The following is a 110,454-nucleotide window of genomic DNA, read 5'->3' on the forward strand; positions in this document are numbered from 1 at the left end:
CCGCCGCAGCCACGTACAGCGCAGCGCTGCGCAGGTACGGGCCGAGCCAGTCGGTGTAGTTCTTGAACCAGCCGGCCAGAGTAGGTTCGCTCACGCTGGCGCTGATCCAGTAGAAACTGCCCTGGGCGATCAGCTGGCACAGCGCCACGGCGATCAGCAGAGTGGCAACCAGCCAGGCCAACGCGCTCCACTGCGCACCGTGGTAATGCCGACGCAGCCAGACGCCGCCGGCCCACAGCGCGAAATAGGCCGGGATCAGGCACCAGTACGCTGGCGACACGCAGTAGTGCTGCCAGAAGCTCATGCCCTGGCCGGTGATGACCAGCCAGTCCACCGCGACCGCCAGCCCCATCAATAGCGGGAATGCCAGCCGGGTGCGCGCCGCCAGATGGAATCCGCCGATGAAGAACACCGCCCACGACGCATCCGGCACCGGGGCGAAATGGTTGATCCGCGTGGCCGCCATCAGCACGGCCAGCAGGCTCAGGATCCAGGTGTCGTGCGAGCGAGGCGTCATGTGCGAGAAGGGCCGGGTTGCAGATCGTGGAGTGTAGCGTGGAAGCCGACGTGCCCGCGCCGCGGTCTGGCCCGCGCCGGGCTGGGCAGCGGGCTGGGCGGGCGCAAGACCGGCACCGACTGCGGCGACGCGCGCACCGGCGGACGCGGCAAGATGTCCCACGCAGCGGCGCCATCGGGCCAGGGGCGAGGGCTTATCATGGCCGGATGACACATCCACATGACGTTCTGATCGTTGGCGGCGGCCTGGTCGGCTCCAGCCTGGCGATCGCACTGGACCGCCTTGGCCTGGATGTCGGGCTGGTCGAAGCCACCCCGGCCGGCACGCCGCCGGCGGTGTTCGACCAACGCAACCTGAGCTTTGCCGCGGCCACCGTCAACGCGCTCGGCGTGCTGGGGGTGATGGCCAAGCTGCGTGGCCCGCCCGGCCCGATCCGGCGCATCCATGTCAGCCGCGCCGGCGATTTCGGCCGCGTGCGGCTGGACGCCGCCGACTATGGCCGCGACAGCTTCGGCCAGGTGGTGGTGGCGCGCGACTTCGGCGACGCCTTGCAGGCACGCCTGGACGAAACCACCGGCGTGCGCCGCTACCGCCCGGCGCGCTGCATCGGCGTGGAGCCGGTACAGGACGGCATGCGCGCGGTACGCCTGGCAACCGCCGATGGCGAACAGCGCGTCCTGGCCAGGCTGGTGGTCGGCGCCGACGGCAGCCACAGCGCGGTGCGCGAGCTGCTGCACATCGGTAGCGACGCGCAGGATTTCCTGCAGACCCTGTTCGTGGCGCGCGTGCGCGCCTCCCGGCCGCCGGACGGCACCGCCTGGGAGCGCTTTGGCGAACATGGGCCCACCGCCCTGTTGCCGCGGGGCGACCGCCATTACGGCGCCATCCACTGCGTGGCGCGTGCCGAGGCCGAGGCGGTGGCCGCGCTCGACGACGCCGGCTGGCTGGCACGGTTGCAGCGCGCTGCCGGCTGGCGCGCCGGGCGCTTTGTCGCCACTGGCGAACGCAGCGCGTATCCCTTGGTGCAGGTACTGGCGAACGATTTGATCGCCGAACGCGTGGTGCTGCTGGGCAATGCGGCGCAGACGCTGCACCCCATCGGCGCGCAAGGGTTCAACCTGGGCCTGCGCGACGCGCTGACGCTGGCCGAACTGATCGAGCGCGACCGCAGCGATGCCGGCGCCAGTGCCTTGCTGACCGCGTATCTGGCGCGCCGTCGCGTGGATCGCGAACAGACCATCGCGTTCTCCAGTGGCCTGGCACGCCTGACCGGCAACCCGGCGCCGTTGTTGCGGCCGTTGCGCAGCCTGGGGTTGCTGGCGACCTCGCAGGCCGCGCCGCTGCAGTCGATGCTGGTCGGCGGGGCGATGGGCTTCCGCGGCGAAGTGCCGCAACTGTGCCGGGGGATCGCATGAGCCGGCGCCCTGCACGCGATGCGGTGATCGTCGGCGGCGGCGTGGTCGGTGCGGCCTGCGCGTTGGCACTGGCCGATGCCGGCTTGCAGGTGGCGCTGGTGGAAGGGCGCGAGCCGGCACGCTGGCAGGCCGAGCAGCCCGATCTGCGAGTCTATGCATTCGCGGCCGACAACGCCGCGTTGCTGGATGGTCTTGGCGTATGGAGCGCAGTACGCGCAGCGCGCGCGCAGCCGTATCGGCGCATGCGGGTGTGGGATGCCGGCGGTGGCGGCGAGCTGGGGTTCGATGCCGACACGCTGGGACGCGAACAGCTGGGCTGGATCGTCGAACACGCGCTGCTGGTGGACCGCCTGTGGGCCGCCGTGCACATGGCGGGAATCGATGTGCACTGCCCGGCGCGGGTCGTCGAACTGGAGCAGGACGCCGGCAGCGTGCGGCTGCGCCTGGACGATGGCAGCCGGCTGGAAGCGGCGATCGCCATCGCCGCCGACGGCGCATCGTCCACGCTGCGCGAGTTGACCGGGTTTGCGGTCTCGCGGCACGCCTACGCGCAACGCGGTGTGGTTGCTTTCGTGGAAACCGGGCAGCCGCACCAGTCCACTGCCTGGCAGCGCTTTCTGACCACCGGGCCGCTGGCATTCCTGCCGTTTGTCGATGGCCGTAGCTCGATCGTGTGGACCCTGCCCGATGCCGAGGCCGAGCGCGTGCTCGCACTGGACGATCTGGCGTTCTCGCGCGAACTCACCCAGGCCTTCGGCAAGCGCCTTGGCGAGGTGCGCGTGGTCTCTGCACGCGCTGCATTCCCGCTGCAGCGGCAGTTGGTGGAGCGCTACGTCAGTGGCCGTGTGCTGACCCTGGGCGATGCCGCGCATGTGGTGCATCCCCTGGCCGGCCAGGGTGTCAACCTGGGCCTGCGCGACGTCAATGCGTTGCGCGATGCAGTGCGGGCAGCGCTCGCCAAACGTGCCGACTGGGCAGCGCCGCACCGCCTGCAGCGCTGGGCGCGCACCCGGCGTAGCGAGAACACCGTTGCCGCCTATGGCTTCGATGCAATCAATAGCGTGTTTTCCAACGATGACATGCACCTGACCCTGCTGCGCGGGTCCGTGCTCGGGCTGGCCGGCAGGCTTCCGCCGCTGGTGGAGCTGTTGTGGAAGCGCGCCTCCGGTAGCGCGTAACCGAGCCCACGGTTGCCGGCTGTGCGCGCGGAGCGTGCGGGCGCGTTTTTCTATGTCTAAAAACTTATAGCGAAGGCAGCATCTTCCATACGACGGATGCTGCCGGCCTAGCTACAGTCGATGCATGACCTCGCTTACGCATCCGCCCAAGCCCACCGTGCTGCTGCTTTGTGGCCTGCTCTGCGATGCCACCATCTGGCAGCCGCAGCATGAAGGGCTGGGTGATCTGGCCGACGTGCAGGTGCTGGATTTCGCCGGTTTCGACAACATCGCGCAGATGGCCGCCCATGCACTGGCTCTTGCGCCGCCGCGGTTCGCGCTGGCCGGGCATTCGATGGGGGGGCGGGTCGCGTTGGACATCATGCGCCAGGCGCCCGAGCGGGTCACCCAGCTGGCCCTGCTCGACACCGGTACCGCGCCGCGCCGCGAGGGCGAACGCGAGGAGCGCCAGGCACTGGTGGACCTGGCCCAGACCCAGGGCATGCAGGCGCTTGCGCTGACCTGGCTGCCGCCGATGCTGCACCCGGCGCGCATTGCCGATACCAGCCTCATGGAACGCCTGGTTGCGATGGTGCGGCGGCAAAGCGCGCAGAGCTTCGCCGGCCAGGTCACCGCCTTGCTGGAGCGTCCGGATGCCGTGCCGGTGCTGGCGCAGATCCGCTGCCCCACCTTGCTGGGCGTTGGACGCCAGGATGCCTGGAGCCCGTTGGCAAGGCATCAGGACATGGCGCGGCAGATTCCGGGCGCCCGCCTGGTGGTGTTCGAAGACAGCGGGCATATGGCGCCGGTGGAGGCACCGGTCGCGGTGACTGCAGCGTTGCGCGACTGGTTGCAGGCCGCGTAAGCGGTGTCGCGCCTGGCCCCGCATCAAGGCTGTGGCCTCGCCATCAACGTTGCGCGGTGTGTGACACATTCAAGGAGGCTGCATGCACGACGACACATCGATCATCATTGCCTGCGAGCAGCTGATCCGGCGGTTCGCGCTCTACAACGATCGGCATGACCACGACGGTCTTGCGGCTTTGTTCACGGTCGATGGCGTGTTCGCGCGCCCCAGCGCACCCGATGCGCCGGTGCACGGGCGCGAGGCAATCCTGCAGGCGTTTCGCGCGCGTCCACCGCGCACCACCTGCCACCTGATGCTCAATACCCTGGTCACCATCCAATCGCCGACGCTGGCGCACGCGCACAGCAACGTGCTGCTTTACACCGCCGGCGAAACCTCTGCGGCGCCGCCATGGGCCGCGCAGTCGCCGGCCCTGCTTGGCAGTTTCGATGATGTGCTGGTTTTCGATGAGGAGCGCTGGCTGTTCAAGCAGCGGCTTGGATCGTTGCTGCTGCAGATCGGCACCTGAGCCGACACCGATAGATCGCACCAAGCGGTGCAGCCGTTTGGCATGCAGCGTTGTCGTCCCGCTTTCTCCCCCACGCCGCGCCCGCTGTCATCCATCCTTCCGCATTGGAGAGTCGCCTAGTGGAATGCGTCCGTTTATCCGCTCATTGTCGTTCGGTGTTGCTGCGCGCGGTGTCGCGTCGGCAACGGTCGTGGATCGTCTGCGCCACGCTCGCCGCGATGTTGCCAGGCACGGCAATGGCGCAGGCCGTGCCGGAAACGGTGGCGCCGCCGCAAGGCATCAACGTAGGGGGCACCAGTTTCATGGACGGGTTTGGATCGTTGACGCCTGGCTGGACCGTCGTCGCATATCCGCGCCACTACAATTTCAACGCGATCAAGGACGCCAGCGGCAACGATTCGCCTGCGTTCCGCGATCCGAACGTCGACGTCAGCGTGCTGCTGACGCAGCTGATCTATGTCACGCCCTATACCTGGAAAAGCGCGTCGTTGAGCTTCAATGCCATCGTGCCGCTGGTCAACTACGACACCTCCTTCGCCGCCGACAGTCCCGTGCGGCTGAGCAGCAACGGGTTTGGGATGGGCGATATTTCATTCGGGCCTGCGCTGCAGTTTCCACCGGTGATGCGCAACGGCCGCGTGTTGTTCTTTCAGCGGTTCGCCATCGACGCCTTTGCGCCAGTTGGCAAGTTCGATCGCGATACCGCGATCAACCAGAGCACTGGGTTCTGGTCGGTCGCGCCGCACTGGGCATTCACTGTGCAACCCAGCGACAACTGGGAGGTCAGCGGGCGCCTGAATTACCTGTACAACTTCCGGACCAGTCGCGCTGGCGGCGTGCCGCCCATTCCGGGCTTCCGTTTCCGCAACGGGCAGGCCGGCGACGTGCTCTGGCTCAACTTCGCCTCGTCATTGAAGATCAACGAGCAGTGGCGGGTGGGTCTGAACGGCTACTACCTGCAGCAACTGAAGGACAACCGCACCAACGACCAGCGCGTGCCGGACAGCAAGCGCAGGCAGCTCTATATCGGGCCGGGCCTGTCATGGCGCATGAACGAAAAGAACCTGTTCAACTTCAATGTCTACCTGCCGGTGGATGTGGAAAATTCGGTCGCCGGCAATAACTTCAACCTGATGTTCGTGCATTCGTTGTAGGGATCCTGCCTGCCACGCGCGGCGCCTGCGATGAGTGGCCGTGTGTGGTGGGCAGGTTACCGCTGCTGCTGCCCGCCGCAGCGTGCGGGGCAGGCAGCTGTTCACCAGTTCGCACGTGGCGCTTGTGCAGTGCCGCAGGGGTGACTGGAGGCTGGCGCCAAGGCTGTCCCGATTAAGAGCGGCTAACAAACCTACTACGCAGCCGTCAGGCGGGCGCGGTCGGTGCTCGGAATCGGCATGTACCACTCGTACACTCCGGTTCCTGCGCGCCGTCCACACCCACCTGACGACTGCTCGCTACGTTCTGTTAGCCGCCCTAAATCCCCATGCTGTGTCGCTGGGTGTGGGCGTGTTCGCGGAACAGCAGCTCTGCGCGCGCGCCATCGCGTTGTTCGATCGCCGAGACGATCGCCCCATGTTGCCGGTGCCCGTAATACAGATCGTTGTAGGCCACGGTGGCCGAGCGCTGGCCGAAGACCACATGGGCCGGGCTGACGAACGGCACCACCGTGCAGCGATTCACGGTCTCGGTGAGGATCGGCTTGTTGGCCGCAATCACGATGGTCCGATGGAAACGGGCGTTCATCGCTGCATAGGTCTGTTCGTCGCTGGCGTCGAGGCTGCGCTTGGCGAACAGCCGGTCGCCTTCGCCAAGACAGGCATGCAGGGTGGCGAGCACCTCGGTCGATGCCCCCTGTTCGGCCACCGTGCGCGCTGCCAGGCCTTCCATCAGGGCGCGTACGGCCAGGGCGTCCAGGCTCTCCTGCTGGCTGAAGCGGCGTACCGCGTAGCCACGGTTGCCCGTCTGCGCCAGCAGTCCTTCCTGGCACAGCGCGGGCAGCGCCTGGCGGATGGGCGTGCGCGAAATGGCCAGACGTTCGGCCAGCGCCGCCTCGGTGATGCGTTCGCCCGGGGCGAATGTGCCGCACAGGATCAATTCGCGTAATTGCTGAACTGCTTGCAATCGGTGGTTGTTCGCCATTGGCTCCATTCTCTCGCGCCGTACCGCAGCGCATGTTTCTTCCAGAGGGAAAACTCGCAATCACCTGCATAAAAACCTTGCGGATGAGCGCGCTTGGTGGCAATTTGGATCCCAAGGATACCGTTTTAGCGGTCGGTAGTTGGTGATCGTCCCTCGTTGGGATCCATTGCAGTGGATCCCGGCTCAATCAAAGACGTGCGCTGGGCCTGCTGGCCGAGGTACGTCGCAGGAGCGCAGCATGGCAAGCATCATCGGCGGCATCGGGACTTCGCACGTTCCCACCATCGGGGTGGCCTATGACAAGGGCAAGCAGCAGGATCCGATATGGAAACCGCTGTTCGACGGCTACACGCCGGTCGCTGCCTGGCTCGCGGAACAGCGGGCCGACGTGCTGGTCTTTTTCTATAACGACCACTGCACCACGTTCTTCTTCGATCTGTATCCGACCTTCGCCCTGGGCGTGGGTGAGCGCTTCCCGGTGGCCGACGAGGGCGCCGGGTTGCGCAACCTGCCGCCGATCCGCGGCGATGTCCAGCTGCAGGCGCATATCGCCGAATGCCTGGTCAACGACGAATTCGACCTGACCGTGTTCCAGGACAAGCCGATCGACCATGGCTGCGCCGCACCGCTGCCGTTGCTGTGGCCACATGTGCCGGACTGGCCGGGCACGGTGGTCCCGATCGCCATCAATGTCCTGCAATATCCGCTGCCGACCGCGCGCCGCTGTTACCGGCTGGGCCAGGCCGTGCGCCGGGCGATCGAATCGTATCCGCAGGATCTCAGGGTGGTGGTGGTCGGTACCGGCGGTCTGTCGCATCAGATCCATGGCGAGCGCACCGGTTTCAACAATACCGAGTGGGACATGGAATTCCTGGATCGCTTCCAGCATGCCCCGGAAACGCTGACCGATCTTACCCATACCGACTATGTGCGCCTGGGTGGGGCCGAAAGCGTGGAGCAGATCATGTGGCTGGCCATGCGCGGCGCGCTGGAGGGGCCGATCCGCAAACTGCACCAGAACTACTACCTGATGACGACCACCGCGATGACCGTGGTGCTGTACGAGCCTGGCATCGAGTCCGCCGATGCGCCGCGCTCGGCCGAGCTGCTGGCACGCACCACCAACGCGGCATGAGGAGAGGCAGATGAATCCGCAAGTACACGGGATGGAGAAGATCGACGGCACCTACGTGTTCGATCTGCGCACCAGCAACCGCGCGCTGCGCCTCAATCGCTTTTTCTGGCACATGATCCGGGCGCCATGGCGCGACCGCTTCCTGCAGGACGCGGAAACCTTGATGCAGGAAGCCGAACTCACCGAGCACGAAAAGGAATTGATCCGGGCGCGCGACTGGCTCGGCTTGGTGCAGTATGGCGCCAATTTCTTTGTGATCGAAAAGTTTGCCCGCGTGGTGCGTATGACCAATCTCCAGGTCTACGCCATCATGCGCGGCGAATCCTTCGAAGCATTCATGCAGACGCGGCGGGTTCCCGAGGCGCGCTGAGCTGCGCGCCCTGGCTGTGTCGGTCCGGGCGCGGTATTCCGATTTCCCAACGTAAGGCCCACCCCCATGACCATGTCCTCCGTGTTCTTCGAGCACCGCATCAAGGTCCGGCATCTACGTGTCATCGAGGCGCTGGACCGGCAAAAAAGCCTGCTCCGCGCCTCACGCGTCTTGAATGTCACCCAGCCTGCGCTCACGCGCGCCCTGCAGGAGATCGAGGAGATCGTCGGCGCGCCCCTGTTCGAACGTCATTCGCGTGGCGTGCGGCCCAATGCAATGGGTGAAGTGCTGGTGCAGACTGCGCACGTGGTGCTGGGCCAACTGCGCCGTGCGCAGGACACCTTCGAAGGCCTGCTGCAGGACGATGCGCTCACGATCACCGTGGGCGCGCTGCCGGTGGCAGCAAGCGGCTTGCTGCCTGCAGTGCTGGCCGCGCTCTACCGCGCCGAACCCACGCTGCGCGTGCGCCTGCTGCATGGACGCACCGATGAGCTGCTGCCCAAGCTGGCCGGTAATGAAGTCGACCTGGTGGTGGGGCGGCTCTATCCGCTGGCCCGCTACGACGCGTTGACCCGCAAGGTGTTGTACCAGGATCCGATTGCGCTGGTGGCGCGTAGCGACCACCCGCTGTTTGCCAATGGCCCGGTGCGCATTGCCGAGGCGGCGGCATACCGGCAGGTGCTGCCGACATTGAGCCAGCACGTGGAGCGTGACGTGGCACAGGTCATGCGCGAACACGGGCTGGCCACGCGCGACCAGCTGCGTTCCAGCTCGGCCAGTTTTACCCGTGAGATCCTGCTGGGCACCGATAGCATCGCAGTGATGCCGAGCATGATGGTGGCCGGCGACATCGCACGTGGCGAGTTGCGTGCGTTCCAGCTGCAGCAACCCTCGCAGGCGCGTGCCGGTGGGGTGATCTACCGCGACAGCAGCGCCATCCACAAGCCGGGCGTGCGCCTGCTGATGCGCGAGCTGGAGCATCAACTGGCGCTGATGGCCGAGCAGGGCGCGGTGTGGGTGGACAACCAGGTTGGCGAAGACGACATCCTGCTGGATGCATCTGCGTAAGCGGCGGTAGCGCTTGCCGTGTCAGTGGAGCAATGCGTCCCTGGCCGGCATGGAGTGCGGTGGCGTCAGCATGCGGTGTCCCTCCGACTGCAATAGCGCTTCGCGGCGCGTGCGGATCACGCTGACGCACGGCAAAGGGCGCCTGTCCTAGCCCGGGGCGTCGCTCCGCCGCGATGTCAGGCCGCATCCAGGCATCGTCGTAGACCGCAACGGACACCGTCTGCTGCCAAACCGCACCAAGCCGTGCTGCGACGTATCGGGAATCGTCCTGTATCGGCTGGCGCGACAGGGTGCTTGGCACTGCGATGGCTCGAGCCACCGTTGCAGTTTGAAGCAAGCGTGGGCAACGATGTGCCTGCCCACGCTTGCCGACCCGGTGCTGCGGCTATGATCCAGTCGCCAGCGCATCCTTCAGGCGCGCCTTCTGCAGTTTGCCGGTGGTAGTACGCGGCAATGCCTCGACGATCCGCAGGTGTTTGGGCACCTTGTACTTGGCCAAACGCTCGATCAGATAGCTACGAATCTGCTCCAGATCCGGTGCTTCGTCGGCCGGCACGATCGCCAGGTAGCCCACCTCGCCCCATTGCGGATCGGCCATGCCGACCACGGCGCATTCGCGGATCTGCGGGTGATCGACCAGCAGGGCCTCGATCTCGGCGGGATAGACGTTTTCACCGCCGGAAATGAACATGTCCTTCTTGCGATCGACGACCCAGAAGAAGCCATCGGCATCGCGCTTGACGATATCGCCGGTGCGGAACCAGCCTTGCGCATCGCGCATCTCGGCGGTTGCCTGCGGGTCGCGCCAATATCCCGGGCTGAGATTGGGGCCGCGCAGCAACAACTCGCCGGGCGTGCCCGGCGGACACTCGTTTCCGTTGCCATCCACGATCCGCGTCTGTACCGTCGGCGATGAAATACCGGCCGCACCGAGTTTGCTGCGGATCACCTCGCAGTCCACCGACATACCGAACACCGTGCCGGCCTCGCTCATGCCGAAGCCGCATACCATCGGGATGCCGTCTTCCAGCCAGCCCAGCAGATCGTCGCTGGCATGCGGCGCACCACCGCTGACCAGCGCGGTGAGGTGGCGCAACGCGGCAGGATCGAAGCCGGGCTGGGTACGGAAGGCCTGCATCATCTGCGGCACGCCAACGTAGTGGGTGATCCCCAGCGAGGGATTGCCGAGCCAGCCGAGGGTGCGCGTGGGCTCGAAGCCGCTGGAGACCTGGATCGAACCGCCTACCGCGAGCACCGGGCGCACATTGGTGGCCAGGCCGATGATGTGGAACATCGGTGCTTCGCACAAAAAACTACTTCCCGCATCCACACGCGTGGTGACGCCGAAGTTGTGCGCCACCTGCTGCAGGTTCTGCTCGCTCAGCATCACGCCCTTGGGCTGGCCGGAGGTGCCCGAGGTAAACAGGATCAGGCTGATGCGTTCGGGCGGGATGTAAGGCGTTTCGGCTGGCGTGAGCGCGCCGGCGCTGTCGATGAAATCGGACAATGTCTCCACCTGCGCGCGTCCGGCGGCCACGTCGTCGCCCAGCAGCAGGCGTGGTTCTGCGCGTTGCAGCAGGGCGTCCAGTTCGCTGGCGCTCAGCCGCCAGTTCAGCGGGACATAGATCGCGCCCACCCGCCCACAGGCGAAGTGCAGTGCCACCTGCCAGACCGAGTTGCGTGCAATCACGGCGAGCCGTTCGCCGTCGACACAGCCGCGTGTCTGCAGCAAGGTGGCCAGACGGCCGATCAGGTCATCGAGTTCGGCATAGGTCCATTCCTGCTCCAGCAGCAGGTCGCGGGCGGCAAGCCGTCGTGGCGTGAGTCGTGCATGGAACGAGATCGAGTCGGTCGGCATGGTCATGACACTGTCTTCCGAAAGCGAAGTGGGGAGTGACGGTGGTGAGTGCGACGGTGATGGCAGAAGGGTTGCTCGCACGCCGGAATCGGCGGCGATGGTTCATGTGATACGTTGCGGTCGATCGGCAGCAGGCATCGGTCGATGCGTGTCACACCGCAACGCATCGCGCCTGCGTGCACGCGTTGGCAACGCGACCGGTCTGCAGCGGGCTAGCTGAGATAGACGGTCTTGGTCTCGAGAAACGCATGCAGCCCTTCGACGCCGCCTTCGCGGCCGATTCCCGAGTGTTTGAAGCCGCCGAACGGCATGTCGATATCCACCCACATGCCATTGATCGAATGGCTGCCGCTGCGCACGCGACGCGCGATGCGATACGCGCGGTCGATATCTTCGCCATAGACGGTGCCGTGCAGGCCGTAGTCGCTGGCATTGGCCTTGGCGATCAGGTCGGCCTCGTCGTGATAGTCGATGAAGCTCACCACCGGGCCGAAGATTTCTTCGCGGGCGATGGTCATGTCCGGCGTGACGTCGGCAAATACCGTCGGTTCGATGAAGAACCCGCGTGACAGGTGCGCCGGGCGACCACCGCCCATGACCAGGCGCGCGCCTTCGGCGCTGCCCTTGGCGATATAGGACTGCACGCGCTCCAGCTGCCTGCCCAGCGCCAGCGGACCCATGCCGGTGTCGGCAGCGAACGGGTCGCCCAGCTTGAGTGCTGCCAGGGCCGCGCAATACGCTTGCAGGATCTCTTCGCGGCGCTGCGCCGGCACCAGCACACGGGTCAGCGAATAACACACCTGGCCGGTGATGGGCATCGAGTAGGGCACCAGGCTGGGCAACACCTTGGCAAGATCGGCGTCCTCGAGCACGATGGCAGCCGACTTGCCGCCCAGCTCCAGGCCGCAGCGCGCCAGGCGCTGCGCGCAGGCAACGCCGATCTGTCGTCCTGCCTGGGTGGACCCGGTAAAGCTGACCTTGTCCACCAGCGGGTGACCGATCAACTGTTCGCCGACCTCGCGACCGCCCGGCACCAGGTTGAACACGCCATCGGGCACGCCTGCGGCACTGATGCACTCGGCCAGGAGATAGGCGTCGATCGGCGTTTCCGGCGAGGGCTTGGCCACCACCGTGCAGCCGGCGGCCAGCGCTGCGGCGACCTTGTAGCAAAGCAGGACCAGCGGTGCATTCCACGGCGTGATCGCCGCAACCACGCCCACCGGCTCCTGCACCACGTGCACCAGGCCGCCGTTGACGCGTGCGCGCGATTCGACGAATGGGTGGCTGGCGATCAGATCGCCGTAGTATTCGAACAGGCCTGGGGCCTGCTGCGAGGCGCGACGACTGAAACCGATGGTGGCGCCGACCTGGCCGGTCCAGGCTTCGGCCAGCTCCGGCAGGCGTGCGCGTAGCTGCTCGGCGACGCGTTTGAGCACGGCTCCGCGCTCGGCAGGCGACAGCTGCGGCCAGGGGCCGCGATCGAAGGCATGATGCGCGGCAGCCACGGCAGCCTCGACATCAGTGGGCGACGGCTCGGTATAGCGCAGCAGGCGCTCTTCGGTATGCGGGGCGATCACATCGACAACGCGATCACCACTGCTGGCGCGCCATTGGCCGTCGATGAACAGGCCATTGGGTCCACGTGCAGCGATGCCGCTCAGCGTAACGGATAAGGCTTCCATACTCCCTCCTCGGTGCAGAAAACCACTGGCAGCGCCAGCGATGCGTGGGTGCACGCATCGCGTGAAGCGCGGCGAAAGGACTCAGGTGCGGGTCTTGGTCAGGTCGTATTCGCCCAGGCCGGGCTTGTAGCTCTTCTCGTCGATGAATTGGCGGATGCCTTCCTTGCGCGCGTTGTCGTCGAAGGAATTGGCTGCTTCCTGCATGCGCACCAGGTAATCCTCGGCCTCGTCGTAGGTCATGGTGCTCACGCGGCGGACGGCATCCTTGGCGTACTTCAGCGCCACCGGATTCTTGCGCAGGAGCAACTCGGCCACCTCGCGGGTGCGCGCTTCCAGGCGCTCCAGCGGCACGCTTTCGTTCACCAGACGCCATTGCGCGGCCTTCTTGCCGTCGATCGTTTCGCCGGTCAGCGTCATCCACATCGCATCGCGCATCGACAACAGTTCTACCGCGACCTTGGTCACGCCGCCGCCGGGCAGGATGCCCCAGTTGATTTCCGACAGGCCGAACTGCGCCTCATCGGCGGCAATGGCCAGGTCGCAGGCGAACAGCGGGCCGAAACCGCCACCGAAGCACCAGCCGTTGACCATCGCGATGGTCGGCTTCTGGTACCAGCGCAGGCGACGGAACCAGCCATAGGATTCGCGTTGCGAGCGGCGCACGCCACGCAGGCCCTGCGCTTCGGTCTCGCGGAAGTATTCCTTCAGGTCCATGCCGGCCGACCACGCCGTGCCTTCGCCACCCAGCACCAGCACACCGACGTTGTCGTCGAATTCCAGTTCGTCCAGCACGTCCATCATGCGGCGGTTGAGCGTCGGGCTCATTGCATTGCGCTTGTCGGGGCGAGCGAACTTCACCCAGGCGATGCGGTTTTCGATGCGAACCGATACCACGTCATGCTCGTTCAAGCGGCGTCTCCTTCAAGTCGGGGCTATGGGAATCAGAACTCTTCGGCCAGCGCAGCGTCTGCAACGGTGGACCGTTCCAGGGTGGCGCTAGCGTTCAATTTGCACAGCAGGCGTAGCAGGGTCTGCTGCTCGCCGGGCTGCAGGCCGGTGCAGGTGCGCTCGACGGCACGTGCAAGGCAGCCTTGCGCCACGTCCAGCGTGCGTTGGCCATGTTCGGTCAGATACAGGCCCTTGCTGCGTCGGTCGCGGCCGGCCAGGCGCTCGATCAGGCCCTGCTCTGCCAGCGCATTGGCGATCTTCATGCCGGCGGCACGGTTGACCAGCAGACGGTTGCCGAGTTCGGTCTGATCGCAGCCGGGCTGGTCGCGGATGTGGATCAGCGCGGTGACGCGGGCGGGTGTGAGGTGAAGGTCGGCCAGTTCCTGGCGCGCGGCGTGACTGGACGCCAGTGCGGCCAGTTGCAATTGGTAGCCGAGGTCTGCGGCAAGTGCCAGGCGAGCGGTCATCGATCTGTCCAGATTGTATCCGTTAAATACAATCTAGCCGACCGAAGCGGGCGCTGCAAGAGGTGCCGTCGTAAAAAAGCAGACCCGACGCGCGCCCGTGCGATGGGGTGGCGGGCGCGTGCCGCCTGCGGTTTTACGGCGTGGTCACTGGATCAGCCAGCCGGCCAGCTGCTCGCGGCTGAGATAGCCGCTGTGGCGGGTATCGAGCGCATCGAATTCATCTGCCAGTGCCGGATTGGCCTGGGCTTCGGCACGGCTGATGCGGCCATCCCCGTCGGTATCCATGGCCTGGAAATCGATGCGGTAGCTGCCGACCACGCTGCTGGGCTGGATCGAACGCACGATCACGCTGGATTGGCCGCGCGGGCGGTCGAGCTGGGTTTGATGGGTGACCTCGCCTGCCGCCAGCGGCTGGGTGCGGATGGCACTGGGCACATCGATCAGCGGCATGCTGCTGGCCGGTGTAGGTGCCTGCTGTGCGGTGGCAACGCCGCAGATGAGCAACAGGGCAGAGAGTGTGGCGATACGGCGGGTGGTCATCAGATCCCCCTGATGTGGAACAGCCCGTAAGGATAGAGCGTGTGGGATGGATTGAGGGACGTTCGACGCAGCCGCTGCGGAAGATGGGCGGCCCGGGGCCGCGCCTGGTCTGGGTTGGATGCGGCGCTGCCATGGCGGCGTTGCCCGCCCCGCCAGAGCGACAGCACGCTGCCGCCGCCCTGCGCGCCGCTCAGCCGGGGATGAACGGAAACACGATCTTGAGCAGTCCCTTCAGGCCGCCCTCGGCCGTGCTGGCGACCGCCTTGGCGCCCAGGCTGTTGAGTGCGCGACGTACATCCTCCCAGCGCAGTTGCGCGATGTCCTTCTTCAGCAGGTCGGAGACTTCTTCCGCGGTGGGGGTGAGTCTTTGCAGTTCGCGCACGGTGGCCTGCGGATCCGGCTGCAGGTACCCCCAGCGTTCGGCGATCTTCAGCAGCGTGTCGAAACGCACCGCGACCACTTCGCGGTTGCGCTCGTAGACCGGCAGCGCGCCGACATCGAGAATGGCCTGCTCGAACTGCTGCGCGTCGTCAGGATGTTCGATGCGCACGGCCAGAAACCCCTCCTTGCGGCTGCGCTCGCTGACGTGCTTGGCACCGGAGCGCAGATTGTCTTCGGTGAGTACGTTGGCCACGATGCGCTGCATGGCCGCATCGCCCTCTTCGGGCACCAGTGCGCGCCAACGTGCGTAGCCGTCGCGACGCAGTGCCTTGACCTTGGCCGAGGTCACACGCAGCTGCAGCGCGACCGCGGCATTGGAGCTGTTGCGCGAAATGGCGCCATCGCGTTCCAGCAGCACGAAGATCAGCAATTCCAGGTCACGCTTGGTCAATGACTGGAACCCCTGCAACAGGGTCAGTCGCAGGAATTCGCTGCCGAAGGCGGCCGCGTCCTTGAGTTCGATCGGTTGCATGGGGAGTCCTCCACGGGTGACCTGCAGGATGCCAGGACGCTGTTGCGCGGCCTGAGAACCGATGCGACGCGCACAGCAGTTTCAGCGTCCGGTTTCGCGCCCCGGGCGATCGGATCTGAACGTTTCAACTGCGCCACGATCCTGCAACGTCACCACCACCTGCTTGCCATCGGTACCGCCGAAGGCGATGTTGCTGGCCTTGCGGCCTTTCAACGCGATGGTGCGCAGCAACTTGCCGGCCGGTGACACCACGGCGACCTGCCCGGCGTCGTAACGGGCGATGTAGAGATTGCCGTCGGTATCGCAGCGCATGCCGTCCATGCCGAAATCGGGGAAGGTGATCAGCAGGCGCTTGTTGCGCAGGCTGCCGTCGTCCTGGCGGTCGTAGACCCACACCTTGCGCGACATGCTTTCGTTGACGTACAGGTGCTTGCCGTCGGGGCTGACGTCCAGCCCGTTGGGTGTGGTCATGCCGGCTTCCAGCAAACGCACCACGCCGGTGCGGCTGATGTGCCACAGGCGCCCGCTGTTGTTCTTCCAGTTCGGATCGCTGGCGTAGAAGCTGCCATCGGGCGCAAGCGCCAGATCGTTGGGGCCATCGGCCTCGGGTAGCGATGCGAAGGTGCTGACCGCGCGCGTCTTCGGATCCACCCGCAGTAATGCGTGAGCGGTGTAGTCGGCCACGTACATCACCCCGTCGCGGAAGCGGATGCCATTGCCGGTGCTGCCTGCCGGCAGGGTTATGAAGACGTCGGCCTTTGCGCTGCCATCGGCGTGCAGGGCGATGCGCGCGATGGTGCCGTCCCTGCCCAGGTTGACGGCATAGAGCGCGCCATCCGGACCGAAGGCGGGACCTTCGGCATTGTGGGTGAAGGCGCCATCGCCGATCAGGTCGCGCGCGACGAAGGGCGTGTCGGCAGCAATGGCGAGCGAACTGGACAACAGCAAGGCCAGCGGCAGGAAACGAAGGCGGGTGACGACGGTCATGCGGCAGGCTCCGGATGGGATCGCCAGCAGTGTGCCAGAACGTGCGCAGCGGCCATGGCGGTGATCACGCGCGATCAAGTAAGGTGCGCGGGCAGTGTTGCAGCAGTGCGGCAGAAGTGGACTGGAGCGGTTGGCGACCGGCAGCGTTGGTCGGCGTGGCGCTTCCGACACGCCTCCCTGTCACGCGCACCTCGCGACACGTGTTACGCCGGTCTGATGCTGCCTGCGCGCGCTGGTCGCCACTCTTACTTGAAGGAGGTTTGCATGTCCGTGGAATCCTTGACGCGTCGCCGCCTGCTTGCCGCCTTCGGTGGTGCAGGCATCCTGCTCGGCGCACCCGCATGGGCGTTGCCGAAGAAAAAGCCTGGAAAGCCGCTCAATGTCGCGCTGGCAGGTCTGGGCAGTTATGCCAGCGAACAACTTGCACCGGGCCTGGCCCTGACCAAGCATTGCAAGCTGGCGGGCATCGTGACCGGTACGCCGTCCAAGATTCCGCAGTGGCAGTCCAAGTACGGCATTGCCGATCGCAACGTCTACAACTACGACAACTTCGATCGCATCGCCGACAATGACGACATCGATGTGGTGTACATCGTCACCCCGACCCATCTGCATGCGCCACTGGCATTGCGTGCGGCGGCGGCCGGCAAGCACGTGTGGTGCGAGAAGCCGATGGCCATGCACGCGGGCGAATGCGAGGCGATGATTGCGGCCTGCAAGCGCAACAAGGTGGCGTTGACGATCGGCTATCGCATGCAGCACGAGCCCAATACGCGCCGGTGGATCGCGATGGCCAGCGAAAAGCCGTTCGGCGCGATGCAGCGCGTGCGCGCCGAGGCCGGGTACAACGGGTATCGCGATACGAGCAAGGCCGACCGCCCGTGGCGGCTGCGCTCGCAGTTCGGTGGTGGTGCGATGTACGACATGGGGGTGTATCCGCTCAATGCTGCGCGCTATACCGTGGGCGCCGAGCCGCTGGCGGTGACCGCCAAGCGCTGGACCGACCGTCCCGAGCTGTTCGATGAAGTGGACGAGCATATGGATTTCACGCTGGAATTCCCCAATGCCGTGCGTGCGCAGTGCAAGACCAGCTTCGGTGCCAACATGAATGTGCTGCGTGCCGAGTGCGAACGCGGCTGGTACGAGTTGTCGCCGTTCCAGAGTTACCAGGGCGTGACCGGCAAGGCCAGCGATGGCCGCGTGTTCGACGCCAAGGTGCCGCACCAGCAGGCACTGCAGATGGACGAAGACGCGCTGGCGATCATGCATGGCACACCGCTGCGCGCGCCGGGCGAAGAAGGCCTGCGCGACATTCGCATTGTCGATGCGATCTACCGCTCGGCGCGGGAAGGCAGCAAACGCATCGTGCTGTAAGCGCGACGGAATCAGAAGTAATCACCCAGACAGGCGCAGGAGCCGACCAACCGCTTTTACGAATCCCGAATCCCGAATCCCAGCCTCACTCCCGCATCGCCAGTACCGTGATCTCTTCCCGATCGTGATACAGCTGCTTGGCACGCACGGTCAGCGATTTCTCCGCCTGCTGTTCGAACAGGTCCAGGCACAGACGCGTTTGGTCCCAGCGTTTTTTCATCGGCAGCTTGAGGTTGAAGATGGTGTGGCGGCACCAGCCTTCGCGCACCCAGGTGGCCATGCGCTCGGCCACGCGGCGCGGTTGCTCCACCATGTCGCAGACCATCCAGTCCAGCGGTTGCGCCGGCTTCCAGTGGAAGCCGTCCGCACGCAGGTGCTCGACCAGACCGCTGGCCAGCACATGCTCGCGCAACGGGCCGTTGTCCACGCTGGTGACGTGCACATGCTGGCGCGTCAGCACCCAGGTCCAGCCGCCGGGGGCGGCGCCCAGATCGGCGGCACGCATACCGGGTTTGACCAGGCGCTCGCGTTCTCCGGGTGTGAGCAGGGTCAGCAGGGCTTCGTCGAGCTTGAGCGCCGAACGCGACGGCGCTTCGGGCAGCAATTTCAGGCGGGGAATCCCCAGCGGCCAGGGGGCGCTGTCGTCGGCATCGGCCACGGCCAGCAGCGCGTGGTCGCCATCGAGAAAGCATACATGCAGCCGCGGCAGGCGCGCCTGTGCTTTGTCGGTCAACAGGCCGGCCTTGCGCAGTGCCGGACGCAGTGCGTTGCCGAAGCTGCGCGCCAGCCCCGCCAGCGGTTTGCCGGCGTCCGAATCCGGATGTTCCACCCACAGGTCGCCAAAGCGTGGCTGCCCGCCCAGGGCGGCCAGGATCGGTGTGATGCGGTCGGTGGGGTCGATGCCCTTGAGTTCGGCAAGCACGACCAGTTTTTGACGGGCAAAGATCAGCTCGCGCCACTGCAGCCTGGCGGCCAGCTGCGCGGCATCGTCGCAGACGAACAGCACATAGCCGTCGTTGCGTTGGGTGCGCGCATAGCCGGCAATGCCGGCAAATGCCGCGCGCGCGCTCAGTTCGGCCGCCAGCTCAGGCTCGAAGCCCTGGCGGCAATAGCACAACAGCCCGCTCATCGCGGCGCTCGCAATGAGCGGTCAATAATGATCACCGCCGCCCTCGCCGTAGCTGCGCAGCACCGCACAGGCCTGGTCGCGCTGCACATCGCGCACCACCTCGATGCCACGGCGGGTCAGTTCGCCCACCCAGTCGGTGGGCAGCGGGCCTTCGTCGAATTCGGTCAGCGCCATCACGTCCTCGGCGCGGGCGCCGATCAGCAGACGGTCGATGCCGGCCCACACCGTGGCGCCATAGCACTGGCAGCACGGCTGCGCCGAGGTGGCCAGCGTGATCGGCGACAGCACCTCGTTCAGGCGCGGCGTCTGCAGGCGTTGCTGCGCAAGCATGTAGGCCATGTTCTCGGCATGCGCCAGCGAGGTGGTCTGCGGCACCACCCGGTTCACCGCCGCGGCGATGATGTGATGATCCGGCCCGAACACCACCGCGCCAAACGGGCCGCCACTGCGGGCTTCCACATTCATCCGCGACAGCGCGATGGCCAGCGCCACCTTGTCGTCGTCGCCGGGATAGGCGCGGCTGGCATCCACGAAGTCATGGATCCAGGCAGGCAGGGTGAGGTGGACTTGCGCGTAGAGCATCACTGGACGACCGGTAGCGGAGAAGAAGCCAAGCGGCGCAGTGTATCGGCCTGGACGCGGCGCGCAAAACGCCGCCGCGGGCGGATCTGGATGCCGCTGGCGCCGGCGGTCGTCCGGCGCGCTCAGGCAGCGTCGTGGCGGCGCGTAACGCGCACGCGCGCAGTCACCCGATGAAGATCTACTTCGCAGCGCATTGGCCGGACACGCATTGGCAGGCGCTGATCTGGCGGAAACCGCAGACGCTCATCATGCCGCTGGATTGGCACTGCGCCATCACGCCTTTCGGATCGGTTGGGCTGTTGACGTTGACGCAGGCCGGATAGGCTCCGCAACAGTTGCCGACGTTCTTCACCGCGCAATCGGCGTCGACCTTGCAGGTAGTGACCACAGTGATGGGCTTGGCGGCAGCCGGCGGCGGTGCGGCCGCGTCGGTTGGCGGTGCGGCCACGCAGCCGATCAGAAAGACCGACGCCATCAACAGCAGACTGCTCAGATACCAGGACAAGGCACGGGACATGCGGTTGCTCCGATCACGACAGGTGAGGGGCATGGTAAGCCCAGGATGCGCTGCATGTGGCAGCGCGGCGTGCAGGTGCGTCGCCCAATTCGATGCGGTCGGGCCAGGACGGCCGCGCAGCGCCAAGCTGCTGCATAGCGCGCGAACATGCTGTGGCAGGCGATACCGGTTGCTGGGCGGGCAAGGCATTGTCGGGCGCCAGCGGTCGGCGTCACTTCGCTTCCGCATGCAGTGCCGCACACCACAACACGCCGATCAGCAGGCAGGCGATCGCCGCAAGTTCCAGTGGCGTGGGGAGCCGCATTTCCCAGGCGAATCCATAGATCAGTGCAAACACCGTCTCGAACACGATCATCTGCCCCACCAAGGTCAGTGGCAGCACGCGGCTCGCGCGGTTCCACAGCGCATTGCCGATGACCGAGGCCAGGATGCCCAGCAACAGCGAAATCCCCCAGAAGCCGGCCCAGTCGATCGGTGCGTGGGAGGCGCTGCCGATCAGTGCTGCAGGCGCCAGCACTGCCGCCAGCGCACCGGTCACCACGCCGGTCAGCAGCGACCAGTCGCCACCGGACAGATCGGGGCGGCGCCGCAACCATCGCGCATTGGCGATCGAGTACGCCGACCACGAGACCAAGGCACCCACGGCGCACAGCAGCCCGGCAATGCGGGTCAGACGGTCGCCTGCCTGCTGCCCGGAGTCGTCGTGCACGGTGTCCAGCGCCACCAACACCACGCCGGTGATGCACAGCACGCACGGTGCGGCGAGCCGCCGCAGTTGCACTGCGCCCGCCGCGCGGGTGCCGATCACGGTCACCACCACCGGCAACAGGCCGATGATCAGCGCAGTGGCGGCGCTGCCGGCCCACTGCACGGCGCTGCCCAGCAGCACGTAATAGATCAGATTGCCCATCAGGCTCAGGCGCACCAGCGCCCACCACTCGGCGCGGCCCAGGCGGGCGGCGGTGAGGCGCGCGCGCGGCGCCAGAACCACTGCGGCCACCACGCCATAGGACAGGTAGCGCGCCACCGTCAGCTGCATCGGCGTGAACGCGGACAACAGTTGCGGTGCCAGAAACACCAGCCCCCACAATGCGCCTGCGCCAATGCCGCAGGCGACGCCCATCGTCAAACGTTCACGCATTGCGCGTCTCCTTGCCTGCCATGCCCGGCAGCGTGCAGTGCGGCAGCCGGATGAGCAAGGCTCGGCGTGTGGACAGGCGGTGCCGAGGCTGCGGCGATGCAGGCGTCAGGACACTGGAGCGATCTGGCTGCGCAGGTGGGCTGGAACTGCAGCCGCCATCAACACGACTGCACACGCGGTTGGCACGCCATCCTGCGCAATCGAGCGTTGGCGCGCCGACCACGCCGCACCTGATGGTGGACGCGGCCGCCGCATCGGTGGGCGTTACTTGGCCCAGGTGTCGCGCAAGGTCACGCTGCGGTTGAACACCGGCGTGGCCGCGCTATGGTCGCGGCGGTCGGCGACAAAATACCCGGTGCGCTCGAACTGGAACGCCTGCTCCGGCGCAGCCTGCGCGGCGGACGGCTCCACATAGCCGCGCACGCTGCGCTTGGACTCGGGGTTGAGATAATCGCGGTAGGTCTTGCCTTCGGATTCGTCGTCGGGCTTTTCCACCGAAAACAGGCGGTCGTAGAGGCGGATTTCCGCTTCCACCGCATGTGCGGCGCTGACCCAATGGATGGTGCCCTTGACCTTGCGGTTGGCGCCTTCCATGCCCGGACGCGATTGCGGATCCAGCCAGCCGCGCAGTTCGACGATCTGCCCGTCTGCGTTCTTGATCACCTCATCCACGCGTGCAATGCCTGCGCCGCGCAGACGGATTTCGCCGCCCGGCACCAGCCGCTTCCAGCCCTTGGGCGGAACTTCGGCGAAATCTTCGCGCTCGATCCACAGCTCGCGTGCAAACGGCACCTCGCGCGTGCCGAAGCTCTCGTCCTTGGGATGATTGGAAAACTGCAGCGTCTCGGTGTGGCCTTCGGGAAGGTTGCTCAGCACCAGCTTGAGCGGCTCGATCACCGCCATGCGGCGTGCTGCGGCGGCGTCCAGATCCTCGCGCAGGCAGCCTTCCAGCACCGAGAAATCGATCAGCGAGTTCTGCTTGCTGATGCCCACGCGGTCCACGAACAGCCGCATCGCCGCCGGCGTGTAACCACGACGGCGCAGGCCCTGCAGCGTGTACATGCGCGGGTCGTCCCAACCGTCCACCAGCTGTTCTTCCACTAGCGCGGTGAGCTTGCGCTTGCTCATCACCGTGTAGTTGATGTTGAGGCGCGAAAACTCGATCTGACGCGGCTTGGCGGCTTCGCGCGGCAAGCCCTTGTCCAGCAGCGGCTGCAGCAGTTCCGGGTGACCGGCCAGGTCCACCTTGTCCACGCACCAGTCGTACAACGGGCGATGGTCTTCGAATTCCAGCGTGCACAACGAGTGGGTGATGCCTTCCACCGCATCGCCCAGCGAATGGGCGAAGTCGTACATCGGGTAGATCGGCCAGGCGTTGCCGGTGTTCTGGTGCTCCACATGCTTGATGCGGTACAGCGCCGGGTCGCGCAGGTTGATGTTGCCGCTGGCCATGTCGATCTTGGCGCGCAGGGTACGTGCACCATCGGGGAATTCGCCCGCGCGCATGCGCCGGAACAGGTCCAGGTTTTCGTCCACGCTGCGCTCGCGGTATGGCGAGTTGCGGCCCGGCTCGGTGAGCGTGCCGCGGTACTCACGCACCTGGTCGGCAGACAGGTCGCAGACGAAGGCATGGCCGTCGCGGATCAGTTTTTCTGCGGCCAGGTAGTAGACCTCGAAGTAGTCCGAGGCATGGCGCAGCTGTGCCCAGTCGTAGCCCAGCCAGCGCACGTCGTCCTGGATGGCGACCACGAACTCGGGGTCTTCCTTGGCCGGGTTGGTGTCGTCCAGGCGCAGGTTGCACAGCCCGCCGAATTCGGCCGCCAGGCCGAAGTCCAGGCAGATCGCCTTGGCATGGCCGATGTGCAGGTAGCCGTTGGGCTCGGGCGGGAAGCGGGTGCGGATGACCGTGTGCTTGCCGCTGGCCAGGTCCTCGCGAACGATCTGGCGGATGAAGTCTTTCTTCTCCGCCGCGGCGGTGGCGTCGGTGGCTGCAATCTCGGACATGCGGGGCATCGGCAATAGGTAAGCCGCAAGTTTAGGCGGTGGCACCGGTTAGGGGTAGGCGGCTGGCCCGGGTCGGGACGGCAGAAGCTGATCTGGCGAGCCGCCGGCATCTCCGGCGGGGCGGAGGTCCTGTCGTTGCAAGGATTCGCTTGCGCGCCGCCGCCGGCCTCGCCGCACGAGGGCGATAGGCGGGCGTGGCCGGTCTGACGGCGCTGGCGGCAACCGGCCGCCCCGCGTACGCTGCGCCGACCCCGTCAGGAGCACGCCCCGCATGCCATTGCCCCGCCTGGTGATCGGCGACAAGACCCTGTCTTCCTGGTCGTTACGGCCGTGGTTGCTGTTGCGGCATTTCAGGATTCCATTCGAGGAAGTCTGCCTGCCGCTGGATACGCCCGACTTCCAGGCGCGTATCGTCGGTTACTCGCCCACCGGCAAGGTGCCGGTGTTGTGGGACGGCGCCCTGCACGTGTGGGACTCGCTGGCGATCTGCGAATACGCCAACGAGCGTTGGCTCGACGGGCGCGGCTGGCCGGCCGATCTGGCGGTACGCGCACAGGCGCGTGCGGCCGCAGCCGAAATGCATGCAGGCTTTGCCGCCTTGCGCAGCCAGTTGCCGATGAATCTCGCCCGCCCGCCAGGCCCGGCGCAATGGGATGCCGCGGCCGAGCGCGACATCACCCGCATCCAGACGCTGTGGGCCAGCCTGCGCGCCGAGCATGGTCATGCGGGAAGTTTCCTGTGCGGAGAATTCGGCATCGTCGATGCGATGTATGCGCCGGTGGCGCTGCGCTTTGCCAGCTATGGCGTGCCGCTGTTCGAAGCGGCCGGCGACTATCTGGCCGCGCTGGATGCGTTGCCGGCGCTGCGCGAGTGGCGCCATGGGGCAGAGCGCGAACGCGCGGGGCGCGGCTGAGATGCAGATCGCCTATCGGGCCAACCACATCATCGATGCGCATCTGGCCAAGCACGCACTCGAAGATGCCGGCATCACCGCCTTCGTGTTCGGCGAATCGCTATTGGGCGGCGCCGGCGAATTGCCGGCCTTCGGCGTGCTGCAGGTGTGTGTGGCCGACGCGCATCTGGGTCAGGCGCAGGCGGTGCTGGCCCAGATCGGTCTGTGCGGGCAGGTCACCCGCGCGCTGTAGCGTTAGAGCAGCCCAGCGCCAGTCGCAGGAGCGCACCCGGGCGCGATGACGCCTTGCCGATCAACGCCACGTCGCGCCCAGGCGCGCTTCTGCGATGCCCAGGCATCATTCCGGTTGACGCCATCCAGGTAGCGCGGCCTCCGGCGCGGCCAGTGCGCGCAGGCGCTTGAACAGCACCGTGGTTTCGGCCACGTTCCACACCCGCAGCGCCACCTCGAAGGTATCCAACGGCTTGGTCAAGAAGTCCTTGGCGCCCAGGCCCAGGGCGCGATGCCGTGCGCTGCGGCTGGGGTCGGCGGTGAGCACGATCACCGGCAAGAAATGCTCCGGATCGGACAGCCGCGCCAGTTGTTCCAGCAGCGCATAGCCGTCCAGCTCCGGCATCTTCAGGTCCAGCAGGATCAGATCCGGCGCGAACGCCGACACCAGCCCCATCACCCGCTGCGGGTCGGTGGTGGCGATGACCTGCTGGAAGCCTTCGCGCTGCAGCAGGTCCTCCAGCAGCCGCACATTGGCCGGTTCGTCATCGACGATGAGGATGCGGGAGCCGAGGATATCGTCGCGTGTCATGCCAGCAACCTGTCGAGTACGGTGAAGAATTCCGCCACGTCTAGCGGTTTGGTCAGGTAGGCGCGCACACCCTGGTTGCCCACGCGCGCCAGCGTGGCGCTGGTGGCATCGGCGCTGATCACCACCACCGGCAGCTGCGCCGTGGCCGGTTGCGCCTGCAATTCGCGCAACAGCTCCTCGCCGTTGCCGTCGCTCAGGTGCAGGTCCAGCAGGATCAGGTCCGGCAGGCCGTGCTGCAGCAGCTCGCGCGCCTGCGCCAGGCTGGCCGCCTCCAGCAGTTGCCATTGCGGGCGGCGCTCGGTGAGCGTGCGGATCAGCGCCTGGTTGGACGGGTTGTCTTCGATGCTCAGCAAGCGGCACACGCCGCTGCCGCTGGTACCGGGCGGCAACAGCGTGCGCGCCGGTTCGCTGCGCTGCGGTTCGCCCTGCGGCAGCGCGATCCAGAAGCGCGCACCATCGCGGCTGCTGTCCACGCCGATCTGCCCGCCCATCGCCTCGATCAGCTTCTTGCTCAGCGCCAGCCCCAGGCCGGTGCCTTCCACCGCCGAGCGTTCGGCGCCCAGCCGCTCGAACGGGGTGAACAGGCGCTGGATCTGCGGCGGCGTCAGCCCCTGGCCCTGATCGGCCACGGTGATGCGCACCTGCTCGCCGTCGGCCTGCGCGCTCACCTGCACGTGGCCGCCGGGACGATTGAACTTGACGGCATTGGACAACAGGTTGAGCAATACCTGACGCAGCCGCTGAGCGTCGGCGCGGACCGTCCACGCGCCTTCGACGGCGGGCGGCCGCAGGCGGATGCCATGCTTTTCGGCATCCGGTGCGATCAGGGCCAGCGCTTCGTGCACCGCCGCGTCCACCGCAACCGGCTCCGGGCTCAGGTCCAGCTGGTCGGCCTCGATACGTGCGATGTCCAGCAGCTCGGTGATCAATCCGAGCAGATGCCGGCCGGCGCCGAGAATGTGCTGCAGATGACGGCGATGCCCGGGGTCGGGCAGATCCATGTCCAGCACCTGCGCATAGCCCAGGATCGCATTGAGCGGGGTGCGTAGTTCGTGGCTGCTGCGCGAGAGGAATTCGGTCTTGGCGCGGTTGGCGGTTTCCGCTTCGCGCCGCGCCAGCTGCGCTTCGGCTGCGCGGGCGGCCAGCAGTTCGCTGGCCTGCGCCAGGCGCTGCCCGACCTGGCCCAGTTCATCGCCCGCACGGGGCTGCGGGTCCAGTGGCAGGCCTTCGCCCAGCCGGTCGGCATTGGCGGCCAGCGTGCGCAGGCGCCCGGACAGCGCCGAGGCGAACCAGGCCACCGCAAAGACCGCGCCCAGGCCACCGAGCATGGCCGCGCTCAACGTGATGATCAGATTGCGCTGCCGCAAGCCCTGCGCCTTGGCGGTGCGTACCTGCAACTGCGCCGTCTCGTAATCGCGTAGTTCGCGCAGTTCCGCGCGCAGGATGTCGAGCTTGTACTTGCCGTCCCACAGCTGGCGGATCTCCTCTTCGCGGCTGAGGTCCGGCGCCAGCAGGCGACGCCAGCCCTGCATCTTCTCGGCGAACAACGGTTTGATGCGCGCAAAGCGCTGGGCCTGCACCGGGTCGGTGATGCGCTTGGAAAGCCGGTCGGCCACCGGTTGCAGACGCGGCTCTGCATAGCGGTACGGTGCGAGGAATTCGTCGCGGCGCACCAGCCGGTAACCGCGCACGCCGGCGGCGGTTTCGGCCAGCAGCGCATGGGCCTCGTACAGGTCGCTCAGCACTTCCAGCGTGCGGCGCACATCGTTTTCGGCGGCGATGTTCTGCCGCTCCACGCTGTAGATCGCCATCAGCGCCACAGCCAGCAACAGCAGCGGCAGGGTGACCACCGCCAGGCTCTTGCGGGTGATCGGCCAATCGTTCCAACGCACCGCCAATGCATTCATAGCGCGAGTCCGGCTTGCACCGCGTACACCGCGGCCTGGGTGCGATCTTTTACCTCAAGTTTCTGCAGGATGCGCTCCACGTGCACTTTCACCGTACCCGGAGCAATCCCCAGTTCAGCCGCGAGGCCGGCATTGGTGAGCCCGCGTGGAAGCAGCGACAGCACCTGTTTTTCGCGCTTGCTCAGCGCAGTGAGGCGGTCGTCCTGCAGCACTTTGCGTCGGCGCGTGGCGACCGGCCTGGCCGGCTCGGCCACCATTGCCGGCAGCAGCAACGCGAAGGTCTGCAGCGCCTGCACATCGTCATTGCCAGGGGCGGGGCGGCCATCGTTCCAGGCCACGCAGACCATGCCCAGGGTGCTGCCGAGCGCGTGGATCGGCACCTTGGCTTCGCGGATGTCGGCCGGGCGCGGAGGCATCAGCCAGCTGGCGTCGTGACTGTCGCCGGCGGCGCTGGCGCCCGGCGGCAGGGCAAGCCCGCGGCTGGCGATCACCTGCGTGCGCGGCCCGCGTTGCGCCAGTACCGCGCCGTGCTCCAGGGCCAGCAACAGCAGCACGCGACCGAGCACCGCATCGCAGGCCTGTTCGGGTGTGTGCGCTTGGCGCAGCGCCACCGCAGCCTCCCAGAGCGCCTGCCAACGGGCGCTATCGGAGGCGTCGCGTCGCAGGGCCTGGCGCCAATCGCCAGCATTGATGGGGTTTTCCATAGGGTCACTCTAGGCCGATCAGCATATTTGAGTATATGCCACACGGCAGAATTGTTGGGGCCGCTTGATTTCGATACTGGGCTCGCCCTCAGAGGCACCCCACAACAACCACACGGAGAATCCCATGCGTCGCACTCTGTCTTCCTTGGTTCTGGCCCTGGCTGCCACCCCGGCGCTGGCTGGCGGCGTGATGCACTACACCGACAAGGCCAAGTTGCCGGCCAGCGGCGAAGAACGCGAAGTCGCCGCGCTGTTCGATACCTGGAATGCCGCACTGGCGACGGGTAACCCGGACAAGGTGGCCGACCTGTACGCGCCCGATGGCGTGCTGCTGCCGACAGTCTCCAACGAGGTGCGCGCCTCGCGCGAGCAGATCGAAAAGTATTTCGAGATGTTCCTGACCAAGAAGCCCCAGGGCGTGGTCAATTACCGCACCGTGCGCGTGCTCGATGACGACAGCGCGGTGGATGCCGGTGTGTACACCTTCACCCTCACCGACAAGGACGGCAAGAAGAGCAACGTGCAGGCGCGCTACACCTTCGTGTACGAAAAGCGCGACGGCAAGTGGCTGATCATCAACCACCACAGCTCGGCGATGCCGGAAGTGGATACGCGCACGGCGGTCGCCAAGACCAAGTAAGGACCGTGCCGGTACCACGCGCCGGCCGGACAGGCTTGAAAGCCGCTCCGGCCGGCGCCATCCAGCAGGCAATCCTCACGATTGCGGAGTTGCACCATGCTGGGAATCGGCGCCTTCAAACAACGCATGCCACGTCCGGGTGAAGCACTGCCTGGACGCGAGCAAGCGCTACCGCTGCACAACACGCACCTGATCCATGGGCATCCGTTGCGCGGTGACTTCACTGGCCTGGCCCAGGTGCAGTTCGGGCTGGGATGCTTCTGGGGCGCAGAACGCAAGTTCTGGAGCGTGCCAGGGGTGTACACCACGGCAGTGGGGTATGCCGGGGGCCAGACGCCCAACGCCACTTATGGCGAAGTGTGTTCCGGGCAGACCGGACACACCGAAGCGGTGCTGGTGGTGTACGACGAAGCGTCGGTGCCGTTCGCGCAGTTGCTGCGTACGTTCTGGGAAAGCCACGACCCCACCCAGGGCATGCAGCAGGGTAACGACGTCGGCACGCAATACCGCTCGGCCATCTATTGCACCACGCAGGAGCAGTACGACGCGGCACTTGCCAGCCGCGACGCCTACCAGCAGCAGCTGACTGCGGCGGGGTATGGCGCCATCACCACGGAGATCCGTTTCCCGGCACCGACGTTCTACTACGCCGAAGACGATCACCAGCAATACCTCGCCAAGCATCCCAATGGGTATTGCGGGCTTGGCGGAACGGGAGTGAGCTGCCCGATCGGGCTGGATGCCTGACGGAAAGGCGGGCCGGATTGAAACGCTGCCAACCACGTGATCGTGGCAGCGCGCCGATGGCCAATAGTGACCGGCAGCGTTATCACGATCAGGCAGCGCATGGGAGTGCATGCCAGGCAACTTGAATGGCTACGTCGGAGACGACGTGGCCATCTTTTTTTGCATGAAAGCCATCTGGCGTGGCCGGGACATCCTGGCCGCGCCGCGGCGCGGCCGATTACACCGGCTGCATCAGACGAATTCGCCGGCAAACATGCCACGCAGCTGTGCGAGCGTATCGGTGCGTTCGGGGTGCAGCAGACGCATGCAGGCCAGTGCAAACCCCACCGGGCTGGTGCCGGGTGCGGTGATCACGCCGTCGGCGGTCACGACTTTTTCGTGCCGAAACTGGTGGGCGCCCGCATATGGCACCACGTTTTCCTGCAGAAAGGCCAGCGAGTTGCTGGTGTGGGCGCGTTCGTCGAGCAGGCCGGCGTAGGCCAATGCGATGGTGGCGCCACAGATCGCTGCGACCGGGCGCTGCTGCTGTACGCGTTCAACCAGCAAGCCGCTCAGGCCCGGGATCTCGCCGGCCTGCCAACGCTCGCTGCCGGGCAGGATCCACAGGTCCGCTTCCAGTGGCGCAAGATCCGAGAGTGCGAATTCCGGCGTGATGCGCAGCCCGCCGATGGACTGCACCGGCTGCCCGTCGATGCTGGCAATGGCCACCTGGTCGCCGAACCACTCGCGCGCTGCCGGCAGCACCACGCCGATTTCCCAGTCGGCCACGCCGTCGACCATCACCACTGCAATGTTTGCCATTGTCCGCTACGCCAGTTGAGGTCTTCGGATTCTAGGCACTGCGTGCGTGGTGATTGTGATCAAGGTGTGGAGACCGACAGGTGGAGCGGCGGGCATTGCGGGCTGGTCGCTTGGCAGCTCGAACCCAGCGTCTGCGAGGGACGTGGGGCAGCAGCGGATGGCAACGAGGTGCTGGCACAGCGCCGATCAGCTCCGTCGCGTTAGCTGCTTTCCTCAAGCGGCAGCCACATGCGAGCGTTGCATCGGATGCGCGGGTCACCGTGTCCGGCCAGGCTCGAACACCGCAGCGCGATCTCCGCGGCATCGCCGAAAACGACAACGCCCGCAGCATCGGCTGCGGGCGTTGATGGCCGTACGTGTTCACTCAGACGATCAGCCGGCGAGTTTGTCGGCAATGGTCTTGCGCAGGGCCTGCAGGTCCTTGGCGAAGGTCTCGATGCCGCCGGCCAGCTTTTCGGTGGCCATCGCATCGGCGGCCAGGTCGGTGGCGAAGCTGTCGGCGTCGATCGGGGTGATCTGCGCGTTGTCGGCCTTGGCCGGCGACAGCTTGCGCGGCAACTGCCCGTGTTCGGCGTCGAGCTTTTCCAGCAGGTCCGGCGAGATGGTCAGGCGGTCGCAGCCGGCCAACGCTTCGATCTGCGCGGTGGAGCGGAACGAGGCCCCCATCACCACGGTGGACGACCCGCGGCGCTTGAATGCGTCGTACACGGTGCGCACGAACACCACGCCCGGGTCTTCGTCGATGCTGGCCGGGGTCTGGCCCTGGGCGACGTAGTAATCCAGGATGCGGCCCACGAACGGGGAGATCAGGAACACGCCCGCCTCGGCACAGGCCAGCGCCTGCGAGTGATTGAAGATCAGCGTCAGGTTGCAGTCGATGCCCTCACGCTGCAGCTGGCGTGCGGCTTCGATGCCTTCCCAGGTGGCGGCGATCTTGATCAGGATCTTGTCCTTGGGCACGCCACGCTCGGCGTACATCGCGATGAACTTGCGCGCCTTGGCGATGGTGGCCTGGGTATCGTGGGCCAGGTCGGCATCGACCTCGGTGGACACGCGCCCCGGCACCAGTTCAGCCAGTTTGACGCCCACGCCGATGGTCAGACGGTCGGCAACCTCGTGGATGGTGGCGGTGCGATCGTCGCCGCCATGCTCGCGGCCCCAGGCCAGCTCGCGCTCGATCAGGTCGGCATAGACCGGCAGGTCCAGCGCCTTTTTGACCAGGGTGGGATTGGTGGTGCAGTCGACCGGCTTCAGGCGCTTGATGGCGTCGTAATCGCCGGTATCGGCGACCACCACGGACAGGTCGCGCAGTTGGGCAAGCTTGGAGGGGGATGCAGTCATGCGGGTTCTCTCGAATCGTGGAACGGGTCGGGGATGGCGCAGCGCGCTACGTTAGCGCGCCGCGCGCTGGAAGTCGCCCGCGGCGGCGGGTTGATCGTGCACGGCCTGCACGCGCAGGCGCAGGTTGCGCCCGTCCGGCGTGCGCCAGTCGATGCTCTGGCCGACCGACAGGCCGAGCAGCGCGCTGCCGACCGGCGCCAGCACCGAGATGCGGCCCTGCTGGACATCGGCCTCCTGCGGGTACACGAGGGTGAGCGTATGCCGCTCGCCGTGCAGCTCGTCTTCGCAATCGATGCGCGAGTGCATGGTGACGACATCGCCGGGAATCTGGTCGGGCGGCAGCACGCGTGCGCGGCCCAGTTCGTCGCTCAGCGCAGTGGCGGCAGGATGCTTGTTGAACGCGGGGGAATCGAGCAAGGCCTCGAGCCGGGCAAGGTCGTGGCTGGAGACGAGGATGGATGGCGGCAAGCCGCTGTGATGCTGCAAAGTCATGGCACTCTCCTGAAGAACACGGCCCGCCGGAATGGCAGGCAGCGTCGGAAAGATGAGGGCGCCCTGGATCGATCGCAATGCAACGCCTGAAGACTGCAGGCCGTCGATACCGCAAGCAGACGGCGCTCGCTGCTGAGCCCGCTGCCTGATCGGTACCTTGCACAATCAGACAATCAGAGCCGGCTGGCAAGCGCAGAAGCGTTACACGAACGACAGAATGCAAGCGTAACTCGGTGCGCCGAGCCACGGACGCGTGATTGCAATGCATTGCGTCCCGACACGCGATTTGCCTGCAACACCCAAACAAAAAAAGCGACGCTTACGTGCCGCTTCTTCAATCCCCGACAACCCCGCGCAAACCAGCCCCAGCCGTGTTGCGCTTTCCCGAATCCCGAATCCCGAATCCCGAATCCCTAAGCGGCCACCGCCTTCGGCCCGGTCGCAGGCTGTTCCAACGCAAACAGGTCCGACGGCAGTTCCTTGAACAACTGCGCCAGCTGCTCCAGGAACGCGGTCATCGCCGAGCTGCGACGCCAGGCCATCGCAATGCGGCGGCTGGGCTGCTTGTCTTCGCGGAAGCGGATCAGGCGGATGTTTTCCGACCGCGCAACCGGCGGCTTGACCGCCAGCAGCGGCAGCAGGGTCACGCCGACATTGGCGGCCACCATCTGGCGCAGGGTTTCCAGGCTGGTGGCCTGGAATTCGGATTTCTCCAATGCACCGGCCAGATGGCAGACATCCAGCGCCTGTTCGCGCAGGCAGTGGCCGTCTTCCAGCAACAACAGGCGCTGTTCGGACAGATCGTCCAGCGTCATGCTGTCGTGGCGCGCCAGCGGATGGCCTTCCGGTACCGCCAGTACGAAGGGTTCTTCGAACAGGAATTCGGCATGCAGCTGATCGTCCTGCAACGGTAGCGCCAGCAGCGCGGCGTCCAGGCGGCCTTCGCGCAACTGGTGCATCAGCTGGTCGCTCTTTTCTTCGATCAGCAACAGCTCCAGGCGCGGAAACCGCTCGCGGATGCGCGGCACCACATGCGGCAACAGATAGGGGGCCAGGGTGGGGAAGATGCCCAGCCGCACGGTGCCCGCTTCCGGGTCCTGGCTGCGGCGCGCGGCTTCCTTCATCTGCTCCACTTCGGCCACGATGCCGCGTGCGCGCATGGCGGCCTCGCGGCCGGCCGGGGTCAGCATCACCTTGCGCGGTGCGCGTTCCACCAGCGGCACCCCCAGCTCGTCTTCGAGTTTCTTGATCTGGGTGGACAGCGTGGGCTGACTGACAAAACACGCCGTCGCGGCGCGGCCGAAATGCTTGTGGTCGGCCAGGGCTACCAGATATTTCAGGTCACGCAGATTCATGTGCAGCAGCCCTCGAGGCGGTGACGGGTAACGACTGACGCGTGATGCAGCTTAGCGCCCGGCATGGCCGGGCGATGGCTGTCGTTGCGCTTATGCGGCTTGCGCAACGCTTTCGGTGCTCACCGGTGCACTGGTGCGTATCAGGTAATCGAAGGCGCTCAATGCCGCCTTGGAGCCTTCGCCCATCGCGATCACGATCTGCTTGTACGGCACGGTGGTGGCATCGCCGGCGGCGAACACACCCGGCACATTGGTCTGGCCACGGTCGTCGACGATGATCTCGCCACGCGGCGACAACTCCACCGTCCCGCGCAGGAATTCGGTGTTGGGCAGCAGGCCGATCTGCACGAACACGCCTTCCAGCTCGATGTGCTGGATATCGCCGCCGGTACGGTCCTTGTAGACCAGGCCGGTGACTTTTTGCCCGTCGCCCAGCACTTCGGTGGTCTGCGCGCTGGTGATGACGCGCACGTTGTGCAGGCTGCGCAGCTTGCGCTGCAGCACTTCATCGGCGCGCAGCTTGTCGTCGAATTCCACCAGTGTGACATGCGCCACGATGCCGGCCAGGTCGATCGCCGCTTCCACGCCCGAATTGCCGCCGCCGATCACCGCCACGCGCTTGCCCTTGAACAGGGGACCGTCGCAGTGCGGGCAATAGGCCACGCCCTTGTTCTTGTATTGGTCTTCGCCCGGCACGTTCATCTGCCTCCAGCGCGCACCGGTGGACAGGACCACCGTCTTGCTCTTGAGCGAGGCGCCATTGGCCAGCTTGATCTCGATCAGGCCATCGGCACCGGCCGGTACCAATTGCTCGGCGCGCTGCAGGTTCATGATGTCCACCTCGTACTGACGCACGTGCTGTTCGAGCGCGGCGGCCATCTTCGGGCCTTCGGTTTCCGGCACGGAGATGAAGTTTTCGATCGACATGGTATCCAGTACCTGGCCACCGAAACGCTCGGCAGCCACGCCGGTGCGGATGCCCTTGCGCGCGGCATACACCGCTGCTGCCGAACCGGCCGGGCCACCGCCGACCACCAGCACGTCGAAGGCCTCCTTGGCGGCGATCCTGGCGGCATCGCGCTTGGCGGCATTGGTGTCGAGCTTGGCGACGATCTGCTCCAGCGTCATGCGGCCCTGGTCGAACAGCTCGCCATTCAGGTACACGGTGGGCACCGACATGATCTGGCGGGTTTCCACTTCGTCCTGGAACCACGCGCCATCGATGGCAACGTGCTTGATGCGCGGGTTGAGCACGGCCGCCAGGTTCAGCGCCTGCACCACGTCCGGGCAGTTCTGGCAGGACAGCGAGAAATAGGTTTCAAATTGGTAGTCGCCATCCAGGTGCTGCACCTGCTCGATCAACTCGGCAGTGGCCTTGGACGGGTGGCCGCCCACCTGCAACAGCGCCAGCACCAGCGAGGTGAACTCGTGGCCCATCGGCAAGCCGGCAAAGCGCAGCGAAATGTCCTGGCCCGGGGTGGTCAGCGCGAACGAGGGCTTGCGCTGGTTGTCGTCGCGATGCGCATCCAGGCTGATCTTGTCCGACAGCAGCACCAGGTCTTCCAGCAGGTCGAGCATTTCGCGCGAGCCGGGGCTGTCGTCGATCGAGGCGTGGATCTGGATCGGGCGCGTCACCCGTTCCAGGTAGGCGGTCAGCTGGGTCTTGAGATTGGCATCCAACATGGAAAACTCCTGGGAATGGGCAAGGGGAGGGCGTGACGCCGCTGCGCATGCGCAGGTCGCCTGGGGAGGAAGGGATGAACCGCAGCCGGCGCGAGGGCGGGAAGCGTGCTGGCGATGGCGGGCGGGCAGCCCGGCACCGGCTCCGGTTCACCCCCGGCCCGGAAGACCGGGCCAGGGATGCGTGGCGGCTTAGATCTTGCCGACCAGGTCCAGCGACGGAGCCAGGGTCTTGGCGCCTTCCTTCCACTTGGCCGGGCAGACCTGGCCAGGATTGTTGGCCACGAACTGCGCTGCGGTCAGCTTGCGCAGCGTCTCGGTGACGTCGCGGGCAATGGAGTTGTCGTGGATTTCCAGGGTCTTGATCACGCCTTCCGGATTGATGATGAAGGTGCCGCGCAGGGCCAGGCCTTCTTCTTCAATGTGCACGCCGAACGCGCGGGTCAGCGTGTGGGTCGGGTCGCCGATCAGCGGGAACCGCGCCTTGCCCACGGCCGGGGAGGTTTCGTGCCACACCTTGTGCGAGAAATGCGTGTCGGTGGTGACGATGTAGACCTCGGCGCCAGCCTTCTGGAACGCGGCATAGTTGTCTGCGGCGTCTTCCACTTCGGTCGGGCAGTTGAAGGTGAATGCGGCCGGCATGAAGATCAGCACCGACCACTTGCCCTTCAGGCTGGCCTCGGTGACTTCGATGAAGTTGCCATTGTGGAACGCATTCGCCTTGAACGGCTGGACCTGGGTGTTGATGAGAGACATTGAGTTTCCTCGTGCGATGAAAGGGGGGCGGGGGATGGAACAGGCGCCATGGTAGGCAGGATCGATAGATTCCTCAAATCGATTGATGGAATTGCATAGATAGTCTTAGGCTATCGATTCCGCAGACGGCATCTGCCAATACGGCAAGCGGTTCCAGCCCCGATAATGGTCGGCCGACGTTGCGCACAAGTGAATGATCCGTATGAGCGATGAGCCCGCCGCCTCCGCCGAGCACCTGTTGCGGCAGGCATGCCAGCGGATCGACCGTCGCGATGCCGAGCCGCTGCTGCTGCATGCGCTGGGCCGCGATCGCGCCTGGCTGTTCGCGCATGGCCGCGATCCGGTGACCACGACGGTGGCCGCGGCGTTCCAGGCCCTGGTGCAGCGGCGGGTGGACGGCGAGCCGGTGGCCTACCTGACCGGTTCGCGTGGCTTCTGGACACTGGATCTGGAAGTCTCGACAGCGACACTGATCCCACGCGCCGACACCGAAGCCTTGGTCGAGCTGGCGCTGCAGCGGCTGGACCATGCCGCTGGCTGCCGGGTGGCCGATCTGGGGACCGGCAGTGGCGCGATCGCCCTGGCCATCGCCAGCGAGCGCCCGAAGGCGCAGCTGATCGCCACCGATGCCAGTGCGGCCGCGCTCGCCATCGCACGGCGCAACGCCGATCGTCATCGCCTAGCGAACGTGCAGTTCCGCCATGGCAGCTGGTTCGTTCCACTGGCAGGCGAGCGTTTCGACCTGATCGCCAGCAACCCGCCGTATATCGCTGCAGGCGACCCGCACCTGGCGCAGGGCGATCTGCGCCACGAGCCGGCCAGCGCACTGGCTTCCGGTAGCGACGGGCTGGCCGACATCCGCCAGATCGTGGCCGATGCACCGGCGCATCTGCGCAGCGGCGGGTGGTTGCTGCTCGAACATGGCTGGGATCAGGGCGAGGCGGTGGCTGAGCTACTGCGCGCGCGTGGGTTTGCGCAGGTCGCCACGCAGCAGGACCTCGAGCGGCGCGACCGGGTAAGCCTGGGCTGCTGGCCGGACGGCAGCGCGGCCTGAGGCTGACGGCCACCGCTACGCTGGCTCGACGGCTGTCGTCGCGTCGGCAGAAGTCGCAGACGATGCCGCGCGCCCGGCCGATACAATGCGGGTTTTCGCCCAGGACCGACGCATGCGCACGCTCTATCCCGAGATCGCCCCCTACGAGCAGGGTAGCCTGAAGGTCGACGACCGCCACACGCTGTATTTCGAACAGTGCGGCAACCCGCAAGGCAAGCCGGTGGTGATGCTGCACGGCGGCCCGGGCGGCGGTTGCAACGCCAAGATGCGGCGCTTCCACGACCCGGCCAAGTACCGCATCGTGCTGTTCGACCAGCGCGGCTCGGGCCGTTCCACCCCGCATGCCGATCTCACCGACAACACCACCTGGGACCTGGTGGCCGACATCGAACGCCTGCGCACGCATCTGGGCATCGAGCGCTGGCAGGTGTTCGGCGGCAGCTGGGGCTCGACGCTGGCGCTGGCCTATGCGCAGACCCACCCGCAGCAGGTCACCGAGCTGGTGCTGCGCGGCATCTTCCTGCTGCGCCGCTTCGAGCTGGAATGGTTCTATCAGGAAGGCGCCAGCCGGCTGTTCCCGGACGCCTGGGAGCACTACATCAACGCGATTCCGCAGGACGAGCGCGGCGACCTGATCGCTGCCTTCCATCGCCGCCTGACCAGCGACGACGAGGCCACGCGGCTGGCCGCCGCCAAGGCCTGGAGCGTGTGGGAAGGCGCCACCAGCTTCCTGCATGTGGACGAGGACTTCGTCACCGGGCATGAGGACGCGCACTTTGCGTTGGCCTTTGCCCGCATCGAGAACCACTACTTCGTCAACCAGGGTTTCTTCGAGGTGGAAGGCCAGTTGCTGCGCGACGCGCACCGCATCGCCGACACCCCCGGCGTGATCGTGCACGGCCGGTACGATGTGGTCTGCCCGCTGCAGAGCGCCTGGGATCTGCACAAGGTCTGGCCGAAGGCGCAGCTGCAGATCAGCCCGGCCTCGGGGCACTCGGCGTTCGAGCCGGAAAATGTCGATGCATTGGTGCGTGCCACGGACCGGTTCGCCTGATTGCAGCGGCGCGCGTTGCGATGCGCAGGATCGTTCATTGCCTGAGCGGTCCGCGCGTCACCCGATTTGTAGGATGGGTCGCTCGCGAAGAACGCGTTTTTCGTAAGAGCCCGGGTGCGCTCCTACCGGGTTATCTGTTGTTCGTCCTCGCATCTCGCAAGACGGTTATCGCGGCAGCAACCCATCGGCCAACGGGGGAAGAAGGCGCGCCAATCGCTGCGCCCACGCCGTTTGCCCGGCGGTATCGGCAATCAGGTCCTGGCGGATCTCCAGTTCCACGTGCGGCAGGCCGCGGCCTTCGCCGTAGACCGGAATGGCGTAGTCGGTGGCATCGCTGACCGCATACGGCTGGTTGTCGCCAATCACCAGGTCCGGTTCCGCGCGCAAGGCGTCCAGCAGGCGATGCGCCAACCGGGTGTCGCGGTGGTACAGCACGCCGGCATGCCAGGGGCGCGCCTGGCCGGCCATCAGCGGGGTGAAGCTGTGCATGGACACCAGCAGCGTCGGTTGCCGGCGTGCTGCACGTGCGTCCAGCTCGGCGGCGATGCGGCCGTGATACGGCGCGAAGATGGCATCGATGCGCTGTTGGCGCTCGGCCGGGGTCAGCTGCAGATTGCCGGGCACCGTGGTGCCGTCGCTGATCTCCGGCATCCGGCTGGCGGCGCCATCGGGTCGGTTGCAGTCGATCACCAGCCGCGAATAGGTCTGGGCGATGGCAACCGCATCCAGCGCCTCGGCCAGCAGGCGGGTGACCTGCGCAATGCCGATATCCCAGCCGATATGGCGGTCCAGCTCAACCTGCGGCAGGCCCAGATTGGCCAGCCGTGCCGGCACGCGCTGGCCGGCATGGTCGGCAATCAACAGCCATGGCGAGGCCGCCTGCGCGTTGTGCACGGTAAACGGCGCCGGATCCCCGGCGCCGAGCAATGGCTCGATTGCTGCATCAACCACGCGGGGTGCCATCCAGTGCGTGGTCGGCCAGGTACAGGCCGGCCCATAGCTTGGGGTCCATCTGGTAGCCCTCGGCCATCTTCTGCACCAGCCAGGCGCCGACCTGCGCGCGCGGGATTTCGTGCACGGTGATGTCCTCGCTGGCATCGCCACCGCCGGCGCCGACCCTGCGCAGCCCGGTGGCGCGCACGAAGGCGATCTTCTCGCTACTGGCGCCGGCCGAGGTGGGGCCGATCATCAGCACTTCGGCATGCTCGGCGGTCCAGCCGGTCTCTTCTTCCAGCTCGCGGATGGCCGACAGTTCGATCGACTCGCCGGCATGCACGTCGCCCACCAGCCCGGCCGGCATTTCGATGGTGCGCGCCTGCAGCGGCACGCGGAACTGCTCGACGAACAGCATGGCATCGTCCGGGGTCACGGCCACGATGATCGCGGCCAGGCCGCCGGCATGCACGCGCTCGGAATATTCCCAGGTGCCGCGCACCACCATGCGCTGGTACTTGCCTTCGTAGACCACGGTGGGCGGCGTGTCGTGTCGGTTCATGGCGTCGGGCCTTGGGACAGGGAAGCGGGAGGAAGGGGCGGCGTGCCGGCCGTGCAGGCGGCCAGCAGCCGCCGGCGCGTGAGCGGGCCGAAGCGCAGGCTGTCGCACAGCCCGGTCAGCATGTCGGTATCGGCCGGTGCACGCGTGAAACCGGTGGCGGTGAGGTCCAGCGGCGCATCCAGCGCGATGGTGGTGAGCTGGCGCCACAGCAGCGCATGGTCGCGTTGTTCGCGCAGCCGCGCCGCCATCTGTGCCGCACCGCGCAGGCGCAGGAACGGGATCTCGTCGATACGCTCCAGCAGCGCGTCCAGACTGCCGAAATGCGCCAGCAGCACCGCCGCCGATTTGGCGCCGATACCGCTGATGCCGGGGATGTTGTCGATCGCATCGCCGCACAGCGCCAGGTAGTCGGCGATCTGGTGCGCATGCACGCCATGGCGTGCCTTCACACCGTCCATGCCCCAGCGCAGATTGCGTGCGTAGTCCCATTGTTCGTCGTGTTCGAACAACAGCTGCGACAGGTCTTTGTCGGCCGAGACGATGATGCCGCGCAGTCCATGCCCGCGCGCGCTGTGCAGGGCGCTGCCGATCAGATCGTCGGCCTCGTATTCGCGGTGGGCCAGCACGCTCAGCCCCAGCGCCGCGCACAGCGCCTTGCAATGGGCGAACTGGCGCCGCAACGCGTCCGGCGCCGGTTCGCGGTTGCCCTTGTAGGCAGGGTAGATCGCGTGCCGGAAGCAACTGTCCAGCGCCTCGTCGAAGGCGATGGTGATGTACTGCGGGTGCTCGCGTTCGAGCAGATCCAGCAGGAAGCGCGCAAACCCGTGCACGGCGTTGGTCGGCCAGCCCTGCGCGTCCTGGAATTCATCCGGAATCGAATGCCAGGCGCGAAACACGTACAGGCTGGCATCCACCAGATACAGCGGCTCCGGTCGCGGGCCGCCCGGCAGCGCCGCTGCAATGGCGCCGGGCAGCGTGCTCATGGAGTCCAGTCGCGCAGCAGGGCGCGCGGGTCCGGGCGCTCGCGTTCGGGCACCTGCAGGCGCGGCGTACCGATATGGATGAAGCCGGCGATGCGTTCGTGTTCCTGCAGGCCCAGGTAGCCGCCCACCGCGGGGTCGTAGGCCATCCACGCGGTCAGCCATTGCGCGCCGAAACCATGCGCCTGTGCGGCCTGCAGCAGTGCAAAACACACGCAGCCGGCAGTGAGCAGCTGTTCCTGCTCGGGCACCTTGTGGTCCGGCCGCAGCGTGGCGATCACCACGATCACCAGCGGCGCGTCGTTGAAGCGGTTGCGGTCTTTTTCCACTGCCGCCGGCGCTGCCAACGGATCGGCGGCCTGGGTGCGCTCGGCGAGGAAATCGCCCAGCGCGTGGCGTGCATCGCCCTGGATACGCAGGAAGCGGAACGGCACCAGCTTGCCGTGGTCGGGCACGCGCACGGCCGAGGCCAGCATGCGCAGCAGGGTGTCTTCATCCGGGCCGGGTTCGCCCAACTGCTTGGAGGGAACCGAGCGACGCGCATCCAGCGCCTGAAGCGAATACGGTGCGTGCATAGGGAAGGGTTCTGGGGGAGTGCTGCGATTATAGACGGGGCGCTGCCCAACGCCCGCCTCACTGCGGCAAGGCCCGGCGAGGCCTGCCGCGTGGGCTGCGCGAGCACCTCATACGCGCAGCGGCCGCGCGTGGCGTGAACCTGGCCAGCACCGGCCTGGACCCCAGCGATGCCGATGCGCTGGATCTGATCGCGCTGTTGTTCGAGGCGATTCTGGTGCAGCGCCAGTTGTCCGACGGGCAACCCAGCATGCTCGGCGCGTTGCTGGTGCCGATGGCCAAACTGGCGATGCGCGATGGCCACCTGTTCATGCGCGACGGTCATCCGGTGCGGCGTCTGCTCAACCTGCCGGTCGACGCCTGCGATGGCAATGGCGGCGAGACCCCGGCCGAACCGGCCTTGCTGGCGCGGGTGGATGTTCGTCGACCGGCGCGGCGGGCGGTCGTGCGTGTGCTCGCCGGAAGATCTGGCGATGATGGTCTGGCTGGACCGGCCGCGCCTGCACCGCGAAGACGGCGCCTTCTACAGCGCGATGCAGGGTGTGGTCGACGCGCTGGACGCGTCTGCCACGCTGAAGGCTTAACCCTTGCAGGCGGATAACGATCAGCGGCAGGCTCCACCGTGCCGTTGCGAGCTAGGATGGAGGCTGGACAAGCGAACCCTGGGTAGTCACGAGTAAAGTGAGATATGCATCACACTTATCAAACGAGCGAAACGCCTACCATGCGGGGGCGGAATTTGGGGCCGCGTCTGTTATTCCTCGTTTGAATATTTTCGCGCCTGCAGAGGCGGGGAGCCTTTGCGCATGACTTTCCAGCCCAGTCCGTCAGGACACCCGGGCCGTGACCAACGCTTGCTCGAACAGGCGCACGACGCATTCGTGCCGCCGCTCGTGCAGGTGTTTGCAGCTGCAGTCGCACATTTCGATGATGTCCTGTTCGATCGCGCCGAATCCGCGGGCGCGTCACAGTTGCTGTTTCTCGATGGCATGCGCGAGTTGCGCCGCAAGCGCGAGGACGTGGCCACGCAGTTCCGCCAGCAGTTGGAAGACGGCTGGCAGGCGCTGCTGCTCGGTACCCCGTTGTCGGCCGAAGTGGTGCTGGCCGGCGACATGGGTACCGGCCCGCTGAGCCTGGTGCCCGAACACGTGCTCGAATCGCGGCTGGCGGTGCGCAACCTGGCCACCGTGCTGCTGCGCGATTTCAAGCAGGTGCTGGCGCGTGTCGATCGCCGCCTGGGCTGGATTGCGGGCGGCCTGGAGCTGGTGGCCGATACCAACCCGTTCGGACCGGAACATCTGGGCGTGGCGATCCACGAAGCCTTCGCCACCTGCGACCTGGCGCCCGAAGTGCGTCTGGTGCTGATCAAGTTGTGCGAGCGCGATCTGGCCGAGCCGATCGGCAAGCTGTACGCGCGCCTGGACGAAACGCTGGCCAAGGCCGGGGTGATGCCGGAAATCTCCCAGCCCAAGCGCCCGCCGCCGCGCATGCAGCCGCGGGGCGAAACGCCTGAAGAACGCGCGCAGGCCGAGGCGCAGGGCAACGCCGAGATGGGCGGCGACGAGCACGGCGACCAGTACGCGCCGGCCTGGGCCAACCGCTTCCTGGACCGCTGGGCGCACAGCCGTGGCCGCATGCAGGCGGCCGCACAGCGTGGCCATGCCGAGGGTGCAAGCGGTGGTGGCATGGACGGCGACGCCGATCACCCCGCTGGCAGCCAGGGCATGCTGCTGGATGCCTTGCACGAATTGCTGCAGCAGACCCGCAGCGTGCGCGACAGCGCCGCGTCGGCCGCCTCGGTGGCGGTGGGCCAGCAACGCCCGCTGAGCCAGCGCGAAATGATGTCGGTGCTGTCGCTGCTGCAGGCCACGCCCAGCGCGACCCTGCAGGCAGCGATCGGCGACGACAACGAATCGCTCGCGCAGCGTCTGAAGAACGAGGTGCTCAACAGCGCCACGCGGCTGGGCGTGGACCCGGCCACCGCCAAGCTCGACCCGATGGACGAAGACGCCATCGACCTGGTCGGCATGCTGTTCGACGTGATGCTGGACGAACGCGATCTGGAAAGCCGCTCGCGCGAGATGATCGGCCGGCTGGTGGTGCCGTTCGTCAAGGTGGCGCTGCTGGACCGCAAGATGTTCGTGCAGAAGACGCATCCGGCGCGGCGCCTGCTCAATTCGCTGGCCGAGGCCTGCGAAGGCAATAACGGCGACAGCGCCGCCGAGCGCGTGCTGATGGGCAAGGTCGAGGAAATCGTCGACCGCCTGGTGGCCGAATTCAACGAAAACCTGGCGATCTTCCTGACCCTGGAAGAAGAATTCCGCGACTTCCTGACCCAGCATCGCCGCCGGGTGGAAATTGCCGAACGCCGCGCCACCGAAACCCAGCGCGGCCAGGAAAAACTCGAACTGGCGCGCAGCCGCGCGCTGGCGGAGCTGGAGCAGCGCGTGCCCGACGGCGCGGGCCTGCCCAAGGCAGTGGACGATTTCCTGCGCCAGCCGTGGCTGCATCATCTGACCATGGCGATCCTGCGCGATGGCGATGAAGGCCCCGGCACGGTGGAAGCGCTGGCGCTGGCCGACGGCGTGCTGGAAGAACTGGCCGAGGCGCGCCGCCACATCATCGGCAAGCCCTGGCTGCAGGTCTGGCAGCCGGCACTGCACCGCGTCTTCGCCAGCGTGGGGTTGCATGGCGATGCGGTGGTGGTGGCGATCACGGCGCTGCACGACACGCTGCAGGCCATTGCCGAGGCGCGCCCGGAACTGGAAAAAGCCTTGCCGGAACTGCCGCAGGTCAACCTGCCGCCACCGGCCGCCGAAAGCGTCAGCGTGGTGCTGGGCGCCGAAGCGGTGGCGCAGAGTATCGACAGTGCCGATGCCGAGCGCTTCCGCGCCATGGACATCGGCACCTGGCTGGATTTCGTCGACAAGGACGGCAAGGTGCAGTCCGGTAAGCTGTCGTGGGTGAGCCCGATCTCGCAGCGGTTGTTGTTCGTCAACCGGCGTGGCGTGCGTTTCTGCGTCGCCTCGCCGGAAGAACTGGCGGTGATGGTGCGGTTGGGCCGCTTGCGCGAGCACATCAACGATGGCGCCTTCGACAGCGCGATGCAGGGCGTGATCGACCGGCTGGACCCGCTGCACACCAACAGCACGGTGCACTGAGTGGAAGTCATCGCGCTACAGCAACGGCAGCGCGGTTGATCGAGACAGGCACGCGCTCGTATGTGCTGCATGCAGCGCAGCGCAATCCGCCCAAGATGCACGTCATCGGCGCAAGAGCGGCGCAGTCATTGCTCCGCTGCAGCAACTGGCTGCGCTGTCACCTTCGCTGTTACCGCGATGCCGGGCCGATGAACTCCAATGCTCGCGTCATCACCGAGGCATGATCGACCAGGCGGTTATGGCCCAGGCCTTCGGTGCTGAACAACTGCGCGCCGGGCCACAGCGCGGCGAAGCGGGCGCCTTCTTCCCACGGCGTCTCGCGGTCGCGGCGGTCGTGGATGACCAGCGCCGGGCGATCGAACCGTGGCAGATGGGTGCTGGCATCGAAGTCGGCAAAGCAGGTGCCGGTCAGCTGGATCAACCAGTTTTCGAACGGCACGAACGTCGCCGGCGCGATGCCGGCGGCCTGGAACTGGCGCCTGGCGCTGCCGGCCGGCTCCACCAGTGGGGCGATCAGCACATAGCGCTGCGGCCGCCACGCCGGAGCATCGGCAAACACCGCCGCCGCGGTGCCCAAGGAGTGGCCGATCAAGACGGCGGGAGGCCCGAAGCGGCTGCCGACCTGGGCAAGGATTTTCACGAAGTGCGGCAGATTGCTGATCCTGCCGCTGCTCAGGCCGTGCGCGGCCTGATCGAAGGCCAGCACCGCATAGCCGAGCGCGCGCAACTGCGGAACCCAGGCGGCAAAGCGCAGCCCGTAGCTGGCCCAGCCATGCGAGAGCAGGACGTACGGCTGCCGGGTGGGATCGCCCCATTGGTAGACGGCGATGTCGAAGCCGTCGATGTGCAGGGTCTGGCGCTGCACATCGTCCAGGGCGGCGGCGATGTCGGCGGCCTGGCTGCGGCCGGAAGCTGCCGGAGTGACGAAGCGGCGCGCCAGATAGCGGCCGGTCGGGCCGGGTGCCACCCGGCTGGCGCTGGCCAACAGGCCGCGCAGCAGGCGCGCGCGCAGCTTGGCGATGGACGGGCTCATGGGCATTCCTTGTGGGGGCGATCGCCATCTTGTCGATGACAAGATGCGCGCTCAGTCTGGTGCCTGAATCTTGTCATCGTCAAGATGATCTGTTGCACTGAGGTCCCGACAAGCGAACCGCCATGCCGCGCTCAGCGACCCCTGCTGCCTATCACCACGGCGATCTGCCGGCCGCGCTGCGGCGTGCCGGCTGGGCGTTGCTGGGCGAATCCGGGCTGCGGGGACTCACCCTGCGCGAATGCGCGCGGCGGGCCGGCGTGTCGCATGCCGCGCCGGCGCACCACTTCGGCTCGCTGGATGGGCTGCTGGCGGAGCTGGCCGCCGACGGCTACGAGCGCATGCTCGCGCGCATCCGCGCCACCCAGCAGGAACTGGACGATCCGCTGCTGGGTTGCGGGCTGGGCTATATCCGGTTTGCCGTGGAGTTTCCGCAGCAATTCCGCTTGATGCTGGGGCTGGACGTGCGTGCCAGCGGCCTGCCACGGCTGCTGCAGGTCAGCGAGGCGGCGATGGCCTATCTGCGCGATACGGTGCGCGCCCAGTGGATCGCCCGGCATGGCAGCGAACCGGAGGCAGAGTTGCTGGAGCAACGTACCCTGCTGGCCTGGAGCGCGGTGCACGGCTATGCCTCGCTGGCGATCGACGGCAGGCACGCACGGTTGCGCGCCTTCGCGCCGGAGAGCGTGATGGCTCCCTTGTTGAAGGGCCTGCTGGAGCCCTAGCGCAGCGAGCGGCGTCGCGGCTGCCGATGCCGGCAAGCGCAGGCGGTGATGTCTCAGGCCGGCGGGTTGCCGCCCGCCTCCTGCATCGCCGGCGCGGGCGGTGCGCTCTGCTAGCATCGCGGCCACTGGAGCGCGAGACCGGAGCAACGCATGGCTGTGCAGGTGCTGGTGCTGAAAGAACGGGCGGCGGGCGAACGCCGGGTGGCGGCGACGCCGGAAACGGTCAAGAAGCTGGTCGCGCTTGGTGCCGGCGTGTGGATCGAGCCGGACGCCGGCCGCGCCAGCAGCATGGACGATACGGCGTATGTGGCCGCCGGTGCGCAGCCTGCCGACGCGCAGACGCTGGCGCAGGCCGACGTGGTGCTCTGCGTGCAGGCACCGCCCACCGAGTTGCTGCTGCAATGCAAATCGCAGGCGGTGGTGATCGGCATGCTGGCGCCCGATGCCGACCCGGCGCGCGCGCAGGCATTTGTCACCCGCGGACTGGTGGCGTTTCCGCTGGAGCGCCTGCCGCGCACCACCCGTGCGCAATCGATGGACGTGCTGAGTTCGCAGGCGGGCATGGCCGGCTACAAGGCGGTGCTGATCGCCGCACACCTGGCGCCGCGCTTCTTTCCGATGCTGACCACCGCCGCCGGCACCATGCGCCCGTGCAAGGTGCTGGTGATCGGTGCCGGCGTGGCGGGCCTGCAGGCGATCGCCACCGCCAAGCGGCTGGGCGCGCAGGTGGAAGGCTTCGATGTGCGGCCGGAAACGCGCGAACAGATCGCTTCATTGGGCGCACGCTTTCTGGACCTGGGCATCAGCGCCGCCGGCGAGGGCGGCTATGCGCGGCAGCTCACCGACGACGAACGCGCCGAACAGCAGCGCCGCCTGGCCGAGCACCTCAAGAGCGTGGACGTGGTGGTGTGCACGGCAGCGGTGCCCGGGCGGCCCGCGCCGAAGATCGTCACCACCGAGATGGTGCGTGGCATGCGCCCTGGCAGCGTGATCGTGGATCTGGCTGCGGAAACCGGCGGCAACTGCGCTGCAACACGCCCGGGCGAGACCTACGACCTGGACGGCGTGGCAATCGCCGGCCCGCTCAATTTGGCCAGCCAGGGGGCCGTGCACGCCAGCGAGATGTTCGCGCGCAACGTGTATGCGTTCGCGGCATTGTTGATCAAGGACGGCGCACTGTCGTTCGACTGGGACGATGAACTGCTGGCCAAGACGCGTTGGTCGGCCCCGGTGGGATAGGTCGGCCGGGTCGCTGCCTGCTCCATCGGGCCTGCTGTCGTCCGTTGGCCGCGCGTGGTGGTTTGTCGCACGCGCTCAATCGTCGGTCGGCGGATGCTCGCGCAACCAGGCGCTGCGCTCGGCCGGGGACATTTTTTGCCAGCGTTGCTGCAGTTCGTTGCGTTGTTGCGGGTTGAGCGTGCGCATGCGGTCGAACAAGGCCTTGGCTTGGCGGCGTTGCTCCGGGCTCATGTTGCGGAAGCGGTCCATGCCGGTCTTGGCCTGCTTGCGCTGCTCCGGCGTCATGTCCAGCCAGCGGCGGGCATGGCGGTACATGCGTGGGCGTTCTTCGGGCACATCGTTCCAGCGCTCGCGCAGGGCGTCGATCATGACCTGACGCTGTTGCTGGGTCAGCTTGTCCCACTCCGGCATCGGCGTCTCGTCGCGCGGCCTCGGGCCGTGCGGGCCGGGTCCGTCCATCATCGGCGGTGGCCCCGGCGGCGGGCGGTCCTGCGCCAACAGCGGCGCGCATGGCCCGGTGCAGAGCAACAGGGTCAACAGCAGGCGGGTGGTGCGGGTCATCGTGCTCATTCCATGGCCAGGGCGGTGTCGGACCCGAGCCAGACGTACAGGTCCGGGTTCTGCGTGAGAAGGTCGTCGGTCTCGGTGCTTGCGGTGTCGTCGGCGATCGCCTGGGGAGCCGCCGGTTGCGGTGCGGAGCTGTCGCCGGGGCGCAGTTGCAGGCCGATCCCGACGGCCAGCAGTGCCGAGCAGGCGGTGGCCAGCAGCCAGTGGCCGCGGCGCGAGCGTGCAGCCGGCGCCTGGCGGGCCTGGCGCAGGCGCGCCAGCGTCTGCGGCGGCAGGTTGTCGAGGGCGGTGGCGTGCAGCTGGCGCAGCTGCGCATCGAACTGGGCCGGATCGTGGGAGCGGTTCACAGGAAATCCTCAAACTGTTTTTGCAGCGCGTCGCGGGCGCGCGACAGGTGCGTCTTGACCGAGCCTTCGGAGCAGCCCATCGCCTTGGCGGTGGTGGCCACGTCCAGGTCTTCCAGCACGCGCAGGGTGAAGGCTTCGCGCTGGCGTGCCGGCAGGCCGCGCAGCGCGTGGACCAGCCGCTGATAGGCCTGCTGATGTTGCTGTTCGCCGACCGGGCCAACGCCGGGGTCGGCCCAGTCGATCGGGCCTTCGTCGTCGCTGCGCTCGGCCGGTGCCCAGAATTTCAGGCGAAAACTGCGCCGGCGCTGCAGGTCGATGATGCGGCTGCGCAGAATGCTCCAGAACAGCGGCGTCCACTCTTCGGCCGGGCGCTCGCGGTAGCCGAGCAGCTTGACCATGGCGTCCTGCACGGCATCCAGTGCGTCTTCGCGGTGACGCAGACCGGCCTCGGCAAAGCGGAACGCACGCGGCCCGATGCCGGCCAGGAAGGCATCCAGCGACACGGGGGTGGCGGCCGGGGCCGCGGGCTGCGGATCGAAAGGGGTTCCCACCAGCACAGCGTAGCTTCCGCGAGGACGATACGACGTCAACGTGTGAGTGCCGATTCGGTTGACATGCCCGCCGGATGGGTATGATCGGCGGGCCGCACCGGCCAGTGGAGCGATCGACGATGAGCGACGGTTTCGTAGCGCTGTACATCTTCATGCTGGCGGCCATCGCCGGCCACGTGATCATCTCGCGGGTGCCGGTGATCCTGCATACGCCGCTGATGTCCGGGTCCAATTTCATCCACGGCATCGTGTTGATCGGGGCGATGGTGGTGCTCGGGCATGCCGACACCACGCTGGAGAAGGCCTTGGGCTTCGTGGCGGTGGCGCTGGGCGCCGGCAATGCCGCAGGCGGCTACGTGGTGACCGAGCGCATGCTGGACATGTTCAAGTCCAGCCGCAAGCCGCCGGGCGGAGACGCGCCGTGAACATCTCCACGCCCGAGCTGTTGTCGTGGCTGGTGAAATCCAGCTACCTGGTGGCCGCCACCTTGTTCCTGCTGGGCCTGCAACGCATGGCCTCGCCACTGACCGCGCGCAGCGGCATCCGCTGGGCCGGGCTCGGCATGCTGATCGCCACGGTGGCCACGTTCTTCCTGCCCGAATTGCACAACGTGCCGCTGATCCTGGCGGCGCTGGCGATCGGTACCGGGGTGGCATGGTGGTCGGCCAAGAAGGTGGCCATCACCGACATGCCGCAGATGGTGGCCCTGTACAACGGCATGGGCGGCGGTTCGGCGGCGGCGATCGGGGCGGTGGAACTGCTGCGGTTTGCGTTCTTCGCCAACCGCGACACCGCGCACTGGAGCGCGCAGGCGATCGCCGAACTGGCCGCGCGGCGGCCGGACACCGCCACCGTGGTGCTGGCGGTGGTCGGTTCGGCGATCGGTGCGGTGTCGCTGTCCGGCTCGATCATCGCCTGGGCCAAGCTCGACGGCCGGCTCGACCGGCGGGTGACCTTCCCCGGCCAGCAGGTCTTCAATCTGCTGGTGGCGCTGGCGATGGCGGTGCTCGGCGCGTGGGCGGCGAGCAGCCTGCAGCCGACGGCGATCATCGCCTTCTTCGTGGTGGCGCTGGCGTTGGGCGTGCTGATGACGCTGCCGATCGGCGGTGCCGACATGCCGGTGGTGATCTCCTTGTACAACGCTTTCACCGGGCTGGCAGTGGCGTTCGAGGGCTACGTGCTGGGCAACGAGGCGCTGATCATCGCCGGCATGATGGTGGGCGCGGCCGGCATCCTGCTGACCCGGTTGATGGCCAAGGCGATGAACCGGCCGATCAGCGGCGTGCTGTTCTCCAACTTCGGCGGCGGCGGGCAGGCGCAGGAGATCGGCGGCGCGCAGAAGCCGATCGAAGCGGGCGATGTGGCGGCGATGATGGCCTTCGCCGAGCGGGTGGTGATCGTGCCCGGCTACGGCATGGCGGTGGCACAGGCGCAGCACAAGATCTGGGAGCTGGCGCAGCGGCTGATCGCGCGCGGGGTCAAGGTGACGTTCGCGATCCACCCGGTGGCCGGACGCATGCCCGGGCACATGAACGTGCTGCTGGCCGAAGCCGGCGTGCCCTACGACCTGATCGCCGACATGGACGACATCAATCCGGAATTCGCCAGCACCGATGTGTCACTGGTGATCGGCGCCAACGACGTGGTCAATCCGGTGGCCAGGACCGATCCGGCCAGCCCGATCTACGGCATGCCGATCCTGGACGTGGTCAATTCGCGCAACACGGTGGTGATCAAGCGCGGCAAGGGCACGGGGTTTGCCGGGATCGAAAACGCGCTGTTCTACGCCGACAACACCCGCATGCTCTATGGCGACGGGGCCGAGGCGGCGGGCGCGCTGGTCAGCGAGTTGAAGGCCCTGGATGGGGGCGGGCATTGAGCGCTTGGTGTAGTGCAATCGCGCTCACATGCGCGGGTGAAACGCCACGTCGGTCGGTGCTGCGCCGTGGCGTTGCCAGGTGCGCCCATATGTCCGGATCACACGTCTCGTGCGTCGAGTGCGCGATGCCCTCACCGCTCGCGGGACACGCCGCAAGTACGTCCCTGTAGGCTCGGTGGCGGCATCCATGCCGCCACACGGTCCCACAAGCGGCGAGGGCACCGCGCCAGAGAGTTGGCGGATGGTTTGTTGAAAAGCGAAGCCACTGCGTCGCCGGACGGCTGGTTGCTTGTTGAAAGCCTTACGTACCGACCAACTCGACGGGTCCTTGTCCGCCGCCCGTCGCGGAACCTTACGCGGCATGGATGCCGCGTAAGAGCTTGCAAGGATGTACTTGCGGCGTGTCCCGCGATGGGCCGCGGGCAAGGACCGCGCAGCAGACACGCGGCGCTTTCCAGGTATCGCTGGGTTGTCTCAAACCAGAGCGACGGCGTTCGAGGAGCCGCGTTACGCGAAACAGCACGGGCGACGCATCAGCGTCGGCCAACTCCTGCATCGGCTATTGCAACGGACGCACGCGAGTCAGCGCGCAGCCCACCACGCCAGCACCAGCGCGGTGGCGTAGCACAGCAGATCGAACGCATTGTTGGCCAGTTGCAGCAGGGTCCAGGCCAGGCGCGGACCCATTTTCTGCGCCGACGTCCATGGGTCCAGGCCCAGCGATCCGCCGACCTGCGCCGAGGCAATGCCCCAGTTGGTGGCAATGATGATCGCTGCGGTGGCCACCACCGCCACGCCGATGCGCAAGGGACCGGCGCGCAAGCTGCCCAGGCGCAGCATCCAGACCACTTCCAGGGCGACCAGCACCGCCATCCAGCCGGCCTGGTTGCCAAGGGCCAGGGCGATCAGCAGCCAGGCGATGAGGGCGGTGACGCTTCCCAGCAACAGGAGCGGGGGCCAGAGCCAGTGGGCGCTTCTGGCGGACGCGGAGGTGGGCGGCATTGGAGCTCCTGACAGTGCGCACATGATAGAGCGCATGCCACGCTTTGCGAGGCCCCGGATGCCTGGATGGAATGCAGCGTCGCCAGCCAGGCGCGTTGTCTGCGGCAGCGGCGGGGTTGCTGTCGGCTAGAATGGCCGACTTGCGCGCGTCCGGCGCGGCCCCATATCCAGCCCATGTATTCCCGTAGCAGCGAACCCGTCCAGTTCGAACGCGATTGCGATGCCGTCATGGTGCCGCAGGGCGATTCAGTGACCCTGCCCGCAGGCAGTTACGGCTATATCACCCAGGCACTGGGTGGCAGTTACACCGTCTTTGTCGAGGGCAATCTGTTCCGCATTGCCGGCAAGGATGGCGATGCGATCGGCAAGGAGGCCCCGCCCGGGCTGGAACTGCCCGACAACGCCAGCGACGAGGAGGTCGAGGCCCTGGTGTGGCAGCAGCTGCGCACCTGCTTCGACCCGGAAATTCCGTTCAACATCGTCGATCTGGGGCTGGTCTACGAGGCGGTGGTCAGCCATCGCGAGCAAGACGATCAGCGCCGGGTGGACGTCAAGATGACGCTCACCGCACCCGGTTGCGGCATGGGTGAGATCCTGGTCGACGACGTGCGCAGCAAGCTGGAAATGATCCCGACCATTGCCGAGGCCGATGTCGAGCTGGTGTTCGACCCGCCCTGGGGCCGGCATATGATGTCCGAAGCGGCCCGTCTCGAGACCGGCATGCTCTGATCGCCAGGCGCCATGTCCACGGGCTGGCGCTGCGTCCTTTCGCCCGCCATACAGGAATCTTCCGGTGTCCGTGTCCTTTGCTTCCACCCGTTCTCCGTCGCCGCGCAGTGCCGACGAACTGTCCGTGATCCTGGCAGCGCCCGGTTTCGGGCTGCATTTCACCGACCACATGGTTGCCATCTCCTGGAACAACGAGCAGGGCTGGCACGACGCGCAGGTACGTGCCTACGGACCGCTGCAACTGGATCCGGCCGCCTCGGTGCTGCATTACGGCCAGGAGATCTTCGAAGGCATCAAGGCCTACCGGCACGCCGATGGGTCGATCTGGACCTTCCGCCCGCAGGCCAATGGCGAGCGCCTGCAACGCTCTGCGCGCCGCCTGGCGCTGCCGGAACTGCCGGTGGACCTGTTCGTCGAATCGCTGCGCCAGTTGGTGGCGGTGGACGCCGGCTGGGTGCCCTCGGCACCGGAAACCAGCCTGTATTTCCGCCCCTTCATGATTGCCGATGAGGCCTTCCTGGGCGTGCGCGCCGCGCACAAGGCCTCGTACTACGTGATTGCCAGCCCGGCTGGCCCGTATTTCGCCAAGGGCGTGGCGCCGGTGTCGATCTGGTTGTCTACCGAATACGCGCGTGCGGCCAAGGGCGGCACCGGCGCGGCCAAGTGTGGCGGCAACTACGCCGCGTCCCTGCTGCCGCAGCAAAAGGCCCAGGCCCAGGGCTGCTCGCAGGTGCTGTTCCTGGACCCGGTGGAAGGCAAGTACATCGAAGAACTGGGCGGCATGAACGTGTTCCTGGTCTACAAGGACGGCACGCTGGTGACGCCGGAGTTGTCCGGCAGCATCCTGGAAGGCATCACCCGCGACAGCATCCTGCAGCTGGCCCGTGACCGTGGCATGCGCGTGGTCGAGCGCAAGGTCGCCATCGACGAGTGGAAGCAGGGCGTGGCCTCCGGCGAGATCGCCGAGGTCTTCGCCTGTGGCACCGCTGCGGTGGTCACGCCGATCGGCGAGCTCAAGGGCGACGGATTTGCGGTGGGCGATGCCGCAGCGCCGGCGGGCGAGGTGACCATGTCGCTGCGCCAGGAACTCACCGATATCCAGTACGGGCGTGTGCCGGACCGTCACGGTTGGCTGGTGCGTTTGTCGTAGGCCGACATACAGCGTCAAACGCGGCCCCCGTGTGCAACACGGGGGTTTTTTTTGGCCTGCCATGCAGCAGAAAACGTCTTCAACGGGTCAAAAACAGCCGCAAGCGGGCTGAACAGAGCTGATGCGTGTCACAAAACTGATATTTAAGTTTCAAAAGTGTCGAGTTCGTATTGTCCAGTTCGGTTCGCGTAAGATAGCTTCGCTGAACGGATCGATAACAGGGGGCTCGATTCGCGGATCCGGCGCTGACCTACGGAAGGCGGCGCCGGCATACACCGCCTCGGCGGTACTCTTTGATTTGGAAGGGAATTCGATGTCGAACGTGTCGTCTCGCAAGCGTCCTCGCACGCTCACCGTCCTCAGCGCCACCGCGCTGACCTCCCTGTTGCTGGCAACGCCTGCGTTTGCCGGCGAGGTCTATCTGGACGGCCTTGCCACTGCCCAGACCCACCAGAAATTCATCGTCACCTACAAGGATGGCAGCACTGCACTGGCCAGCCCGAGCGCGCTGACCACCTCGCTGCGCGCCGCCGCCCGCGCGATGCCGGCCAAGTCCGGCAAGGCGCTGGGCCTGAGCCCGGTGCGTCGGCTGGCGCTGGGGCCGGAACTGGTCAAGGCCGATCGCGCGCTGGACCGCGCCGAAGCCGAAACCCTGATGCGCCAGCTGGCGGCCGACCCTAACGTGCAGGCCGTGGAAGTCGACCAGATCCTGCACGCCACGCTGACCCCCAACGACACCCGGCTGTCCGAACAGTGGGCATTCGGCACGACCAATGCCGGCCTCAACATCCGCTCTGCATGGGACAAATCCACCGGTGCCGGCGTGCGCGTGGCGGTCATCGACACCGGCATCGTCAGCCATCCAGACCTCAACGCCAACATCCTGTCGGGCTACGACTTCATCAGCGACGCGGCAACCGCGCGCGACGGCAACGGGCGCGACAGCAATCCCGCCGACGAGGGCGATTGGTACGCCGCCAACGAGTGCGGCACGGGCATTCCGGCGGCAACCTCCAGCTGGCACGGGACCCACGTCGCCGGCACGGTTGCCGCGGTGACCAACAATTCCAGCGGCGTAGCCGGTACTGCCTATGGCGCGCAGGTGATCCCGGTGCGCGTGCTCGGCAAGTGCGGCGGTTCGCTGTCGGATATCTCAGATGCCATCATCTGGGCGTCGGGCGGCACCGTTTCGGGAGTGCCAACGCTGTCTTCGGCGAATGCGGCCGAGGTCATCAACATGTCGCTCGGCGGCGGTGGCGCCTGTTCGGCCACCATGCAGAACGCCATCAACGGTGCGGTGTCCCGTGGCACCACCGTGGTGGTGGCTGCGGGCAACGATGCATCCAATGTGTCCGGTTCGCTGCCGGCCAACTGCAACAACGTGATTGCGGTTGCGGCCACCACCTCGTCAGGCGCCAAGGCCAGCTACTCCAACTTTGGTACCGGCATCGATGTGTCCGCGCCGGGCTCGGCCATCCTGTCCACGCTCAACAGCGGCACCACCACGCCGGGCAGCGCCAGCTACGCGTCCTACAACGGCACCTCAATGGCATCGCCGCACGTGGCCGGTGTGGTGGCGCTGGTGCAGTCGGTGGCGCCCACGCCGTTGACCCCGGCGGCAGTGGAAACCCTGCTGAAGAACACCGCCCGTGCGCTGCCGGGCGCCTGCTCCGGCGGCTGCGGCGCCGGCATCGTCAATGCCGATGCTGCAGTCACCGCCGCAATCAATGGCAGCAATGGCGGCGGCGGTGGCGGCAGCGGCAACACCCTGACCAACGGCACCCCGGTGACCGGCCTGGGCGCAGCCACGGGCGCAGAGCTCAACTACACCATCGCGGTACCGGCCGGCAGCGGCACGCTGACGGTGGCGATCAGCGGCGGCACCGGCGATGCAGACCTGTATGTGCGCGCCGGCAGTGCGCCGACCGACACGACCTACACCTGCCGCCCGTACCGCAGCGGCAATGCCGAAACCTGCAGCATCACCGCGCCCTCCGGCACGTATTACGTGCGGGTCAAGGCGTTCAGTACCTTCTCTGGCGTGACCTTGCGGGCCAGCTACTAAGAGCAGCTGACAAACTACTGCGCGTCCGTCACCCACCTGACGAGCGCTCGCGATGTTTTGGTAGCCGCTCCAAGGCCTGCCGCTCGATGCGGTCTGCGTTGTCTGGCCCTGCGCCAGGCAGCGCAGTCACCGCGCACCCCATCTGCGATGTCTCGCTCACGTCTGCCCTTGCGGCCGGCGCAGGCGGCGCATTGCCGCTCGGCCGGGATGGACACCGGTCAGTCGTTTCGACGGGCGCCAGCGCTCGTCCATTCCGGCCCAACCCGCAGTCTGCGGCAACGGCCGGCCATCGCGCCGCAACCGCGGCACTTCTTAAAAAATCTGAGGAACGATCGATGTCCAATGTGTCGCAACGTCGTGCACCTGCACGCGCACTGGTGGTGCTGGGTGTTTCCGCGCTGACCTCCCTGCTGGCCGTGCCGGCGTTCGCCGGTCAGGTCAACCTGTCCGGCCTGGATTCCCAGCCGACGCTGGATCGCTTCATCGTCAAGTACAAGGACGGCAGCAGCCCGGCGGTGAGTCCGACCTCGATGCGCGCCTCGCTGAACTCGGTTGCCACCGCGGTGCCGGCCCGCGCCGGCCGCGCGCTGGGCCTGAACCATGTGCGCCGCACCGCGCTGGGCTCGGAAGTGCTCAAGGCCACCCGTGGCCTGGACCGCGCCGAGGCCGAAACGCTGATGCGCCGCATCGCCGCCGATCCTAGCGTGGACTATGTCGAAATCGACCAGATCATGTACCCCACGCTGACCCCGAACGACACCCGCCTGTCCGAGCAGTGGGGCTTTGGCACCACCGCCTCCAGCATCAACGTGCGCCCGGCCTGGGACACGGCCACCGGCACCGGCGTGGTGGTGGCCGTGATCGATACCGGCATCACCAGCCATCCGGATCTCAATGCCAACGTGCTGCCCGGCTACGATTTCATCAGCGATGCCGCGCGTGCGCGCGACAACAATGGCCGTGACAGCAATCCGGCCGACCAGGGCGACTGGCGCGCGGCCAACCAGTGCGGGACCGGCATTGCAGCGGCCAATTCCAGCTGGCACGGCACCCACGTGGCCGGCACCATCGCGGCTGTGACCAACAACAACAGCGGCGTGGCCGGCACTGCGTTCAATGCGCGCATCGTGCCGATCCGTGCGCTGGGCCTGTGCGGTGGCGCCACCTCCGACATCGTCGATGCCATCGTGTGGGCCTCGGGCGGCAGCGTGTCCGGCGTGCCGGCCAATGCCAATCCGGCCGAAGTGATCAACATGTCGCTGGGCGGCAATGGCAGCTGTTCCACCACCTACCAGAACGCCATCAATTCGGCGGTGTCGCGCGGTACCACGGTGGTGGTGGCGGCCGGCAACAGCAATGCCAACGTGGCCAACTTCACTCCGGCCAGCTGCGCCAATGTGATCTCGGTGGCTTCGATCACCTCGGCCGGCGCGCGGTCGAGCTTCTCCAACTTCGGCAGCACCATCGACATCTCCGGCCCCGGCTCGGCCATCCTGTCCACGCTCAACAGCGGCACCACCACCCCGGGTTCGGCCAGCTACGCCAGCTACAACGGCACCTCGATGGCGGCACCGCATGTGGCCGGCGTGGTGGCGCTGGTGCAGTCGGTGGCGAGCCGGCCGCTGACCCCAGCGGCAGTGGAAACCCTGTTGAAGAACACCGCCCGTCCGCTGCCGGGCACCTGCTCGGGCGGCTGCGGTGCCGGTATCGTCAACGCGGCCGGTGCGGTCAGCCAGACCCCGTGACACTCCGCCGGCCGCGCGCTGCCTGCATGACCGCCGGCAGCGCCGTCGGGCCGGTCCCCACCGACCTGTCGGTGTTTTGAATTCCGCACTGCCCCGCTTCGGCGGGGCAGTGTGCGTTTGGGGCTTTGCCACGCCTGGGCGTTGGCCGACCGGATGCGGCAATGGCTGAACAAAGCGCATGGCGCGGCCTTTGGGCCGCTTCAGACACGCAGATGGCACGCCGATAGCCAGCCCACGTGAGGCATGGCCGTGCGCAACCGCCCCACGATCGGGCAGTGCGCGTCGCAGAGGGTGTCAGCGCGTTGTCTTCCGAACTTCAGCTCCCTGGGGAGGGGTGATCCATGTCGCATGTCTCGGTTGGTGTGCTGCGCCACGCTGCATTTGTCTGTGCGTTGTCCTGCACGTTTTATGCCACTGCCGGCGAGGTCAGCCTGCAAGGGCTGGCCTCCAGTTCCACCCATCAACGTTTCATCGTCAGCTACAAGGACCGCGTCGGCAGCAGCCGTGCCACCGGGCTGTCTGCGCCGTGGCGCGAGATTGCCAGTGCCGTGCCTGCACGGCAGGGGCGGGCGTTGGGTCTGTCGACCACGCGCCGGCTCAGCACCGGCCCGATGCTGTTGGTGGCCGACCGTAAGCTCGATCGGGTGGATGCGGAAAGCCTGATGCGGCGGCTCGCCGCCGACCCGGCGGTCAAGCGGGTGGAAGTGGATGTGCTGATGCGCCCCTTGCTGGTGCCCAACGACCCTGGCGTTCCGCAGCAATGGGCGATGGGCACCAGTAACGCCGGCCTCAACATCCGCCCGGCCTGGGACCGTTCCACCGGCAAGGGCATCGTGGTGGCGGTGATCGATACCGGCATCACCGCGCATCCGGACCTGGCCGCCAATGTCCTGCCCGGCTACGACTTCATCACCGATCCGGCAACCGCCCGCGACGGCAATGCGCGCGACGCCAACGCCGCCGACCAGGGCGACTGGTCAGCCGCGAACGAATGTGGCTCCGGTGCGTCCGCGTCCAGCTCCAGCTGGCATGGCACCCATGTGGCCGGCATCGTCGCCGCCGTGGGCAATAACAGCAGCGGCGTGGTGGGCACCGCGTTCAATGCCAAGCTGCTGCCGCTGCGGGTGCTGGGCAGGTGTGGTGGCTACATGTCCGATATCGCCGACGCCATCGTCTGGGCAGCGGGCGGCAAGGTGACCGGGCTGCCAGCCAATGCGAATCCTGCCACGGTGATCAATCTGTCGCTGGGTGGCTACGGCAGTTGCTCGGCGACGATGAGTAATGCCATTGCCGCCGCGGTGACGCGTGGCAGTTCGGTGGTGGTGGCCGCGGGCAACAGCAATATGGATGTCTCCACCAGCGTGCCGGCCAACTGCCCGAACGTGATCGCGGTGGCGGCCACCACCTCGGCCGGCGCGAAGGCCGGTTTTTCCAACTTCGGCAAGGGCGTGGACATCGCGGCGCCGGGGCAGGCCATCGTGTCCACGCTCAACAGCGGCGCCACGGTGCCGGGCAACGCGGCGTATGCGTCGTACAGCGGCACCTCGATGGCCGCGCCGCATGTGGCCGGTGTGGTGGCGTTGATGCAGTCGGTGGCCTTGAACCCGCTCACGCCGGCAACGGTCAAGGCTTTGCTCAAGAGCAGCGCGCGGCCACTGCCGGTGGCCTGCCCCCAGGGCTGCGGGGCGGGGGTGGTGAACGCCGACGGGGCGCTGGCGGCAGTGGTCGCATCGACCACGCTTGCCCGCAATGTGGCGCGCACGGGGCTGAGCGCGGCGCAGTCGGACGTGCTGTATTACCAGGTCAATGTCCCGGCCGGCACACGCGCGCTGAAAGTGACGCTCGCCGGTGGCAGCGGCAACGCCGATCTGTCGCTGCGCGCGGGCGCGCTACCCAGCGACAGCGCGTACAGCTGTCGCAGCATGCTGCCCGGCAATGCCGACAGCTGCACGGTGAACGCACCGGCGGCCGGTACGTACTACGTGCGGTTGAAGGCGACGTTGGCGTTTTCCGGAGTCAGTGTCACGGCGGCGTACTGAGTCTTGCGTCAGGCCTGCGACCGCCGCGGCTTATCGCGGCTGGACAAGCCGTAGCGAGCGGTCGTCAGGTGGTGTGGACGGCGCACTCGACACCGGAGTGCGCGCGTGATGCATGCTGCGCCGAGCCGTCACCGCACCCGCGTGGCGGCTGCGCAATCGGCTTGTCGGCCGCTTTTACTCGCACAGTGTGCAGGCGCGTGCACGAAGGGCCTGCAACAGCTGTTCGCCGGGCAATTCCAGCAGCAAGCCGCGCTGACCGGCATTGATCCAGAGCCCGGGTGCGTCCAGCGCGGTGGCTTCCACCAGCACCGGTGCCTGCCGTTGCTGGCCGAGCGGGCTGATCCCGCCCACCTTGTAGCCGGTGCGGCGCTCGGCGTCGGCCACGTCCATCATGCGGGCGGACTTGCCGCCCTGCGCGCTGGCGAGTTTCTTCAACGACAGGCGCCGGTCGCAGGGAATCACCACGCACACCGCCTGGTCGTCGACCCAGGCCATCAGGGTTTTCAGCACCGTCTGCGGTGGCAGGCCGAGCGCAGTGGCTGCCTGCAGGCCCTTTGCATCGGCATCGGCTTGGTAGTCGTAGGGATGCAGGACGTACGCCACGCCTGCCGTGTCCAGGGCACGGGTGGCGCGGGTCGCCTTGCTCATGGCCTCAGATCGATTCGAAGCGGTTGGCGGCGACGTTCTTGCGTACCTTCTGCGGGTTCCAGACGCGCCCGTTCATGGCGATGTAGACGCCGGCCGGCAAGGATTGCACCGCACCCACCGCGCAGCCGATGTTGAATTCCGCATCCGAGCCGCGAAAGCGCGCCGGATTGAGCGCGCCGGTCATCACGATGGTCTTGTCGGGAATCGACTGCAGCACCTTGCCGGTTTCCACCATCGAGTCGGTGCCGTGGGTGATGAGCACGTGTTGGGTGGGCTGGGCGGCGATGGTGGCGCGGATCAGTTCGCGATCGGCCTCGGTGATGTGCAGCGAATCCTTGCGGATGATCGGAATCACCGAGAAGCGGAAGGTCACGCCCAGTTCCTTGAGGATCTGGCCGATCTGCGGGTCGCCGATCTGGTAATCGGATTTGTCGTCGAAGTAGATCTTGTCGATCGTGCCACCGGTGGTGACGATCAGAAGGTCTTCCATTGCTGCCAATCCTGTAGGGCCAATGCGGTGCAGGCCGCGCGCGGGGCGGCCATGATACCGCCCGCCCAAGATGCTGGCAGCGCTGACCCTTCGACAAACAGCACGGATGTCGAAAACGTGCGCTCACGCGTGGCTACCGGCGGAGCGTGCCGCGGCGCAGATGGCCTGCGGCCGGTCAGCGCGCCTCGCGCTTGCCGCCGAAACGCGCGGCCATGCCGGGGCCACCCACCAGGCCCACGACCGCCAGCGCAAGCAGCAGTTCCAGCCATGCCATCGCGCGTGCCTGCGGCTGGCTCCAGGCGGCCATCACGCCGTGGCTGAACCAGCCCAGCGCAAACACACCCGCCCAGAAACGCGCACGCGCGCTGCGTACCGCCAGCACACCGGTCAGCGCGGCCGGCAGCACGAACACGAGGAACGCGGCGAGCGGCCGCGGGTCGTCGTGAAACCAGGCCGCGAATAACACCGCCAGTGCCAGCAGCGCGGCGCTCAGCAGCCAATGCATGGCGCGCACGCTCATGGAGTTGCCAGCCGCCGTGCGACATCGGCCACCCGGCGGCCCAATGCGCGCGCCAGCAGGGCTTCGTCCTCGCTGGGTTGCGGGTCGCCGCCGGCGCCGGACACATGGCTGGCACCGTACGGCGTGCCGCCGCTGGTGGTGTGGCTGAGCGCGGCTTCGGTGAATGGGATGCCCACGATCAGGCAGCCGTGGTGCAGCAGCGGCAGGTGCATCGACAGCAGGGTGGATTCCTGCCCGCCGTGCATCGAGGCGGTAGAGGTGAACACCGCTGCCGGCTTGCCCGCCAGGGTACCGCTGGCCCATTCGGCGCCCAGGCTGTCGAGGAAATGCTTCATCGGCGCAGCCATGTTGCCGAAGCGGGTCGGGCTGCCCAGCAACAGGCCGCTGCATTCGGCCAGATCGGCACGGTCCACATAGGGCGCGCCTTCGTCCGGCACCGGCGGGGCGCTGGTCTGGGTCACTGCGGCCACCGGCGGCACCGTGCGCAAGCGTGCGCTCATGCCGGGCACCTCGCCGATGCCGCGCGCGATCTGCCGCGCCAGCCGTGCCACCGAACCGCCACGGCTGTAATACAGCACCAGAATCTCCGCCATCGTGTCTCTGCCGCCTGTGTGAGTTGCCGCAGTATCGGCCAAGCCGCTGCCCCACTGCACGCCGCGGCTGCGGCAAGGCCGCGATGACGGCGCATCGGGTACCCTTGCGCGATGGCGCGTGTGAACACACTCCACCAATGGAAAGAACGTCTGCACGACCGCGCGCGGACGGTGAGCTTCGGGCGCTTTTTGTGGCGCCGCTTCCTGGACGATCGCTTGTTCCAGGCCGCCGCGTCGCTGGCCTACACCACGGTGTTTGCGTTGGTGCCGCTGGCGATCGTGGTGTTCGGCGTGCTGTCCGCCTTCCCCGCGTTCAACGAGTGGAAGGACGCACTGACCGACTTCATCTTCAACAACTTCGTGCCCGGCGCGGCGCGTTCGGTGCAGAACTATCTCAACCGCTCGCTGGAAGACCTGGGCAAGTTCACCGTGGCCGGTATGGTCGCGCTGGTGGCCTCGCTGCTGATCACCCTGCACAGCATCGAGCAGACCTTCAACAACATCTGGCGGGTGGCCGCTGCGCGCCCCAAGGTGACGCGCTTTTTGATCTATTGGACGGTGCTGACGCTGGGCACGATGCTGGCCGCCGCGGCGATGGCAATGGCCGCCTACGTGTTCGCGCTGCCGTTGTTCCGCACTACCGAAGGCCAATGGCTGGCCGAATTTGCCTGGCGGCTGGCGCCGATGGCGGTGGAGTTCGTCTGCATCGTATTGATCTACCGGGTGGTGCCGCAGCATGCGGTGCGCCTGCGGCATGCGCTGCCGGGCGCCTTGCTGGCGGTGATCCTGATGGAGATCGTGAAGTGGGGCTTCGGCTTCTACCTGGGTAACTTCCAGACCTATCAGCGCATCTACGGCGCGCTGTCGGCATTGCCGATCCTGTTGTTGTGGATCTACCTGAGCTGGGTATCGGTGCTGCTGGGCGCCTCGCTGGCCTCGTCGATGTCGGCCTTCCGCTACCAACCCGAAGCCATGCGCCTGCCGCCGGGCTTCGAGATCTACGGCCTGCTGCGCCTGCTGGGCCGGTTCCGCCAGGCGCGCATCCACGGCAATGGCCTGGACGAAGACCGCATCCTGGCGCTCGAACCGATGCTCACCGACACCTTGATGCAGGAGCTGCTGTGCGAGCTCAAGCGCATCCGCCTGTTGCGGCGTGACGAGCGCGGCCAGTGGTTGCTGGCACGCGACCTGGACGTGGTGCCGCTGGCCGAGCTCTACGAACACTGCCAGTTGCGCGTGCCGATCGAAGACCGCCCGCTGCCGTGCCGCGACGACGCCTACGGCCAGGCCGCTGCCGCGGCGCTGGAACAGCTGCGCCAACCGTTGCGCGGCGTGCTGGCGCAACCGGTTGGCGACCTTTACACCCACCTCCCCGGAGATCCTCCATGACCGTGCGCCTATTGCGCGGCGCCTGTGCGCTGCTGTTGCCGCTGTTGTTGCTGACCGCCTGCAAGCCCACCGGCGAGGGCACGCCGGCTGCCAACCCTGCGACCACTGCGCCGGCAGCGCCTGCCCAGCCAGCCGGGACACCGGCCGCCACGGAGCCTGCCGGCGCCACCGGCACCTCGGTCGTGCAGCAGACCGCGCAGATGCCCAAGCTGTCGCTGCCCACCGTCTCGGGCGAGACCTACGACCTGGCCGCGCATCGCGGCAAGTGGGTGGTGGTCAACTTCTGGGCCACCTGGTGCGCGCCCTGCCTGAAGGAGATGCCGGAGCTGTCGGCCCTGCACACCATGCGCGACACCGTCGAAGTGGTGGGCCTGGCCTACGAAGACATCACCGCCGCCGACATGCAGGCGTTCCTGAAGGACCACCCGGTGTCCTACCCGGTGGCCATCCTCGACCCCTACCAGCCGCCGCAGGATTTCGCCACGCCGCGTGGCCTGCCGATGACCTACCTGATCGGCCCGGACGGCAAGGTGGCCAAGCAGTTCCTGGGCCCGGTCACGGCGCGCGATATCGAAACGGCGGTAGGCATCACCGGCAAGGCCGGCTGATGCAGGCCGCGCGTTTCGTGGTCAGCGGCGTGGTGCAGGGCGTGTGGTATCGCGCCTCCACCCGCGAGCAGGCGCTGGCGCTGGGGCTGCGCGGGCATGCGCGCAACCAGGCCGATGGCAGCGTGGAGGTCGTCGCGGCCGGCAACGAGGCGGCGCTGCACGCGCTGGAACGCTGGCTGTGGCAGGGCCCACCGGCGGCCAGCGTTGCCACGGTGGTGCGCACGCCGTGTGCGCTGCCGCCGTCTGAAGACTTTGTAACTGGCTGAGCGCACGCCAGCGCAGCGGGGCAACAGAGTTGGGTCGCCTCGCCGATAACCCTGTCAACGCGATCAGGCGTTCAGGGGAATGCAATGGCTGCTCCATCTCAAGATCACACTCACGGGCACGACCTGCCTGCCCACGGCATCACGCGTGTGCTGGCGCAGTGGGGGCCGTGGCTCTATCTCGCCGCGTTGCTGGGGATTGGCTGGTTGTTGTTCCAGCAGCCGCAAACGCGCGTACTGCGCCCCGGGCAGGCGGCCGCCGGCTGGCTGCTGGCCTGGACCTTCGGTGGCATCGTGATCGGTGCGGTGGTGTGGAGCCTGCGGCTGGCGCGGCGTGGCCTGGGTGCGCCCAGCGCCAGCTATCCGCCGTCGGCGCGCCTGCCCGAGTCCTGGGCCGATGCCTATGCGGCATTGCTGCGCCCGGCGGCTGTGGCCCCGGTGAGCGCGGCCAGGCTCGATCCGACCAGCACCCAGCGCGGCGCGGCCTGGCACCGCTTCGGTGCCGGCATGCTCAGTGCGGAAAGTTTCGACCCCAACGACGCCACCCGCACGCCCTGGGACGGCATGGATGCCCAGGCCTGCATCGCCCGGCTGGATGAGGTGCGTGGCGCCTGGCAGAACGCCTCGGCCAATCGCGCGCTGCAACAGGAGCGCCGCTACTGGCTGGACGTGGTGCTGTCGCTGCTCGATCACGGCGTGATGCGTCCGCTGCAGGACGGCTATCTGCCCGACACGGCTGCGCTGCGCACCGAACGTTTCCTGCTCGGCGCCGATGCCGGCCCGACCGTACTGGCCGACGTGCCGGCATTGTTCGCGCGCCGTCTGGCCCTGGCCATCGAGGCGATGCCGGCCGCGCAGCGCGATGCAGCCGGCACCCAGTGGCGCCTGTTGCAACAGCTGCATGCCCTGGTCGCCGAAAGCCGCATGCTGGATGAGCGCTCGCAGGTGATCCAGGTGCTGGCCTGGAACCCGGACGTGGACCTGGACCAGGTCGAGGTGGCCTACATCCTGGCCGCCGAATACCGCGAAGGCATGCGCGACTGGTTGCGCCGCGCCGCCCTGGTGCGCCTGCCCGACAGTGCCCTGCGCCTGGACGAAGTCTTGCTGTCTTCGTGCAGCCCGCTTGGCCCGCAGGCCGACGATGTCGACTACATGGAAGCGATGCGCCCGCTGCACCGCGGCTTCATGCAGTTGTTCAATCAGCGCCTGAGCCAGCTGGTGCTGCAGGCCGAGCAGGCCGAACGTCAGGCCGGCCTGCATCCGCTGCCGCGCGCCACCGCGGCCAGCGACGAAGTCTCTCAGGACTGGCCGGCGTAATCGTCGATCGGTTCCAGCATGCCGTAGCGTTCCTTGTGCGGCTTGCCGTGCAAGGGCGGCAGCGCTAGCGGTTCCTCGGGCACCGAGGTGTCCGGAAGCCGATCCAGCAGGTCGCGGATCAGGCTCAGCCGGCCGCGTTTCTGGTCGTTGAAGTCCACCAGCGTCCACGGCGCCGCCGGAGTGTGGGTCGCTTCGAGCATGCGCTCGCGCGCCTCGGTGTAAGCCTCGTATTTGTCGCGCGACTGCAGGTCCACCGGCGACAGCTTCCAGCCCTTGAGCGGGTCTTGGTGCCGCTCGGCAAAGCGTTCTTCCTGCTCGGCCTGATCCACGCACAGCCAGTATTTGAACAGCAGGATGCCGTCATCGACCAGCATCTGCTCGAAGCGCGGCGCCTGCTGCAGGAACGTTTCGTACTGCGCATCGGTGCAATAGCCCATCACCCGTTCCACGCCGGCGCGGTTGTACCAGCTGCGATCCATCAGCACCAACTCGCCGCCGGCCGGCAGATGCGTGACATAGCGCTGGAAGTACCACTGCGTGCTTTCGCGATCGTTGGGCTTGGGCAGCGCCACCACCCGGCATTGCCGTGGATTGAGGTGGCTGGCGATGGTCTGGATCACGCCGCCCTTGCCGGCGGTGTCGCGGCCTTCCACCAGCACCAGGGCGCGTTGATTGGTATGGTGCAGCCAGCGCGCCATGCCGACCAGTTCCAGTTGCAGCGGCGCCAGTAGTTTCTTGTAGGCCTTGCGTTTGAGGTGCGACATGCGCGTTCCAGCAAAAGTGCAGAACGCGCAGGCTATTGCCCCAGACGTGGACGCAGTGTCGCCAGGTTGCAGGGTCTGGTGCGTGCATCCAGTTGCGCGCGCACGATCTTTTCCCACGCCGTGCGGCAGGCCGAGGTGGAACCGGGCAGGCAGAACACGAAGCTGTGGTTGGCCAGCCCCGCAAACGCGCGCGATTGCAGCGAGGACGTCCCGATTTCGTCAACGCTGACCGCACGGAACATCTCGCCGAAGCCGGGCATCAGCTTGTCCAGCAGCGGAGTGATCGCCTCCGGCGTACTGTCACGGCCGGTGAAGCCGGTGCCGCCGGTGACCAGGATGCCGTCGATCTGCGTATCGGCGATCCAGCCCGACACGATCGCACGCATGCGGTAACGGTCGTCCGGACACAGTGCACGCGCGTGCAGCACATGGCCTTCCTGGGTGAGGGCATCGGCCAGGTAGTCGCCGGAGCGATCGTCGGCCAGGGTGCGGCTGTCGGACACGGTCAGCACGCACAGGCGCAAGGGGATGAAGTCGGGAGTCGATGGCATGCGCCAAGCCTAGCGAGCCTGGCGGGCCGGGTACAGCGCCGCGGTGTGAAGCTGCGCAGAGCGCGTCACTATGGGGCATCGTCTGACGCGTCGCTCTTAGCCCCTCTCCCCGCGGGAGAGGGGTTGGGGTGAGGGTACGGGCGAAGCCTGCATGGCAGCACTTCTCACATCGGAGACACAAGGCTGCAGTGATCGGCAGATCACCGAGCATTGGCAATCAGTTACTGCCTAAGCATCGCAGGTTTGCTCGCACCCTCATCCGGCGCTGCGCGCCACCTTCTCCCGAGGGGAGAAGAACGCAGGTCTGTCGGCAGCGGTTGGCTCAACTCCGTTGCAGGCAGCGGCTTGAATCACAATCGTCCACAACACACCCTTGGCATGGCATGGCATGGCATGCCACAACCACCAACGACCCCCTAAATCCCCAACCAACCACGCTCCCGCGCCATTACCTGCAGCAGGGCTGCGAGATCGTCCGCAAACCCATCCATATCGAAAACGCCGCTGCGCTGTCGTTGCTCGGCAAGACGCGCGCGGACATCAGTCAGCAGGTGGGGATGGTTAGCCAGCTCGATGGCGTTGGCCACAAACGCGGCGTCATCGGCCACGTTCATCTGCTCCAGCCCCAGGTGATGATTCAGGCTGCCAGCCACACGCGCCGCAAACGTCTCGCCGGGCGTCGTCAGCACCGGGCAGCCTGCCCATAACGCATCGGAGGCGGTGGTGTGCGCGTTGTAGGGATGCGTGTCCAAAAACAGATCCGCATGCCGGTAGCGCGCCAGGTACTGCGCGTGCGGCAACTTCGGCATGAACACCAAACGCTGCGGATCCACGCCCTGCGCCTGTGCCACCGCACGCAACCGCGCATCGGCCTGGCCTGGGCCGGAAAGCAGCCACAGCACGCTGCCCGGTGCTGCGCGCAGCACCGCCAGCATGCGGGCCATGCTGCGCGCATTGAGCTTGTAGCTGTTGTTGAAGCAGCACAGCACCACGCCATGCTCGGGCAGGCCGCAGTCCGCACGCGAGGGCGGCACGGCAACCGTGCGCGAGGTGTCCGACGGTTGAAACACGCGAGGCAAACGCAGTACCTGCTCGCTGTAGCACGGCGCCAACGACGGGGGCAGCGCGAAGGCATCGCCCAGCACGTAATCCATCCAGGGCGCACCGGAGGTGCCCGGGTAGGCCAGCCAGTTGATCTGCACCGGTGCCGGGCGCAAGGCGAACACTTCCGGCCGTCCGCCACCGCCCCAGCCGCGCAGATCGAACAGCACATCGATGCCGTGCGCGCGGATGTGCCGGGCCGCTTCCACATGCCCCAGCGTGGTCACGTCGTGCAGCGTGGTGGCACGCGCAAGCCGCGCACGGATTTGGCTTCCGTCATCGTGGCTGGTGGCGAACAGATGCACCTGCAGCCCCGGCTGACGCTGCTGCAAGGCTTCCAACAGCGCCACCGTCAGCAAGCCGGTGGGATGCGCACCGAAGCCGTTGGAGACGAAACCGATCCGCAATGCGCCCTGTCGGCGCAGCGCCACCGGCGGCAGTGGCGGCAACATCGTCGCGATGGCCTGCGCGCGGGTCCGTGCGCAGGCCAGCTGTTCGGCCGCGCTGGCGTCTTCGCTGAGGAATGCGAACGGCTCCACCGCCGCAGCGCCTTGCGCCACTGCCGCACGCACCTGCGTGGACAGCACCTCCACATCGCGCCAATCGCACAGGCGACGCCGCCAGTTGAGCAATTGCGCGGCGATGTATGGCTCGTCGGGAAGCAGCCGGTACGCGCGCGCATAGGCCGCGGCGGCCTGTTCCGGCTGGCCGGCGTCTTCCAGCGCATGGCCCAGCCACAGCGCAATCCCCGGATGCTGCGGCACCAGCTCGGACGCCTGCTGGAGCAGGTGGGCCGCTTCGGCATGCCGTGCCTGTGCCCAGCGCACCCGGCCCAGCCGTGCAATCGCCTCCGGGTGGCCCGGCTGCAGCAGCAGTGCGCCTTGCACCGCCTGCTCGCCGGCCGCGGTGGCGCCCATGCCGAGTTCGGCGTCGGCCAGCATCAACCACGCCACGAAATCGCCGGGCCGGTGCCGTACCGCCTCGCGCAGCTGCAGCAGCTCGCGCGGGACCTGCGCACTCACGGACTGTCGCTCAATCGCGCCAGTTCGTCGGCCTGGTGCTCGTGGATCAGCCGGCCGATCAAGGCATCCAGATCGCCTTCGATGATGTTGGGCAGGTCGTACAGGGTCAGCCCTTCCACCCGGTGGTCGGTGATGCGGCCCTGCGGAAAGCTGTAGGTACGGATGCGCTGGCTGCGGTCGCCGCTGCCCACCTGCAACTTGCGCGTCTGCGCTTCGGCCGCTGCCGCCTTGCTGCGCTCGGTCTCCAGCAATTGCGCCTTCAGCCGCTTCATCGCCTTGTCGCGGTTGGCGTGCTGGCTGCGTTCGGTCTGGCATTCCACCACCACGCCGGTCGGCACATGGGTGATGCGGATCGCCGATTCGGTCTTGTTGACGTGCTGGCCGCCGGCACCGGAGGAGCGAAAGGTGTCCACTTTGAGATCGGCCGGATTGATCACGACCTCTTCCACGTCGTCGGCTTCGGGGATGATCGCCACCGTCGCCGCCGAGGTATGGATACGGCCCTGCGACTCGGTCGCGGGCACGCGTTGCACACGATGGGTGCCGGATTCGAACTTCAGCCGCGAATACGCGCCGCGCCCGACCACGCGCGCCACCACTTCCTTGTAGCCGCCGTGTTCGCCGGGGCTATCGGATTCGATTTCCACCTTCCAGCCCTGGCGCTCGGCATAGCGCGCGTACATGCGGAACAGGTCGCCGGCAAAGATCGCCGCTTCGTCGCCGCCGGTGCCGGCGCGCACTTCCAGGAACAGGTTGCCGTCGTCGCGCGGGTCGCGCGGCACCAGCAGCAGCGCCAGTTGCGCGTCCAGTTCGTCCAGGCGCGCCTGTGCGGCGGCGATTTCTTCCTCGGCCAGTTCGCGCATTTCCGGGTCGTTGCGCATCGCTTCGGCGGCGCTCAGGTCGGCCTTGGCGCGCGCCTCGTCTTCCAGCGCCACCGCCACCGGCTCCAGCTGCGACAGTTCGCGCGACAGGGTGCGGAATTTGTCGTTGTTGCCCACCACGTCCGGGTCGGACAACAGGTGCTGCAGTTCTTCGCGGCGCTCGGCCAGCGCTTCGAGCTTACGGCGCAGGGTCGGCGTCATCAGTCCTCACGATCGGGGTAGCTACAGGGGGATGTTGGTAACCGGGCTTTTCCGGAAACAGCCGGTCGGCTGCGCTGGTCAGTTCCAGGTCGTTGTTGAGCGCGGCATCGCGCAGCGCGGCGGTGGGCGGGTGCAGCAGGCGGTTGGTCAGCGCATGCGCCAACTGTTCCAGCACTTCATCGGCCGGTTTGCCGTTGTGCAATTGCTGGCGCGCCTTGGCCAGCAGTTCGTCGCGGGTGCTGTCGCCGAAGGCGCGCAAGCGCTTCAGCGGGGCCTGGCGCGCATTGGCCTGCACGGTCTCGACGTAGCGCGCCACCTGCAGGTCGATGATGGCCTCGGCCTGGTCGGCGGCCTCGCGGCGGCTGCGGCGGTTGTCTTCGACCGCGCGCTCCAGGTCGTCCACCGTGTACAGGTAGGCATCGCCGAGCTCGGCCACCGAGGCCTCGATATCGCGCGGTACTGCCAGGTCGAACAGCAGCATCGGCTTGCGTTTGCGCGCGCGCAGCGCCTGTTCCACCTGCGCCCGGGTCACCACCGGCTCGCGCGCAGCGGTGGCCGAAAACACCACGTCGGCCTCGGCCAGGTGGCGTTCCAGGTCGGTCAGCGGCAGCGCGTAGCCGCCGTGCTGGCTAGCCAGGGTCTGCGCATGGGCGAGGGTGCGGTTGGCGATCAGCAGGCGCCGCACCCGGCCTTCGCTCAGGTGCTTGGCAGCCAGTTCGATGGTCTCGCCGGCACCGACCAGCAGCACCGTCGATTCGTTGAGCCGGGCAAACGACTCTTGTGCCAGGCGCACCGCGGTGGACGCCACCGACACCGGATTGGCGCCAACGCGGGTATCGGTGCGCGCGCGCTTGGCGACCGAGAACGTCTGCTGGAACAGGCGATCCAGCCCGCTGCCCAGCGCGCCGTGCGCGCGCGCCACGGCCCAGGCGTCCTTCACCTGGCCCAGGATCTGCGGCTCGCCCAGCACCATCGAGTCCAGCCCGGTCGCCACCCGAAACAGATGGCGTACCGCAGCGGCGTCCTGGTGCTGGTAAAGATGGCCACCCAATCCCGGCGCCTGTGCATCCAGCCAGCCGGCCAGTGTCTGGGCATCGTCGGCCATCGCATACAGCTCGGTGCGGTTGCAGGTGGACAGCAGCGCGGCCTCGCTTACCTGGGGCAGCGCACGCAGCGATTCGAGCGCGCGCGGCAGCGCATCACCTGCGAACGCCGCGCGTTCGCGCAGGTCCACAGGTGCGGTCTGGTGATTCAGTCCGAGCACCCACAACGTCATTGTTCAGTTGCTTGCGATAAGCTGGCGGCCATTCAGGGCCCCATTTTACGGCCCGGTTGCCCCCGATGCCTGTACCGATTCGCATCCTGTGTGTTCTTTTGCTGGTCGCAGTCTCCGCCAGTGCCACTGCAGCACCGAAGAAAGCAGCGCCCACCGCCGCCGCCGGCAGTGCCGGTACCTCCTCGCTGGAGCCCGTGCTGGCAGGCGAATTCGCCTTGCAGGCCGGCCAGCTGGACGAGGCCGCCCGCGCCTATCTGGACGCCGCCAAGGCCGAAGCCGGCGACGCCGGGCTGGCCGAACGCGCCGCCCGCATCGCCATGCTGGCCAATGACGACCCGCGCGCCATCGAAGCCCTGGCGCTGTGGCGCGCCCGCGCGCCGTCGTCGATGTCCATGCGCAGCACCGAGGCCTCGCTGGCCCTGCGCCGCAACGATCTTCGCACTGCGCGCCGCGACTTGCTCGGCCTGCTCAAGGAGCCCGACCCGCGCGGCTGGCGCTTTGCGCTGATCGCACTGGCCAATGGCGGCCGCGAGCCGGAGGCCTCGGCCGACGTGCTCGAAGACCTGGTCAAGGCCGGCGCCATTCCCAACCAGATCGAGGCTTGGCAGGAATTCGGCCGGCTGGCGCTGCGCATGGAACGCCCGGCGCTGGCCAAGCGCATCGTCGACGAGGTGGTGCGCCGCTTCCCAGAGGAGCCGCGCGTGGCCTTGCTGCACGCCACCCAGCTGCAGCAGGAGGGCAAGAACGACGAGGCCCTGGCGCTGCTGAAGGCTGTCGAGCCGCAGGCCGTCAAGGACTCCGAACTGCGCGGCGCGCTGGCCTTTGCCTATGACGCCATGGGTCAGACCGAAGCTGCCGCGCGGGTGCTGTCCACCGGGCCGCAGGACACCCAGACCTACGGCCTGCGCGCCTCCATGCTGGCCAAGGAGAAGGACCGCAGCGCGCTGGAAGCGTTATATGGCGAGCTCAAGAGCAACGCGACCAAGCCGGACCCGGACCGCCGCCTGCTGCTGGGCAAGATCGCCGAATTCCTCAAGCGCTACGACGAGGCGGTGGAGTGGTACCGCGGCGTACCCGGCGGCCCGCAGCTGAGCGAGGCGCGCCTGCGCGCGGCCAGCGCACTGTACGAGCTCGGCCGCAAACCCGAGGCGCTGGCCGAGGTGCGCGCGCTGCAGGGCGATGCCAGCGCCGACGACGATGCCCGCCGCGATGCCTATGTGCTGGAAGCCGAGCTGCATCAGCGTGCCGACGATGCCGCCGGCGAACTGGATGCCTTCGAGCGGGGCCTGGCCGCGTACCCGGACGACGGCGCGCTGCTGTACGCCCGTGGCCTGGCCTGGGAGCGGCGCGACGACGTGCCGCGTGCGGAGGCCGACCTGCGCAAGATCCTGGTGGCCGAACCCGAAAACGTCGCAGCGCTGAACGCGCTGGGCTACACGCTGGCCGACCGCACTACCCGCTACAAGGAGGCACTGGCGCTGATCGACCGCGCCCGCACCGCCGATCCGGACAACCCGGCCATCGTCGACAGCTACGGCTGGGTGCTGTATCGCATGGGCCGGACCAAGGAAGCGCTGGTGCAGCTGCGCCGCGCCTGGGCGCTGGTCAAGGACCCGGAGATCGCCGCGCATGTGGGCGAAGTGCTGTGGGTCAGCGGCAAGCAGGACGAAGCGCGGCGCTACTTCGATGAAGCCCGCCGGCTGGATCCGGACAACCGTGCCCTGCAGCGCGCAATCGAGAAGTTTGGCCTGTGAGCGTTTCGCTGCGCACACTGGCCCTGAGCGGGCTGGTGCTGCTGGGTCTCTCCGGCTGCGTCAGCGTGCCGCGCGGGCAGGGGGGTGCTGCGGCCGTGGTCGAGCGCGTCTCCGATGAGGCGCGCACCGCAGAAGCGGCACGCCAGGCCTGGTTGCAGGCGCATCCGCAGTGGTCCTTCCAGGGGCGGGTAGCGATCAGCAAAGGCCGCGACGGCGGCAGTGGCCGCATCGACTGGCAACAGGACGGCGCGCACTACCGCGTCCAGCTCAGCGCGCCGGTGACCCGGCAGAGCTGGGTGCTCACGGGCGACAGTGCCACCGGTGCCGGTCGCATCGAAGGGCTGGACGGCGGTCCGCGCAGCGGGCCGGATGCCGAGCAGGTGCTGCGCGAGGCCACCGGCTGGACCATTCCGGTCAACCAGATGCCGGACTGGGTGCGCGCGCTGCGGATCGCCGAGGCCGGTGCGCAGCGGGTCGACCTGGACGCCGCAGGGCGCCCGCGCACCGTGCAACAGGATGGCTGGACCATCGATTTCCTGGCATGGGCGCCGGCCGGCGATGGCCAGCCGGAACTGCCGCAGCGCATCGAAGCCCATAACGGCAGCGCCAAGGTCCGCCTGCTGGTGGATCAATGGGCGGTCTCGCCCTGATGTCTGTGCAGGAAGGGTGGTCGGTGTGGCCCGCGCCGGCCAAGCTGAATCTGTTTCTGCAGATCACCGGGCGCCGCGCCGATGGCTACCACCTGCTGCAGACGGTGTTCCGGCTGCTGGCCTGGGGGGACACCATTCATCTTCGTGTGCGCAATGACGGCCGGATCCGGCGTATCGGCGACGGTCTGCCCGGCGTCGCCGAGGACCACGATCTGGTGGTCCGGGCGGCGCGCCTGCTGCAGTCGGCCGCCGGCAGCCAGGCCGGCGCCGAGATCCGCGTCGACAAGCGCATCCCCGCCGGCGGCGGGTTCGGTGGCGGCTCGTCGGATGCGGCCACCGTGCTGGTCGCGCTCAATGCCTTGTGGGGCCTGGGTTTGCCGGTAGATGCACTGGCCGGGTTGGGCTTGCAGCTGGGTGCGGACGTGCCGGTGTTCGTGCGCGGGCACAACGCCTGGGCCGAGGGAGTGGGCGAGCAGCTGACCCCGGTGACGCTGGCGGAGGCGGCCTATGTGCTGGTGGATCCGGGCGTTCACGTGCCCACGCCCGCCTTATTTCAATCACAGGAATTGACGCGGGATGCTGCGCCCGCGAAAATAGCGGACTTCGCTTCCGGTTCTCTGCTCGACAATGCGTTCGAGCCGGTCCTGCGGCGCCGGGAACCCGCCGTCGAGGCCGCGTTCCAGGCGCTGTCCAGGATCGGAACGCCGCGTTTGACCGGGTCGGGAAGCGGCTGTTTCGTGGAATTCGCCACGCGCACTGCTGCAGAGCAGGCGCTGGTGCAGTTGCCGGGCAGCCTGCGGGCGTGGGTGGTGGAGGGTGCAGCGCGCTCGCCATTGCTCGACGCACTGGACGCGTTACAGGTTTGATGCAGGGGCGTCGCCAAGAGGCCCAAGGCACCAGGTTTTGATCCTGGCATTCGTAGGTTCGAATCCTACCGCCCCTGCCAGTTATTGATGCAGTGATGCAGTTGATGCAGGTCCCTCTGCAAAAGTCGTAGATGCAGATCCTTCTGCAACAGCCCGCACATCCTTGTGCGGGGATTAAAAAAACGCCTGGTTTCGTCTGGCGCTGTCCCGCTCCACCATCGCACGCTCTTCGCCGCCGCCCGAGAGATCCCATGCAAGACCAACGTAACCTGCTGGTGTTCTCCGGCAATGCCAACAAGCCGCTTGCCCAGAGCATCTGCAAGGAGCTGGGTGTGCGCATGGGCAAGGCGCTGGTCACACGCTTTTCCGACGGCGAAGTGCAGGTCGAAATCGAGGAGAGCGTGCGCCGGCAGGAGGTGTTCGTCATCCAGCCGACCTGCGCACCGAGCGCGGAAAACCTGATGGAATTGCTGGTGCTGATCGACGCGCTCAAGCGCGCCAGTGCCCAGTCCGTCACCGCAGTGATCCCGTATTTCGGGTACTCGCGCCAGGACCGTCGCATGCGCTCCTCGCGCGTGCCGATCACCGCCAAGGTCGCCGCCAAGATGATCTGCGCGATGGAGGCCGACCGCGTGCTGACGGTCGACCTGCATGCCGACCAGATCCAGGGCTTTTTCGATGTGCCGGTCGACAACGTCTACGCCTCGCCGCTGCTGTTGGCCGACATCTGGCGCGCCTACGGCACCGACAACCTGATCGTGGTCTCGCCGGACGTGGGTGGCGTGGTGCGCGCGCGCGCCGTCGCCAAGCGCCTGGACGATGCCGATCTGGCCATCATCGACAAGCGCCGTCCGCGCGCCAACGTCGCCACCGTGATGAACATCATCGGCGACGTGCAGGGCAAGACCTGCGTGCTGGTGGACGACCTGGTCGATACTGCCGGCACCTTGTGCGCCGCGGCCGCCGCGCTCAAGCAGCGCGGCGCACTCAAGGTGGTGGCCTACATCACTCACCCGGTGCTGTCTGGCCCCGCGGTGGACAACATCAACAATTCACAGCTCGACGAGCTGGTGGTCACCGACACGATCCCGCTGAGCACTGCTGCTCGCACGTGCCCGAAGATCCGCCAGCTGAGCGTGGCCGAACTGCTGGCCGAGACCATCCGCCGCATCGCCTTCGGCGAATCGGTCAGCTCGCTCTACGTCGACTGATCCCGCATTCGGTGCCCGCTTTAGGCGGGTGCCGGTACCACGTCTCTCCTGGTCGCGGGTGAGACGCTTCATCGCCGCGAGGCGGTATTCCAATCTAGGTAGTGAAACAACATGGCAAAGACTCACGAAATCAAGGTCGAGCGCCGCGCAGACGAGGGGAAGGGTGCGAGCCGCCGCCTGCGTCACGCTGGCGTCATTCCGGCCATCGTCTACGGTGGCGATCTGGAGCCGGTCAGCATCCAGCTCAACCATGAGCAGATCTGGCTCGCCCAGCAGAACGAGTGGTTCTACTCGTCGATCCTGGACCTGAACCTCAATGGCGACGTGCAGCAGGTGCTGCTGCGCGACATGCAGCGCCATCCGTTCAAGCAGCTGATCATGCACATCGACTTCCAGCGCGTCAGCGCCAACGAGAAGCTCAGCGCCGCCGTGCCGCTGCACTTCATCAACGAAGCCAACTCGCCGGCCGGCAAGTCCAGCGAAGTGGTCGTCACCCACGAACTCAACGAAGTCCAGGTGGTCTGCCTGCCGAAGGACCTGCCGGAGTTCATCGAGATCGACCTCGGTGCCCTGGAAGTGGGCAACGTGATCCACCTGTCCGAGATCAAGCTGCCGGCCGGTGTCGAAATCCCGGAGCTGAAGCTGGGCAAGGAACACGACGTTGCCGTGGTGGCTGCCAAGCACGTGCGCGTCGAGGAAGAAGACGCTGCCGGTGAAGAAGGCAGCGAAGGCGCAGAGACCAAGTAATCCGTTGGCCGATTCCTTGCAGCATGCGGGGAATCGGCTGCGGCCACTGGCATGTCTGCACTTCGTCTGATCGTCGGGCTGGGCAATCCCGGTCCAGAACACGCGCAAACCCGGCACAACGCCGGGTTTCGTTTCGTCGATGCCCTCATCGAGCGCAGTGGCGCCCGCTGGAGCCTGGACAGCAAGTTGTTCGGCGAGACGGCCAAGGTCGATCTTGCGGGGCAGCCGGTCTGGCTGCTCAAGCCGGCCACCTTCATGAATCTCAGTGGCAAGTCGATCGCCGCCGCGTTGCGGTTCTGGAAGATCGAGCCGGAGCACTTGCTCGTCGCACACGACGAACTGGATCTGGCGCCGGGCACGGCACGGCTCAAGTTCGACGGCGGTCACGGCGGCCAGAACGGCCTGCGCGACACCATCCGCCTGCTCGGGCATGGCAAGTTCCACCGCTTGCGCATCGGCATCGGCCATCCCGGTCACAAGGACCGCGTGGTGCCATGGGTGCTGGGGCGGGCAGGGCGCGAGGACGATGCAGCGATCGGCGCGGCGGTGGATGCAGCCATCGACGTGCTGCCGCTGGCAATGGCAGGCAATTTCAGCGAGGCGATGAAGCGCCTGCATACGGAAAAATAGAGAATGGGGAATCGGGAATGGGAGGAGCGTTGTTCTTGCCATTCTCGATTCCCGATTCTCCATTCACTGGAAAACCCATGGGTATCAAATGCGGCATCGTCGGTTTGCCCAATGTCGGCAAGTCGACCCTGTTCAACGCGCTGACCAAGGCGGGCATCGCTGCGGCCAATTTTCCGTTCTGCACCATCGAGCCGAACGTCGGCATCGTGCCGGTGCCCGATCCGCGTCTCAGCCAGCTTGCCGAGATCGTCAAGCCGCAGAAGCTGATCCCCACCGCGGTCGAGTTCGTCGACATCGCCGGCCTGGTGGCCGGTGCGGCCAGTGGCGAGGGCCTGGGCAACAAGTTCCTCGCCCACATCCGCGAGGTCGATGCGATCACCCACGTGGTGCGCTGCTTCGAGAACGACGACGTCATCCACGTCAGTAACAAGGTCGACCCGATCGCCGATATCGAAACCATCGATACCGAGCTGGCGCTGGCCGACCTGGACAGCGTGGAAAAGGCGCTGAATCGTGCCGAGCGCAGCGCCAAGGGTGGCGACAAGGACGCTGCGGCGCGCAAGCCGGTGCTGGCCAAGCTGCAGGCCGCGCTGGCCGACGGCAAGTCCGGGCGCGCCGCCGGTCTGGATGAAGAAGAGAAGGCGCTGGTGCGCGATCTGTTCCTGTTGACGCTCAAGCCGGTGATGTACATCGCCAACGTGCTGGAAGACGGCTTCGAGAACAATCCGCACCTGGACGCGGTGCGTGCGCACGCCGCTGCAGAGGGCGCCGAAGTGGTGCCGGTGTCGGCTGCGATCGAAGAAGAGCTGTCCCAGCTCGACGACGAAGACCGCGACACCTTCCTGGCCGACCTTGGCCTGGACGAGCCCGGCCTGAATCGCGTCATTCGCGCGGCCTACACGCTGTTGGGCCTGCAGACCTACTTCACGGCAGGCGTCAAGGAAGTGCGCGCCTGGACGGTCAGGGCGGGCTCCACGGCGCCGCAGGCCGCGGCGGTGATCCATACCGATTTCGAGAAGGGCTTCATCCGCGCCGAAACGATCGGCTTCGACGACTTCATCAAGTACCGCGGCGAAGCCGGTGCGCGTGATGCCGGCCGTCTGCGTCTGGAAGGCAAGGAATACCGCGTCCAGGAAGGCGATGTGCTGCACTTCCGTTTCAACGTCTGATCGGCCGCGCGCCGCCTCGCGCGGCGCGCGCATTCAGTCGTGACGATTTCTCGAAATTTTTGTTGACACTGGGCGTCGTCCACAACAAAATAACGGGCTGCTTCACCCCGAACCACTTCGCCTCCTGGCGCGGCGGTCCGGTAGTAAAAGCTGGAGGGATACCCAAGCGGCCAACGGGGGCAGACTGTAAATCTGCTGGCTTACGCCTTCGGTGGTTCGAATCCACCTCCCTCCACCAGTTTCACGTTGTGGCATGCAGTTCCCGGCGCGGGAGTAGTTCAACGGTAGAACCTCAGCCTTCCAAGCTGATGGTGCGGGTTCGATTCCCGTCTCCCGCTCCATTGAACGCAAATGCATGGCATAATGCCAAACTCGCTCACGTAGCTCAGTCGGTAGAGCACCTCCTTGGTAAGGAGGAGGTCGAAGGTTCGATTCCTTTCGTGAGCACCATTACTCAATCGTCTTAACTCCAAACGATTACCGAGAACTTGCACCCATGGCAAAAGCTAAATTCGAGCGCACCAAGCCGCACGTGAACGTCGGCACCATCGGTCACGTCGACCATGGCAAGACCACGTTGACCGCCGCGCTGACCAAGATCGGTGCAGAGCGTTTCGGTGGCGAGTTCAAGGCGTACGACGCGATCGATGCAGCGCCGGAAGAGAAGGCGCGCGGCATCACGATTTCGACCGCGCACGTCGAATACGAATCCCCGACCCGCCACTACGCGCACGTCGACTGCCCCGGTCACGCCGACTACGTCAAGAACATGATCACCGGTGCAGCGCAGATGGACGGCGCGATCCTGGTGTGTTCGGCGGCCGACGGCCCGATGCCGCAGACCCGCGAGCACATCCTGCTCTCGCGTCAGGTCGGCGTGCCGCACATCGTGGTGTTCCTGAACAAGGCCGACATGGTCGACGACGCCGAGCTGCTCGAGCTGGTCGAAATGGAAGTGCGCGAGCTGCTGAGCAAGTACGACTTCCCGGGCGACGACACCCCGATCATCCACGGTTCGGCCCGCCTGGCGCTGGACGGTGATCAGAGCGAGATCGGCGTGCCGGCGATCCTGAAGCTGGTCGATGCCCTGGACAGCTTCATTCCGGAGCCGACCCGCGACGTGGACCGTCCGTTCCTGATGCCGGTCGAAGACGTATTCTCGATCTCCGGCCGCGGCACCGTGGTGACCGGTCGTATCGAGCGCGGCATCATCAAGGTGGGCGACGAAATCGAAATCGTCGGCATCCGCGACACCCAGAAGACCACCGTCACCGGCGTGGAAATGTTCCGCAAGCTGCTGGACCAGGGCCAGGCAGGCGACAACGCCGGTCTGCTGCTGCGCGGCACCAAGCGTGACGACGTCGAGCGTGGCCAGGTGCTGTGCAAGCCGGGTTCGATCAAGCCGCACACCGAGTTCGAAGCCGAAGTCTACGTGCTGTCCAAGGATGAGGGTGGCCGTCATACCCCGTTCTTCAAGGGCTACCGCCCGCAGTTCTACTTCCGTACCACCGACATCACTGGCGCCTGCCAGCTGCCGGAAGGCGTGGAAATGGTGATGCCGGGCGATAACGTGAAGATGGGCGTGACCCTGATCAACCCGGTCGCGATGGACGAAGGTCTGCGTTTCGCCATCCGCGAAGGTGGCCGTACCGTCGGCGCCGGTGTGGTTGCCAAGATCGTCAAGTAAGAACCTGTGATCCGGTGGCCTCGGCCACCGGATTCGCGCAAAGGCGGGCCGGCTGAACCGCGGTCCGCCTTCGTTGTCTTAGGGTGTGCGGTAAACGAGTACATACGCCAGTAGCTCAATTGGCAGAGCAGCGGTCTCCAAAACCGCAGGTTGGGGGTTCGAGTCCCTCCTGGCGTGCCACTCCTCTTTCCGGCCCAGCGATTCGGGTCAGATCGGTAACTAGAGCCGGATGAATAGCAAAATCGAGCCTTCCAAAAGCGCGTCTGCTGCCAGCGCTGATATCGTGAAATACGTGATCTCTGCGATCCTGGTGATTGCAGGGTTGTTTGTGTGGTTCTGGTTTTCTGCGCCCGAGCGCGCCACCCAGTTGGGTGCCTGGACGCCGCAATTGCGTGCGCTGGCGGTCATCGTGGGCTTGGTGGCGGGTGCATTCGTGTTTCTGGGGACCGGCAAGGGCCGCGAAACCCGTGAATTCCTGTCCGAATCCAGGTTCGAGCTGCGCAAGGTGGTCTGGCCAACGCGCCAGGAAGCCATCCGCACCACCTGGGTCGTCATTGTTGTTGTGATCATTCTGAGTTTGCTGTTGGGCGGCTTCGACTTCGTCATCCAGAAGCTCACGCAGTGGTTCCTGGCTCGTTGAGGAGAATCAAGCAGTGAAGCGTTGGTATGTCGTTCACGCCTATTCAGGCTTCGAAAAATCCGTTGCGCAGGCATTGCGCGATCGCATCGTGCGCACCGAGATGGAAGATCGTTTCGGCGAGGTGCTGGTGCCGACCGAAGAGGTCATCGAGATGCGTGCCGGCCAGAAGCGCCGGTCCGAGCGCAAGTTCTTCCCCGGCTATGTGCTGGTGCAGATCGAGACCCACGAAGAAGCCGGTATTCCGCGCATCGACAACGAAAGCTGGCATCTGGTGAAGGAGACGTCCAAGGTCATGGGCTTCATCGGCGGTACCGCCGATCGTCCGTTGCCGATCCGCGACGAGGAAGCTGAGGCCATCTTGCAGCGCGTACAGGACGGGGTCGAGAAGCCGCGTCCGAAGGTGCTGTTCGAACCGGGTCAGATGGTGCGTGTCACCGATGGTCCGTTCAACGACTTCAATGGCGTGGTCGAAGAAGTCAATTACGAGAAGAGTCGGCTGCGGGTGGCCGTGCTCATCTTCGGTCGCTCCACGCCGGTCGAACTCGAGTTCGGCCAGGTCGAGAAGGGCTGACCATGCCTGGCGCCTGCTAGGCGCCGGTAATAAATCCTGCTATAGTGCGCGGCTCGCTGACCTGGCGACCGCCGGGAATCAATGGCTGCCGCATGGCAGCCATCTGCGTGTGATCAAAAACGTGAAGCCGGGACGCGTGATTCTCCCGGTCCGATGGGGAGCCTGCAGTTCAGGCGCTAGCACCCGGAGAGTATCGAAATGGCTAAGAAGATAACTGCGTACATCAGGTTGCAGGTGAAGGCCGGTCAGGCCAATCCTGCGCCGCCGGTCGGCCCTGCGCTGGGTCAGCGCGGTCTGAACATCATGGAGTTCTGCAAGGCATTCAATGCAGCGACCTCCAAGCTGGAGCCGGGTCTGCCGACGCCGGTGATCATCACCGCGTACTCCGACCGTACCTTCACCTTCATCACCAAGAGCACCCCGGCCAGCGTGTTGCTCAAGAAGGCTGCCGGTGTGAGCTCCGGTTCCAAGCGCCCCAATACCGACAAGGTCGGCAAGGTGACGCGCAAGCAGCTGGAAGAAATCGTCAAGACCAAGGAAGCCGATCTGACGGCAGCCGAGTTGGAAGCGGCGGTTCGTACGATTGCGGGTACTGCCCGCAGCATGGGTTTGACGGTGGAGGGCTAAGACATGGCACAGAGCAAGCGCGTTAAGGCCATCACGGCCGCTGTCGTTCCGGGCAAGACCTATGCCTTCGAAGACGCAATCAAGATCCTGAAGACCGCCACCAAGGCCAAGTTCGTCGAGTCCATCGACGTGGCCGTGCGCCTGGGCGTGGACGCCAAGAAGTCCGACCAGCAGGTGCGCGGTTCGACCGTGCTGCCGGCCGGTACCGGCAAGAGCGTGCGCGTTGCAGTGTTCGCACCGGCAGGCGCCAAGGCTGACGAAGCACTGGCCGCCGGCGCCGAAGCCGTGGGTATGGACGATCTGGCCGAGAAGATGCAGGCCGGCGACCTGAACTACGACGTGGTCATTGCCACGCCGGATGCGATGCGCGTGGTCGGTAAGCTCGGCACCCTGCTGGGTCCGCGCGGCCTGATGCCGAACCCGAAGGTCGGCACCGTGTCGGCCAATCCGGGCGAAGCGGTCAAGAACGCCAAGTCGGGCCAGGTGCGCTACCGCACCGACAAGGCCGGCATCATCCACTGCACCATCGGCAAGGCCAGCTTCGACGACGAAGCGCTGAAGTCGAACTTGCAGGCGCTGTTGCTGGATCTGGTCAAGGCCAAGCCGGCCACCTCCAAGGGGACCTACCTGCAGAAGGTGTCGGTCAGCTCGACCATGGGTCCGGGCGTGACGGTCGACCAGTCGAGCCTGTCGCTGAAGTAATCGAATGCGTCGGGCGTCATGCGCCTGACGTGTTCCTGTAGCACTGCATTGTTTTTCTGGCCCGGGCAACCGTGTGCTGGGAGTCCGTTCCCTCCTTTGGGGTAACGGACATTTTGAAGGCGATCGTCGGCATGCCCGGCGGTAGCCGTCAAAGACCGCAGGCGCGGTCAGCGCAGGTCGACGACGGGCAGGGATGCTCGCACTGGCAAGGAGTCGCCGTCGATGCAGCGGGGTCGCTTAATTGGTTCGTTTTCGAACTGGCCGGCGTAGATGGTGTCGCCCTTCTGGAGCTTTCTGGTTTACGCGCGTCTGGGACATCCCGGATCGAGTCCACTCCAGGTCTAGAACGGCCACCAACGGAACATCGGTCGATGTTCCCGGCTTCCAGGAAGGAGGCCGCCCTGGACCGCAACCGGCAGGAGCCGCGAGCGGAGTAGTTTGAAGCGGGGATTCGGGATTCGGCATTGGGGATTTGCAGGAGCTGCTTCATGGCTTTCGACGAATCACCAGTCACCAATCACCAATCCCGGCTTTAACGGAGGAGTGCAATGGCTCTCAATCTGTCCCAGAAGCAAGACGTAGTCGCCGAGCTGGCAGACATCGCCGCCAAGGCCCACTCCCTGATCGCCGCCGAATACGCTGGCACCACGGTCTCCCAGATGACCGCGATGCGCAAGCAGGCCCGCGAAACCGGCGTGTTCTTGAAAGTCGTCAAGAACACCCTGGCTGTGCGTGCCGTCGAAGGTACCGAATTTGCTGTCGCGTCCGACAAGCTGGTTGGTCCTTTGGTGTATGCGTTTTCGATGGAGGAACCCGGCGCTGCCGGTCGCCTGATCAAGGAATTCGCCAAGAGCAACGAGAAGCTGCAGGCCAAGGTCGTGGCAATTGGTGGGGAACTGTTCCCGGCCAGCCACGTTGATGTGTTGGCCTCGCTGCCGACCCGTGACCAGGCCCTGGCCATGTTGGCTCGCGTGCTGTCCGAACCGGCTGCCATGTTCGCCCGTGCCGTCAAGGCCGTTGGCGACAAGCAGGGCGGTGGCGACGAAGCCGCCGCGCCGGCTGCCGAGACTGCCGAAGCTTGATGTCCTAGCGTTCGCTAGAACCCCAATCCAGAAAATCATTTAAAGGTAATCACAATGTCCCTTACCAACGAACAGATCGTCGACGCCATCGCCGAGAAGTCCCTGATGGAAGTGATGGAGCTGGTCAAGGCCATCGAAGAGAAGTTCGGCGTCTCCGCCGCCGCCCCGGTCGCAGCCGCTGCAGCTGGCCCGGCCGCCGTGGTCGAAGAGCAGACCGAGTTCAACGTGGTGCTGACCAACTGCGGCGCCAACAAGGTCGGCGTCATCAAGGCCGTGCGCGGCGTGACCGGCCTGGGTCTGAAGGAAGCCAAGGATCTGACCGAAGCCGGTGGCATGCTGAAGGAAGGCGCCACCAAGGAAGAAGCCGAGAAGATCAAGAAGGAATTGACCGAAGCCGGTGCGACGGTCGAAATCAAGTAAGCAGCATCTTGCATCGCCACGTTTCACGGTGATGCACTGAAGGCTGGGGGCGTAGAGCCCCCGGCCTTTGGCCGTTGATGGAAAGCCGGGATTTGAGAGTCGGGATTCGGGATTGGAAGGTCGCCTTCGCTAATCCCCAATCCGGTCATCCCCAATCCTCGCCTCACCGAGTTGGTAGTTGGAAGTAGCGGGAGAAGGCGTGCTGGTGCCGGCAATACCAGCGACTTCCAACTGACAACTTGAATGTGAGTCCCTCGCAAGAGCAGCGCACATCCATGTGCGCGGGTTCAGTCTTGTTATTTCAGGGCCGCCGCGACGCGGCCCCCGCAGCCTAGGGTGAAGACCTCATGACGTCTTATTCGTTCACCGAAAAAAAGCGTATCCGCAAGGACTTCGGCAAGCAGCGCTCGATCCTCGAAGTGCCGTTCCTGCTTGCCATCCAGGTGGATTCCTACCGCGAATTCCTGCAGGAAGACGTGGAGCCGACCAAGCGCAAGGACCTCGGTCTGCATGCGGCTCTGAAGTCGGTGTTCCCGATCTCCAGCTACAGCGGCAACGCTGCGCTCGAGTACGTGGGCTACAAGTTGGGTCAGCCGGTGTTTGACGAGCGTGAATGCCGTCAGCGTGGCATGAGCTATGGCGCGCCGCTGCGCGTGACCGTGCGCCTGGTGATCTACGACCGCGAGTCGTCGACCAAGGCCATCAAGTACGTGAAGGAGCAGGAGGTCTACCTCGGCGAGATTCCGCTGATGACCGGCAACGGCACCTTCATCGTCAACGGCACCGAGCGCGTGATCGTCTCGCAGCTGCACCGCTCGCCGGGCGTGTTCTTCGACCACGACCGTGGCAAGACCCACAGCTCGGGCAAGCTGCTGTACAGCGCCCGCATCATTCCCTACCGCGGTTCCTGGCTGGATTTCGAGTTCGACCCGAAGGACGCGCTGTTCACCCGTATCGACCGCCGCCGCAAGCTGCCGGTGTCGATCCTGCTGCGTGCGCTTGGCTACAGCAACGAAGAGATGCTGGCCGAGTTCTTCGAGATCAACACGTTCCACATCAACCCCGACGAAGGCGTGCAGCTGGAGCTGGTGCCGGAGCGTCTGCGTGGTGAGACGCTGAATTTCGACCTGGCCGATGGCGACAAGGTCATCGTGGAAGCGGGCAAGCGCATCACCGCCCGTCACGTCAAGCAGCTGGAAGCCGCCGGCGTTGCCGCGCTGGCCGTGCCGGACGACTACCTGGTCGGCCGCATCCTGTCGCATGACGTGGTCGATGGTTCGACCGGCGAACTGCTGGCCAACGCCAACGACGAGATCAGCGAAGACCAGCTGGCTGCCTTCCGCAAGGCTGGCGTCGACGCGGTCGGCACCCTGTGGGTGAACGACCTGGATCGTGGCCCGTACCTGTCCAACACCTTGCGCATCGATCCGACCAAGACGCAGCTGGAAGCGCTGGTCGAAATCTACCGCATGATGCGTCCGGGCGAGCCGCCGACCAAGGAAGCGGCGCAGAACCTGTTCCACAACCTGTTCTTCACCTTCGAGCGTTACGACCTGTCCACGGTCGGTCGCATGAAGTTCAACCGGCGCGTCGGCCGCAAGGACGTGCTGGGCGAGTCGGTGCTGTACGACAAGAAGTATTTCGCCGAGCGTAACGACGAAGAATCCAAGCGCCTGGTCGCCGAGCACGCCGACACCTCCGACATCCTCGAAGTGATCAAGGTGCTGACCGAGATCCGCAATGGTCGCGGCGTGGTCGATGACATCGATCACCTGGGCAACCGTCGCGTGCGTTCGGTCGGCGAAATGGCCGAGAACGTGTTCCGCGTGGGCCTGGTCCGCGTCGAGCGCGCGGTCAAGGAGCGTCTGTCGATGGCCGAGTCCGAAGGCCTGACCCCGCAGGAGCTGATCAACGCCAAGCCGGTGGCCGCGGCGATCAAGGAGTTCTTCGGCTCCTCGCAGCTGTCGCAGTTCATGGACCAGAACAACCCGCTGTCGGAAGTGACGCACAAGCGTCGCGTCTCCGCGCTGGGTCCGGGCGGTCTGACCCGCGAACGCGCAGGCTTCGAAGTGCGCGACGTGCACCCGACCCATTACGGCCGCGTCTGCACCATCGAAACGCCGGAAGGTCCGAACATCGGCCTGATCAACTCGCTGGCCGTGTTCGCCCGCACCAACCAGTACGGCTTCCTCGAGACGCCGTACCGTAAGGTGCTGGACGGCAAGGTGTCCGACGACGTCGAGTACCTGTCGGCGATCGAAGAAAACGAGTACGTGATCGCCCAGGCGAACGCGCTGACCGACGCCAAGAACATGCTCACCGAGCAGTTCGTGCCGTGCCGGTTCCAGGGCGAATCGCTGTTGAAGCCGCCGGCAGAAGTCCACTTTATGGACGTCTCGCCGATGCAGACCGTGTCGGTCGCCGCGGCGCTGGTGCCGTTCCTGGAGCACGACGACGCCAACCGCGCACTGATGGGCGCCAACATGCAGCGCCAGGCCGTGCCGACGCTGCGTTCGCAGAAGCCGTTGGTCGGTACCGGTATCGAGCGTGCGGTGGCGCGCGACTCGGGCGTGACCGTGAATGCGTTGCGTGGTGGCGTGATCGAGCAGATCGACGCGGCGCGTATCGTGGTCAAGGTCAACGAAGCAGAAATCGGCGGCGGCACCGATGCCGGCGTGGATATCTACAACCTGATCAAGTACACCCGCTCCAACCAGAACACCTGCATCAACCAGCGTCCGCTGGTGAATGTGGGCGATGTGATCGCGCGCGGCGATGTGCTGGCCGACGGCCCATCCACCGACATCGGTGAGCTGGCGTTGGGTCAGAACATGCTGATCGCCTTCATGCCGTGGAACGGCTACAACTTCGAAGACTCCATCCTGCTCTCCGAGCGCGTGGTGGAAGAGGATCGTTACACCACGATCCACATCGAAGAGCTGACCTGCGTGGCACGCGACACCAAGCTGGGGCCGGAGGAAATTTCCGCCGACATCCCGAACGTGTCCGAGCAGGCCTTGAACCGTCTGGACGAGAGCGGCGTGGTGTACATCGGTGCGGAAGTGCGCGCCGGCGACATCATGGTCGGCAAGGTCACGCCGAAGGGCGAAAGCCAGCTGACCCCGGAAGAAAAGCTGCTGCGTGCGATCTTCGGCGAGAAGGCGTCCGACGTGAAGGACAGCTCGCTGCGCGTGCCCCCGGGCATGGACGGCACCGTCATCGACGTGCAGGTCTTCACCCGCGACGGCATCGAGAAGGACAAGCGTGCGCGTCAGATCGAAGAGTCTGAAATCAAGCGCGTCAAGAAGGACTTCGACGACCAGTTCCGCATCCTGGAAGCGGCCATCTACGCACGCCTGCGCTCGCAGATCGTGGGCAAGGTCGCCAATGGCGGCGCCAACCTGAAGAAGGGCGACACCGTCACCGACGCGTACCTGGACGGGCTGAAGAAGTCCGATTGGTTCCAGCTGCGCATGAAGGACGAAGACGCCGCGGACGCGATCGAACGCGCACAGAAGCAGATCCAGGCGCACGAAAAGGAATTCGAAGCGCGCTTCGCCGACAAGCGCGGCAAGATCACCCAGGGCGATGACCTCGCACCGGGCGTGCTGAAGATGGTCAAGGTGTTCCTGGCCGTGAAGCGCCGCATCCAGCCGGGCGACAAGATGGCAGGCCGCCACGGCAACAAGGGTGTGGTCTCCAATGTGGTGCCCGTGGAAGACATGCCGTACATGGCGACCGGCGAGCCGGTGGACATCGTGCTGAACCCGCTCGGCGTGCCGTCGCGTATGAACATCGGCCAGATTCTGGAAGTGCATCTGGGCTGGGCCGCCAAGGGCCTGGGTCGCAAGATCCAGCGCATGCTGGAAGCCCAGGCGGCGGTCAGCGAGCTGCGCAAGTTCCTCAACGACATCTACAACCACGATGGCGCGATCAATGCCGAGCGCGTGGACCTGTCGCAGTTCAGCGATGAGGAACTGCTCAACCTGGGCAAGAACCTGGTCGACGGCGTGCCGATGGCGACCCCGGTGTTCGACGGTGCCAGCGAGGCGGAAATCAAGCGCATGCTGGAACTGGCCGATCTGCCGCAGAGCGGCCAGACCCAGCTGTTCGACGGTCGTACCGGCGAGGCGTTCGATCGCAAGACCACGGTCGGCTACATGCACTACCTGAAGTTGAACCACCTGGTCGACGACAAGATGCATGCACGCTCGACTGGCCCGTACTCGCTCGTGACCCAGCAGCCGCTGGGCGGCAAGGCGCAGTTCGGTGGTCAGCGCTTCGGTGAGATGGAAGTCTGGGCGCTGGAAGCCTATGGCGCGGCCTACACCCTGCAGGAAATGCTGACGGTGAAGTCCGACGACGTGCAGGGCCGCAACCAGATGTACAAGAACATCGTCGATGGCGAGCACGAGATGGTCGCGGGCATGCCGGAATCCTTCAACGTGTTGGTGAAGGAAATCCGCTCGCTGGCGATCAACATGGAACTGGAAGAGTAAGAGCCGGGACTCGGGACTCCGGACCGGGGACCCGGAAGAGCAAGGGCTTTGTGCTCCTCGCTTTTCCGGGTCCCGGGTCCCCGGGACCCGGCCCCGAACAGATCTCTGCGCGTTCCATCTCAGATACGAAATTCCTCCGACCCGGAGATATCAAATGAAAGACCTGCTCAACCTCTTCAATCAGCAGCGCCAGACGCTGGATTTCGACGCGATCAAGATCGCGCTCGCGTCGCCGGACCTGATTCGTTCGTGGTCCTACGGCGAAGTGAAGAAGCCCGAAACCATCAACTACCGGACCTTCAAGCCCGAGCGTGACGGCCTGTTCTGCGCCGCCATCTTCGGACCGATCAAGGATTACGAGTGCCTGTGCGGCAAGTACAAGCGCATGAAGCACCGGGGCGTGGTCTGCGAAAAGTGCGGCACCGAAGTCACCCTGGCCAAGGTGCGCCGCGAGCGCATGGGTCACATCGACCTGGCCTCGCCGGTCGCGCACATCTGGTTCCTCAAGTCGCTGCCCTCGCGCATCGGCCTGATGCTGGACATGACCCTGCGTGATATCGAGCGCGTGCTGTACTTCGAAGCCTATGTCGTCACCGAGCCGGGCCTGACCCCGCTCGAGCGCCGCCAGCTGCTGACCGAAGAGCAGTACCTGACCGCGCGCCAGGAGTACAACGACGACTTCGACGCCGCCATGGGCGCCGAGGCGGTGTACGAACTGCTGCGCACGATCGACCTGCAATCGGAAATGACCCGCCTGCGCGAAGAAATCGCCAGCACCGGTTCTGAAACCAAGCTCAAGCGCCTCACCAAGCGCATCAAGCTGATCGAAGCCTTCCTGGAATCGGGCAACCGTCCGGAATGGATGGTCATGACCGTGCTTCCCGTGCTGCCGCCGGACCTGCGTCCGCTGGTGCCGCTGGATGGTGGCCGCTTCGCGACCTCGGATCTGAACGACCTGTACCGCCGCGTGATCAACCGCAACAACCGCCTGCGTCGCCTGCTCGAGCTCAATGCGCCGGACATCATCGTGCGCAACGAAAAGCGCATGCTGCAGGAATCGGTCGATGCGCTGCTGGACAACGGCCGTCGCGGCCGTGCCATCACCGGCACCAACAAGCGTCCGCTGAAGTCGCTGGCCGACATGATCAAGGGCAAGCAGGGCCGGTTCCGTCAGAACCTGCTCGGCAAGCGCGTGGACTACTCCGGCCGTTCGGTCATCACCGTCGGTCCGTACCTGAAGCTGCACCAGTGCGGTCTGCCGAAGAAGATGGCGCTGGAGCTGTTCAAGCCGTTCGTGTTCGCCAAGCTGCAGCGTCGTGGCCTGGCCACCACCATCAAGGCCGCCAAGAAGCTGGTCGAGCGCGAAGAGGCCGAGGTGTGGGACATCCTCGAAGAAGTCATCCGCGAGCATCCGGTGCTGCTGAACCGTGCGCCGACCCTGCACCGTCTGGGCATCCAGGCGTTCGAGCCGGTGTTGATCGAAGGCAAGGCCATCCAGCTGCATCCGTTGGTGTGTACCGCCTTCAACGCCGACTTCGACGGTGACCAGATGGCCGTCCACGTGCCGCTCTCGCTGGAAGCCCAGCTGGAAGCGCGTGCGCTGATGATGTCCACCAACAACATCCTGTCGCCGGCCAACGGCGAGCCGATCATCGTGCCGTCGCAGGACGTGGTGTTGGGCCTGTACTACATGAGCCGCGCCCTGGAGAACAAGAAGGGCGAGGGCATGGTGTTCGCCAACACCAGCGAAGTGAAGCGCGCCTACGACAACCGCGTGGTCGAACTGCACGCCAAGGTCAAGGTGCGCATCACCCAGGTGGACGTGGAAGCCGGCGGCAAGCGCAGCAGCGGCACCTCGATCGTGGACACCACGGTCGGTCGTGCGCTGCTGAGCGAAATCCTGCCCGAAGGCCTGCCGTTCCAGCTGGCCAACACCGAAATGACCAAGAAGAACATCTCGCGTCTGATCAACTCCAGCTACCGTTTGCTGGGCTTGAAGGACACGGTCGTGTTCGCCGACAAGCTGATGTACACCGGCTATGCCTACGCGACCCGCGCCGGCGTGTCGATCGGCATCGACGACATGCTGATCCCTGACGAGAAGAAGGGCATCCTCACCGAGGCCGAAGCCGAAGTGCTGGAAATCCAGGAGCAGTACCAGTCCGGTCTGGTCACCGCCGGCGAGCGCTACAACAAGGTCGTGGACATCTGGTCGCGTACCAACGAGCGCATCGCCAAGGCGATGATGGACACCATCGGTACCGAAAAGGTCGAGAACGCCAAGGGCGAAACCATCGATCAGAAGTCGATGAACTCGCTGTACATCATGGCCGACTCCGGTGCCCGTGGTAGCCAGGCGCAGATCCGTCAGCTGGCCGGTATGCGTGGCCTGATGGCGCGTCCGGACGGCTCGATCATCGAGACGCCCATCAAGGCGAACTTCCGCGAAGGCCTGAACGTGCAGGAGTACTTCAACTCCACCCACGGCGCGCGTAAGGGTCTGGCCGATACCGCGTTGAAGACCGCGAACTCGGGTTACCTGACCCGTCGTCTGGTCGACGTGGCACAGGACGTGGTGATCACCGAAGTCGATTGCGGCACCACCGAAGGGTTGATCATGACCCCGATCGTGGAAGGCGGCGACGTGGTGGAGCCGTTGCGCGAGCGCGTGCTGGGCCGTGTCGTGGCCGAGGACGTCTACCTGCCGGGCAACGACGAAGAGCCGATCGTGACCCGCAACACGCTGCTCGACGAAGCCTGGGTCGCCAAGCTCGAAGACGCCAGCGTGCAGTCGGTGAAGGTGCGTTCGACCATCAGTTGCGAATCCTCGTTCGGCGTGTGCGCACGTTGCTACGGTCGCGATCTGGCGCGCGGTCATCTGGTCAACATCGGCGAGGCGGTCGGCGTTATCGCTGCCCAGTCCATCGGTGAGCCGGGTACCCAGCTGACCATGCGTACGTTCCACATCGGTGGTGCGGCGTCGCGTGCGGCGGCAGTGGACAACATCACGGTCAAGACCACCGGTTCGATCAAGTTCAATAACCTGAAGTCGGTCGAGCATGCCAACGGTTCGCTGGTCGCGGTGTCGCGTTCGGGTGAGCTGTCGGTGCTCGACGGCCATGGTCGCGAGCGCGAGCGTTACAAGCTGCCGTACGGCGCCACCATCACCGCCAAGGACGGTGATGCGGTCAAGGCTGGGCAGGGTGTGGCCAACTGGGATCCGCATAACCACCCGATCGTGTCGGAAGTGGCCGGTTTCATCCGCTTCATCGACTTCGTCGACGGCGTCACCGTCATCGAGAAGACCGACGAACTGACCGGTCTGGCGTCGCGTGAAATCACCGACCCGAAGCGTCGCGGTGCGCAGGCCAAGGAACTGCGGCCGATCGTGCGCATCGTCGATGGCAAGGGCAACGACCTGACCATCCCGGGCACCGATCTGCCGGCGCAGTACCTGCTGCCGCCGCGCTCGATCGTCAACCTGCAGGACGGCGCAGCCGTCGGCGTGGGCGACGTGGTGGCGAAGATTCCGCAGGAAGCGTCCAAGACCCGCGACATCACCGGTGGTCTGCCGCGCGTTGCCGACTTGTTCGAAGCGCGCAAGCCGAAGGATCCGGCGATCCTGGCCGAGCGTTCGGGCATCATCAGCTTCGGTAAGGACACCAAGGGCAAGCAGCGCCTGATCATCAAGGACACCGATGGTTCCGAACACGAAGAGTTGATCCCCAAGTACCGCCAGATCATCGTGTTCGAAGGCGAGCACGTGACCAAGGGCGAGACCGTGGTGGATGGCGAGCCGAGCCCGCAGGACATCCTGCGCCTGCTGGGTGTCGAGCCGCTGGCAGCGTATCTGGTCAAGGAAATCCAGGACGTGTATCGCCTGCAGGGCGTGAAGATCAACGACAAGCACATCGAAGTGATCACGCGTCAGATGTTGCGCAAGGTCGAGATCGTCGACCAGGGCAACAGCAAGTTCCTCAACGGCGAGCAGGTCGAGCGCCAGCGCGTCATCGAGGAAAATGCACGTCTGACCACCCGCAACGAACTGCCGGCCAAGTACGACCCGGTGTTGCTGGGCATCACCAAGGCCTCGCTGGCCACCGAGTCGTTCATCTCGGCGGCGTCGTTCCAGGAGACCACCCGCGTGTTGACCGAGGCTGCCGTGCGCGGCACCCGCGACAACCTGCGCGGTCTGAAGGAAAACGTGATCGTGGGCCGTCTGATCCCGGCCGGTACCGGTCTGGCGTATCACGCCGGCCGCCGCAAGTCCGCGGGTCTGACCGACTCGGAGATGGAAACGCTGTCGGGCAAGTCCGCAGTGGCCGAACCGGTCGCTACCGTGGCCGACGCTGGCGCGGACGAGGAGTAAGCGCTCCGACGGCAGTCGCAAGGCTGCCGTAAGCCAGGCGAAAAGGAGGGCAGGAGGCCCTCCGTTTTCCGGTCCCGGACGGACCAGCAGGGTTAGGTTTCCGTGAAGTTGACGGAGTTTCGCCCTGCCAGCTATACTTCTCTGTCTCGGTGGGCCGTTTCGCGGCCTGCCTTCGTTTTCATGCAAGGCCGTTTCGGCCTCCAATCAGAAGAATCGACTGATGGCAACGATCAATCAGCTGGTCCGCAAGCCCCGGCAAGCGACCACCTACAAGAGTGCCTCTCCGGCACTGGACAAGTGTCCGCAGCGCCGTGGCGTCTGCACACGCGTCTATACCACTACCCCGAAGAAGCCGAACTCGGCCCTGCGTAAGGTTGCCAAAGTGCGCCTGACCAACCAGGAAGAGGTCATCAGCTACATCGGCGGTGAAGGCCACAACCTGCAGGAGCACTCCGTGGTCCTGATTCGTGGTGGTCGCGTCAAGGATCTTCCCGGTGTGCGTTATCACACCGTCCGTGGTTCGCTGGACGCCGCCGGCGTCGCAAAGCGCCGTCAAGGTCGTTCCAAGTACGGCGCCAAGCGCCCGAAGAGCTAAGGAAATACTCCAATGTCCCGTAAAGGTTCTACTCCGCAGCGCACCGTCCTGCCTGATCCCAAGCATGGCAGCGAAACCATTGCCCGCTTCATCAATATGGTGATGCAAAGTGGCAAGAAGTCGGTTGCTGAGAAAATTGTCTATGGCGCGATGGACGTCATTGGCGAAAAGAATCCGAATGCCGTCGAGCTGGTGCAGAAAGCACTGGACAACGTGGCCCCGGCTGTCGAAGTCAAATCGCGTCGCGTCGGTGGTGCTACCTATCAGGTGCCCGTCGAAGTGCGTTCCTCCCGTCGCATGGCGCTGGCAATGCGCTGGTTGATCGATTCCGCGCGCAAGCGTGGCGAGAACACCATGCCGCGCAAGCTGGCTGCAGAACTGCTGGACGCCTCGGAAAGCCGTGGCGGCGCGATCAAGAAGCGCGAAGAGACTCACCGTATGGCGGAAGCGAACAAGGCGTTCGCACACTACCGCTGGTGACCTCGGGGGCCTTGGTAACGGGGCCCTTCAGCACCATATGAGTGCTGTTTGCGACGCCTTTGGCGTCGCATCCAATCCGAAGGCCGCCGAAAGGCGGCGTTCGGCCATCCGAAATCCAAGAAATTGAGAGGCTCCCCGTGGCCCGCACCACCCCTATCGAGCGTTACCGCAACTTCGGCATCATGGCTCACATCGATGCCGGCAAGACCACCACTTCCGAGCGCATCCTGTTCTACACCGGTGTGAGTCACAAGATCGGCGAAGTCCATGACGGCGCGGCAGTGATGGACTGGATGGAGCAGGAGCAGGAGCGTGGTATCACCATCACCTCCGCGGCGACCACTGCGTTCTGGTCGGGCATGGACAAGTCCATGCAGCAGCACCGCTTCAACATCATCGATACCCCCGGGCACGTCGACTTCACCATCGAAGTGGAGCGCTCCTTGCGCGTGCTCGACGGTGCGGTGTTCGTGCTGTGCGCCGTCGGTGGCGTGCAGCCGCAGTCCGAGACCGTGTGGCGCCAGGCCAACAAGTATTCCGTGCCGCGCATGGCCTTCGTCAACAAGATGGACCGTACCGGTGCCAACTTCGACAAGGTCGTTGAGCAGCTGAAGGCCCGTCTGGGTGCCTACGCCGTGCCGATGCAGGTGCCGATCGGCGCAGAAGACGGTTTCGAGGGCGTGGTCGACCTGCTGAAGATGAAGGCGATCCATTGGGATACCGCCTCGCAGGGCACCACCTTCGAATACCGCGACATTCCGGCCGATCTGGTCGACGTTGCGACCGAGGCGCGCTCGTTCATGGTGGAAGCGGCTGCAGAAGCCAGCGAAGACCTGATGGACAAGTACCTCAACGAAGGCGACCTGACCGAAGAAGAGATCCTGCAGGGTCTGCGCGAGCGCACCCTGAAGGTCGAGATCGTGCCGGTGTTCTGCGGTTCGGCATTCAAGAACAAGGGCGTGCAGGCGATGCTCGACGGCGTCGTGCACCTGCTGCCGTCGCCGGCCGACCGTCCGCCGGTCCAGGGTATCGATGAGGACGAGAAGGAAGATACGCGCGCTGCGAGCGATACCGCGCCGTTCTCGGCGTTGGCGTTCAAGATCATGACCGACCCGTTCGTGGGCTCGCTGACGTTCTTCCGTGTCTACTCGGGCACGCTGAACTCCGGCGACCAGGTCTATAACCCGGTCAAGTCGAAGAAAGAGCGCGTGGGCCGCATCCTGCAGATGCACTCCAACAATCGCGAAGAGATCAAGGAAGTGCGCGCTGGCGACATCGCCGCTGCCGTGGGCCTGAAGGACGTCACTACCGGCGACACGCTGTGTGCGCAGGACAAGATCATCACCCTGGAGCGCATGGTGTTCCCGGAGCCGGTGATCTCGATGGCGGTGGAGCCGAAGACCAAGTCGGACCAGGAAAAGATGGGTATGGCCCTGGGTCGCCTGGCGCAGGAAGATCCCTCGTTCCGCGTCAAGACCGACGAAGAATCCGGCCAGACCATCATCTCGGGCATGGGCGAGTTGCACCTGGACATCATCGTCGACCGCATGCGTCGTGAGTTCAATGTCGAGGCCAACGTCGGCAAGCCGCAGGTGGCCTACCGCGAGACGATCCGCAAGTCCGACGTCAAGTCCGACTACAAGCACGCCAAGCAGTCCGGTGGTAAGGGTCAGTACGGTCACGTGGTGATCGAGCTGTCGCCGATGACCGAAGAAGATCGCAAGAGCGACAACGTCAAGGACGATTTCCTCTTCATCAACGACATCACCGGCGGCATCATCCCGAAGGAATTCATTCCCTCGGTCGAAAAGGGTCTGCGCGAAACGATCATCAGTGGTCCGATCGCCGGCTTCCCGGTGGTGGGCGTGAAGGTCAAGCTGGTATTCGGCTCGTACCACGACGTCGACTCCTCGGAAATGGCGTTCAAGCTGGCCGCGTCGATGGCGTTCAAGCAGGGCTTTGCGAAAGCCAGCCCGGTGTTGCTGGAGCCGATCATGAAGGTCGAAATCGTCAGTCCGGAGGATTACCTGGGCGACGTGATGGGCGATGTGAGCCGTCGTCGCGGCGTGTTGCAGGGTCAGGACGACAGCCCGTCGGGCAAGATCATCAACGCGATGATTCCGCTGGGCGAGATGTTCGGCTATGCGACCTCGCTGCGCTCGATGAGCCAGGGTCGCGCCACGTTCTCGATGGAATTCGACCATTACGAAGAGGCACCGGCCAACATCGCCGACGCCGTCACCAAGAAGGGCTGAGTTCGCTCAGCCGCTTCAAAAATTTTTCAATTAGAGGTAGCAAGTCATGGCAAAAGCTAAATTCGAGCGCACCAAGCCGCACGTGAACGTCGGCACCATCGGTCACGTCGACCATGGCAAGACCACGTTGACCGCCGCGCTGACCAAGATCGGTGCAGAGCGTTTCGGTGGCGAGTTCAAGGCGTACGACGCGATCGATGCAGCGCCGGAAGAGAAGGCGCGCGGCATCACGATTTCGACCGCGCACGTCGAATACGAATCCCCGACCCGTCACTACGCCCACGTCGACTGCCCCGGCCACGCCGACTACGTCAAGAACATGATCACCGGCGCAGCGCAGATGGACGGCGCGATCCTGGTGTGTTCGGCGGCTGACGGCCCGATGCCGCAGACCCGCGAGCACATCCTGCTCTCGCGTCAGGTCGGCGTGCCGCACATCGTGGTGTTCCTGAACAAGGCCGACATGGTCGACGACGCCGAGCTGCTCGAGCTGGTCGAAATGGAAGTGCGCGAGTTGCTGAGCAAGTACGACTTCCCGGGCGACGACACCCCGATCATCCATGGTTCGGCCCGCCTGGCGCTGGACGGTGATCAGAGCGAGATCGGCGTGCCGGCGATCCTGAAGCTGGTCGATGCCCTGGACAGCTTCATTCCGGAGCCGACCCGCGATGTGGACCGTCCGTTCCTGATGCCGGTCGAAGACGTGTTCTCGATCTCCGGCCGCGGCACCGTGGTGACCGGTCGTATCGAGCGCGGCATCATCAAGGTGGGCGACGAAATCGAAATCGTCGGCATCCGCGACACCCAGAAGACCACCGTCACCGGCGTGGAAATGTTCCGCAAGCTGCTGGACCAGGGCCAGGCAGGCGACAACGCCGGTCTGCTGCTGCGCGGCACCAAGCGTGACGACGTCGAGCGTGGCCAGGTGCTGTGCAAGCCGGGTTCGATCAAGCCGCACACCGAGTTCGAAGCCGAAGTCTACGTGCTGTCCAAGGATGAGGGTGGCCGTCATACCCCGTTCTTCAAGGGCTACCGCCCGCAGTTCTACTTCCGTACCACCGACATCACTGGCGCCTGCCAGCTGCCGGAAGGCGTGGAAATGGTGATGCCGGGCGACAACGTGAAGATGGGCGTGACCCTGATCAACCCGGTCGCGATGGACGAAGGTCTGCGTTTCGCCATCCGCGAAGGTGGCCGTACCGTCGGCGCCGGTGTGGTTGCCAAGATCGTCAAGTAAGACACCTGCGTTTCGGCTGCTTCGGCAGTCGGCGTAGCGAAAGGGGCCGGCGCAAGCCGGCCTTTTTTGTTGCCCGGGAGAAAGTTGGCGGGGTGGCCGTTGGCAAGTTTCTGAAAGCGGATGCTTGCACGTCGTAATCACGCCAGCTACAATGCGCGGCTCGGTGTCCCTGGGTAGGGCGCTGAGTTACAGCGAAAAGAACGGCAGGATGCCGCTCGTGTTCGCCAGACCGGGAAGGTCGCGTTGCATGGAGCACTCAACAACTCACGCGTTGTTGACCGTGCTCTTGTTGCGCATTATACTTTTCCGTCTGGGCAGGCCGGTTTACCGGGCTGCCTCAGTTTTTGGGCGGAGGAATGCCCTCGCCGGCAGGATGCGCGGCGATTTTATCTACGCAGGAATATGGGGGCAGGTATCCCAGAGGCCTTGCCCGTCGCTCTTTTAACGAAGGAAGCTTCCGTCATGTCGGAACAAAAGATCCGGATTCGGTTGAAGGCGTTCGATCATCGTTTGATCGACCGTTCGGCCAGCGAGATCGTCGAAACGGCCAAGCGGACCGGCGCGCAAGTGCGTGGCCCGATCCCGCTGCCGACCAAGATCGAACGTTACACCATCCTCGTATCCCCGCATGCCGACAAGGATGCGCGTGACCAGTACGAAACCCGCACGCACAAGCGCGTGCTTGATATCGTCGACCCGAACGACAAGACCGTGGACGCGCTGATGAAGCTCGAACTCGCGGCTGGCGTCGACGTACAGATCAAGTTGACCTGAGGACTACGACCATGACGAAGAAATATTCGTTGGGCTTCGTGGGCCGCAAGGCTGGCATGAGCCGCGTCTTCACCGAAGACGGCCGCTCGGTGCCGGTTACGCTGATCGAAGCAACTCCGAACCGCATCGCGCAGATCAAGACCGTCGAAACCGACGGCTACAGCGCTGTGCAGATTACCGTTGGCGCCCGTCGTGCCGCGCTGGTCAACAAGCCGGCTGCAGGCCACTTCGCCAAGGCGAAGGTGGAAGCCGGTCGCGGCCTGTGGGAATTCCGCGTTGAAGACGCACAGCTCGGCGATTTCGCCGTCGGTGGCGAAATCAAGGCGGACATCTTCGAGGTCGGCCAGAAGGTCGACGTCCAGGGCGTCACCAAGGGTAAGGGTTTCCAGGGCACCATCAAGCGCTACAACTTCCGTATGGGCGATGCAACCCACGGTAACTCGCTGTCGCATCGCGCGCCGGGTTCGCTGGGTCAGCGCCAGACGCCGGGTCGCGTTTTCCCGGGCAAGAAGATGTCGGGCCACATGGGCGCCGTGCAGCAAAGCACGCAGAACCTGGAAGTGGTCAAGGTCGACGTCGAGCGTGGTCTGATTGCTATCCGCGGCGCCGTGCCTGGCGCAGCTGGTGGCGACGTGATCGTCCGTCCGGCGAGCAAGGCATAAGGAGAGATGACGATGGAACTCGTTATCACGGGTAGCAACAACAAGGTCTCGGTCTCCGATGCCGTGTTCGGTCGCGAATTCAGCGAAGATCTGGTTCACCAGGTCGTCGTCGCTTATCGCAATGCCGGCCGCGCCGGTACCAAGGCTCAGAAGACGCGTTCGGAAGTTGCGGGCACGACCAAGAAGTCGAAGAAGCAGAAGGGCGGCGGTGCGCGTCATGGCGCGCTGACGGCTCCGATCTTCGTCGGCGGCGGCGTGACCTTCGCGGCCAAGCCGCGCAGCTTCGAGCAGAAGGTTAACCGCAAGATGTACCGCGCGGCCATCTGCGCGATCTTCTCCGAGTTGAACCGTCAGGGCCGTCTGATGATCGTCGACGCGTTCGACCTCGAAGCGACCAAGACCAAGGGTCTGATCGAGAAGCTGAAGGGACTGGATGTGGGCAAGCGCCCGCTGATCGTCACCGAAGAAGCCTCCGAGCACCTGTATCTGTCCGCCCGCAATCTGCCGTATGTGCAGGTGCGTGATGTGCAGGGTCTGGATCCGGTCGCGCTGGTCGGGGCCGACACGGTCGTGATCACCGCCGATGCGGTCAAGAAGGTCGAGGAGTGGCTGGCATGAGCAGCAACGAAAAAATCTTCAGCGTGCTGCGTGCTCCGCGAGTCTCCGAAAAGACCGCGCGCCTGCAGGAAATCTCCAACCAGTATGTCTTCGAAGTTTCGAACGAAGCCACCAAGGCCGATGTAAAGGCCGCGGTCGAGCAGCTGTTCGACGTCAAGGTCAAGGCAGTCAACGTGGTCAACGTCAAGGGCAAGAGCAAGTCCTTCCGTAACCGTGCTGGCAGCCGTGGCAATTGGCGCAAGGCGTACGTCCGCCTGGTCGATGGTCAGTCCATCGACGTAACGGCCAAGGCCTGAGGTCCATCCCATGCCATTGATGAAGTTCAAACCCACCTCTCCCGGCCGTCGTTCCGCCGTGCGCGTGGTTACTCCCGATCTGCACAAGGGCGCACCGCACGCGGCGCTGCTCGACTCGCAGAGCAAGTCCGGTGGTCGTAACCACCATGGCCGCATCACCGTGCGTCACGTCGGTGGTGGCCACAAGCAGCACTACCGCATCATCGACTTCAAGCGCAACAAGGAAGGCATTCCGGCGCGTGTGGAGCGGATCGAATACGATCCGAACCGTACCGCTCATATCGCCCTGCTGTGCTATGTCGACGGCGAGCGCCGCTACATCATCGCCCCCAAGGGCCTGAAGGCTGGCGACCAGGTCATTGCCGGTGCCAACGCACCGATCAAGACCGGCAACACGCTGCCGCTGCGCAACATCCCGGTCGGTACGACGGTTCACGGTATCGAGCTGAAGCCGGGTAAGGGCGCTCAGATCGCGCGTGCTGCCGGTGCAGCCGTCCAGCTGGTCGCTCGCGAAGGCATCTATGCCACGCTGCGTCTGCGCTCGGGCGAAATGCGCAAGGTGCCGGTTGAGTGCCGCGCCACCATCGGCGAAGTCGGCAACGACGAGCACAACCTCGAGAAGTTGGGCAAGGCCGGCGCCAAGCGTTGGCGCGGTGTTCGCCCGACCGTTCGCGGTGCGGCCATGAACCCGGTCGATCACCCGCACGGTGGTGGTGAAGCGAAGGCTGGCCAGGGTAATCCGCATCCGGTCACCCCGTGGGGTGTTCCGACCAAGGGTTACAAGACGCGCAAGAACAAGCGCACCCAGCAGTTCATCGTCCGCGATCGTAGGGGCTAATCGACCATGGCACGTTCACTCAAGAAGGGCCCGTTCGTCGATCACCACCTTGCAAAGAAGGTGGAGTCCGCTGCGGGTAGCAAGAAGCCGATCAAGACCTGGTCGCGCCGTTCGATGATCCTGCCCGAAATGGTAGGCATCACCATCGCCGTGCATAACGGCAAGAACCACATTCCGGTGCTCGTCAACGAGAATATGGTCGGCCACAAGCTCGGCGAATTTGCCGTCACCCGGACCTTCAAGGGTCACGGTGGCGACAAGAAGTCGGGCAGGTAAGGAGAGATGACGATGGAAGCGAAAGCAATCCTGCGCACCGCGCGCATCTCCCCGCAGAAGGCCCGCCTGGTCGCTGACCAGGTGCGTGGTTTGTCCGCCGAGCGTGCGGTCAATCTGCTGAAGTTCTCGGACAAGAAGGCTGCGCACCTGATCAAAAAGGTGGTGGAGTCGGCGATCGCCAATGCCGAGAACAATCAGGGCGCGGATGTCGACGAGCTGAAGGTCAAGACCATCATGGTTGATGAAGGTCCCTCCCTGAAGCGTTTCATGGCGCGGGCGAAAGGCCGCGGTACCCGCATCCTCAAGCGCACCAGCCACATCACTGTGGTTGTGGGCGCCGCCAAGTAAGCGGAAAGGAAAAGACCATGGGTCATAAAGTTCATCCGACTGGAATCCGCCTGGGCATCGCCAAGGACTGGAATTCCAAGTGGTACGCAAACAAGGCCGAGTTCGCCGGTTATCTGGCTGCCGACCTGAAAGTGCGTGAAATGCTGCGCAAGAAGCTCGCGCAGGCAGGTATCAGCAAGATCTTGATCGAGCGCCCTGCCAAAACCGCCCGCGTGACCATTCACACCGCCCGTCCGGGCGTGGTGATCGGCAAGCGTGGCGAGGACATCGAAAAGCTGCGTAAGGAAGTGAGCGAGCTGATGGGCGTTCCGGCGCACATCAACGTCACCGAAGTGCGCAAGCCGGAGCTGGACGCGCAGCTGGTCGCCGAGTCGATCGCGCAGCAGCTGGAGCGTCGCATCATGTTCCGCCGCGCAATGAAGCGCTCGGTCGGTAACGCGATGCGCCTGGGTGCCCTGGGCATCAAGGTCAACGTCGCTGGCCGCCTCAACGGTGCAGAAATCGCCCGTTCGGAGTGGTACCGCGAAGGCCGCGTGCCGCTGCACACGCTACGTGCCGACATCGATTACGGTTTTGCCGAGGCGTCCACGACGTACGGCATCATCGGCATCAAGGTCTGGATCTATAAGGGCGAAGTCTTCGACTTCTCTCAGGTTGGCCAGGAAAAGCAGGACGACAGCCCGCGCAACGATCGTAACGATCGCGGCGACCGTGGTGACCGCCCGTCGCGCCCGGCTCGTGAAGCGAGGTAACGGCAATGTTGCAACCCAAGCGAACCAAATATCGCAAGATGCACAAGGGCCGTAACGACGGCCTGGCATGGAGCGGAAACGCCGTCAGCTTCGGCGAATACGGCCTCAAGGCCACCGCGCACGGTCAGCTGACTGCGCGTCAGATTGAAGCAGCGCGCCGCACGATCAGCCGCCACGTCAAGAAGGGTGGCAAGATGTGGATCCGTGTGTTCCCCGACAAGCCGATCACCAAGAAGCCGATCGAAGTCCGCATGGGCTCCGGTAAGGGCAACGTGGAGTACTGGGTCGCGCAGATTCAGCCGGGTCGCATGATCTATGAAATCGAGGGGATCCCCGAAGAGACCGCACGTGAGGCGTTCCGCCTCGCCGCCGCCAAGCTCTCGGTGACCACCACTTTCGTGACCCGGACGGTGCGCTGATGGATATCAAACAACTCCGCGAAAAGTCGGCTGACGAACTGAAGGCCCACCTGACCGATCTGCGTAAGGAGCAGTTCTCGCTCCGCATGCAGCAGGTCACCGGCCAGCTGCCGAAGACCCACGAAACCCGCCGGGTGCGCCGCGAGATTGCTCGCGTCAAGCACCTGCTCGGCAGCACCAAGTAAGGACGGCCGCGATGAGCGACAATAACGAAAAGCAAACGCTGCGCACGGTCGAAGGCCGTGTCGTCAGCAACAAGATGGACAAGACGGTCACCGTGTTGGTGGAGCGCCAGGTCAAGCATGCGCTGTACGGCAAGTACATCAAGCGCTCGACCAAGCTGCACGCACACGATGCCGACAACGCCTGCAACGAAGGCGATGTCGTGCGCGTGACCGAGATTGCTCCGATGTCCAAGACCAAGAACTGGCGGGTGGTCGAAATCGTCACCCGTTCGGCCGAATAAGGGAGATCTGAATCATGATCCAGATGCAGAGCTACCTCGATGTCGCCGACAATTCGGGTGCCAAGGAAGTGATGTGCATCAAGGTGCTGGGCGGCTCCAAGCGCCGTTACGCACACATTGGCGATATCATCAAGGTGACCGTCAAGGACGCCATTCCGCGTGGCAAGGTCAAGAAGGGCGAAGTCTACGACGCCGTCGTGGTGCGTACCCGCAAGGGTGTGCGCCGTCCCGACGGTTCGCTGATCCGCTTCGACGGCAATGCCGCTGTGCTGTTGAACAACAAGCAGGAGCCGATCGGTACCCGCATCTTCGGGCCTGTGACGCGCGAGCTGCGTTCCGAGAAGTTCATGAAGATCGTCTCGCTCGCTCCCGAAGTGCTGTGAGCGGAGGACATACACATGGCTAACCGTATCAAGAAGGGCGACCAGGTCGTCATCAACACCGGCAAGGACAAGGGTAAGCAGGGTGAGGTGGTGCGTGTGGACGGCGATCGCGTGATCGTCTCCAACGCCAACGTCATCAAGCGCCACACCAAGCCGAACCCGCAGGCGGGTGTCGCCGGCGGCGTGGTCGAGCGTGAAGCGTCGATCCATATCTCCAACGTCAATATCGTCAACCCGGCAACGGGCAAGGGCGAGCGCGTTGGCTTCAAGGTGCTGGAGGATGGACGCAAATTGCGTGTGTTCCGCTCCAGCGGTGAGGCGCTCGACGCCTGAGGAATGAGATCATGAACACTCGTCTCGAAAAGTTTTACAAGGAAAACGTGGTGCCGGCCCTGATGAAGGAATTCGGCTACACCAATCCGATGGAAGTGCCGAAGCTGGTCAAGGTCACGCTCAACATGGGCGTGGGCGAAGCGGCTACCAACAAGAAGATTCTGGAAAATGCGGTCGCCGACATGTCCAAGATCTCCGGCCAGAAGCCGGTGGTCACCAAGTCGCGCGTTTCGGTCGCATCGTTCAAGATTCGTGACGGTTGGCCGATCGGCTGCAAGACCACCTTGCGTCGCGCCAAGATGTACGAGTTCCTGGATCGCCTGATCAACATCTCGTTGCCGCGCGTGCGCGACTTCCGGGGTGTGTCCGGTCGCTCCTTCGACGGTCGTGGCAACTTCAACATGGGTGTGAAGGAACAGATCATCTTCCCGGAAATCGACTTCGACGCCGTCGACGCGATCCGCGGTATGGATATCGCCATCACCACCACCGCCAAGACGGATGCGGAAGCGAAGGCGCTGCTGGCAGCGTTCAAGTTCCCGTTCCGTAACTGACCATAGAGGACATCCGAAATGGCAAAGACCTCCATGATCCACCGCGACATCAAGCGTGCAAAGCTTGCGAAGAAATTTGCCGGCAAGCGTGATGCGCTGAAGAAGATCCTCTCCAGCCAGGATGCGTCCTACGAAGAGAAGATCGATGCGTCGACCAAGTTGCAGAAGCTGCCGCGCGATTCGTCGCCGAGCCGCCACCGCAACCGTTGCGAGCTGTCTGGTCGTCCGCGCGGTGTCTACCGCAAGTTCGGTCTGGGTCGCAACATGCTGCGCAAGGCCACGATGAACGGCGACGTTCCGGGCCTGCGCAAGGCAAGCTGGTAACAGCACCCCGGCCGCTCGCGGCCGGTCTGGACAGGTTTGTTCTGTTCAACAGGGGAGTCCGACGCAAGTCGGGCTCTTTTGTCGTATACTTCCGCTTCTGTCTTGCCCGTATGGGCCTGGCATGGCGTCAAGGGTCCTGGCCCGTCCCCAGGAAAACACAAGATTTTCGCGAAAGCGGATATCGGTGCACTCAAAGGTACTCATATGAGCATGACTGATCCCATCGCCGACCTGCTGGTTCGCATCAAGAATGCGGCAGCGGTTGGTAAGCAGACGGTGAAATTGCCGTCGTCCAAGATCAAGGTTGCGATCGCCCAGGTCCTGAAGGACGAGGGTTACATCACCGACCTGCGCGTTACGGCCACCGAAAACAACAAGTCGGAGCTGGAAATCGTGCTGAAGTATTTCGAAGGCCGTCCGGTCATCGAGACCCTGAAGCGTTTCTCGCGCTCGGGTCTGCGTCAGTACCGCGGCAAGACCGAGCTGCCCAAGGTCCTGGGTGGCCTGGGTATCGCCATCATCTCCACGTCGAAGGGCATCATGACTGACGCACAGGCTCGCGAAGCCGGCGTTGGTGGTGAAGTTCTGTGCTTCGTGGCCTAAGGGAAGGAGTCGAACATGTCCCGTGTAGCCAAGAAGCCTGTGTCCCTTCCGAAGGGTGTCGAGCTCAACGTCCAGCCTGAGCTGGTCAGCGTCAAGGGCCCGAAGGGCACGTTGACCCTGCCCAAGCCGAATGGCGTGGAAATCGCCGTCGACGGCGACGTTGCCACGCTGTCGGCCAATGATCCTTCGCAGATCGCCATCACCGGCACCGTGCGCGCCATCCTGGCCAATATGGTCAAGGGCGTGTCCGAAGGCTTCGAGCGCAAGCTCGAGCTGGTCGGCGTCGGTTACCGTGCCGCCATGCAGGGCAAGGATCTGAGCCTGGCGCTCGGTTTCTCGCACCCGCTGGTGTTCGTGGCGCCGGAAGGCATCACGCTGTCGACCCCGAGCCAGACCGAAATCGTGGTCCAGGGCGCCGACAAGCAGCGCGTCGGCGAAGTCGCCGCCAAGATCCGCGGTTTCCGTCCGCCGGAGCCCTACAAGGGCAAGGGTGTGAAGTACGCCGGTGAAGTCATCATTCGCAAGGAAGCCAAGAAGGCGTAAGGCAGGTCCGTCTGCGAGGAGCCCGGCCATCCATGGCCGGACTTTTCAATGTACAAGCCTGTTTTCCTTCAGCTTTCGTAGGATAAATATCATGAGCATCAACAAGAACATCGCCCGCCTGCGTCGCGCCAAGTCGACCCGTGCACACATCCGCGAGCTGGGCGTCGCGCGTCTGTCGGTGCTGCGCACCGGTCAGCACCTGTATGCCCAAGTCTTCACTGCCGACGGTTCCAAGGTGATCGCTGCGGCGAACACCCTGCAGGCCGACGTCAAGGATGGCCTGAAGAACGGCAAGAACAGCGATGCGGCCGTCAAGGTCGGCAAGCTGATCGCCGAGCGTGCCAAGGCTGCGGGCATCGAGAAGGTCGCATTCGATCGCTCGGGCTACCGTTACCACGGCCGCATCAAGGCGCTGGCCGACGCGGCTCGCGAAGGCGGCCTGCAGTTCTAAAGTCTGCTGCAAGGGTGGCGTCATGCCGCCCTTGCGTTCCGCCGGCAGGGTAGAAGCCGGGCCGACCCGTTCTTTTGCAGCGGCATCGGGAACACTGCGTCATTCCACAACCATAAGCGGCTTCGAGCCGTACATACCCAATCAATCAAGGAATCAAGATGGCAGAAGAACGTGCACCGCGGGGTCGTGATCGCGACCGTAACCGCGAAGAGAAAGTCGACGATGGCATGATCGAGAAGCTGGTCGCGGTCAATCGCGTCAGCAAGACGGTCAAGGGCGGTCGCCAGTTCACCTTCACCGCGCTGACCGTGGTCGGCGATGGTCTGGGCAAGGTCGGTTTCGGCTATGGCAAGGCGCGCGAAGTGCCGGTCGCCATCCAGAAGTCGATGGAGCAGGCGCGCAAGAACCTGGCCACTGTGGATCTGAACAACGGCACCTTGTGGCATGCGGTCAAGTCCGGCCACGGCGCCGCACGTGTGTACATGCAGCCGGCTTCCGAAGGTACGGGCGTCATCGCGGGCGGCGCCATGCGCGCCGTGCTCGAAGCGGTTGGCGTGAAGAACGTGCTGGCCAAGGCTGTTGGTTCGCGTAATCCGATCAACCTGGTCCGCGCAACCCTGAAGGGTCTGTCGGAAGTGCAGTCGCCGGCCCGTGTTGCGGCCAAGCGCGGCAAGAAGGTGGAGGAGCTCAACCATGGCTAAGGACACCAACAAGACCGTGAAGGTGCGCCTGGTGCGTGGCCTGCGTGGAACCCAGTCGCGTCACCGCCTGTCGGTGCGTGCGTTGGGCCTGAATAAGCTCAACGATGTGCGTGAACTGAAGGACAGCCCGCAGGTGCGTGGCCTGATCAATACGGTTCACTACCTCGTCAAGGTTGAGGAGTAATCCAATGACTCTGCGTCTTAATGACCTCAAGCCGGCCGACGGCGCCCGTACCGAGCGCACCCGCGTCGGTCGTGGTATCGGTTCGGGCCTCGGCAAGACCGCTGGTCGCGGTCACAAGGGTTCGTTCGCCCGTAAGGGCGGCGGCAAGATCAAGGCCGGCTTCGAAGGCGGCCAGACCCCGATGCAGCGCCGTCTGCCGAAGATCGGTTTCCGCTCCAAGATGGCGCGCGATACCGCGGAAGTGTTGTCCTACCAGCTGGACAAGCTGGAAGCCGGTGATGTCGACTTTGCAGCGCTGCGTGCGGCCAACCTGGTCCCGAGCCGCGCCAAGAAGGCGAAGATCGTGCTGAAGGGCGAGCTGAGCAAGAAGTTCGTGCTGAAGGGCGTTGCGGCGACCGCAGGCGCCAAGGCAGCAATCGAAGCTGCCGGCGGCAGCGTAGAGGAGTAATCGGCAGATGGCGCAGGCTGGCATTGGTAACCTCGGTGGCGGACTCGGCAAGTTCACGGAACTTCGCCAGCGGCTGCTGTTCGTCCTCGGGGCATTGATCGTCTATCGTATCGGCTGCTATGTGCCGGTGCCGGGCGTCAATCCCGATGCCATGCTTTCGTTGATGCAGGCGCAGGGCGGCGGCATCGTGGACATGTTCAACATGTTCTCGGGCGGCGCCCTGCACCGTTTCAGTATTTTTGCGTTGAACGTGATGCCGTATATCTCGGCATCGATCGTGATCCAGTTGGCCACGCACATCTTTCCGGCCCTCAAGGCGATGCAGAAAGAAGGTGAATCGGGCCGACGCAAGATCACCCAGTATTCGCGCATCGGTGCGGTGTTGCTGGCGGTGGTGCAGGGCGGCAGTATCGCGCTGGCGCTGCAGAACCAGACCGCCCCGGGCGGCGCTCCGGTGGTGTATGCACCGGGCATGGGCTTCGTGCTGACCGCAGTGATCGCCCTGACGGCGGGCACCATCTTCCTGATGTGGGTGGGCGAGCAGGTCACCGAGCGTGGCATCGGCAACGGTGTGTCGTTGATCATCTTCGCCGGCATCGTTGCAGGTCTTCCGGCTGCCGCATTTCAGACCATCGAGGCATACCGTGATGATCAGTTGAATTTCATCTCGCTGCTTCTGATCGTCGTCACCATCCTGGCTTTCACCCTGTTCGTGGTGTTCGTCGAGCGTGGGCAGCGACGCATCACGGTCAACTACGCACGCCGCCAGGGCGGTCGCAATGCGTACATGAACCAGACCTCGTTCCTGCCGCTCAAGCTCAACATGGCTGGCGTGATTCCGCCGATCTTCGCATCGAGCATCCTGGCCTTCCCGGCGACGCTGTCGATGTGGTCGGGCCAGGCGGCCTCGGGTGGCGTGGGGTCGTGGCTGCAGAAGATTGCCAATGCGCTTGGGCCCGGTGAGCCGGTGCACATGCTGGTGTTCGCTGCGCTGATCATCGGTTTTGCGTTCTTCTATACCGCGCTGGTATTCAATTCGCAGGAAACCGCCGACAACCTCAAGAAGTCGGGTGCGCTGATCCCGGGTATCCGTCCGGGCAAGGCGACCGCCGACTACGTGGACGGCGTGCTGACGCGCCTGACGGCGGCCGGTTCGCTGTACCTGGTCATCGTCTGCCTGCTGCCGGAAATCATGCGCACGCAGCTCGGTACCTCGTTCCACTTCGGCGGCACCTCGCTGCTGATCGCGGTGGTGGTGGTGATGGACTTCATTGCGCAGATCCAGGCGCACCTGATGTCGCACCAGTATGAGAGCCTGCTGAAGAAGGCCAACCTGAAGGGTGGGTCACGCGGCGGTCTTGCACGCGGTTAAGTGGTACACTAGATCTTCATTACGTGAAGACGGCCTGGTTCCCGGGCCACGATCTTCCGATCAGAAGGGCGGCTCGCGCGACGTCTCGCGCGCGGGTGTGACGGGGTGGTCCTGTGCGGGAGTAGCACAGGCGATTCGGAGAAGTTTTCTGGATCAACACCGTCCGGCGCCGGAGCGAGGGCACACTCCCCACGCCGGGTCCATGGAACCTCTGGTTCCACGGGCTTCAAAGCAATCCGAGGCCTTGTTATAATTCCGAGTTCACTTTTGATCCATCCTGCCGGATGGCGCCTTGGCGCTGTCGGGCCATCACTCAGTTGGAGAATCGCGTCATGGCGCGTATTGCAGGCGTCAACCTGCCAGCCCAGAAGCACGTCTGGGTCGGGTTGCAAAGCATCTACGGCATCGGCCGTACCCGTTCGAAGAAGCTCTGCGAATCCGCAGGCGTTACCTCGACCACGAAGATTCGTGATTTGTCCGAACCCGAAATCGAGCGCCTGCGCGCCGAAGTCGGCAAGTATGTCGTCGAAGGCGACCTGCGCCGCGAAATCGGTATCGCGATCAAGCGACTGATGGACCTGGGCTGCTATCGCGGTCTGCGTCATCGCCGTGGTCTCCCGCTGCGTGGTCAGCGCACCCGTACCAACGCCCGCACCCGCAAGGGTCCGCGCAAGGCGATCAGGAAGTAAGGGATAGATCATGGCCAAGCCAGCAGAAAAGAAAACGAAGAAGAAGATCAAGCGCGTCATCACTGACGGCGTCGCTCATGTCCACGCTTCGTTCAACAACACCATCGTCACCATCACCGATCGCCAGGGCAATGCGCTGTCGTGGGCTACGTCGGGCGGCGCCGGTTTCCGTGGTTCGCGTAAGTCGACCCCGTTCGCTGCTCAGGTTGCCGCCGAAAAGGCTGGCCGCGCTGCGCTCGACTACGGCGTGAAGTCGCTGGAAGTACGTATCAAGGGCCCGGGTCCGGGCCGTGAGTCGGCCGTGCGTTCGTTGAACAACGTGGGCTACAAGATCACCAACATCATCGACGTGACGCCAATCCCGCACAACGGGTGCCGTCCGCCGAAGAAGCGTCGCGTCTAAAGGGAGCGATAAGAAATGGCTCGTTATATCGGTCCTACCTGTAAGCTCGCGCGCCGCGAAGGCGCCGACCTTTCCCTCAAGAGCCCGGCGCGTGCGCTGGACTCCAAGTGCAAGCTTGAGCAGAAGCCCGGCCAGCACGGCGCGGCGCGCAAGGGCAAGCTCTCCGACTACGCCACCCAGCTGCGCGAAAAGCAGAAGGTCAAGCGTATCTACGGTCTGCTGGAACGCCAGTTCCGCAACTACTACAAGAAGGCCTCGACCAAGAAGGGCAACACCGGCGAGAACCTGCTGCAGTTGCTGGAAACCCGTCTGGACAACGTCTGCTACCGCATGGGCTTTGCCGTCACCCGTCCGGCCGCGCGCCAGTTGGTGTCGCACCGTGGCGTGTTGGTCAACGGCAAGTCGGTGAATCTGGCCTCGTACCAGATCAAGGCCGGCGATGCGATCACGCTGTCGGAAAAGGCACAGAAGCAGCTCCGCGTGCAGGAAGCCCTGACCGTGGCTGAGCAGCACGACATGACGCCGTCGTGGGTTGAAGTCGATTCGAAGAAGTTTAGCGGCGTGTTCAAGGCCGTTCCGGATCGCGCTGACCTGCCTTCGGATATCAACGAAGCGCTGATCGTCGAGTTGTATTCGAAGTAATTCACATTGGAGAGCCTCCGGCACTGCCGGAGGTTCGCAGGAGACCCCGCAACATGACGGTTACCGCCAACCAGGTTCTGCGCCCTCGTGGTCCGCAGATCGAACGTCTTACCGACAACCGTGCCAAGGTCGTGATCGAACCCTTGGAGCGCGGTTACGGGCACACGCTGGGCAATGCCCTGCGTCGTGTGCTGTTGTCGTCGATCCCCGGTTTTGCGATCACCGAGGTCGAGATCGACGGCGTGCTGCACGAGTACACCACGGTCGAGGGTTTGCAGGAAGACGTGCTTGACGTCCTGCTCAACCTGAAAGACGTGGCCATTCGCATGCACAGTGGCGACAGCGCGACGCTGTCGTTGTCCAAGCAGGGTCCGGGCACGGTCACTGCGGCCGACATCAGGACCGATCACAACGTTGAGATCATCAACGGCGAGCACGTGATCTGCCACCTGACCAAGGACACGGCGCTGAACATGCGCCTGAAGATCGAGCGTGGGTTCGGCTATCAGCCGGCTGCTGCGCGTCGTCGTCCGGACGAAGAGACCCGCACCATCGGTCGTCTGATGCTGGATGCGTCGTTCTCGCCGGTGCGTCGCGTTGCCTATGCAGTGGAAGCTGCGCGCGTCGAACAGCGCACCGACCTCGACAAGCTGGTGATCGATATCGAAACCAACGGCACGATCGATGCCGAGGAAGCCGTGCGCACCGCCGCCGACATCCT

At 65.5% G+C, this 110,454-nt stretch carries 116 protein-coding genes, 5 tRNA genes, 2 other RNA genes and 1 pseudogene (2 of these 124 running past the window's edge); 82 read left to right on the plus strand and 42 right to left on the minus strand.

From position 1 onward, the window contains the following. Positions 1-517 carry the 5' portion of a hypothetical protein gene (locus tag HG421_RS02815; protein WP_169705023.1) on the minus strand. 62 nt of this gene lie to the left of the window's left edge, so the window shows 517 of its 579 coding nt (coding positions 1-517); the start codon lies at positions 515-517; its stop codon lies off the left edge, out of view. 206 nt (positions 518-723) lie between these two features. Between HG421_RS02815 and ubiH the strand changes: the two genes are divergently transcribed. From ubiH to HG421_RS02845, 6 genes are all read left to right on the plus strand, one after another. Next, on the plus strand, positions 724-1,932 hold the full coding sequence (ubiH, locus tag HG421_RS02820) for a 2-octaprenyl-6-methoxyphenyl hydroxylase (RefSeq protein WP_169705025.1): 1,209 nt from the start codon (positions 724-726) through the stop codon (positions 1,930-1,932). After that, positions 1,929-3,110 carry a UbiH/UbiF family hydroxylase gene (locus HG421_RS02825; RefSeq protein WP_169705027.1) on the plus strand — a complete coding sequence of 394 codons (1,182 nt, stop codon included), beginning with the start codon at positions 1,929-1,931 and terminating at the stop codon, positions 3,108-3,110. Before ubiH ends, HG421_RS02825 begins: the two co-directional genes overlap by 4 nt. A 124-nt stretch (positions 3,111-3,234) precedes the next feature. Continuing rightward, positions 3,235-3,954: an alpha/beta fold hydrolase gene (locus tag HG421_RS02830; protein ID WP_169705029.1), complete on the plus strand. Its 720-nt coding sequence runs from the start codon at positions 3,235-3,237 to the stop codon at positions 3,952-3,954. An 82-nt stretch (positions 3,955-4,036) separates the two neighbouring features. Beyond that, the gene (locus HG421_RS02835) at positions 4,037-4,465 is read left to right on the plus strand and encodes a nuclear transport factor 2 family protein (protein ID WP_169705031.1); all 429 of its coding nucleotides are present in this window, start codon (positions 4,037-4,039) and stop codon (positions 4,463-4,465) included. Positions 4,466-4,584: 119 nt separating this feature from the next. After that, positions 4,585-5,619 (plus strand): SphA family protein, encoded by a 1,035-nt coding sequence (locus HG421_RS02840; RefSeq protein WP_169705033.1) that lies wholly within the window; start codon positions 4,585-4,587, stop codon positions 5,617-5,619. A 237-nt stretch (positions 5,620-5,856) separates the two neighbouring features. After that, positions 5,857-5,932, plus strand: a non-coding RNA gene (locus HG421_RS02845) — sX9 sRNA. 3 nt (positions 5,933-5,935) lie between these two features. Here the strand turns inward: HG421_RS02845 and HG421_RS02850 are convergent. Next, complete coding sequence (locus HG421_RS02850) at positions 5,936-6,610, minus strand: GntR family transcriptional regulator (protein ID WP_169705034.1); 675 nt, start codon at positions 6,608-6,610, stop codon at positions 5,936-5,938. Positions 6,611-6,839: 229 nt separating this feature from the next. On the opposite strand from HG421_RS02850, the gene HG421_RS02855 reads away from it, so the two are divergent. From HG421_RS02855 to HG421_RS02865, 3 genes are all read left to right on the plus strand, one after another. Continuing rightward, on the plus strand, positions 6,840-7,736 hold the full coding sequence (locus HG421_RS02855) for a gallate dioxygenase (protein ID WP_169705036.1): 897 nt from the start codon (positions 6,840-6,842) through the stop codon (positions 7,734-7,736). Positions 7,737-7,746: 10 nt separating this feature from the next. Next, positions 7,747-8,106 (plus strand): protocatechuate 3,4-dioxygenase, encoded by a 360-nt coding sequence (locus HG421_RS02860; protein ID WP_064508575.1) that lies wholly within the window; start codon positions 7,747-7,749, stop codon positions 8,104-8,106. A 66-nt stretch (positions 8,107-8,172) separates the two neighbouring features. Next, positions 8,173-9,174 carry a LysR substrate-binding domain-containing protein gene (locus tag HG421_RS02865; protein ID WP_169705038.1) on the plus strand — a complete coding sequence of 334 codons (1,002 nt, stop codon included), beginning with the start codon at positions 8,173-8,175 and terminating at the stop codon, positions 9,172-9,174. 385 nt (positions 9,175-9,559) lie between these two features. On the opposite strand, the gene HG421_RS02870 is transcribed toward HG421_RS02865, so the two are convergent. From HG421_RS02870 to HG421_RS02900, 7 genes are all read right to left on the minus strand, one after another. Next, entirely contained in the window at positions 9,560-11,038 is a 1,479-nt protein-coding gene (locus HG421_RS02870; RefSeq protein WP_169705040.1) for an AMP-binding protein, read from the minus strand. 206 nt (positions 11,039-11,244) lie between these two features. Then, the gene (locus HG421_RS02875) at positions 11,245-12,714 is read right to left on the minus strand and encodes an aldehyde dehydrogenase (protein ID WP_169705042.1); all 1,470 of its coding nucleotides are present in this window, start codon (positions 12,712-12,714) and stop codon (positions 11,245-11,247) included. An 81-nt stretch (positions 12,715-12,795) separates the two neighbouring features. Continuing rightward, positions 12,796-13,623, minus strand: coding sequence for a p-hydroxycinnamoyl CoA hydratase/lyase (locus HG421_RS02880; protein WP_169705044.1), 828 nt, complete (start codon positions 13,621-13,623; stop codon positions 12,796-12,798). A 32-nt stretch (positions 13,624-13,655) separates the two neighbouring features. Next, entirely contained in the window at positions 13,656-14,129 is a 474-nt protein-coding gene (locus HG421_RS02885; RefSeq protein WP_169705046.1) for a MarR family winged helix-turn-helix transcriptional regulator, read from the minus strand. A 144-nt stretch (positions 14,130-14,273) separates the two neighbouring features. Next, on the minus strand, positions 14,274-14,669 hold the full coding sequence (locus HG421_RS02890) for an EF-hand domain-containing protein (protein ID WP_169705047.1): 396 nt from the start codon (positions 14,667-14,669) through the stop codon (positions 14,274-14,276). Positions 14,670-14,859: 190 nt separating this feature from the next. Further along, complete coding sequence (locus HG421_RS02895) at positions 14,860-15,582, minus strand: hypothetical protein (protein WP_169705049.1); 723 nt, start codon at positions 15,580-15,582, stop codon at positions 14,860-14,862. Between the two features lie 81 nt (positions 15,583-15,663). Then, entirely contained in the window at positions 15,664-16,569 is a 906-nt protein-coding gene (locus HG421_RS02900; RefSeq protein WP_169705051.1) for an SMP-30/gluconolactonase/LRE family protein, read from the minus strand. A gap of 264 nt (positions 16,570-16,833) precedes the next feature. On the opposite strand from HG421_RS02900, the gene HG421_RS02905 reads away from it, so the two are divergent. Then, positions 16,834-17,943, plus strand: a complete 1,110-nt coding sequence (locus HG421_RS02905) for a Gfo/Idh/MocA family protein (protein WP_169705053.1) — start codon at positions 16,834-16,836, stop codon at positions 17,941-17,943. An 85-nt stretch (positions 17,944-18,028) separates the two neighbouring features. On the opposite strand, the gene rlmM is transcribed toward HG421_RS02905, so the two are convergent. The 5 genes from rlmM to HG421_RS02930 all read right to left on the minus strand — a co-directional run bounded on the left by rlmM (position 18,029) and on the right by HG421_RS02930 (position 23,316). Further along, positions 18,029-19,072, minus strand: coding sequence for a 23S rRNA (cytidine(2498)-2'-O)-methyltransferase RlmM (rlmM, locus tag HG421_RS02910; protein WP_169705055.1), 1,044 nt, complete (start codon positions 19,070-19,072; stop codon positions 18,029-18,031). A gap of 21 nt (positions 19,073-19,093) precedes the next feature. Then, positions 19,094-19,654 carry a nucleoside deaminase gene (locus HG421_RS02915; RefSeq protein WP_169705062.1) on the minus strand — a complete coding sequence of 187 codons (561 nt, stop codon included), beginning with the start codon at positions 19,652-19,654 and terminating at the stop codon, positions 19,094-19,096. A gap of 178 nt (positions 19,655-19,832) precedes the next feature. Continuing rightward, positions 19,833-20,171, minus strand: coding sequence for a hypothetical protein (locus tag HG421_RS02920; protein WP_169708071.1), 339 nt, complete (start codon positions 20,169-20,171; stop codon positions 19,833-19,835). 211 nt (positions 20,172-20,382) lie between these two features. Then, entirely contained in the window at positions 20,383-21,312 is a 930-nt protein-coding gene (locus HG421_RS02925) for a DMT family transporter (RefSeq protein ID WP_169705064.1), read from the minus strand. 264 nt (positions 21,313-21,576) lie between these two features. Beyond that, a complete protein-coding gene (locus HG421_RS02930) occupies positions 21,577-23,316 on the minus strand; it encodes a glutamine--tRNA ligase/YqeY domain fusion protein (protein WP_169705067.1) in 1,740 nt (579 codons plus the stop codon). A gap of 271 nt (positions 23,317-23,587) precedes the next feature. Here HG421_RS02930 and HG421_RS02935 point away from each other — a divergent pair, with 271 nt between their 5' ends. Together HG421_RS02935 and HG421_RS02940 are read left to right on the plus strand one after the other, a co-directional pair. Further along, on the plus strand, positions 23,588-24,229 hold the full coding sequence (locus HG421_RS02935) for a glutathione S-transferase family protein (protein WP_169705069.1): 642 nt from the start codon (positions 23,588-23,590) through the stop codon (positions 24,227-24,229). Position 24,230: 1 nt separating this feature from the next. After that, entirely contained in the window at positions 24,231-24,461 is a 231-nt protein-coding gene (locus HG421_RS02940; RefSeq protein WP_169705071.1) for a DUF2007 domain-containing protein, read from the plus strand. Positions 24,462-24,566: 105 nt separating this feature from the next. Here HG421_RS02940 and HG421_RS02945 read toward each other — a convergent pair whose 3' ends face one another. From HG421_RS02945 to HG421_RS02955, 3 genes are read right to left on the minus strand one after another with little or no spacing between them, the layout of a single operon-like run. Beyond that, entirely contained in the window at positions 24,567-25,031 is a 465-nt protein-coding gene (locus tag HG421_RS02945; protein ID WP_169705073.1) for a response regulator, read from the minus strand. Continuing rightward, positions 25,028-26,938: a hybrid sensor histidine kinase/response regulator gene (locus HG421_RS02950; protein ID WP_169705074.1), complete on the minus strand. Its 1,911-nt coding sequence runs from the start codon at positions 26,936-26,938 to the stop codon at positions 25,028-25,030. Before HG421_RS02950 ends, HG421_RS02945 begins: the two co-directional genes overlap by 4 nt. Beyond that, positions 26,935-27,642, minus strand: a complete 708-nt coding sequence (locus HG421_RS02955) for a response regulator transcription factor (RefSeq protein ID WP_169705076.1) — start codon at positions 27,640-27,642, stop codon at positions 26,935-26,937. The genes HG421_RS02950 and HG421_RS02955 overlap by 4 nt, the downstream gene beginning before the upstream one ends. Before the next feature lie 124 nt (positions 27,643-27,766). Here HG421_RS02955 and HG421_RS02960 point away from each other — a divergent pair, with 124 nt between their 5' ends. Both HG421_RS02960 and msrA read left to right on the plus strand, forming a co-directional pair. After that, complete coding sequence (locus tag HG421_RS02960) at positions 27,767-28,282, plus strand: SgcJ/EcaC family oxidoreductase (RefSeq protein WP_169705087.1); 516 nt, start codon at positions 27,767-27,769, stop codon at positions 28,280-28,282. 96 nt (positions 28,283-28,378) lie between these two features. Beyond that, positions 28,379-29,029: a peptide-methionine (S)-S-oxide reductase MsrA gene (gene msrA, locus HG421_RS02965; protein WP_104544276.1), complete on the plus strand. Its 651-nt coding sequence runs from the start codon at positions 28,379-28,381 to the stop codon at positions 29,027-29,029. 231 nt (positions 29,030-29,260) lie between these two features. Here the strand turns inward: msrA and HG421_RS02970 are convergent, their stop codons facing one another. The 6 genes from HG421_RS02970 to ahpC all read right to left on the minus strand — a co-directional run bounded on the left by HG421_RS02970 (position 29,261) and on the right by ahpC (position 35,454). Further along, the gene (locus HG421_RS02970) at positions 29,261-29,830 is read right to left on the minus strand and encodes a type 1 glutamine amidotransferase family protein (RefSeq protein ID WP_169705089.1); all 570 of its coding nucleotides are present in this window, start codon (positions 29,828-29,830) and stop codon (positions 29,261-29,263) included. Positions 29,831-30,202: 372 nt separating this feature from the next. Further along, positions 30,203-31,171 carry a transaldolase gene (gene tal, locus HG421_RS02975; RefSeq protein ID WP_169705091.1) on the minus strand — a complete coding sequence of 323 codons (969 nt, stop codon included), beginning with the start codon at positions 31,169-31,171 and terminating at the stop codon, positions 30,203-30,205. A gap of 51 nt (positions 31,172-31,222) precedes the next feature. Then, positions 31,223-31,663, minus strand: coding sequence for a nucleoside diphosphate kinase regulator (gene rnk, locus HG421_RS02980; RefSeq protein WP_169705093.1), 441 nt, complete (start codon positions 31,661-31,663; stop codon positions 31,223-31,225). A 413-nt stretch (positions 31,664-32,076) separates the two neighbouring features. Beyond that, on the minus strand, positions 32,077-33,018 hold the full coding sequence (locus tag HG421_RS02985; RefSeq protein WP_169705095.1) for a LysR substrate-binding domain-containing protein: 942 nt from the start codon (positions 33,016-33,018) through the stop codon (positions 32,077-32,079). Positions 33,019-33,108: 90 nt separating this feature from the next. After that, a complete protein-coding gene (gene ahpF / locus HG421_RS02990) occupies positions 33,109-34,701 on the minus strand; it encodes an alkyl hydroperoxide reductase subunit F (RefSeq protein ID WP_169705097.1) in 1,593 nt (530 codons plus the stop codon). 189 nt (positions 34,702-34,890) lie between these two features. Continuing rightward, positions 34,891-35,454 (minus strand): alkyl hydroperoxide reductase subunit C, encoded by a 564-nt coding sequence (ahpC, locus tag HG421_RS02995; protein ID WP_169705099.1) that lies wholly within the window; start codon positions 35,452-35,454, stop codon positions 34,891-34,893. 202 nt (positions 35,455-35,656) lie between these two features. On the opposite strand from ahpC, the gene prmC reads away from it, so the two are divergent. Both prmC and pip read left to right on the plus strand, forming a co-directional pair. Beyond that, positions 35,657-36,508 carry a peptide chain release factor N(5)-glutamine methyltransferase gene (gene prmC / locus HG421_RS03000; protein ID WP_169705101.1) on the plus strand — a complete coding sequence of 284 codons (852 nt, stop codon included), beginning with the start codon at positions 35,657-35,659 and terminating at the stop codon, positions 36,506-36,508. Positions 36,509-36,620: 112 nt separating this feature from the next. After that, positions 36,621-37,562, plus strand: coding sequence for a prolyl aminopeptidase (pip, locus tag HG421_RS03005; RefSeq protein WP_169705103.1), 942 nt, complete (start codon positions 36,621-36,623; stop codon positions 37,560-37,562). A 165-nt stretch (positions 37,563-37,727) separates the two neighbouring features. Here the strand turns inward: pip and HG421_RS03010 are convergent, their stop codons facing one another. From HG421_RS03010 to HG421_RS03025, 4 genes are read right to left on the minus strand one after another with little or no spacing between them, the layout of a single operon-like run. Continuing rightward, positions 37,728-38,513 (minus strand): N-formylglutamate amidohydrolase, encoded by a 786-nt coding sequence (locus tag HG421_RS03010; protein WP_211161774.1) that lies wholly within the window; start codon positions 38,511-38,513, stop codon positions 37,728-37,730. Further along, positions 38,506-39,057, minus strand: coding sequence for an NUDIX hydrolase (locus HG421_RS03015; RefSeq protein WP_169705108.1), 552 nt, complete (start codon positions 39,055-39,057; stop codon positions 38,506-38,508). Before HG421_RS03015 ends, HG421_RS03010 begins: the two co-directional genes overlap by 8 nt. Then, positions 39,054-40,040: a 5'-3' exonuclease gene (locus HG421_RS03020; RefSeq protein WP_169705110.1), complete on the minus strand. Its 987-nt coding sequence runs from the start codon at positions 40,038-40,040 to the stop codon at positions 39,054-39,056. The genes HG421_RS03015 and HG421_RS03020 overlap by 4 nt, the downstream gene beginning before the upstream one ends. After that, positions 40,037-40,612, minus strand: a complete 576-nt coding sequence (locus HG421_RS03025; RefSeq protein ID WP_169705112.1) for a nitroreductase family protein — start codon at positions 40,610-40,612, stop codon at positions 40,037-40,039. Before HG421_RS03025 ends, HG421_RS03020 begins: the two co-directional genes overlap by 4 nt. Positions 40,613-40,692: 80 nt before the next feature. On the opposite strand from HG421_RS03025, the pseudogene HG421_RS21490 reads away from it, so the two are divergent. Both HG421_RS21490 and HG421_RS03035 read left to right on the plus strand, forming a co-directional pair. Further along, positions 40,693-41,025 (plus strand): annotated as a pseudogene (locus HG421_RS21490) (DUF1631 family protein); the annotation flags it as partial. Positions 41,026-41,416: 391 nt separating this feature from the next. Then, positions 41,417-43,771, plus strand: a complete 2,355-nt coding sequence (locus HG421_RS03035; RefSeq protein WP_169705114.1) for a DUF1631 domain-containing protein — start codon at positions 41,417-41,419, stop codon at positions 43,769-43,771. 169 nt (positions 43,772-43,940) lie between these two features. Here HG421_RS03035 and HG421_RS03040 read toward each other — a convergent pair whose 3' ends face one another. Next, positions 43,941-44,804 carry an alpha/beta hydrolase gene (locus HG421_RS03040; protein ID WP_169705116.1) on the minus strand — a complete coding sequence of 288 codons (864 nt, stop codon included), beginning with the start codon at positions 44,802-44,804 and terminating at the stop codon, positions 43,941-43,943. A gap of 122 nt (positions 44,805-44,926) precedes the next feature. Here HG421_RS03040 and HG421_RS03045 point away from each other — a divergent pair, with 122 nt between their 5' ends. Further along, positions 44,927-45,526, plus strand: a complete 600-nt coding sequence (locus HG421_RS03045) for a TetR/AcrR family transcriptional regulator (protein ID WP_169705118.1) — start codon at positions 44,927-44,929, stop codon at positions 45,524-45,526. Between the two features lie 150 nt (positions 45,527-45,676). Further along, positions 45,677-46,765, plus strand: a complete 1,089-nt coding sequence (locus HG421_RS03050; RefSeq protein ID WP_169705120.1) for an NAD(P) transhydrogenase subunit alpha — start codon at positions 45,677-45,679, stop codon at positions 46,763-46,765. Between the two features lie 75 nt (positions 46,766-46,840). On the opposite strand, the gene HG421_RS03055 is transcribed toward HG421_RS03050, so the two are convergent. Genes HG421_RS03055 through HG421_RS03065 form a run of 3 tightly spaced genes read right to left on the minus strand, consistent with a single transcriptional unit; the run spans position 46,841 to position 48,236 of the window. Beyond that, positions 46,841-47,326 (minus strand): DUF3106 domain-containing protein, encoded by a 486-nt coding sequence (locus HG421_RS03055; RefSeq protein WP_169705122.1) that lies wholly within the window; start codon positions 47,324-47,326, stop codon positions 46,841-46,843. Positions 47,327-47,331: 5 nt separating this feature from the next. Next, entirely contained in the window at positions 47,332-47,679 is a 348-nt protein-coding gene (locus tag HG421_RS03060) for a hypothetical protein (protein WP_169705123.1), read from the minus strand. Beyond that, positions 47,676-48,236, minus strand: coding sequence for an RNA polymerase sigma factor (locus tag HG421_RS03065; protein WP_169705125.1), 561 nt, complete (start codon positions 48,234-48,236; stop codon positions 47,676-47,678). Before HG421_RS03065 ends, HG421_RS03060 begins: the two co-directional genes overlap by 4 nt. A 113-nt stretch (positions 48,237-48,349) precedes the next feature. On the opposite strand from HG421_RS03065, the gene HG421_RS03070 reads away from it, so the two are divergent. Beyond that, positions 48,350-48,655, plus strand: a complete 306-nt coding sequence (locus tag HG421_RS03070) for an NAD(P) transhydrogenase subunit alpha (protein WP_169705128.1) — start codon at positions 48,350-48,352, stop codon at positions 48,653-48,655. After that, positions 48,652-50,109 carry an NAD(P)(+) transhydrogenase (Re/Si-specific) subunit beta gene (locus tag HG421_RS03075; protein ID WP_169705130.1) on the plus strand — a complete coding sequence of 486 codons (1,458 nt, stop codon included), beginning with the start codon at positions 48,652-48,654 and terminating at the stop codon, positions 50,107-50,109. Before HG421_RS03070 ends, HG421_RS03075 begins: the two co-directional genes overlap by 4 nt. A gap of 582 nt (positions 50,110-50,691) precedes the next feature. On the opposite strand, the gene HG421_RS03080 is transcribed toward HG421_RS03075, so the two are convergent. Next, positions 50,692-51,111 carry a hypothetical protein gene (locus HG421_RS03080; protein ID WP_169705132.1) on the minus strand — a complete coding sequence of 140 codons (420 nt, stop codon included), beginning with the start codon at positions 51,109-51,111 and terminating at the stop codon, positions 50,692-50,694. Positions 51,112-51,285: 174 nt separating this feature from the next. On the opposite strand from HG421_RS03080, the gene sufT reads away from it, so the two are divergent. The 5 genes from sufT to HG421_RS03105 all read left to right on the plus strand — a co-directional run bounded on the left by sufT (position 51,286) and on the right by HG421_RS03105 (position 58,839). Continuing rightward, the gene (sufT, locus tag HG421_RS03085; protein ID WP_169705134.1) at positions 51,286-51,840 is read left to right on the plus strand and encodes a putative Fe-S cluster assembly protein SufT; all 555 of its coding nucleotides are present in this window, start codon (positions 51,286-51,288) and stop codon (positions 51,838-51,840) included. Positions 51,841-51,904: 64 nt separating this feature from the next. Further along, positions 51,905-52,990 carry a branched-chain amino acid aminotransferase gene (locus tag HG421_RS03090; RefSeq protein WP_169705136.1) on the plus strand — a complete coding sequence of 362 codons (1,086 nt, stop codon included), beginning with the start codon at positions 51,905-51,907 and terminating at the stop codon, positions 52,988-52,990. A 313-nt stretch (positions 52,991-53,303) separates the two neighbouring features. Next, on the plus strand, positions 53,304-55,055 hold the full coding sequence (locus HG421_RS03095; protein WP_169705138.1) for a S8 family peptidase: 1,752 nt from the start codon (positions 53,304-53,306) through the stop codon (positions 55,053-55,055). Between the two features lie 335 nt (positions 55,056-55,390). After that, positions 55,391-56,800 (plus strand): S8 family peptidase, encoded by a 1,410-nt coding sequence (locus tag HG421_RS03100; RefSeq protein ID WP_169705140.1) that lies wholly within the window; start codon positions 55,391-55,393, stop codon positions 56,798-56,800. A gap of 341 nt (positions 56,801-57,141) precedes the next feature. After that, complete coding sequence (locus tag HG421_RS03105; RefSeq protein ID WP_169705142.1) at positions 57,142-58,839, plus strand: S8 family peptidase; 1,698 nt, start codon at positions 57,142-57,144, stop codon at positions 58,837-58,839. A gap of 37 nt (positions 58,840-58,876) precedes the next feature. Here the strand turns inward: HG421_RS03105 and HG421_RS03110 are convergent. The 5 genes from HG421_RS03110 to wrbA all read right to left on the minus strand — a co-directional run bounded on the left by HG421_RS03110 (position 58,877) and on the right by wrbA (position 61,150). Then, positions 58,877-58,953: non-coding RNA, sX9 sRNA (locus HG421_RS03110), on the minus strand. 60 nt (positions 58,954-59,013) lie between these two features. Beyond that, positions 59,014-59,487: a Cys-tRNA(Pro) deacylase gene (ybaK, locus tag HG421_RS03115; RefSeq protein WP_169705152.1), complete on the minus strand. Its 474-nt coding sequence runs from the start codon at positions 59,485-59,487 to the stop codon at positions 59,014-59,016. A 4-nt stretch (positions 59,488-59,491) separates the two neighbouring features. Continuing rightward, on the minus strand, positions 59,492-59,977 hold the full coding sequence (locus tag HG421_RS03120) for an asparaginase domain-containing protein (protein ID WP_169705154.1): 486 nt from the start codon (positions 59,975-59,977) through the stop codon (positions 59,492-59,494). Positions 59,978-60,152: 175 nt separating this feature from the next. Continuing rightward, complete coding sequence (locus tag HG421_RS03125; RefSeq protein ID WP_169705156.1) at positions 60,153-60,497, minus strand: DUF2069 domain-containing protein; 345 nt, start codon at positions 60,495-60,497, stop codon at positions 60,153-60,155. Then, positions 60,494-61,150, minus strand: coding sequence for an NAD(P)H:quinone oxidoreductase (wrbA, locus tag HG421_RS03130; RefSeq protein WP_211161775.1), 657 nt, complete (start codon positions 61,148-61,150; stop codon positions 60,494-60,496). Before wrbA ends, HG421_RS03125 begins: the two co-directional genes overlap by 4 nt. A 51-nt stretch (positions 61,151-61,201) precedes the next feature. On the opposite strand from wrbA, the gene HG421_RS03135 reads away from it, so the two are divergent. The 4 genes from HG421_RS03135 to HG421_RS03150 all read left to right on the plus strand — a co-directional run bounded on the left by HG421_RS03135 (position 61,202) and on the right by HG421_RS03150 (position 64,667). Further along, positions 61,202-62,479, plus strand: coding sequence for a YihY family inner membrane protein (locus HG421_RS03135; RefSeq protein WP_169705160.1), 1,278 nt, complete (start codon positions 61,202-61,204; stop codon positions 62,477-62,479). Further along, on the plus strand, positions 62,476-63,087 hold the full coding sequence (locus HG421_RS03140; RefSeq protein WP_169705162.1) for a TlpA family protein disulfide reductase: 612 nt from the start codon (positions 62,476-62,478) through the stop codon (positions 63,085-63,087). The genes HG421_RS03135 and HG421_RS03140 overlap by 4 nt, the downstream gene beginning before the upstream one ends. After that, positions 63,087-63,353 (plus strand): acylphosphatase, encoded by a 267-nt coding sequence (locus HG421_RS03145; protein WP_169705164.1) that lies wholly within the window; start codon positions 63,087-63,089, stop codon positions 63,351-63,353. The genes HG421_RS03140 and HG421_RS03145 overlap by 1 nt, the downstream gene beginning before the upstream one ends. An 84-nt stretch (positions 63,354-63,437) precedes the next feature. Further along, entirely contained in the window at positions 63,438-64,667 is a 1,230-nt protein-coding gene (locus tag HG421_RS03150) for a hypothetical protein (protein ID WP_169705166.1), read from the plus strand. On the opposite strand, the gene ppk2 is transcribed toward HG421_RS03150, so the two are convergent. The 5 genes from ppk2 to hemA all read right to left on the minus strand — a co-directional run bounded on the left by ppk2 (position 64,649) and on the right by hemA (position 70,463). Then, positions 64,649-65,431, minus strand: coding sequence for a polyphosphate kinase 2 (gene ppk2, locus HG421_RS03155; protein ID WP_169705168.1), 783 nt, complete (start codon positions 65,429-65,431; stop codon positions 64,649-64,651). The genes HG421_RS03150 and ppk2 overlap by 19 nt on opposite strands. Positions 65,432-65,463: 32 nt before the next feature. Further along, a complete protein-coding gene (gene moaB / locus HG421_RS03160) occupies positions 65,464-65,982 on the minus strand; it encodes a molybdenum cofactor biosynthesis protein B (protein ID WP_169705170.1) in 519 nt (172 codons plus the stop codon). Positions 65,983-66,398: 416 nt separating this feature from the next. Further along, positions 66,399-68,105, minus strand: a complete 1,707-nt coding sequence (locus tag HG421_RS03165; protein WP_169705172.1) for a tetratricopeptide repeat protein — start codon at positions 68,103-68,105, stop codon at positions 66,399-66,401. Next, a complete protein-coding gene (gene prfA, locus HG421_RS03170; protein WP_169705174.1) occupies positions 68,102-69,187 on the minus strand; it encodes a peptide chain release factor 1 in 1,086 nt (361 codons plus the stop codon). The genes HG421_RS03165 and prfA overlap by 4 nt, the downstream gene beginning before the upstream one ends. Beyond that, on the minus strand, positions 69,165-70,463 hold the full coding sequence (gene hemA, locus HG421_RS03175; protein ID WP_169705176.1) for a glutamyl-tRNA reductase: 1,299 nt from the start codon (positions 70,461-70,463) through the stop codon (positions 69,165-69,167). Before hemA ends, prfA begins: the two co-directional genes overlap by 23 nt. Before the next feature lie 65 nt (positions 70,464-70,528). On the opposite strand from hemA, the gene HG421_RS03180 reads away from it, so the two are divergent. The 51 genes from HG421_RS03180 to HG421_RS03430 all read left to right on the plus strand — a co-directional run. Further along, on the plus strand, positions 70,529-72,217 hold the full coding sequence (locus HG421_RS03180) for a tetratricopeptide repeat protein (protein WP_169705178.1): 1,689 nt from the start codon (positions 70,529-70,531) through the stop codon (positions 72,215-72,217). Further along, positions 72,214-72,867: a lipoprotein insertase outer membrane protein LolB gene (gene lolB / locus HG421_RS03185; RefSeq protein ID WP_169705180.1), complete on the plus strand. Its 654-nt coding sequence runs from the start codon at positions 72,214-72,216 to the stop codon at positions 72,865-72,867. The genes HG421_RS03180 and lolB overlap by 4 nt, the downstream gene beginning before the upstream one ends. After that, positions 72,849-73,733: a 4-(cytidine 5'-diphospho)-2-C-methyl-D-erythritol kinase gene (gene ispE / locus HG421_RS03190; protein WP_169705181.1), complete on the plus strand. Its 885-nt coding sequence runs from the start codon at positions 72,849-72,851 to the stop codon at positions 73,731-73,733. Before lolB ends, ispE begins: the two co-directional genes overlap by 19 nt. 3 nt (positions 73,734-73,736) lie before the next feature. After that, positions 73,737-73,813 (plus strand) — tRNA-Gln (locus tag HG421_RS03195). Between the two features lie 171 nt (positions 73,814-73,984). Then, entirely contained in the window at positions 73,985-74,944 is a 960-nt protein-coding gene (locus tag HG421_RS03200) for a ribose-phosphate diphosphokinase (protein WP_169705183.1), read from the plus strand. Positions 74,945-75,055: 111 nt separating this feature from the next. Beyond that, a complete protein-coding gene (locus HG421_RS03205) occupies positions 75,056-75,691 on the plus strand; it encodes a 50S ribosomal protein L25/general stress protein Ctc (protein WP_064508643.1) in 636 nt (211 codons plus the stop codon). 51 nt (positions 75,692-75,742) lie between these two features. Next, positions 75,743-76,321, plus strand: coding sequence for an aminoacyl-tRNA hydrolase (gene pth, locus HG421_RS03210; RefSeq protein WP_169705185.1), 579 nt, complete (start codon positions 75,743-75,745; stop codon positions 76,319-76,321). Positions 76,322-76,398: 77 nt separating this feature from the next. Continuing rightward, positions 76,399-77,490 (plus strand): redox-regulated ATPase YchF, encoded by a 1,092-nt coding sequence (ychF, locus tag HG421_RS03215; protein ID WP_169705188.1) that lies wholly within the window; start codon positions 76,399-76,401, stop codon positions 77,488-77,490. A 152-nt stretch (positions 77,491-77,642) separates the two neighbouring features. Further along, a tRNA-Tyr gene (locus tag HG421_RS03220) sits at positions 77,643-77,728 on the plus strand. 29 nt (positions 77,729-77,757) lie between these two features. Continuing rightward, positions 77,758-77,831 (plus strand) — tRNA-Gly (locus tag HG421_RS03225). Between the two features lie 33 nt (positions 77,832-77,864). After that, positions 77,865-77,940, plus strand: a tRNA-Thr gene (locus HG421_RS03230). Between the two features lie 46 nt (positions 77,941-77,986). Next, complete coding sequence (tuf, locus tag HG421_RS03235; RefSeq protein WP_169705190.1) at positions 77,987-79,177, plus strand: elongation factor Tu; 1,191 nt, start codon at positions 77,987-77,989, stop codon at positions 79,175-79,177. Between the two features lie 104 nt (positions 79,178-79,281). Next, a tRNA-Trp gene (locus HG421_RS03240) sits at positions 79,282-79,357 on the plus strand. A 49-nt stretch (positions 79,358-79,406) separates the two neighbouring features. Beyond that, positions 79,407-79,817, plus strand: coding sequence for a preprotein translocase subunit SecE (gene secE, locus HG421_RS03245; RefSeq protein WP_064508647.1), 411 nt, complete (start codon positions 79,407-79,409; stop codon positions 79,815-79,817). A 13-nt stretch (positions 79,818-79,830) separates the two neighbouring features. Then, the gene (nusG, locus tag HG421_RS03250; protein WP_169705192.1) at positions 79,831-80,388 is read left to right on the plus strand and encodes a transcription termination/antitermination protein NusG; all 558 of its coding nucleotides are present in this window, start codon (positions 79,831-79,833) and stop codon (positions 80,386-80,388) included. Between the two features lie 198 nt (positions 80,389-80,586). Next, the gene (rplK, locus tag HG421_RS03255) at positions 80,587-81,015 is read left to right on the plus strand and encodes a 50S ribosomal protein L11 (RefSeq protein WP_169705194.1); all 429 of its coding nucleotides are present in this window, start codon (positions 80,587-80,589) and stop codon (positions 81,013-81,015) included. A 3-nt stretch (positions 81,016-81,018) separates the two neighbouring features. Next, the gene (rplA, locus tag HG421_RS03260) at positions 81,019-81,717 is read left to right on the plus strand and encodes a 50S ribosomal protein L1 (protein ID WP_003486747.1); all 699 of its coding nucleotides are present in this window, start codon (positions 81,019-81,021) and stop codon (positions 81,715-81,717) included. 548 nt (positions 81,718-82,265) lie between these two features. After that, a complete protein-coding gene (gene rplJ, locus HG421_RS03265; protein ID WP_029219217.1) occupies positions 82,266-82,799 on the plus strand; it encodes a 50S ribosomal protein L10 in 534 nt (177 codons plus the stop codon). A 54-nt stretch (positions 82,800-82,853) separates the two neighbouring features. Then, positions 82,854-83,219 (plus strand): 50S ribosomal protein L7/L12, encoded by a 366-nt coding sequence (gene rplL, locus HG421_RS03270; RefSeq protein WP_169705196.1) that lies wholly within the window; start codon positions 82,854-82,856, stop codon positions 83,217-83,219. A gap of 347 nt (positions 83,220-83,566) precedes the next feature. Further along, a complete protein-coding gene (gene rpoB / locus HG421_RS03275; protein WP_169705198.1) occupies positions 83,567-87,718 on the plus strand; it encodes a DNA-directed RNA polymerase subunit beta in 4,152 nt (1,383 codons plus the stop codon). A gap of 154 nt (positions 87,719-87,872) precedes the next feature. Next, complete coding sequence (gene rpoC / locus HG421_RS03280; RefSeq protein ID WP_169705200.1) at positions 87,873-92,087, plus strand: DNA-directed RNA polymerase subunit beta'; 4,215 nt, start codon at positions 87,873-87,875, stop codon at positions 92,085-92,087. 220 nt (positions 92,088-92,307) lie between these two features. Then, on the plus strand, positions 92,308-92,682 hold the full coding sequence (gene rpsL, locus HG421_RS03285; RefSeq protein ID WP_003469157.1) for a 30S ribosomal protein S12: 375 nt from the start codon (positions 92,308-92,310) through the stop codon (positions 92,680-92,682). A 12-nt stretch (positions 92,683-92,694) separates the two neighbouring features. Beyond that, positions 92,695-93,162 (plus strand): 30S ribosomal protein S7, encoded by a 468-nt coding sequence (gene rpsG / locus HG421_RS03290; protein ID WP_005993356.1) that lies wholly within the window; start codon positions 92,695-92,697, stop codon positions 93,160-93,162. A 137-nt stretch (positions 93,163-93,299) separates the two neighbouring features. Then, positions 93,300-95,417: an elongation factor G gene (fusA, locus tag HG421_RS03295; RefSeq protein ID WP_169705202.1), complete on the plus strand. Its 2,118-nt coding sequence runs from the start codon at positions 93,300-93,302 to the stop codon at positions 95,415-95,417. Positions 95,418-95,463: 46 nt separating this feature from the next. Further along, complete coding sequence (gene tuf, locus HG421_RS03300) at positions 95,464-96,654, plus strand: elongation factor Tu (protein ID WP_169705190.1); 1,191 nt, start codon at positions 95,464-95,466, stop codon at positions 96,652-96,654. Between the two features lie 462 nt (positions 96,655-97,116). Then, entirely contained in the window at positions 97,117-97,428 is a 312-nt protein-coding gene (gene rpsJ / locus HG421_RS03305; protein WP_003486723.1) for a 30S ribosomal protein S10, read from the plus strand. 11 nt (positions 97,429-97,439) lie between these two features. Further along, the gene (gene rplC, locus HG421_RS03310) at positions 97,440-98,090 is read left to right on the plus strand and encodes a 50S ribosomal protein L3 (protein ID WP_005993363.1); all 651 of its coding nucleotides are present in this window, start codon (positions 97,440-97,442) and stop codon (positions 98,088-98,090) included. A gap of 12 nt (positions 98,091-98,102) precedes the next feature. After that, positions 98,103-98,708 carry a 50S ribosomal protein L4 gene (gene rplD / locus HG421_RS03315; protein WP_010371054.1) on the plus strand — a complete coding sequence of 202 codons (606 nt, stop codon included), beginning with the start codon at positions 98,103-98,105 and terminating at the stop codon, positions 98,706-98,708. Beyond that, positions 98,705-99,004, plus strand: coding sequence for a 50S ribosomal protein L23 (gene rplW, locus HG421_RS03320; protein ID WP_002811694.1), 300 nt, complete (start codon positions 98,705-98,707; stop codon positions 99,002-99,004). The genes rplD and rplW overlap by 4 nt, the downstream gene beginning before the upstream one ends. Before the next feature lie 10 nt (positions 99,005-99,014). Then, positions 99,015-99,842 (plus strand): 50S ribosomal protein L2, encoded by an 828-nt coding sequence (gene rplB, locus HG421_RS03325; protein ID WP_003486715.1) that lies wholly within the window; start codon positions 99,015-99,017, stop codon positions 99,840-99,842. A 6-nt stretch (positions 99,843-99,848) separates the two neighbouring features. Then, positions 99,849-100,118, plus strand: a complete 270-nt coding sequence (gene rpsS, locus HG421_RS03330; protein WP_005917128.1) for a 30S ribosomal protein S19 — start codon at positions 99,849-99,851, stop codon at positions 100,116-100,118. A gap of 12 nt (positions 100,119-100,130) precedes the next feature. Continuing rightward, positions 100,131-100,466: a 50S ribosomal protein L22 gene (gene rplV, locus HG421_RS03335; RefSeq protein ID WP_003486710.1), complete on the plus strand. Its 336-nt coding sequence runs from the start codon at positions 100,131-100,133 to the stop codon at positions 100,464-100,466. Positions 100,467-100,483: 17 nt separating this feature from the next. After that, positions 100,484-101,218, plus strand: coding sequence for a 30S ribosomal protein S3 (rpsC, locus tag HG421_RS03340; RefSeq protein ID WP_033898118.1), 735 nt, complete (start codon positions 100,484-100,486; stop codon positions 101,216-101,218). A gap of 5 nt (positions 101,219-101,223) precedes the next feature. Further along, positions 101,224-101,637, plus strand: coding sequence for a 50S ribosomal protein L16 (gene rplP, locus HG421_RS03345; RefSeq protein ID WP_003486706.1), 414 nt, complete (start codon positions 101,224-101,226; stop codon positions 101,635-101,637). Next, positions 101,637-101,822 carry a 50S ribosomal protein L29 gene (rpmC, locus tag HG421_RS03350; protein ID WP_003486703.1) on the plus strand — a complete coding sequence of 62 codons (186 nt, stop codon included), beginning with the start codon at positions 101,637-101,639 and terminating at the stop codon, positions 101,820-101,822. Before rplP ends, rpmC begins: the two co-directional genes overlap by 1 nt. Positions 101,823-101,833: 11 nt before the next feature. After that, complete coding sequence (rpsQ, locus tag HG421_RS03355) at positions 101,834-102,103, plus strand: 30S ribosomal protein S17 (RefSeq protein WP_003486701.1); 270 nt, start codon at positions 101,834-101,836, stop codon at positions 102,101-102,103. A gap of 14 nt (positions 102,104-102,117) precedes the next feature. After that, a complete protein-coding gene (gene rplN / locus HG421_RS03360) occupies positions 102,118-102,486 on the plus strand; it encodes a 50S ribosomal protein L14 (protein WP_003486699.1) in 369 nt (122 codons plus the stop codon). A 15-nt stretch (positions 102,487-102,501) separates the two neighbouring features. Next, positions 102,502-102,819, plus strand: coding sequence for a 50S ribosomal protein L24 (gene rplX, locus HG421_RS03365; RefSeq protein ID WP_003486696.1), 318 nt, complete (start codon positions 102,502-102,504; stop codon positions 102,817-102,819). Positions 102,820-102,830: 11 nt separating this feature from the next. After that, positions 102,831-103,373, plus strand: coding sequence for a 50S ribosomal protein L5 (gene rplE / locus HG421_RS03370; RefSeq protein WP_010371090.1), 543 nt, complete (start codon positions 102,831-102,833; stop codon positions 103,371-103,373). Between the two features lie 18 nt (positions 103,374-103,391). Continuing rightward, positions 103,392-103,697, plus strand: a complete 306-nt coding sequence (gene rpsN / locus HG421_RS03375) for a 30S ribosomal protein S14 (protein WP_005917137.1) — start codon at positions 103,392-103,394, stop codon at positions 103,695-103,697. A gap of 204 nt (positions 103,698-103,901) precedes the next feature. After that, positions 103,902-104,300, plus strand: a complete 399-nt coding sequence (gene rpsH, locus HG421_RS03380; protein WP_010371096.1) for a 30S ribosomal protein S8 — start codon at positions 103,902-103,904, stop codon at positions 104,298-104,300. Between the two features lie 15 nt (positions 104,301-104,315). Then, positions 104,316-104,843: a 50S ribosomal protein L6 gene (gene rplF / locus HG421_RS03385; RefSeq protein WP_064508654.1), complete on the plus strand. Its 528-nt coding sequence runs from the start codon at positions 104,316-104,318 to the stop codon at positions 104,841-104,843. 91 nt (positions 104,844-104,934) lie between these two features. Next, positions 104,935-105,294 (plus strand): 50S ribosomal protein L18, encoded by a 360-nt coding sequence (rplR, locus tag HG421_RS03390; protein ID WP_005993383.1) that lies wholly within the window; start codon positions 104,935-104,937, stop codon positions 105,292-105,294. Between the two features lie 158 nt (positions 105,295-105,452). Continuing rightward, complete coding sequence (rpsE, locus tag HG421_RS03395) at positions 105,453-105,995, plus strand: 30S ribosomal protein S5 (RefSeq protein ID WP_003486682.1); 543 nt, start codon at positions 105,453-105,455, stop codon at positions 105,993-105,995. Then, positions 105,988-106,179: a 50S ribosomal protein L30 gene (gene rpmD / locus HG421_RS03400; RefSeq protein ID WP_003486678.1), complete on the plus strand. Its 192-nt coding sequence runs from the start codon at positions 105,988-105,990 to the stop codon at positions 106,177-106,179. The genes rpsE and rpmD overlap by 8 nt, the downstream gene beginning before the upstream one ends. 4 nt (positions 106,180-106,183) lie before the next feature. Beyond that, positions 106,184-106,627, plus strand: a complete 444-nt coding sequence (rplO, locus tag HG421_RS03405; protein ID WP_039412803.1) for a 50S ribosomal protein L15 — start codon at positions 106,184-106,186, stop codon at positions 106,625-106,627. Positions 106,628-106,634: 7 nt separating this feature from the next. Continuing rightward, entirely contained in the window at positions 106,635-107,999 is a 1,365-nt protein-coding gene (gene secY / locus HG421_RS03410; RefSeq protein ID WP_169705204.1) for a preprotein translocase subunit SecY, read from the plus strand. A 332-nt stretch (positions 108,000-108,331) separates the two neighbouring features. Further along, on the plus strand, positions 108,332-108,688 hold the full coding sequence (gene rpsM / locus HG421_RS03415; protein WP_003486672.1) for a 30S ribosomal protein S13: 357 nt from the start codon (positions 108,332-108,334) through the stop codon (positions 108,686-108,688). A gap of 10 nt (positions 108,689-108,698) precedes the next feature. Beyond that, positions 108,699-109,091, plus strand: coding sequence for a 30S ribosomal protein S11 (gene rpsK, locus HG421_RS03420; protein WP_003486671.1), 393 nt, complete (start codon positions 108,699-108,701; stop codon positions 109,089-109,091). A 15-nt stretch (positions 109,092-109,106) separates the two neighbouring features. After that, positions 109,107-109,733, plus strand: a complete 627-nt coding sequence (gene rpsD / locus HG421_RS03425; protein WP_002811641.1) for a 30S ribosomal protein S4 — start codon at positions 109,107-109,109, stop codon at positions 109,731-109,733. A gap of 53 nt (positions 109,734-109,786) precedes the next feature. Beyond that, positions 109,787-110,454: the 5' portion of a DNA-directed RNA polymerase subunit alpha gene (locus HG421_RS03430; protein WP_104616954.1), read on the plus strand. 331 nt of this gene lie beyond the right edge of the window; only the first 668 of its 999 coding nucleotides appear in the window; its start codon is at positions 109,787-109,789; its stop codon lies off the right edge, out of view.

It is taken from the genome of Xanthomonas campestris pv. badrii, assembly GCF_012848175.1.
Taxonomy (GTDB): Bacteria; Pseudomonadota; Gammaproteobacteria; order Xanthomonadales; family Xanthomonadaceae; genus Xanthomonas; species Xanthomonas campestris_C.

Excerpts from the sequence above, each read along its gene's own strand:
- ubiH (WP_169705025.1), top strand. The coding sequence starts at position 724 with ATGACACATCCACATGACGTTCTGATCGTTGGCGGCGGCCTGGTCGGC.
- HG421_RS02825 (WP_169705027.1), top strand. The coding sequence starts at position 1,929 with ATGAGCCGGCGCCCTGCACGCGATGCGGTGATCGTCGGCGGCGGCGTG.
- HG421_RS02830 (WP_169705029.1), top strand. The coding sequence starts at position 3,235 with ATGACCTCGCTTACGCATCCGCCCAAGCCCACCGTGCTGCTGCTTTGT.
- HG421_RS02835 (WP_169705031.1), top strand. The coding sequence starts at position 4,037 with ATGCACGACGACACATCGATCATCATTGCCTGCGAGCAGCTGATCCGG.
- HG421_RS02850 (WP_169705034.1), bottom strand. The coding sequence starts at position 6,610 with ATGGAGCCAATGGCGAACAACCACCGATTGCAAGCAGTTCAGCAATTA.
- HG421_RS02855 (WP_169705036.1), top strand. The coding sequence starts at position 6,840 with ATGGCAAGCATCATCGGCGGCATCGGGACTTCGCACGTTCCCACCATC.
- HG421_RS02860 (WP_064508575.1), top strand. The coding sequence starts at position 7,747 with ATGAATCCGCAAGTACACGGGATGGAGAAGATCGACGGCACCTACGTG.
- HG421_RS02865 (WP_169705038.1), top strand. The coding sequence starts at position 8,173 with ATGACCATGTCCTCCGTGTTCTTCGAGCACCGCATCAAGGTCCGGCAT.
- HG421_RS02870 (WP_169705040.1), bottom strand. The coding sequence starts at position 11,038 with ATGACCATGCCGACCGACTCGATCTCGTTCCATGCACGACTCACGCCA.
- HG421_RS02875 (WP_169705042.1), bottom strand. The coding sequence starts at position 12,714 with ATGGAAGCCTTATCCGTTACGCTGAGCGGCATCGCTGCACGTGGACCC.
- HG421_RS02885 (WP_169705046.1), bottom strand. The coding sequence starts at position 14,129 with ATGACCGCTCGCCTGGCACTTGCCGCAGACCTCGGCTACCAATTGCAA.
- HG421_RS02890 (WP_169705047.1), bottom strand. The coding sequence starts at position 14,669 with ATGACCACCCGCCGTATCGCCACACTCTCTGCCCTGTTGCTCATCTGC.
- HG421_RS02895 (WP_169705049.1), bottom strand. The coding sequence starts at position 15,582 with ATGCAACCGATCGAACTCAAGGACGCGGCCGCCTTCGGCAGCGAATTC.
- HG421_RS02900 (WP_169705051.1), bottom strand. The coding sequence starts at position 16,569 with ATGACCGTCGTCACCCGCCTTCGTTTCCTGCCGCTGGCCTTGCTGTTG.
- HG421_RS02905 (WP_169705053.1), top strand. The coding sequence starts at position 16,834 with ATGTCCGTGGAATCCTTGACGCGTCGCCGCCTGCTTGCCGCCTTCGGT.
- rlmM (WP_169705055.1), bottom strand. The coding sequence starts at position 19,072 with ATGAGCGGGCTGTTGTGCTATTGCCGCCAGGGCTTCGAGCCTGAGCTG.
- HG421_RS02915 (WP_169705062.1), bottom strand. The coding sequence starts at position 19,654 with ATGCTCTACGCGCAAGTCCACCTCACCCTGCCTGCCTGGATCCATGAC.
- HG421_RS02920 (WP_169708071.1), bottom strand. The coding sequence starts at position 20,171 with ATGTCCCGTGCCTTGTCCTGGTATCTGAGCAGTCTGCTGTTGATGGCG.
- HG421_RS02925 (WP_169705064.1), bottom strand. The coding sequence starts at position 21,312 with ATGCGTGAACGTTTGACGATGGGCGTCGCCTGCGGCATTGGCGCAGGC.
- HG421_RS02930 (WP_169705067.1), bottom strand. The coding sequence starts at position 23,316 with ATGTCCGAGATTGCAGCCACCGACGCCACCGCCGCGGCGGAGAAGAAA.
- HG421_RS02935 (WP_169705069.1), top strand. The coding sequence starts at position 23,588 with ATGCCATTGCCCCGCCTGGTGATCGGCGACAAGACCCTGTCTTCCTGG.
- HG421_RS02940 (WP_169705071.1), top strand. The coding sequence starts at position 24,231 with ATGCAGATCGCCTATCGGGCCAACCACATCATCGATGCGCATCTGGCC.
- HG421_RS02945 (WP_169705073.1), bottom strand. The coding sequence starts at position 25,031 with ATGACACGCGACGATATCCTCGGCTCCCGCATCCTCATCGTCGATGAC.
- HG421_RS02950 (WP_169705074.1), bottom strand. The coding sequence starts at position 26,938 with ATGAATGCATTGGCGGTGCGTTGGAACGATTGGCCGATCACCCGCAAG.
- HG421_RS02955 (WP_169705076.1), bottom strand. The coding sequence starts at position 27,642 with ATGGAAAACCCCATCAATGCTGGCGATTGGCGCCAGGCCCTGCGACGC.
- HG421_RS02960 (WP_169705087.1), top strand. The coding sequence starts at position 27,767 with ATGCGTCGCACTCTGTCTTCCTTGGTTCTGGCCCTGGCTGCCACCCCG.
- msrA (WP_104544276.1), top strand. The coding sequence starts at position 28,379 with ATGCTGGGAATCGGCGCCTTCAAACAACGCATGCCACGTCCGGGTGAA.
- HG421_RS02970 (WP_169705089.1), bottom strand. The coding sequence starts at position 29,830 with ATGGCAAACATTGCAGTGGTGATGGTCGACGGCGTGGCCGACTGGGAA.
- tal (WP_169705091.1), bottom strand. The coding sequence starts at position 31,171 with ATGACTGCATCCCCCTCCAAGCTTGCCCAACTGCGCGACCTGTCCGTG.
- rnk (WP_169705093.1), bottom strand. The coding sequence starts at position 31,663 with ATGACTTTGCAGCATCACAGCGGCTTGCCGCCATCCATCCTCGTCTCC.
- HG421_RS02985 (WP_169705095.1), bottom strand. The coding sequence starts at position 33,018 with ATGAATCTGCGTGACCTGAAATATCTGGTAGCCCTGGCCGACCACAAG.
- ahpF (WP_169705097.1), bottom strand. The coding sequence starts at position 34,701 with ATGTTGGATGCCAATCTCAAGACCCAGCTGACCGCCTACCTGGAACGG.
- ahpC (WP_169705099.1), bottom strand. The coding sequence starts at position 35,454 with ATGTCTCTCATCAACACCCAGGTCCAGCCGTTCAAGGCGAATGCGTTC.
- prmC (WP_169705101.1), top strand. The coding sequence starts at position 35,657 with ATGAGCGATGAGCCCGCCGCCTCCGCCGAGCACCTGTTGCGGCAGGCA.
- pip (WP_169705103.1), top strand. The coding sequence starts at position 36,621 with ATGCGCACGCTCTATCCCGAGATCGCCCCCTACGAGCAGGGTAGCCTG.
- HG421_RS03015 (WP_169705108.1), bottom strand. The coding sequence starts at position 39,057 with ATGAACCGACACGACACGCCGCCCACCGTGGTCTACGAAGGCAAGTAC.
- HG421_RS03020 (WP_169705110.1), bottom strand. The coding sequence starts at position 40,040 with ATGAGCACGCTGCCCGGCGCCATTGCAGCGGCGCTGCCGGGCGGCCCG.
- HG421_RS03025 (WP_169705112.1), bottom strand. The coding sequence starts at position 40,612 with ATGCACGCACCGTATTCGCTTCAGGCGCTGGATGCGCGTCGCTCGGTT.
- HG421_RS03035 (WP_169705114.1), top strand. The coding sequence starts at position 41,417 with ATGACTTTCCAGCCCAGTCCGTCAGGACACCCGGGCCGTGACCAACGC.
- HG421_RS03040 (WP_169705116.1), bottom strand. The coding sequence starts at position 44,804 with ATGAGCCCGTCCATCGCCAAGCTGCGCGCGCGCCTGCTGCGCGGCCTG.
- HG421_RS03045 (WP_169705118.1), top strand. The coding sequence starts at position 44,927 with ATGCCGCGCTCAGCGACCCCTGCTGCCTATCACCACGGCGATCTGCCG.
- HG421_RS03050 (WP_169705120.1), top strand. The coding sequence starts at position 45,677 with ATGGCTGTGCAGGTGCTGGTGCTGAAAGAACGGGCGGCGGGCGAACGC.
- HG421_RS03055 (WP_169705122.1), bottom strand. The coding sequence starts at position 47,326 with ATGACCCGCACCACCCGCCTGCTGTTGACCCTGTTGCTCTGCACCGGG.
- HG421_RS03070 (WP_169705128.1), top strand. The coding sequence starts at position 48,350 with ATGAGCGACGGTTTCGTAGCGCTGTACATCTTCATGCTGGCGGCCATC.
- HG421_RS03080 (WP_169705132.1), bottom strand. The coding sequence starts at position 51,111 with ATGCCGCCCACCTCCGCGTCCGCCAGAAGCGCCCACTGGCTCTGGCCC.
- sufT (WP_169705134.1), top strand. The coding sequence starts at position 51,286 with ATGTATTCCCGTAGCAGCGAACCCGTCCAGTTCGAACGCGATTGCGAT.
- HG421_RS03095 (WP_169705138.1), top strand. The coding sequence starts at position 53,304 with ATGTCGAACGTGTCGTCTCGCAAGCGTCCTCGCACGCTCACCGTCCTC.
- HG421_RS03100 (WP_169705140.1), top strand. The coding sequence starts at position 55,391 with ATGTCCAATGTGTCGCAACGTCGTGCACCTGCACGCGCACTGGTGGTG.
- HG421_RS03105 (WP_169705142.1), top strand. The coding sequence starts at position 57,142 with ATGTCGCATGTCTCGGTTGGTGTGCTGCGCCACGCTGCATTTGTCTGT.
- ybaK (WP_169705152.1), bottom strand. The coding sequence starts at position 59,487 with ATGAGCAAGGCGACCCGCGCCACCCGTGCCCTGGACACGGCAGGCGTG.
- HG421_RS03120 (WP_169705154.1), bottom strand. The coding sequence starts at position 59,977 with ATGGAAGACCTTCTGATCGTCACCACCGGTGGCACGATCGACAAGATC.
- HG421_RS03125 (WP_169705156.1), bottom strand. The coding sequence starts at position 60,497 with ATGAGCGTGCGCGCCATGCATTGGCTGCTGAGCGCCGCGCTGCTGGCA.
- HG421_RS03135 (WP_169705160.1), top strand. The coding sequence starts at position 61,202 with ATGGCGCGTGTGAACACACTCCACCAATGGAAAGAACGTCTGCACGAC.
- HG421_RS03140 (WP_169705162.1), top strand. The coding sequence starts at position 62,476 with ATGACCGTGCGCCTATTGCGCGGCGCCTGTGCGCTGCTGTTGCCGCTG.
- HG421_RS03145 (WP_169705164.1), top strand. The coding sequence starts at position 63,087 with ATGCAGGCCGCGCGTTTCGTGGTCAGCGGCGTGGTGCAGGGCGTGTGG.
- HG421_RS03150 (WP_169705166.1), top strand. The coding sequence starts at position 63,438 with ATGGCTGCTCCATCTCAAGATCACACTCACGGGCACGACCTGCCTGCC.
- ppk2 (WP_169705168.1), bottom strand. The coding sequence starts at position 65,431 with ATGTCGCACCTCAAACGCAAGGCCTACAAGAAACTACTGGCGCCGCTG.
- moaB (WP_169705170.1), bottom strand. The coding sequence starts at position 65,982 with ATGCCATCGACTCCCGACTTCATCCCCTTGCGCCTGTGCGTGCTGACC.
- prfA (WP_169705174.1), bottom strand. The coding sequence starts at position 69,187 with ATGACGCCGACCCTGCGCCGTAAGCTCGAAGCGCTGGCCGAGCGCCGC.
- hemA (WP_169705176.1), bottom strand. The coding sequence starts at position 70,463 with ATGACGTTGTGGGTGCTCGGACTGAATCACCAGACCGCACCTGTGGAC.
- HG421_RS03180 (WP_169705178.1), top strand. The coding sequence starts at position 70,529 with ATGCCTGTACCGATTCGCATCCTGTGTGTTCTTTTGCTGGTCGCAGTC.
- ispE (WP_169705181.1), top strand. The coding sequence starts at position 72,849 with ATGGGCGGTCTCGCCCTGATGTCTGTGCAGGAAGGGTGGTCGGTGTGG.
- HG421_RS03200 (WP_169705183.1), top strand. The coding sequence starts at position 73,985 with ATGCAAGACCAACGTAACCTGCTGGTGTTCTCCGGCAATGCCAACAAG.
- HG421_RS03205 (WP_064508643.1), top strand. The coding sequence starts at position 75,056 with ATGGCAAAGACTCACGAAATCAAGGTCGAGCGCCGCGCAGACGAGGGG.
- pth (WP_169705185.1), top strand. The coding sequence starts at position 75,743 with ATGTCTGCACTTCGTCTGATCGTCGGGCTGGGCAATCCCGGTCCAGAA.
- ychF (WP_169705188.1), top strand. The coding sequence starts at position 76,399 with ATGGGTATCAAATGCGGCATCGTCGGTTTGCCCAATGTCGGCAAGTCG.
- tuf (WP_169705190.1), top strand. The coding sequence starts at position 77,987 with ATGGCAAAAGCTAAATTCGAGCGCACCAAGCCGCACGTGAACGTCGGC.
- secE (WP_064508647.1), top strand. The coding sequence starts at position 79,407 with ATGAATAGCAAAATCGAGCCTTCCAAAAGCGCGTCTGCTGCCAGCGCT.
- rplK (WP_169705194.1), top strand. The coding sequence starts at position 80,587 with ATGGCTAAGAAGATAACTGCGTACATCAGGTTGCAGGTGAAGGCCGGT.
- rplA (WP_003486747.1), top strand. The coding sequence starts at position 81,019 with ATGGCACAGAGCAAGCGCGTTAAGGCCATCACGGCCGCTGTCGTTCCG.
- rplJ (WP_029219217.1), top strand. The coding sequence starts at position 82,266 with ATGGCTCTCAATCTGTCCCAGAAGCAAGACGTAGTCGCCGAGCTGGCA.
- rplL (WP_169705196.1), top strand. The coding sequence starts at position 82,854 with ATGTCCCTTACCAACGAACAGATCGTCGACGCCATCGCCGAGAAGTCC.
- rpoB (WP_169705198.1), top strand. The coding sequence starts at position 83,567 with ATGACGTCTTATTCGTTCACCGAAAAAAAGCGTATCCGCAAGGACTTC.
- rpoC (WP_169705200.1), top strand. The coding sequence starts at position 87,873 with ATGAAAGACCTGCTCAACCTCTTCAATCAGCAGCGCCAGACGCTGGAT.
- rpsL (WP_003469157.1), top strand. The coding sequence starts at position 92,308 with ATGGCAACGATCAATCAGCTGGTCCGCAAGCCCCGGCAAGCGACCACC.
- rpsG (WP_005993356.1), top strand. The coding sequence starts at position 92,695 with ATGTCCCGTAAAGGTTCTACTCCGCAGCGCACCGTCCTGCCTGATCCC.
- tuf (WP_169705190.1), top strand. The coding sequence starts at position 95,464 with ATGGCAAAAGCTAAATTCGAGCGCACCAAGCCGCACGTGAACGTCGGC.
- rpsJ (WP_003486723.1), top strand. The coding sequence starts at position 97,117 with ATGTCGGAACAAAAGATCCGGATTCGGTTGAAGGCGTTCGATCATCGT.
- rplC (WP_005993363.1), top strand. The coding sequence starts at position 97,440 with ATGACGAAGAAATATTCGTTGGGCTTCGTGGGCCGCAAGGCTGGCATG.
- rplD (WP_010371054.1), top strand. The coding sequence starts at position 98,103 with ATGGAACTCGTTATCACGGGTAGCAACAACAAGGTCTCGGTCTCCGAT.
- rplW (WP_002811694.1), top strand. The coding sequence starts at position 98,705 with ATGAGCAGCAACGAAAAAATCTTCAGCGTGCTGCGTGCTCCGCGAGTC.
- rplB (WP_003486715.1), top strand. The coding sequence starts at position 99,015 with ATGCCATTGATGAAGTTCAAACCCACCTCTCCCGGCCGTCGTTCCGCC.
- rpsS (WP_005917128.1), top strand. The coding sequence starts at position 99,849 with ATGGCACGTTCACTCAAGAAGGGCCCGTTCGTCGATCACCACCTTGCA.
- rplV (WP_003486710.1), top strand. The coding sequence starts at position 100,131 with ATGGAAGCGAAAGCAATCCTGCGCACCGCGCGCATCTCCCCGCAGAAG.
- rpsC (WP_033898118.1), top strand. The coding sequence starts at position 100,484 with ATGGGTCATAAAGTTCATCCGACTGGAATCCGCCTGGGCATCGCCAAG.
- rplP (WP_003486706.1), top strand. The coding sequence starts at position 101,224 with ATGTTGCAACCCAAGCGAACCAAATATCGCAAGATGCACAAGGGCCGT.
- rpmC (WP_003486703.1), top strand. The coding sequence starts at position 101,637 with ATGGATATCAAACAACTCCGCGAAAAGTCGGCTGACGAACTGAAGGCC.
- rpsQ (WP_003486701.1), top strand. The coding sequence starts at position 101,834 with ATGAGCGACAATAACGAAAAGCAAACGCTGCGCACGGTCGAAGGCCGT.
- rplN (WP_003486699.1), top strand. The coding sequence starts at position 102,118 with ATGATCCAGATGCAGAGCTACCTCGATGTCGCCGACAATTCGGGTGCC.
- rplX (WP_003486696.1), top strand. The coding sequence starts at position 102,502 with ATGGCTAACCGTATCAAGAAGGGCGACCAGGTCGTCATCAACACCGGC.
- rplE (WP_010371090.1), top strand. The coding sequence starts at position 102,831 with ATGAACACTCGTCTCGAAAAGTTTTACAAGGAAAACGTGGTGCCGGCC.
- rpsN (WP_005917137.1), top strand. The coding sequence starts at position 103,392 with ATGGCAAAGACCTCCATGATCCACCGCGACATCAAGCGTGCAAAGCTT.
- rpsH (WP_010371096.1), top strand. The coding sequence starts at position 103,902 with ATGAGCATGACTGATCCCATCGCCGACCTGCTGGTTCGCATCAAGAAT.
- rplF (WP_064508654.1), top strand. The coding sequence starts at position 104,316 with ATGTCCCGTGTAGCCAAGAAGCCTGTGTCCCTTCCGAAGGGTGTCGAG.
- rplR (WP_005993383.1), top strand. The coding sequence starts at position 104,935 with ATGAGCATCAACAAGAACATCGCCCGCCTGCGTCGCGCCAAGTCGACC.
- rpsE (WP_003486682.1), top strand. The coding sequence starts at position 105,453 with ATGGCAGAAGAACGTGCACCGCGGGGTCGTGATCGCGACCGTAACCGC.
- rpmD (WP_003486678.1), top strand. The coding sequence starts at position 105,988 with ATGGCTAAGGACACCAACAAGACCGTGAAGGTGCGCCTGGTGCGTGGC.
- rplO (WP_039412803.1), top strand. The coding sequence starts at position 106,184 with ATGACTCTGCGTCTTAATGACCTCAAGCCGGCCGACGGCGCCCGTACC.
- secY (WP_169705204.1), top strand. The coding sequence starts at position 106,635 with ATGGCGCAGGCTGGCATTGGTAACCTCGGTGGCGGACTCGGCAAGTTC.
- rpsM (WP_003486672.1), top strand. The coding sequence starts at position 108,332 with ATGGCGCGTATTGCAGGCGTCAACCTGCCAGCCCAGAAGCACGTCTGG.
- rpsK (WP_003486671.1), top strand. The coding sequence starts at position 108,699 with ATGGCCAAGCCAGCAGAAAAGAAAACGAAGAAGAAGATCAAGCGCGTC.
- rpsD (WP_002811641.1), top strand. The coding sequence starts at position 109,107 with ATGGCTCGTTATATCGGTCCTACCTGTAAGCTCGCGCGCCGCGAAGGC.